This is a genomic window from Burkholderia sp. 9120, from assembly GCF_000745015.1.
In the GTDB taxonomy this organism is placed as follows: domain Bacteria; phylum Pseudomonadota; class Gammaproteobacteria; order Burkholderiales; family Burkholderiaceae; genus Paraburkholderia.
The window spans coordinates 1549811-1665153 of record NZ_JQNA01000002.1; the positions used below are offsets into that span (position 1 = coordinate 1549811).

Annotated in this window: 101 protein-coding genes and 1 pseudogene (2 of these 102 running past the window's edge); 48 read left to right on the plus strand and 54 right to left on the minus strand. The window is 62.8% G+C overall.

Annotated features, from left to right (window positions below; all coding sequences use genetic code 11):
* The 5 genes from FA94_RS15175 to FA94_RS15195 all read left to right on the plus strand — a co-directional run.
* On the plus strand, positions 1-1076 hold the 3' portion of the coding sequence (locus FA94_RS15175; protein ID WP_035552559.1) for an efflux RND transporter periplasmic adaptor subunit. It extends 118 nt beyond the left edge of the window; 1076 of the gene's 1194 nt are visible here — the last part of the coding sequence; its start codon lies beyond the left edge, outside the window; it ends in the stop codon at positions 1074-1076.
* Between the two features lie 15 nt (positions 1077-1091).
* On the plus strand, positions 1092-4283 hold the full coding sequence (locus FA94_RS15180) for an efflux RND transporter permease subunit (protein ID WP_035552562.1): 3192 nt from the start codon (positions 1092-1094) through the stop codon (positions 4281-4283).
* Positions 4284-4421: 138 nt separating this feature from the next.
* Complete coding sequence (locus FA94_RS15185; RefSeq protein WP_035552565.1) at positions 4422-5708, plus strand: AAA family ATPase; 1287 nt, start codon at positions 4422-4424, stop codon at positions 5706-5708.
* A gap of 32 nt (positions 5709-5740) precedes the next feature.
* Positions 5741-6352, plus strand: coding sequence for a retron system putative HNH endonuclease (locus tag FA94_RS15190; protein ID WP_051980585.1), 612 nt, complete (start codon positions 5741-5743; stop codon positions 6350-6352).
* A 54-nt stretch (positions 6353-6406) separates the two neighbouring features.
* Complete coding sequence (locus tag FA94_RS15195) at positions 6407-6667, plus strand: hypothetical protein (RefSeq protein ID WP_035552568.1); 261 nt, start codon at positions 6407-6409, stop codon at positions 6665-6667.
* 47 nt (positions 6668-6714) lie between these two features.
* On the opposite strand, the gene FA94_RS15200 is transcribed toward FA94_RS15195, so the two are convergent.
* The 6 genes from FA94_RS15200 to FA94_RS15225 form a co-directional block, all read right to left on the minus strand.
* On the minus strand, positions 6715-7866 hold the full coding sequence (locus FA94_RS15200; protein ID WP_035552571.1) for a Gfo/Idh/MocA family protein: 1152 nt from the start codon (positions 7864-7866) through the stop codon (positions 6715-6717).
* 14 nt (positions 7867-7880) lie between these two features.
* Positions 7881-8930, minus strand: coding sequence for a sugar phosphate isomerase/epimerase family protein (locus tag FA94_RS15205; protein WP_035552574.1), 1050 nt, complete (start codon positions 8928-8930; stop codon positions 7881-7883).
* 130 nt (positions 8931-9060) lie between these two features.
* Complete coding sequence (locus tag FA94_RS15210; protein ID WP_035552576.1) at positions 9061-10023, minus strand: substrate-binding domain-containing protein; 963 nt, start codon at positions 10021-10023, stop codon at positions 9061-9063.
* Between the two features lie 80 nt (positions 10024-10103).
* Entirely contained in the window at positions 10104-11117 is a 1014-nt protein-coding gene (locus tag FA94_RS15215) for an ABC transporter permease (protein WP_035552578.1), read from the minus strand.
* Positions 11098-12585: a sugar ABC transporter ATP-binding protein gene (locus FA94_RS15220; RefSeq protein ID WP_035552581.1), complete on the minus strand. Its 1488-nt coding sequence runs from the start codon at positions 12583-12585 to the stop codon at positions 11098-11100. Before FA94_RS15220 ends, FA94_RS15215 begins: the two co-directional genes overlap by 20 nt.
* A gap of 2 nt (positions 12586-12587) precedes the next feature.
* Positions 12588-13667, minus strand: a complete 1080-nt coding sequence (locus FA94_RS15225; RefSeq protein WP_035552584.1) for a LacI family DNA-binding transcriptional regulator — start codon at positions 13665-13667, stop codon at positions 12588-12590.
* Between the two features lie 328 nt (positions 13668-13995).
* Between FA94_RS15225 and FA94_RS15230 the strand changes: the two genes are divergently transcribed.
* From FA94_RS15230 to FA94_RS15245, 4 genes are all read left to right on the plus strand, one after another.
* Positions 13996-14649, plus strand: coding sequence for a protein-L-isoaspartate O-methyltransferase family protein (locus FA94_RS15230; RefSeq protein WP_035552587.1), 654 nt, complete (start codon positions 13996-13998; stop codon positions 14647-14649).
* A 105-nt stretch (positions 14650-14754) separates the two neighbouring features.
* Positions 14755-15078 (plus strand): rhodanese-like domain-containing protein, encoded by a 324-nt coding sequence (locus FA94_RS15235; protein WP_035552590.1) that lies wholly within the window; start codon positions 14755-14757, stop codon positions 15076-15078.
* Positions 15079-15091: 13 nt separating this feature from the next.
* Positions 15092-16630, plus strand: a complete 1539-nt coding sequence (locus FA94_RS15240; RefSeq protein ID WP_035552593.1) for a TolC family outer membrane protein — start codon at positions 15092-15094, stop codon at positions 16628-16630.
* A 113-nt stretch (positions 16631-16743) separates the two neighbouring features.
* The gene (locus tag FA94_RS15245; protein ID WP_035552595.1) at positions 16744-17202 is read left to right on the plus strand and encodes a DUF2844 domain-containing protein; all 459 of its coding nucleotides are present in this window, start codon (positions 16744-16746) and stop codon (positions 17200-17202) included.
* Positions 17203-17427: 225 nt separating this feature from the next.
* Here the strand turns inward: FA94_RS15245 and FA94_RS39750 are convergent, their stop codons facing one another.
* On the minus strand, positions 17428-17550 hold the full coding sequence (locus tag FA94_RS39750; protein WP_286166122.1) for a hypothetical protein: 123 nt from the start codon (positions 17548-17550) through the stop codon (positions 17428-17430).
* A 38-nt stretch (positions 17551-17588) separates the two neighbouring features.
* On the opposite strand from FA94_RS39750, the pseudogene FA94_RS15250 reads away from it, so the two are divergent.
* The 14 genes and pseudogenes from FA94_RS15250 to ureG form a co-directional block, all read left to right on the plus strand.
* Positions 17589-18680 (plus strand): annotated as a pseudogene (locus FA94_RS15250) (DUF3443 domain-containing protein); the annotation flags it as partial.
* 401 nt (positions 18681-19081) lie between these two features.
* Positions 19082-20380, plus strand: a complete 1299-nt coding sequence (gene urtA, locus FA94_RS15260) for an urea ABC transporter substrate-binding protein (RefSeq protein WP_035552600.1) — start codon at positions 19082-19084, stop codon at positions 20378-20380.
* 245 nt (positions 20381-20625) lie between these two features.
* Positions 20626-22254: an urea ABC transporter permease subunit UrtB gene (gene urtB / locus FA94_RS15265; RefSeq protein WP_081935945.1), complete on the plus strand. Its 1629-nt coding sequence runs from the start codon at positions 20626-20628 to the stop codon at positions 22252-22254.
* Positions 22254-23438, plus strand: coding sequence for an urea ABC transporter permease subunit UrtC (gene urtC, locus FA94_RS15270; protein WP_035552606.1), 1185 nt, complete (start codon positions 22254-22256; stop codon positions 23436-23438). Before urtB ends, urtC begins: the two co-directional genes overlap by 1 nt.
* Entirely contained in the window at positions 23435-24298 is an 864-nt protein-coding gene (gene urtD / locus FA94_RS15275; protein ID WP_035552609.1) for an urea ABC transporter ATP-binding protein UrtD, read from the plus strand. Before urtC ends, urtD begins: the two co-directional genes overlap by 4 nt.
* 69 nt (positions 24299-24367) lie before the next feature.
* Positions 24368-25060: an urea ABC transporter ATP-binding subunit UrtE gene (urtE, locus tag FA94_RS15280; RefSeq protein ID WP_035552612.1), complete on the plus strand. Its 693-nt coding sequence runs from the start codon at positions 24368-24370 to the stop codon at positions 25058-25060.
* 111 nt (positions 25061-25171) lie between these two features.
* Entirely contained in the window at positions 25172-26056 is an 885-nt protein-coding gene (locus FA94_RS15285; protein WP_035552614.1) for an urease accessory protein UreD, read from the plus strand.
* Positions 26057-26527: 471 nt separating this feature from the next.
* Complete coding sequence (locus FA94_RS15290; protein WP_035552618.1) at positions 26528-27331, plus strand: transporter substrate-binding domain-containing protein; 804 nt, start codon at positions 26528-26530, stop codon at positions 27329-27331.
* Positions 27332-27507: 176 nt separating this feature from the next.
* Positions 27508-27810 (plus strand): urease subunit gamma, encoded by a 303-nt coding sequence (ureA, locus tag FA94_RS15295; RefSeq protein ID WP_011487082.1) that lies wholly within the window; start codon positions 27508-27510, stop codon positions 27808-27810.
* A gap of 16 nt (positions 27811-27826) precedes the next feature.
* Positions 27827-28132, plus strand: coding sequence for an urease subunit beta (locus FA94_RS15300; RefSeq protein WP_035552621.1), 306 nt, complete (start codon positions 27827-27829; stop codon positions 28130-28132).
* Between the two features lie 55 nt (positions 28133-28187).
* Positions 28188-29894, plus strand: coding sequence for an urease subunit alpha (gene ureC, locus FA94_RS15305; protein WP_035552623.1), 1707 nt, complete (start codon positions 28188-28190; stop codon positions 29892-29894).
* Positions 29895-29897: 3 nt separating this feature from the next.
* Entirely contained in the window at positions 29898-30617 is a 720-nt protein-coding gene (gene ureE, locus FA94_RS15310) for an urease accessory protein UreE (RefSeq protein ID WP_035552626.1), read from the plus strand.
* Entirely contained in the window at positions 30604-31284 is a 681-nt protein-coding gene (locus tag FA94_RS15315; protein WP_035552629.1) for an urease accessory protein UreF, read from the plus strand. The genes ureE and FA94_RS15315 overlap by 14 nt, the downstream gene beginning before the upstream one ends.
* Positions 31285-31295: 11 nt before the next feature.
* Positions 31296-31940: an urease accessory protein UreG gene (ureG, locus tag FA94_RS15320; RefSeq protein ID WP_035552631.1), complete on the plus strand. Its 645-nt coding sequence runs from the start codon at positions 31296-31298 to the stop codon at positions 31938-31940.
* Positions 31941-31979: 39 nt separating this feature from the next.
* Here the strand turns inward: ureG and waaA are convergent, their stop codons facing one another.
* The 4 genes from waaA to FA94_RS15340 form a co-directional block, all read right to left on the minus strand.
* Positions 31980-33293: a lipid IV(A) 3-deoxy-D-manno-octulosonic acid transferase gene (gene waaA, locus FA94_RS15325; protein ID WP_035552633.1), complete on the minus strand. Its 1314-nt coding sequence runs from the start codon at positions 33291-33293 to the stop codon at positions 31980-31982.
* Positions 33294-33360: 67 nt separating this feature from the next.
* Entirely contained in the window at positions 33361-34245 is an 885-nt protein-coding gene (gene kdoO / locus FA94_RS15330; RefSeq protein ID WP_035552635.1) for a Kdo hydroxylase KdoO, read from the minus strand.
* A 49-nt stretch (positions 34246-34294) separates the two neighbouring features.
* Positions 34295-35296 (minus strand): lipopolysaccharide heptosyltransferase I, encoded by a 1002-nt coding sequence (gene waaC, locus FA94_RS15335; protein WP_035552638.1) that lies wholly within the window; start codon positions 35294-35296, stop codon positions 34295-34297.
* Between the two features lie 221 nt (positions 35297-35517).
* A complete protein-coding gene (locus tag FA94_RS15340) occupies positions 35518-36912 on the minus strand; it encodes a phosphomannomutase/phosphoglucomutase (protein ID WP_035552640.1) in 1395 nt (464 codons plus the stop codon).
* 302 nt (positions 36913-37214) lie between these two features.
* On the opposite strand from FA94_RS15340, the gene FA94_RS15345 reads away from it, so the two are divergent.
* From FA94_RS15345 to galE, 4 genes are read left to right on the plus strand one after another with little or no spacing between them, the layout of a single operon-like run.
* Positions 37215-38477, plus strand: coding sequence for an oligosaccharide flippase family protein (locus tag FA94_RS15345; RefSeq protein ID WP_035552646.1), 1263 nt, complete (start codon positions 37215-37217; stop codon positions 38475-38477).
* Entirely contained in the window at positions 38474-39304 is an 831-nt protein-coding gene (locus tag FA94_RS15350) for a glycosyltransferase (RefSeq protein WP_035552649.1), read from the plus strand. Before FA94_RS15345 ends, FA94_RS15350 begins: the two co-directional genes overlap by 4 nt.
* Positions 39305-39340: 36 nt before the next feature.
* A complete protein-coding gene (locus tag FA94_RS15355; RefSeq protein WP_035552652.1) occupies positions 39341-40489 on the plus strand; it encodes a glycosyltransferase family 4 protein in 1149 nt (382 codons plus the stop codon).
* Positions 40490-40501: 12 nt separating this feature from the next.
* Positions 40502-41524 (plus strand): UDP-glucose 4-epimerase GalE, encoded by a 1023-nt coding sequence (gene galE / locus FA94_RS15360; RefSeq protein ID WP_035552653.1) that lies wholly within the window; start codon positions 40502-40504, stop codon positions 41522-41524.
* 132 nt (positions 41525-41656) lie between these two features.
* On the opposite strand, the gene FA94_RS15365 is transcribed toward galE, so the two are convergent.
* Positions 41657-43216 carry a methyl-accepting chemotaxis protein gene (locus FA94_RS15365; RefSeq protein WP_035552654.1) on the minus strand — a complete coding sequence of 520 codons (1560 nt, stop codon included), beginning with the start codon at positions 43214-43216 and terminating at the stop codon, positions 41657-41659.
* A 291-nt stretch (positions 43217-43507) separates the two neighbouring features.
* On the opposite strand from FA94_RS15365, the gene FA94_RS15370 reads away from it, so the two are divergent.
* The 3 genes from FA94_RS15370 (at position 43508) to FA94_RS15380 (ending at position 46398) form a co-directional block, all read left to right on the plus strand.
* Positions 43508-44608, plus strand: a complete 1101-nt coding sequence (locus tag FA94_RS15370; RefSeq protein WP_035552655.1) for an MraY family glycosyltransferase — start codon at positions 43508-43510, stop codon at positions 44606-44608.
* An 88-nt stretch (positions 44609-44696) separates the two neighbouring features.
* Complete coding sequence (locus FA94_RS15375; RefSeq protein ID WP_035552657.1) at positions 44697-44987, plus strand: hypothetical protein; 291 nt, start codon at positions 44697-44699, stop codon at positions 44985-44987.
* 166 nt (positions 44988-45153) lie between these two features.
* Positions 45154-46398 (plus strand): O-antigen ligase family protein, encoded by a 1245-nt coding sequence (locus FA94_RS15380; protein WP_231584962.1) that lies wholly within the window; start codon positions 45154-45156, stop codon positions 46396-46398.
* 129 nt (positions 46399-46527) lie between these two features.
* Here the strand turns inward: FA94_RS15380 and FA94_RS15385 are convergent, their stop codons facing one another.
* The gene (locus FA94_RS15385) at positions 46528-48444 is read right to left on the minus strand and encodes a polysaccharide biosynthesis protein (protein ID WP_035552659.1); all 1917 of its coding nucleotides are present in this window, start codon (positions 48442-48444) and stop codon (positions 46528-46530) included.
* A gap of 369 nt (positions 48445-48813) precedes the next feature.
* Here FA94_RS15385 and FA94_RS15390 point away from each other — a divergent pair, with 369 nt between their 5' ends.
* Positions 48814-49416 (plus strand): NUDIX domain-containing protein, encoded by a 603-nt coding sequence (locus FA94_RS15390; protein WP_035552660.1) that lies wholly within the window; start codon positions 48814-48816, stop codon positions 49414-49416.
* Between the two features lie 348 nt (positions 49417-49764).
* Positions 49765-50613 (plus strand): Wzz/FepE/Etk N-terminal domain-containing protein, encoded by an 849-nt coding sequence (locus FA94_RS15395; protein ID WP_035552661.1) that lies wholly within the window; start codon positions 49765-49767, stop codon positions 50611-50613.
* An 88-nt stretch (positions 50614-50701) separates the two neighbouring features.
* On the opposite strand, the gene FA94_RS15400 is transcribed toward FA94_RS15395, so the two are convergent.
* The 16 genes from FA94_RS15400 to FA94_RS15475 all read right to left on the minus strand — a co-directional run bounded on the left by FA94_RS15400 (position 50702) and on the right by FA94_RS15475 (position 67473).
* Positions 50702-52645 (minus strand): polysaccharide biosynthesis protein, encoded by a 1944-nt coding sequence (locus FA94_RS15400; protein ID WP_035552662.1) that lies wholly within the window; start codon positions 52643-52645, stop codon positions 50702-50704.
* A gap of 11 nt (positions 52646-52656) precedes the next feature.
* Positions 52657-53232, minus strand: a complete 576-nt coding sequence (locus FA94_RS15405; RefSeq protein WP_035552663.1) for a NeuD/PglB/VioB family sugar acetyltransferase — start codon at positions 53230-53232, stop codon at positions 52657-52659.
* An 11-nt stretch (positions 53233-53243) separates the two neighbouring features.
* Positions 53244-53804, minus strand: coding sequence for a sugar transferase (locus tag FA94_RS15410; RefSeq protein WP_035552664.1), 561 nt, complete (start codon positions 53802-53804; stop codon positions 53244-53246).
* The gene (locus FA94_RS15415; protein WP_035552665.1) at positions 53788-54744 is read right to left on the minus strand and encodes a UDP-glucose 4-epimerase family protein; all 957 of its coding nucleotides are present in this window, start codon (positions 54742-54744) and stop codon (positions 53788-53790) included. The genes FA94_RS15410 and FA94_RS15415 overlap by 17 nt, the downstream gene beginning before the upstream one ends.
* Positions 54741-55994, minus strand: a complete 1254-nt coding sequence (locus tag FA94_RS15420; RefSeq protein ID WP_035552668.1) for a glycosyltransferase family 4 protein — start codon at positions 55992-55994, stop codon at positions 54741-54743. The genes FA94_RS15415 and FA94_RS15420 overlap by 4 nt, the downstream gene beginning before the upstream one ends.
* Positions 55995-56005: 11 nt before the next feature.
* Entirely contained in the window at positions 56006-57136 is a 1131-nt protein-coding gene (wecB, locus tag FA94_RS15425) for a non-hydrolyzing UDP-N-acetylglucosamine 2-epimerase (protein ID WP_035552671.1), read from the minus strand.
* Positions 57137-57171: 35 nt separating this feature from the next.
* Entirely contained in the window at positions 57172-58299 is a 1128-nt protein-coding gene (gene wbjC, locus FA94_RS15430) for a UDP-2-acetamido-2,6-beta-L-arabino-hexul-4-ose reductase (protein ID WP_035552675.1), read from the minus strand.
* Between the two features lie 3 nt (positions 58300-58302).
* A complete protein-coding gene (locus FA94_RS15435) occupies positions 58303-59361 on the minus strand; it encodes a polysaccharide biosynthesis protein (protein WP_408306294.1) in 1059 nt (352 codons plus the stop codon).
* A gap of 12 nt (positions 59362-59373) precedes the next feature.
* Positions 59374-60117, minus strand: coding sequence for a glycosyltransferase family 2 protein (locus tag FA94_RS15440; RefSeq protein WP_063771781.1), 744 nt, complete (start codon positions 60115-60117; stop codon positions 59374-59376).
* A gap of 55 nt (positions 60118-60172) precedes the next feature.
* On the minus strand, positions 60173-61315 hold the full coding sequence (locus FA94_RS15445; protein WP_035552679.1) for an EpsG family protein: 1143 nt from the start codon (positions 61313-61315) through the stop codon (positions 60173-60175).
* A complete protein-coding gene (locus tag FA94_RS15450; RefSeq protein WP_156126637.1) occupies positions 61312-62499 on the minus strand; it encodes a hypothetical protein in 1188 nt (395 codons plus the stop codon). Before FA94_RS15450 ends, FA94_RS15445 begins: the two co-directional genes overlap by 4 nt.
* Before the next feature lie 108 nt (positions 62500-62607).
* Entirely contained in the window at positions 62608-63150 is a 543-nt protein-coding gene (rfbC, locus tag FA94_RS15455; protein ID WP_035552684.1) for a dTDP-4-dehydrorhamnose 3,5-epimerase, read from the minus strand.
* Positions 63147-64028 (minus strand): glucose-1-phosphate thymidylyltransferase RfbA, encoded by an 882-nt coding sequence (rfbA, locus tag FA94_RS15460; RefSeq protein WP_035552686.1) that lies wholly within the window; start codon positions 64026-64028, stop codon positions 63147-63149. The genes rfbC and rfbA overlap by 4 nt, the downstream gene beginning before the upstream one ends.
* Before the next feature lie 11 nt (positions 64029-64039).
* Entirely contained in the window at positions 64040-64957 is a 918-nt protein-coding gene (gene rfbD, locus FA94_RS15465; protein ID WP_035552690.1) for a dTDP-4-dehydrorhamnose reductase, read from the minus strand.
* The gene (gene rfbB / locus FA94_RS15470) at positions 64947-66002 is read right to left on the minus strand and encodes a dTDP-glucose 4,6-dehydratase (protein WP_035552691.1); all 1056 of its coding nucleotides are present in this window, start codon (positions 66000-66002) and stop codon (positions 64947-64949) included. Before rfbB ends, rfbD begins: the two co-directional genes overlap by 11 nt.
* 544 nt (positions 66003-66546) lie before the next feature.
* Positions 66547-67473 (minus strand): GDP-mannose 4,6-dehydratase, encoded by a 927-nt coding sequence (locus FA94_RS15475; RefSeq protein WP_408306298.1) that lies wholly within the window; start codon positions 67471-67473, stop codon positions 66547-66549.
* 208 nt (positions 67474-67681) lie between these two features.
* Between FA94_RS15475 and FA94_RS15480 the strand changes: the two genes are divergently transcribed.
* Positions 67682-68560, plus strand: coding sequence for a symmetrical bis(5'-nucleosyl)-tetraphosphatase (locus tag FA94_RS15480; RefSeq protein ID WP_035552692.1), 879 nt, complete (start codon positions 67682-67684; stop codon positions 68558-68560).
* On the opposite strand, the gene FA94_RS15485 is transcribed toward FA94_RS15480, so the two are convergent.
* The 8 genes from FA94_RS15485 to FA94_RS15520 form a co-directional block, all read right to left on the minus strand.
* The gene (locus FA94_RS15485; RefSeq protein WP_081935947.1) at positions 68557-69333 is read right to left on the minus strand and encodes a lysophospholipid acyltransferase family protein; all 777 of its coding nucleotides are present in this window, start codon (positions 69331-69333) and stop codon (positions 68557-68559) included. The genes FA94_RS15480 and FA94_RS15485 overlap by 4 nt on opposite strands.
* 37 nt (positions 69334-69370) lie before the next feature.
* Positions 69371-70651: a dihydroorotase gene (locus FA94_RS15490; protein WP_035552693.1), complete on the minus strand. Its 1281-nt coding sequence runs from the start codon at positions 70649-70651 to the stop codon at positions 69371-69373.
* A gap of 12 nt (positions 70652-70663) precedes the next feature.
* Positions 70664-71689 carry an aspartate carbamoyltransferase catalytic subunit gene (locus tag FA94_RS15495; protein WP_035552696.1) on the minus strand — a complete coding sequence of 342 codons (1026 nt, stop codon included), beginning with the start codon at positions 71687-71689 and terminating at the stop codon, positions 70664-70666.
* Positions 71690-71913: 224 nt separating this feature from the next.
* A complete protein-coding gene (pyrR, locus tag FA94_RS15500) occupies positions 71914-72468 on the minus strand; it encodes a bifunctional pyr operon transcriptional regulator/uracil phosphoribosyltransferase PyrR (protein WP_035552699.1) in 555 nt (184 codons plus the stop codon).
* Positions 72455-72895 carry a Holliday junction resolvase RuvX gene (ruvX, locus tag FA94_RS15505; protein ID WP_035552701.1) on the minus strand — a complete coding sequence of 147 codons (441 nt, stop codon included), beginning with the start codon at positions 72893-72895 and terminating at the stop codon, positions 72455-72457. Before ruvX ends, pyrR begins: the two co-directional genes overlap by 14 nt.
* The gene (locus FA94_RS15510; protein ID WP_035552703.1) at positions 72892-73470 is read right to left on the minus strand and encodes a YqgE/AlgH family protein; all 579 of its coding nucleotides are present in this window, start codon (positions 73468-73470) and stop codon (positions 72892-72894) included. The genes ruvX and FA94_RS15510 overlap by 4 nt, the downstream gene beginning before the upstream one ends.
* A gap of 207 nt (positions 73471-73677) precedes the next feature.
* Positions 73678-75099 (minus strand): FimL-related protein, encoded by a 1422-nt coding sequence (locus FA94_RS15515; RefSeq protein WP_035552706.1) that lies wholly within the window; start codon positions 75097-75099, stop codon positions 73678-73680.
* A gap of 154 nt (positions 75100-75253) precedes the next feature.
* Entirely contained in the window at positions 75254-75424 is a 171-nt protein-coding gene (locus FA94_RS15520; protein ID WP_013338354.1) for a rubredoxin, read from the minus strand.
* A gap of 291 nt (positions 75425-75715) precedes the next feature.
* Here FA94_RS15520 and FA94_RS15525 point away from each other — a divergent pair, with 291 nt between their 5' ends.
* On the plus strand, positions 75716-76576 hold the full coding sequence (locus FA94_RS15525) for a hydroxymethylpyrimidine/phosphomethylpyrimidine kinase (protein WP_035552709.1): 861 nt from the start codon (positions 75716-75718) through the stop codon (positions 76574-76576).
* Between the two features lie 256 nt (positions 76577-76832).
* Here the strand turns inward: FA94_RS15525 and groL are convergent, their stop codons facing one another.
* The 3 genes from groL to FA94_RS15540 form a co-directional block, all read right to left on the minus strand.
* Positions 76833-78473 (minus strand): chaperonin GroEL, encoded by a 1641-nt coding sequence (gene groL / locus FA94_RS15530; RefSeq protein ID WP_035552711.1) that lies wholly within the window; start codon positions 78471-78473, stop codon positions 76833-76835.
* A 61-nt stretch (positions 78474-78534) separates the two neighbouring features.
* Complete coding sequence (gene groES, locus FA94_RS15535; RefSeq protein ID WP_007178996.1) at positions 78535-78825, minus strand: co-chaperone GroES; 291 nt, start codon at positions 78823-78825, stop codon at positions 78535-78537.
* 422 nt (positions 78826-79247) lie between these two features.
* A complete protein-coding gene (locus FA94_RS15540) occupies positions 79248-79946 on the minus strand; it encodes a FadR/GntR family transcriptional regulator (protein ID WP_035552712.1) in 699 nt (232 codons plus the stop codon).
* A 498-nt stretch (positions 79947-80444) separates the two neighbouring features.
* On the opposite strand from FA94_RS15540, the gene FA94_RS15545 reads away from it, so the two are divergent.
* The 5 genes from FA94_RS15545 to FA94_RS15565 all read left to right on the plus strand — a co-directional run bounded on the left by FA94_RS15545 (position 80445) and on the right by FA94_RS15565 (position 86276).
* Positions 80445-82004: a sugar ABC transporter ATP-binding protein gene (locus FA94_RS15545; RefSeq protein WP_051981244.1), complete on the plus strand. Its 1560-nt coding sequence runs from the start codon at positions 80445-80447 to the stop codon at positions 82002-82004.
* Positions 82001-83017, plus strand: coding sequence for an ABC transporter permease (locus FA94_RS15550; protein ID WP_035552714.1), 1017 nt, complete (start codon positions 82001-82003; stop codon positions 83015-83017). Before FA94_RS15545 ends, FA94_RS15550 begins: the two co-directional genes overlap by 4 nt.
* An 81-nt stretch (positions 83018-83098) precedes the next feature.
* Positions 83099-84043 carry an ABC transporter substrate-binding protein gene (locus FA94_RS15555; protein ID WP_035552716.1) on the plus strand — a complete coding sequence of 315 codons (945 nt, stop codon included), beginning with the start codon at positions 83099-83101 and terminating at the stop codon, positions 84041-84043.
* A 29-nt stretch (positions 84044-84072) separates the two neighbouring features.
* Positions 84073-85083, plus strand: coding sequence for a zinc-binding alcohol dehydrogenase family protein (locus tag FA94_RS15560; RefSeq protein WP_035552719.1), 1011 nt, complete (start codon positions 84073-84075; stop codon positions 85081-85083).
* 44 nt (positions 85084-85127) lie between these two features.
* Entirely contained in the window at positions 85128-86276 is a 1149-nt protein-coding gene (locus tag FA94_RS15565) for a mannitol dehydrogenase family protein (RefSeq protein WP_063771824.1), read from the plus strand.
* A gap of 114 nt (positions 86277-86390) precedes the next feature.
* On the opposite strand, the gene FA94_RS15570 is transcribed toward FA94_RS15565, so the two are convergent.
* Complete coding sequence (locus FA94_RS15570; RefSeq protein ID WP_051980587.1) at positions 86391-87011, minus strand: TetR/AcrR family transcriptional regulator; 621 nt, start codon at positions 87009-87011, stop codon at positions 86391-86393.
* Between the two features lie 44 nt (positions 87012-87055).
* Between FA94_RS15570 and FA94_RS38630 the strand changes: the two genes are divergently transcribed.
* From FA94_RS38630 to FA94_RS15585, 3 genes are read left to right on the plus strand one after another with little or no spacing between them, the layout of a single operon-like run.
* Positions 87056-88318: an HlyD family secretion protein gene (locus FA94_RS38630; protein ID WP_197070209.1), complete on the plus strand. Its 1263-nt coding sequence runs from the start codon at positions 87056-87058 to the stop codon at positions 88316-88318.
* Positions 88319-88320: 2 nt separating this feature from the next.
* Complete coding sequence (locus FA94_RS15580) at positions 88321-89850, plus strand: DHA2 family efflux MFS transporter permease subunit (protein ID WP_197070210.1); 1530 nt, start codon at positions 88321-88323, stop codon at positions 89848-89850.
* Positions 89840-91396, plus strand: coding sequence for an efflux transporter outer membrane subunit (locus tag FA94_RS15585; protein ID WP_051980589.1), 1557 nt, complete (start codon positions 89840-89842; stop codon positions 91394-91396). The genes FA94_RS15580 and FA94_RS15585 overlap by 11 nt, the downstream gene beginning before the upstream one ends.
* 149 nt (positions 91397-91545) lie before the next feature.
* On the opposite strand, the gene FA94_RS15590 is transcribed toward FA94_RS15585, so the two are convergent.
* Positions 91546-92814 (minus strand): HD domain-containing protein, encoded by a 1269-nt coding sequence (locus FA94_RS15590; protein ID WP_035552726.1) that lies wholly within the window; start codon positions 92812-92814, stop codon positions 91546-91548.
* Positions 92815-92982: 168 nt separating this feature from the next.
* Positions 92983-93897: a LysR family transcriptional regulator gene (locus FA94_RS15595; RefSeq protein WP_035552729.1), complete on the minus strand. Its 915-nt coding sequence runs from the start codon at positions 93895-93897 to the stop codon at positions 92983-92985.
* 121 nt (positions 93898-94018) lie between these two features.
* Between FA94_RS15595 and metE the strand changes: the two genes are divergently transcribed.
* A complete protein-coding gene (gene metE / locus FA94_RS15600) occupies positions 94019-96310 on the plus strand; it encodes a 5-methyltetrahydropteroyltriglutamate--homocysteine S-methyltransferase (RefSeq protein WP_035552731.1) in 2292 nt (763 codons plus the stop codon).
* A 98-nt stretch (positions 96311-96408) separates the two neighbouring features.
* On the opposite strand, the gene msrA is transcribed toward metE, so the two are convergent.
* A complete protein-coding gene (gene msrA, locus FA94_RS15605; RefSeq protein ID WP_051980590.1) occupies positions 96409-97170 on the minus strand; it encodes a peptide-methionine (S)-S-oxide reductase MsrA in 762 nt (253 codons plus the stop codon).
* A gap of 50 nt (positions 97171-97220) precedes the next feature.
* Positions 97221-99107: a cytochrome c biogenesis protein DipZ gene (locus FA94_RS15610; protein ID WP_035552732.1), complete on the minus strand. Its 1887-nt coding sequence runs from the start codon at positions 99105-99107 to the stop codon at positions 97221-97223.
* A 250-nt stretch (positions 99108-99357) separates the two neighbouring features.
* Here FA94_RS15610 and FA94_RS15615 point away from each other — a divergent pair, with 250 nt between their 5' ends.
* Both FA94_RS15615 and FA94_RS15620 read left to right on the plus strand, forming a co-directional pair.
* A complete protein-coding gene (locus FA94_RS15615) occupies positions 99358-100104 on the plus strand; it encodes a response regulator transcription factor (protein ID WP_035552735.1) in 747 nt (248 codons plus the stop codon).
* Positions 100101-101591, plus strand: coding sequence for a sensor histidine kinase (locus FA94_RS15620; RefSeq protein WP_035552738.1), 1491 nt, complete (start codon positions 100101-100103; stop codon positions 101589-101591). The genes FA94_RS15615 and FA94_RS15620 overlap by 4 nt, the downstream gene beginning before the upstream one ends.
* A 41-nt stretch (positions 101592-101632) precedes the next feature.
* Here the strand turns inward: FA94_RS15620 and FA94_RS15625 are convergent, their stop codons facing one another.
* Complete coding sequence (locus FA94_RS15625; protein WP_035552740.1) at positions 101633-102292, minus strand: M24 family metallopeptidase; 660 nt, start codon at positions 102290-102292, stop codon at positions 101633-101635.
* A 125-nt stretch (positions 102293-102417) separates the two neighbouring features.
* Here FA94_RS15625 and FA94_RS15630 point away from each other — a divergent pair, with 125 nt between their 5' ends.
* Complete coding sequence (locus FA94_RS15630) at positions 102418-102786, plus strand: gamma-glutamylcyclotransferase family protein (RefSeq protein WP_035552742.1); 369 nt, start codon at positions 102418-102420, stop codon at positions 102784-102786.
* 48 nt (positions 102787-102834) lie between these two features.
* On the opposite strand, the gene FA94_RS15635 is transcribed toward FA94_RS15630, so the two are convergent.
* From FA94_RS15635 to FA94_RS15655, 5 genes are all read right to left on the minus strand, one after another.
* The gene (locus FA94_RS15635; protein WP_035552744.1) at positions 102835-104358 is read right to left on the minus strand and encodes an agmatine deiminase family protein; all 1524 of its coding nucleotides are present in this window, start codon (positions 104356-104358) and stop codon (positions 102835-102837) included.
* A gap of 212 nt (positions 104359-104570) precedes the next feature.
* The gene (locus FA94_RS15640; RefSeq protein WP_035552747.1) at positions 104571-105680 is read right to left on the minus strand and encodes an agmatine deiminase family protein; all 1110 of its coding nucleotides are present in this window, start codon (positions 105678-105680) and stop codon (positions 104571-104573) included.
* A gap of 48 nt (positions 105681-105728) precedes the next feature.
* Positions 105729-106841, minus strand: a complete 1113-nt coding sequence (locus FA94_RS15645; RefSeq protein ID WP_035552750.1) for a polyamine ABC transporter substrate-binding protein — start codon at positions 106839-106841, stop codon at positions 105729-105731.
* 10 nt (positions 106842-106851) lie between these two features.
* Positions 106852-107766, minus strand: coding sequence for an N-carbamoylputrescine amidase (gene aguB, locus FA94_RS15650; protein ID WP_035552751.1), 915 nt, complete (start codon positions 107764-107766; stop codon positions 106852-106854).
* A 30-nt stretch (positions 107767-107796) separates the two neighbouring features.
* Positions 107797-108837 (minus strand): agmatine deiminase family protein, encoded by a 1041-nt coding sequence (locus tag FA94_RS15655; protein ID WP_035552753.1) that lies wholly within the window; start codon positions 108835-108837, stop codon positions 107797-107799.
* Between the two features lie 102 nt (positions 108838-108939).
* Between FA94_RS15655 and FA94_RS15660 the strand changes: the two genes are divergently transcribed.
* Entirely contained in the window at positions 108940-109848 is a 909-nt protein-coding gene (locus FA94_RS15660) for a LysR family transcriptional regulator (RefSeq protein WP_035552754.1), read from the plus strand.
* Positions 109849-109880: 32 nt separating this feature from the next.
* On the opposite strand, the gene FA94_RS15665 is transcribed toward FA94_RS15660, so the two are convergent.
* From FA94_RS15665 to FA94_RS15675, 3 genes are all read right to left on the minus strand, one after another.
* The gene (locus FA94_RS15665) at positions 109881-111398 is read right to left on the minus strand and encodes an agmatine deiminase family protein (RefSeq protein ID WP_051980592.1); all 1518 of its coding nucleotides are present in this window, start codon (positions 111396-111398) and stop codon (positions 109881-109883) included.
* 94 nt (positions 111399-111492) lie between these two features.
* Positions 111493-113049: a DUF3138 family protein gene (locus FA94_RS15670; RefSeq protein WP_035552758.1), complete on the minus strand. Its 1557-nt coding sequence runs from the start codon at positions 113047-113049 to the stop codon at positions 111493-111495.
* 229 nt (positions 113050-113278) lie between these two features.
* On the minus strand, positions 113279-114400 hold the full coding sequence (locus FA94_RS15675) for a polyamine ABC transporter substrate-binding protein (protein ID WP_035552761.1): 1122 nt from the start codon (positions 114398-114400) through the stop codon (positions 113279-113281).
* A 675-nt stretch (positions 114401-115075) separates the two neighbouring features.
* Between FA94_RS15675 and FA94_RS15680 the strand changes: the two genes are divergently transcribed.
* Positions 115076-115343, plus strand: the 5' end (the start) of a protein-coding gene (locus tag FA94_RS15680; protein ID WP_035552763.1) for a hypothetical protein. It continues 527 nt past the right edge of the window; only the first 268 of its 795 coding nucleotides appear in the window; the start codon lies at positions 115076-115078; its stop codon lies beyond the right edge, outside the window.

Consider the following 115343-nt stretch of genomic DNA (forward strand, 5'->3'; position numbering starts at 1 on the left):
TCTCTTCGATCGTCGAATTCGCACCCGACGATCTCACCACGGTCAGCCGTCGCACCCTCTCGGAAACCTTGCCGCTGACCGGCTCGCTGCGCGCGATCACGCAGGCCGCGGTCAAATCGAAAGTGGCCGGCTCGGCGCTCGACGTCGCGGTGCGCGAGGGCGACACGGTCAAGACCGGTCAGATTCTCGCCAGGATCGACGCCCGCGATTACGTGGCCCGCGCCGAACAAAGCCGCGGCCAGATGGCGGCCATGGCCGGTCAACTCGATATCGCCAAACAGACACTCGACAACAACCGCGTGCTGGTCGAAAAAGGCTTCATTTCGAAGAACGCGTTCGACACCGCGCAAAGCCAGTACGAAATCGCCCGCGCGAATCTGGATGCGGCGCGAGCGGCGCTGGCGTCGTCGAATCTGTCGCTCGACGATACGCTCGTGCGCTCGCCGCTCGATGGACAAATCGCCACGCGCTCGGTCGAGCCCGGCGAAAAAGTCGCCGTCGACGCCAAGCTGTTCGACGTGGTCGATCTGCGCACGCTCGAACTGGAAGCGCCGGTGCCGGTCGGCGAGATCGGCCGCGTGCGGATCGGCCAGCCGGTGAGTATCGCGTTCGACGGTATCGATACGCCGGTGCAAGGCGCGATCACGCGGATCAACCCCGCCGCGCAGCCAGGGTCGCGGTCGATCATGGTGTACGTGCAGGTCGCCAATCCGGCCGGCACGTTGCGGGTGGGCATGTTCGGCACGGGCACGATCGCGGTGGGCAGTCGGCAGAACGTGCTGGTGGTGCCCGCCACTGCGGTGCGTACCGACGGCGCGCGCCACAGCGTGTATGCGCTGGTCGGCGGCAAGCTGGTCGAGCAGCCGGTGCAAACCGGCGCGACCGGCGACGCCGACGGCGACTCGTGGACCGAAATCACCAGCGGACCGTTGAACGTCGGCGAGCGGATCGTGAAGAACAATCTCGGCTCGTTGCGGATCGGCAGTACGGTGCATGTGGTGCAGCCTGCTTCATCGGCCTCTGCGGCCTCGGCTTCATCGGCGCAGGCCGCATCGCCGGCCGCCGGCCAGCACTGACCGGAGCCCGCGCCTATGTGGTTCACCCGCATCAGCATCGGCAACCCGGTGCTCGCCACGATGATGATGATGGCGCTGCTCGTCATCGGTCTGTTCTCTTATCAGCGGCTGAAGGTCGATCAGTTTCCCGACATCACGTTTCCGATCGTGGTCGTGCAGACCGCGTATCCGGGCGCGTCACCGGAATCGGTCGAGTCCGACGTCACGCGCAAGATCGAGGAAGCAGTCAACACGATCAGCGGCATCGACGAAATCACGTCGCGCTCCTACGACGCGCAGTCGGTCGTGATCGTGCAATTCGATCTGGCGGTTGACGCGGTGCAGGCCGCGCAAGACGTGCGCGACAAGATCGCGCTGATCCGCCCCGATCTGCGCGACGGCGTGAAGGACCCGCGCGTGTTGCGCTACGACCCGGCGGATACGCCGATCGTCACGGTCGCGGTATCGAACGCGCCGGGCGCCACGCTGTCCACGCGCGACCTCACCACCGTCGCCGATCAGATCGTGCGCAAGCGGCTCGAAACCGTACGCGGCGTCGGCTCGGTCTCGCTGGTGGGCGGCGTGAAGCGCCAGGTGCAGATCGACGTGAAGCCGGAAAAACTGCAGGCGCTGTCGATCGGCGTCGATCAGGTGATCCGCGCGGTGCAGAACGAAAATCAGGAGATTCCGGCCGGCCCGCTCACATCGAGCCATATCGAACAGACCGTGCAGATCAAAGGCCGCTTCGATAAACCGGACGACTTCAAGCGCATCATCATCGCGCGACGCGGCGCGCAGTCCGCGATTCCGACCGCGAGTTCGGCGACGCAGCCGGTCACGCTCGACCAGGTCGCCGACGTGGTGGACGGCCAGCAGGAACCGGACAGCACCGCGCTATTGAACGGCCAGCGCGCGTTGTTCGTGTCGATCATCAAGGCCCAGGGCGAAAACACGGTCGACGTCGCGCATGGCGTGCGTGACGAAGTCGCGCGTCTGCAGCCGCTGCTGCCGCCCGGCGTCAAGCTCGATGTCACCGACGATTCGTCGATCGAGATCGAAGACAGCGTCAACGAAGTGAAACGCACCCTGCTCGAAGGTGCATTGCTCACCGTGCTGATCGTGTTCCTGTTCCTCGGCTCGTGGCGCAGCACGGTGATCACCGGCCTCACGCTGCCGATCGCGCTGATCGGCACATTCGCGGTGATGTACGCGTGCGGCTTCACGATCAACGTGATCACGCTGATGGCGCTGTCGCTGTGCGTCGGCTTGCTGATCGACGACGCGATCGTTGTGCGCGAGAACATCGTGCGGCACGTGCAGCTCGGCGCGGACCATCGCACCGCCGCGCTCGACGGCACCAAGGAAATCGCGCTGGCGGTGCTGGCCACCACCTTCTCGATCGTCGCGGTGTTTCTGCCGGTGGGCTTCATGGGCGGCATCATCGGCCGCTTCTTCCATCAGTTCGGCATTACGGTCGCGGCCGCCGTGCTGATCTCGATGTTCGTGTCGTTCACGCTCGATCCGATGCTGTCGTCGATCTGGCCGGACCCCGATCTGCACGACGCCGACACCGGACGCAAGGGCTACCGTTATGGCCGCCTGATCCAGCGTTCACTGCATCTGTTCGACACGCAGATCGACCGGCTCACGGCGTTCTATCAGCGGCTGCTTGGGTGGTCGCTGAAGCATCGCGCGATCACGCTGGCCATCGCGGCGGTGACGTTTTTCGGCAGCCTGTTTCTGGTGCCGTTCGTCGGCACCGAGTTCGTGCCGAACGCGGACTTCTCCGAAACGCAGATCGGTCTGAATACGCCGGTGGGTACATCGCTCGAAGCGACGTCGGAGAAAGTCAAACAGGTGCAGGCGATTCTCGCGACCTATCCCGAAGTGCGCTTCACGTATGCAACGGTCAACTCGGGCAACACGCAGGGCAAGAACACCGCGCTCATTACCGTGCGCCTGAAAGACCGGCGCGACCGCACGCGCGGCATGGTCGAGCTGAACGATGCGTTTCGCGCGCGGCTGGCGTCGGTGGCGGGCGTGTCGGTGACCGAAATCGGCATGTCGGACGGCGCGGGCAGCACCAAGGCCATTCAGTTGAGCTTGCAGGGCGACAACATCGACGAACTACGTCGCTTGTCCGATGTGGCTCAGGCGCGCATGGCAAAGATTCCCGGACTCGTCGATCTGGATTCGAGCCTGAAGGCGGACAAGCCGATCGTCGCGATCAACGTGAAGCGAGAACTCGCGTCCGACCTCGGCGTAGGCGTCGCGGATATCGGCACGGCGCTGCGACCCCTGCTCTCCGGCGACGCGATCAGCACGTGGCGGGCGCCCGACGACCAGGACTACGACGTCAGCGTGCGACTGCCGCGCGAGCAGCGCCAGGACGTGGACGATCTCGCGCGGCTGATGATCGCCACCAATCGCACCGACGCGAACGGCGCGCCGGTGCTGGTGCCGCTGCGGCAGGTCGCGGATATCGTCAAGACGACCGGCCCCGACGTGCTGAACCGGCGCGATCTGCAGCGCGAGGTGGAGTTGTCGGCGAACGTGAACGGCCGCTCGCCCGGCGAAGTCGCCGCCGACGTCGCGAAGGCCCTCGACGCGATGCATCTGCCGGCCGGCTATCACTACCGCTTCGAAGGCTCGACCAAGAGCATGAACGAGTCGTTCATTTACGCGGTGGAAGCGTTGGCGCTGGCGGTGATTTTCATCTACATGATTCTGGCGTCGCAGTTCGCGAGCTTCGCTCAACCGCTCGCGATCATGGCGTCGCTGCCGCTGACGCTGATCGGCGTGCTGGTCGCGTTGTTGCTGTTCGGCAGCACGTTGAACATGTTCTCGATCATCGGTTTCGTGATGCTGATGGGGCTCGTGACGAAGAACGCGATTCTGCTGGTGGACTTCGCGAATCAGGCGCGGCGCGGCACGCTGCTGGATGCGTCCGGCAAGGGGCGCAAGATGGAGCGGCGCGAGGCCTTGCTCGAAGCCGCGCGGGTGCGGCTGCGTCCGATTCTGATGACCACGCTGGCGATGATCTTCGGCATGCTGCCGTTGGCCGCGGCGCTGGGCGAAGGTGGCGAACAGCGTGGGCCGTTGGGACAGACGGTGATTGGCGGGGTGATTACGTCGTCGATTCTGACGTTGGTGGTGGTGCCGGTGGTTTATACGGTGCTCGAGGATTGGGGGAGTTGGCTGCGAAAAAAGATATGGAAAAAAGGCTAGACAAGCCTAAAGTCGATGAAGGTAAGATTTGCTGGAAGATGAGATTTGCGTTTGCGAGCCGCCACGATTAGATCGTTCAAAGCATTTCGTACAACTTGCGTCTCAGCATCGTCGGCAATCGCAGAGAGGACCCTTACCATGAGAATCGACAGTATCAGGCTGACCAACTACCGGTGCCATAGTGGGCTGGAAGTGGATTTCTCGCCGTCGTTCAACGTATTGGTGGGTGGCAACGGAAGCGGCAAGACGTCGTTGCTGAATGGTATTTGCGAAGTCTTTGCGGTATCCGCCGCAGAGTTTGCTCCCGTGCAACTTCAGATGCTCAGCGACGACGCCGTCAGACGCGCGCGCGTTGAAGTTCAAGGGCAGCTTGGATTCGAACCGCAGTTCCCCGTGTCCGTCAATGCGAGCGGCATTTTCAATGGCGCACGCGTGACCTGGGGCGTCGAGCGCAACGCGTTGGCGGATCGTCCCCATGTCATGCCGTACCCAGCAGCGGCCATCAATCAAAAGAACAATACGGAGAGCGGCCAGACTTTGCCGCTCCTCGCCTATTACCGTGCCAGTCGGCGTTGGGACCAGGGCGACCAGAATGAGCTGACGGCGGCCACCCAACGAACAAGCCGCATGGACGCGTACAAAAATTACGGGGACGCGTCGACGAACGCTGGGGCGTTGCTGGTGTGGGCCATGTCCAAATCGCTGGAGCGGTTCCAGGTTTCATCCGAAACCGGACAAGCCTTTGACGACATCCACAACGACGAACTCGCCCTCGTCAACCACGCACTCGCCAATGCCATCGACGAAATCAAAGGCATCAAATACGACATGCGCGAGAAGGGCCTGCTCGTCGAATGGAAGCACGATTCGCCGTCCGGGCAGCCCGCCACGCTTTTCGCCAATCTGAGCGACGGGCAACGTGCCGTCGTCGGCCTGGTCGCCGACATTGCGCGCCGAATCTGCATCCTGAACCCTCACCTCGCGCTGGAGGTGCTGAAGCAAACGCCAGGCATCGTACTGGTCGACGAACTCGACACGCACTTGCATCCCACGTGGCAGCGGGCGCTTACGTTGGGTTTGCAATCCGCGTTTCCGGCTATCCAGTTCATTGTGGCCAGTCATTCTCCGCAAGTCCTGAGTGAGATGAAGCCGGAGCAAATCATCGTGCTGATTGATGGCATCGGTGCCAATCCGCAGGTTAGCTACGGACTGGATTCGAGCGCGGTGCTCGAAGAAATCATGGGTGCCTCCGCTCGCCCACTGGAAGTAGCGGACGAACTATCGCTGCTGTTCGCGGCGTTGGCTCGAGACGAACTGGACGTCGCGCGCGAACGCCTTGCCGCGCTGCGCGTCAAGGCGCCCGGTATCGTCGAGTTGAACCGTGCGGAAGCACTGCTGAAGAGAAAGGAGATCCTTGGCCGATGAGATACGTTGCAAAAAACAAAGAGCCGGATTAGTTGAAGGCCTGGAAGAAGCTGGCAAACGACGATTGGAAACCGAGCTATCCGGATCTCAAGAATCCGGAGAAGAAAGATCTGCACGATGCGCTGATTGCCGTACAAGGCGACACCTGCTGCTATTGCGGCCGCAGAATTAGCCGGGCCGATAGTCACATCGAGCACTTCGCGCCGCAAGCGGATGCCCCTGAACAGGCACTTGAGTATGAAAATCTGCTCGCGTCCTGTATCCGCGAGCGCTCGCGCAAGTTGCCGCTGCACTGCGACCACGCGAAAGACGAAGAGTTCGACGGAAGCTTGTGTATATCGCCGCTCGATCCTGCCTGCGAAGAGCGCTTCAAATATGCTTTAGACGGCGCAATCATGGCCACCGATTCCGCGGATAAAAAAGCGGACTACATGATCGGTCTCCTGAAGCTCGGCATTGCGTCCTTGCGCGACCGCCGGCAGGCTGCGCTCGAAGGCATGTTCGACGACGCGTTCCTCAAACCCGCAACCCATGCCGAGTGGGAGGCGATCCGTGCGATCCATCATGCGCGAAACAGCGCCGGTCAATTCGAGGACTTCGCCCACGTGATCACTCGATTTGCGGAGCAGTTGTCCACGACCTGATCTGCGGGTTTGTTGCTACAGTAGCGGTCTTTCCCCCACCAGCAGTCCTCCACCATGCGTACCACCCGAGCCATCCACGCTGTCGAGCGGCTGAAAACGCGCAGCGGCAATCCGCAGTTCGCCGCGATCAGCCTGTCTGGCGGCTTGTTCTACCTCGTCGACAAATCGAGCGGATCGGATAAAAAAGTCTCCGACCCGCTCACGCTCGACGACTTCGTCAAATTCGTCGACGCGTACGGCCCGCCGAAACCGCGTAAAGCGAGCAAGCTGGATATCGCGTTTGAAGAGCAGATCAAGAAAAGCAAGGGCAGTTGAGCCGAGGGGGCTCGCTTTCACCCTGCTTCAGGCTCTTTTCAGCTCCTTCAAGCGCCCCCAATCTCCCGCCACTGCCCATCCGCTGCGCTGCTCGCCAGCATCGCATCGATAAACCGCAGACCTGCCACACCGTCTTCCACCGTCGTCAGCAACAGGCTTTCCGCCGGCAGCGCGCGACCCGCGTCCAACGCTTCGATCTGCAACGCCGCGTCTTTATACAACTGCGCGAACGCTTCCAGATAGCCTTCAGGATGTCCCGCCGGCACACGCGTCGCATGCGCCGCGATCGCGCTTTTTACCCGCCCTCGCGTCAACCGTTCAGCCGAACCACCCAGCGGCGTGAACCACAAGTCGTTCGGCTGTTCCTGATCGAAAGCAAGATTCGCCTTCGTTCCATACACCCGCAAACGCAACGCGTTCTCCGCGCCGCTCGCCACCTGACTCGCCCATAACATGCCGCGCGCGCCGTTCGCATAGCGCAGCATGGCCTGCACATGATCGTCGATGCGACGTCCCGGCACGAAGGTATGCACCTCCGCCGCGAGCGACGACGGCGTCATCGCCGTGACGAAAGCGGCCAGGTGATACGCGTGCGTGCCGATATCGCCGAGACAGCCTGCCGGGCCCGCCAACGCAGGGTCCGTGCGCCAGCCGGCTTGTTTATTCGTGCCGCTCGTTTCGATCGGTTCCGCCAGCCAGTCTTGCGCGTATTCGACTTGCACCACGCGCAATTCGCCGAGTCCACCCGAATCGATCAGTTCGCGCGCGTAACGCACCATCGGATAACCGGAATACGTATGCGTCAACGCAAAGAGCTTGTTCTTCTCGCGTGCGAGTTTCGCGAGCGCCTCGCCTTCCGCGAGCGAAATCGCTAGCGGTTTGTCGCACACCACATGGATACCCGCTTCGAGAAACGCCGTCGCAACCGGCGCATGCAGATGATTCGGCGTGACGATCGCCACCGCGTCGATGCCGTCGTCGCGGGTGGCTTCGGCGCGCGCCATCTCGCGCCAGTCGGCGTAACTACGCGCGATGCCCGCCTCGGCGGCGCTGGCCTGCGCACGCTGCGGATCGGACGACAACGCGCCCGCCACCAGTTCGAAGCGATCGTCGAGCCGCGCCGCGATCCGATGTACCGCGCCGATAAACGCGCCCTGCCCGCCGCCGACCATGCCCAACCTGAGCCTTCTTTGCGCCATTGATTTGACCCCTGTCAGATACCCAGCACGCGCTTCAACTGCGCCGCATCCACGCCACTCTCCGCGAAATCGTCAAACGCATGCTCCGCCACACGAATGATGTGCCGCCGGATAAACTCCGCGCCTTCACGCGCGCCATCATGCGGATGCTTCAATGCGCATTCCCATTCCAACACCGCCCAGCCGGAAAAATCGTACTGCGCCATCTTCGAGAAGATCGCGCCGAAATCGATCTGCCCATCGCCGAGCGACCTGAAGCGCCCCGCGCGTTCGACCCAGCCGCTATACCCGCCGTATACGCCCTGTTTACCGTTCGGTCGAAACTCCGCGTCCTTCACATGGAACGCTTTGATCCGCTCGTGATAGATGTCGATAAACGCCAGATAGTCGAGCTGCTGCAAAACGAAATGGCTCGGGTCGTAAAGAATATTGGCCCGCGCGTGCTGTTTCACCGCATCGAGAAAACGCTCGAAGCTCACACCGTCGTGCAGATCTTCGCCCGGATGGAGTTCGTAGCAGACGTCGACACCGGCGGCGTCGAACGCATCGAGAATCGGCGTCCAGCGGCGCGCGAGTTCATCGAACGCGGCTTCGACCAGACCCGCCGGACGCTGCGGCCACGGATACAGATAAGGCCACGCCAGCGCACCGGAAAACGACACATGCGTGCTCAAGCCCAAACGCTGTGAAGCCTTCGCGGCCAGTTTCAACTGCTCGATCGCCCATTGCGTGCGAGCCGCCGGATTGCCTCGCACTTGTGGCGCGGCAAATCCGTCGAACAACGCGTCATAAGCCGGATGCACCGCCACCAGTTGCCCTTGCAGATGCGTCGACAGTTCGGTGATCGTCACGCCCGCGTTTTCCGCGGTCTCGCGCAATGCATCGCAATAGGTCTGACTCGCCGCCGCCTGTTCGAGGTCGATCAGACGCGGGTCGCACGGCACCTGAATACCTTTGAAGCCGAGACCCGCCGCCCATTCCGCGAGATGCGCGAGATTGTCGAACGGCACCTCGTCGCCCATGAACTGGGCGAGAAAGATCGCCGGCCCTTTGATGGTTTTCATCGTACGATTCCTTGAACGGGAGCGCGCTAGCCGTGCCTTCGCCGCAACGGAAAGCAAAGCAAAGCAGGCCAACGCGCTCCAGATGCTCAGGCCAACATCACACAGCCATCACGCCAACCTCGGCACGGATTCAAAACGGCGAGTCCGGAAAATAGAACTGCTGCGCGTTTTCCTTCGTGATCAGCACCGACGGAATAATCGTCGTGGCCGGCAGCTTCTCGCCTTTCAGGCGCGCCTCGGCGGTGAGCTTGATCGCGTCGTAGATGAATTTCGGCGAGTACGACACGTCGGCCTTGATCATCGGCGCACCGTCCATCACGTTCTTTACCATGCCCTTCGAACCCGCGCCGCCGAACACGATCTTGATGTCGGTCCGCTTGGCCTGCTCGATCGCCTTCAGCACACCGACCGCCATGTCGTCGTCGGCGGCCCAGACGGCGTCGATGTGCTTGAAGCGCGTCAGGTAATCCTGCATCACCTTGAACGCGTCGTCGCGGTTCCAGTTTGCGTACTTCGCGTCGAGAATCTTCATCTCCGGATAGTTCTTGATCACGTTCGTGAACGCGGTCCAGCGCTCGTTGTCGAGCGTCGTCGGAATGCCGCGCAGCGCGACGATGTTGCCTTTACCGTCGAGCGTTTTCGCCAGATACTCGGCGGGAATCTTGCCGAACGCGGTGTTGTCGCCGGCCACATACGCATCTTGTGCGCTGGTGTCGGTCAGGCCGCGATCCACCACCGTCACGTACACGCCTTTCTTCTTCACCTGCGCGACCGGCTGCGTGAGCGACGCCGATTCGAACGGAAAGATCACCAGCGCGTTGATCTTGTTCACCGTCACCAGATCCTGCAACTGGTTCGCCTGCTCCGGCGAACCAGCGGCGGTCTTCACGATAATCTTGAGATCGGGATGCGCTTTCTCCAGATCGGTCTTGGCCTTGTTCGCCCACCAGACGATGCCGCCCGTGAAGCCGTGATCGGCCGTCGGAATCGCGACGCCCAGTATGACTTTGTCGTCGGCGCGCGCCATGCCCGCCGTGCCCAGTATCCCCAACGCCAGCACGCCGGCGCCGACCGCTCGAATGACCTGTTTCATGGTTGTGTCTCCAATGTCGATGAGGCGTTCGTGCGCCCCGATTCTCGAACCTGCCGTCGTGCCCAAATGAAACGCTAAAGCTATCTCCGTCCGCGCTGCACGAACGCGACGAAGATAATCACCACGCCCTGCACCGCCGCGTTCAGATACACGCTGATGATGCTGGTGAGATTCAGAATATTGGCGATCACCGACAGCAGGATCGCGCCGATCACCGTCCCGACCACACGTCCTTCGCCGCCTTTGAGCGCAGTGCCGCCCACCACAACCGATGCGATCGCTTCGAGCTCCCACAACAAGCCGGTGGTCGGCGTGGCCGACCCGAGTCGCGGCACATAGAGCACGGTCGCCACGCCCACGCAGATACCGAGCAGCACATACGTGACGATCTTCACGGTATCGACGCGAATCGCCGCATAGCGCGCAACCTGTTCGTTGGAGCCGATCGCCTGCACATGACGGCCGAACGCGGTGCGATTGAGAATCAGCGCGCCGCCGGCAGCCACCACGAGGAAAACCCAGATCGGCACCGGCACGCCGAACAGGCTCGCGTAATAAACCGGGCCATACAGATCGGACAACGAGTTATCCAGCGTCAACGCGCCGCCATCGGCGAGCCACGTCAGCACCGCGCGAAAAATCCCCAACGTGCCCAACGTGACGATGAACGGTTCGATCCGTCCTTTGGTAATCAGCAAGCCATGCGCGCAGCCGAACAGGCCGCCGAGCACCAGCGCGAACACGATCCCGAGCGTGAGAATCAGCAAAGGCGCGAGCGTATGTCCGCCGATGCCCGCCGCGAGCGCGTTCATCAGCCAGATCATGCTGCCGGCGATCAGCGCGGCCATCGACCCGACCGACAGATCGATACCGCCCGAAATGATCACGAAGGTCATGCCGACCGCGATGATGCCGATGAACGACGTGCGCGTGAGCACGTTCATCAGATTGTCGAGCGTGGCGAAATCGCGGTTGAGCAGCGTGCCGACAATGCACAGCAGAATCAGCCCGACGAGCGGCCCGAGCGCATACAGTCGATGCGCGAAGCGCAGCGCGCGGCCGGATTGCACGGCTTCAGTGGGTGCCGGTCGCATGGGCGATCAATTCCTCTTCGGTCAGATGGTCGAGCGTCAGCGTGGCCTCCAGGCGTCCCGCGCGCAACACGGCGACGCGATGGCACAAGCCGATCAGCTCGATCAGTTCGGATGAAATGACGATCACCGCGCGCCCCTGCGCGGCGAGACGATGAATCAGAAAATAGATGTCGCGTTTCGCGCCGACATCGACGCCGCGGGTCGGTTCGTCGAGCACGATCACCTGCGGGTCGGGTTGCAGGAACTTGGCGAGCGCGAGCTTCTGCTGATTGCCGCCCGACAGCATGCGCGCGCGGCTCGACAGGTCGCCGGTGCGGATGCCGAATTCGCTCACCGCTTTCGTCAACGCCGCGCGGCCCGCTTTCATATCGAGCAACGGATGTGCGTAGCGTTCGAGCGTCATCAGCGTGACGTTGTCCTGCAGGCTCAGGTTCACGTGCAGGCCTTTGCCTTTGCGGTCTTCGCTCAGATACGTGAGGCCGTGGCGCATCGCGTCGCGCGGGCTTTTCAGATCGGCGGGACGGCCGGCAATTTCGATGCGGCCCGCCGTGCGCTTGCGCAAGCCGATGATCGCTTCGAACGCTTCGGTGCGGCCCGCGCCGACCAGTCCCGCGAAGCCGAGCACTTCGCCGGCGCGCACGTCGAAGCTGAGGTCGTCGACCCAGTCGGGCACGCTGAGTCCGGTTACTTTCAAGGCGAGCGGTGCGCCGGCGGACACCGTGAGCTTGTCGGGGAACATATCGGAGACGTCGCGGCCCACCATCAGATTCGCCATCTGCTGACGCGCGAGTCCCGCTGTTTCGCCGCGCGCGACGAAGCGACCGTCGCGCATCACGATCACTTCGTCGGTAATGCGTTCGACCTCATCAAGCTTGTGCGAGATATAGACGATGGTCACGCCGTCGGCCTTGAGCTTCGCCATCAGCGTGAACAGCCGCTCGGTTTCGGACGGCGTGAGCGTGGCGGTCGGCTCGTCCATGATGAGCAAACGCGCGCGGCGCGACAGCGCCTTCGCGATCTCCACCATCTGCTTTTCCGCGACGATCAATTCGCGCACCTTCGTGTCCGGCGCTTTCGCGAGGCCAACCTGCGCAAGGTAACGCGCGGCGTCGCTACGCATCGCGGCATCGTCGACGAACCAGCCACGCCGCTTCTCGTGGCCGAGATACATGTTCTGCGCGATCGTCAGATGTTCGGCGAGATTGAACTCCTGGTGAATCAGCACGATGCCCTGCGCTTGCGCATCGCGCGAACCGATGAACTGCTGTGCGTGGCCATCGACCAGCAAGGTGCCCGACGTCGCGGTCTCATAACCCGCGAGGATTTTCATCAGCGTGGATTTGCCCGCGCCGTTCTCGCCGAGCAGGCCGTAGATACGTCCCGGCGCAAGGTCGAAACTCACGCCGTGCAGCACGCGCACCGGGCCGAAGTCTTTGCGGATGTCGTCGAAGCGGATCGCGAGGCTCATGGTCATGTGCTCCCGCGAACCACGAGCCGGTGCGGCAGCAGCACGCCGGGCACGTTCGCCAACGGATTGGCGAGCCGCTGCAGCAACAGACGCGCGGCGGTTTCGCCCAACTCGCGCATGGGCTGGGCGATCGTGGTGAGCGGCGGATCGATCTGCGCGGCCAGCGAAATATCGTCGAAGCCGACCACGGCAACATCGTCCGGCACCCGCTTGCCGACGCTGCGCAAACCGTGGATCACGCCGATCGCGAGCGTATCCGACACCGCGAAAATCGCGCTGGGCGCGTGCGGCGGCAACATCAGCGTGGCCGCGGCGGAAGCGCCCGCTTCGTAGTCGAGACTGTTCAGGTTCATGCACCAGCGCTCGTCGGGCGTGATGCCCGCTTCGGTCAACGCGTCGAGATAGCCTTGCTGACGCTGCCGCGCGTACAGATAGTCGACGTCGGAATTGATCAGGCCGATGCGCTGGTGGCCGCGCGACAGCAGATGCCGCACGGCGTCGCCCGCGGCGCGGTAATTGTCGATGCCCACGTACGGCACGCCCATCGCCGGATCGAACTCGCAGCACGCGACCCACGGCAGCGCGCTGGACGCCTCGCCGAGCGCCTGCTGGATGGTCGCCGGATCGAGGCAGATCGCGCCGTCCGCGCGACGACGCCGCAGCAGATCGAAGTAACTGCGCTCGCGGCCCGGATCGGCGCCGGTGTCGCACAACAGCATGAAGTAGCCGTGCTGGCGCGCCACGCTGTCGATGCCGCGCACGATCTCCGCGTAAAACGGATTGCCGACGTCGGGCACCATGGTCAGCAGCAGGCGGCTTTCGGCGGTGCGCAGATTGCGCGCGAGTTCGTTGACGCGGTAGCCGCTCGCGTCGATGGCGGCGAGGACTTTGTCGCGGGTCGCGGGCCGCACGTTCTCGTGACCGTTCAGCACGCGCGACACCGTGGCCACCGACACCCCCGCCTGCTCCGCGACGCCGGCTATGGACAGGCCGTCGGCCGTGCCACGCAAGGGCTGGGCGTTGGGCTCGGAACGCGCGCCGGATAACCCGGCACGGGCCACTTTGGACGACGGTTTGGACAAGTGAACTCGCCTGCAAAATGTAATCGATTACATTTTTGAGCGATGAAGGCCGGAATCGCAAGCTCGGATCGCTAGGGATTAACACGGGGTCGCGCGTTGTCGGTGCGGTTCCGGCGCGGTGACGATCAGGTGATCAGGAGGCGCTCGCTGCGCTTGCGCGCGCCTGTCGCGCGGGCCCGGCGCCCTGTCCGCGGCGGCACGGTTTGACGCCGCCATTTGGTACAATCCCGCAGCTACCCTGCCGTGGCCCGCATCGTGAGCGATGCCTTCAGGCCGCCGGTCAGCGGGCAAACCGCCAAACTCGCCCACCCATACTGCCGAATCCACCATGAACATCGAGCAAGCGCGTTTCAACATGATCGAACAGCAGATCCGCCCCTGGGAAGTGCTCGACCAGGACGTGCTGAATCTGCTCTCGATCGTCAAGCGTGAACATTTCGTCCCGACCGTGTACCGCGATCTGGCCTTCGTCGACTTCGAAGTGCCGCTGCCGGCCGGCCAGCACATGCTGGCGCCGCGCGTCGAAGCGCGCGTGCTGCAGGAACTGGCAGTGAAGAAACACGAAAGCGTGCTCGAAATCGGCGCCGGCTCGGGTTACATGGCGGCGCTGCTCGCGCATCGCGCGCAACACGTGCTGACGGTGGATATCGAACCGGAACTGGCGGAACTGGCCAAGGCCAACCTGATCGCCAACGGCGTGCTGAACGCCGAAGTCGCCACCGGCGACGCGTCGCGCGGCTGGGCCGGCGCCGCGCCGTACGACGTGATCTGCGTGTCGGGCGGCCTGCCGGTGCTGCCGCAGGAAATCCTCGAACACCTGAAGATCGGCGGCCGTCTCGCGGCGTTCGTCGGCACCGCGCCGGTCATGAAGGCGCAGGTCATCACGCGTATCGACGAGAAGCAATACCGTATTGCCGACGTCTTCGAAACGTATGTCGAGCCGCTGACCAACGCTATGCAGCCGCCGCGTTTCAAGTTCTGATTCGTCTCGCCTCGCCTGGCCGCTCGTCGGCCGGCAGGCTCGAATCACGCGCACTGATACGGACGGCCGGCATGGCCGCCGTCCTCTGAACCGGAAGTCCCGCTGATGCAAAATCTGACCGCTCCCGCGCTCGCCGAATGGCTCGCCGACACATCGCGCCCCGCGCCCGTGCTGCTCGACGTGCGCGAACCGTGGGAAATCCAGACGGCCTCGCTGGCCGGCGCCGTATCGATCCCGATGCGTGAGATTCCCGCCCGCAGCGAAGAACTCGACGACGACGCGCAAATCGTCTGCGTCTGCCATCACGGCGCGCGCAGTGCCCAGGTCGCGATGTTCCTCGAATCGCGCGGCCATAAGAACGTGTTCAATCTGCAAGGCGGAATCGACGCGTGGTCGCGTCAGGTCGATCCGTCGGTTCCGACCTACTGAGCCCACTGCCGCGATGATGCGCCTCCGGGTGCCGGTCTTCGCGGCCGCTCTGGCACTGGCCGGCACGCTGCACACGCTGACCGCATACGCCGTCGGCCTTTCCCAACTCTACGACGAAGCGCTCTCCAGCGACGCGCAACTGCAAAGCGCACGCGCTGCCCTCGCTGCCAACAGCGAAGAGTTGCCGCTCGCACGCGCCAAACTGTTGCCGCAGGTCTCGGCGTCGCTGTCCGCGAACCGTCAGAGCACCGACTTCGGCGGCGGCTTCCCGTCTTCGTACGGCAATAGCAACGGCTACACGATCTCGCTCACGCAACCGCTGATTCATGTGGACAGCTGGTACGGCTACGCCCAGGGCAAGCTCGCGGTGGAGTCGGCGCAAGCCTCGTTCGCGCAGGCTCGCCAGGATCTGATCGTGCGGCTCGGCCAGGCGTATTTCGACGCGCTGTCCGCGCAGGATAGCCTCGCGATCGCGCGTTCGCAGAAGGTGTCGATCGCGCAGCAGCTCGAATCGGCCAAGCGCTCGTTCGAAGTCGGCAACACCACGATCACCGATACCAACGAAGCGCAGGCCAAATACGATCAGGCCGTCTCGCAGGAAATTGCCGCGCAGAACGATCTCGCGGTGAAGCTGGCGGCGTTGCAGCAGATCGTCGGGCATCCGGTCGAGAAGGTCGACGGGCTCGTTGCCGGCGCGCCGCTGCCGCCGCCCGTGCCCGCCGACATCAACCAGTGGACCGATACCGCCAGCGACGCCAACTACCAGGTCGTCATCAAGCAGATCGCGCTATCCACCGCGCAACGTGAAACTTCCAAAGCCAAGGCCGGCCATCTGCCGACCGTCGATCTGGTCGCGAGCCGCTCGCGCAGCAGCCTCGGCGCGGCCGGCGCGGGCAACTTCGGTGGGAATTTCGGCGGCGGCTTCGGTAGCGGCGCCGAGACGCCCACGGCCGGCACGCCGGCGCTGGCGGCGGAATTGGGCAATCTGGGTTCGTCGTACACGAACAGCACGATCGGCGTGCAGGTCACGATTCCGCTCTTTGCCGGCGGCGCGACGCAAAGCCGCGTGCGTCAAACGCTCGCACTCGAAGACCAGGCCGCCGCCGATCTCGATACCGCGCGGCGCAATGCCGCGCTGTCCGCGCGCCAGGCGTTTCTCGGCGTGGTGAGCGGACTCGCGCAAGTGCGCGCGTTGCAGACCGCCGAGCGTTCGGCGAACACGTCGCTCGAATCGAATCTGCTGGGTTATCAGGTGGGCGTGCGAATCAATATCGACGTGCTCAACGCGCAGGATCAGTTGTTCTCCGCGCGGCGCGATCTGGCGAAGGCGCGTTACGACACGCTGATCAATAGTCTCAAGCTGAAGGCTTCGACAGCGGATCTCACCGATCAGGACGTGCTGCAATTGAGCGCGCTGCTGTCGCCGGTCGATGACGGCGCGTTGACCGCTTTGCCCAAGGTGCCGACGGTGCCGCATCCGGGCGTCGCGGCGAAGGGCGCGGCCGGCAAGTTGGGGCGGCGGGCGATGCCGACTGCGGCGGGGTCGCAGTAGGAGTTGGTAAGCGTGCCATTGCACCGATTCGTACATTCATTTCGGAATTTTCGTACGGTTTCCTGACCATTGCGCAGGCACCATGCTTCGACCTTTTTTGGGAGAGCATGGTAATGAAATTTGTGAAGGCCGCACTCGCGGCCTCGGCCTTCTGGCCTTTGGCGTCTTACGCCATGCTGGGCGGTGCGCCCGGTGCCAACACCGGCGCGACAGCCCGGTCGATGCTGCAAGCCGCAGCGCCTCGCAACGCGTCCGCAGCGGCCGCGTCTTACACGATGCGCGAATCCGAATACGCCGACGGCGTGACGATCCACGAATACGTGCTGCCCGCCAACGTGGTGTTCGCGGTGAGCTGGCAAGGTCCGGTGCGGCCGGACATGCGGGCGCTGCTCGGCAGTTACTTTCCCAACTTTGCGAATGGCGACGCTAGCCAGACCCGTGGCGCGGGTCCGATGGTCCAACACAGCGGCGATTTTCATCTCGAATCGGCTGGCCGCGCGGGCCACTTCTTCGGCAAGGCGTATTTGCCCCGCCTCGTTCCCGCCAACGTCCGCGTGGATCAACTGCCATGAAACAGTGCACTGATTCGATCAACACCCTCGACATGAAGACGCTCAACAAGGCGTTGTGTGGCGCACTGCTGACCGCAAGCGTGGCGCTGAGCGGTTGCGGCGGCGGTAACGGCGGCGCCGACGGCAACGATAGCGCGGCGAAAATTAATGGCGCGGTGGTGCCGGTGACACCCGCGTCGGGTTCGACGGCTACGGTGTTGCCTACGCCTACGCCTACGCCTACGCCTACGCCAACACCCGCTCCGACTCCTGCACCAACTCCGACTCCGACTCCGACGCCAACGCCGGCTCCAACGCCGACTCCCACTCCCACTCCCACTCCCACTCCCACTCCAACACCAACACCAACACCAACACCAACACCAACACCCGACACAAACACCGTCCCCATCACCGTCGAACGATGGACAGGCAACTACGCCAACATGCCCTACGTCACGGTTACGATCTGCATTCCCGGCGTTCAGGGCGGTGATCGATGCGCCACCATCGATCACATCCAGGTCGACACCGGCTCGGTCGGCTTACGCGTTCTCGGCAGTGCGCTGGGCCCGTCCCTCGCCGCCCGTCTGCCGACCCAGACCGGCGCCACCGACGACCCGACCGGCAACGCATCCATCGCCGAATGCGCCGTCTTCGGCTCCGGCTTCACGTGGGGCTCCATCCGCCGCGCCGACGTGACGATCGGCGGCAAGGCGGCGGGCAATCTGCCGCTGCAAGTAATCGCCGACGGCAAGTACGCCACCCCATCGGACTGCCAGTCGCGTGGCGGCACCGACCTGGGCAGCGTCGCCCAACTCGGCGCCAACGGCGTGCTCGGCATCGGCCCGGCGCAGCGCGACTACCCGGCCGCCGCGCAATACGTCCTGCCGTCCGGCTACTACTACTGCACCTCCGCGACCTCCTGCACCAACACCCGCGTACCGCTCGACACGCAGGTCATGAATCCGGTCTCCAACTTCACCTCGGACAACAACGGCACGATCATCCGTTTGCCGGCGTTGCCCTCCGGCGGCCAGGCGAGCGTGACCGGTACGCTGGTGTTCGGCATCGGCACCCAGCCGAACAACGCGCTGCCGTCGAACCCGAACGTCCTCGCGCTCGATCAGTACGGCTACTTCCCGACCACCTACAAGGGCACCCGCTACACCAGCGCGATTGACAGCGGTTCCAACGCGAACATCTTCATCGACACGACGGTGCCCTACTCGGGCGCGTGGTACATGCCGGCCACGACGCTCAGCCTGTCCGCGATCCTGAGCGGCGTCGACAAGGCCGCGTCGCCTGTCACCGTGCCGTTCTCGCTGGCCAACGGCTGGAGCCTGCTGGCCAACCGCTATGCGGCCTATGACAGCCTCGGCGCGCCATCGGGCGGGATGTTTATCTGGGGCCTGCCGTTCTTCTTCGGCCGCAACGTGTACACCGCCATCAACAACGTGACGGTCGGCAAGCAAACCGCGCCGTTCATCGCGTTCTGATCCGACGCGGCACGCCCCGCCGAGCCATGCAAAAAGGCCAGCGCCGCAAAGCGCTGGCCTTTTTTAATCGACGGGCAACCGACTGTTGCATGCACAACGGCGCAGCGGCCATGCACCGCCGACGCCCGCTGGCGGATACGCACGCTTCGTCGCGGCGCGACACGCACCCGAACGAGGCGCGAGTGGCGATCGTGCACCAGTATTGCGCCGCATCCCACGTTCATTACGCATAACTGACTGCCGTCGCAGCCGCGCTGCAGCGCGCAAACCGCGAAGCACAAGTCGAAATTACAGCATGGCATGTGGCTTGCAGTACACAAGCGGCAAGCCATGCGGGATAAGCCCTGCTGGCTGAAATCGACGCCCATAAACAGTCACCATCAAATGGCAAGGGGATACACATGAAACGTCGCAGTCTGTTGAAGTTCGGCTCCATGTCGGGCGCGCTCGCGTTGGCAGGTCAGGTTCCGTTCGCGCAAGCGCAGTCCGACAGTGGTCCGATCAAGGTGGGTATTCTGCATTCGCTGTCCGGCACCATGGCGATCTCGGAGACGTCCCTGAAAGACACCGCGTTGATGACCATTTCGGAAATCAACAAGAGCGGTGGCGTGATGGGGCGTCAGATCCAGCCGGTGGTGGTCGATCCGGCGTCGAACTGGCCGTTGTTCGCCGAAAAAGCGCGTCAGCTGATTACCCAGGAAAAGTGCGCCGCGGTATTCGGCTGCTGGACCTCGGTGTCGCGCAAGTCGGTGCTGCCGGTGTTCGAGGAACTGAACGGCCTGCTGTACTACCCGGTCCAGTACGAAGGCGAGGAAATGTCGCGCAACGTGTTCTACACGGGCGCCGCGCCGAATCAACAGGCGATTCCCGCGACCGAATATCTGATGAGCGCGGAAGGCGGCGGCGCCAAGCGCTACTTCCTGTTGGGCACCGACTATGTGTACCCCCGCACCACCAACAAGATTCTGCGCGCGTTCCTCAAATCCAAAGGCGTGCAGGAGGCCGACATCCAGGAGGTCTATACGCCGTTCGGCCATAGCGACTATCAGACCATCGTCGCGAACATCAAGACCTTCTCGCAAGGCGGCAAGACCGCGGTGATCTCGACGGTGAACGGTGATTCGAACGTGCCGTTCTACAAGGAACTCGGCAACCAGGGGCTGAAGGCGACGGATGTGCCGGTGGTCGCGTTCTCGGTCGGCGAGGAAGAACTGCGCGGCATCGATACGAAGCCGCTGGTCGGCAATCTCGCGGCGTGGAACTACTTCATGTCGCTGCGCAATCCGGAGAACACCAAGTTCAAGGCGATGTTCGCCAAGTGGGTGAAGGACAACAACCTGCCGGGCGGCGACAAGCGCGTGACGAACGACCCGATGGAAGCCACCTTCGTGGGCATTCACATGTGGAAGCAGGCAGTCGAGAAAGCCAGGAGCGCCGATGTCGACAAGGTGCGCGTGGCAATGATCGGCCAGACCTTCAACGCACCGTCGGGCTTCGTGCTGACCATGGATGGCAATCACCATCTGCACAAGCCGGTGATGATCGGCGAAGTACGCGCGGACGGTCAGTTCAACGTCGTCTGGCGCACCAAGACCGCGATTCGCGCGCAGCCGTGGAGTCCGTTTATCGCGGGCAATTCCAGCAAGCCGGATATGGTCAGCTCGATTCCGGCGTTCCTCAAGCGCTCGCGCGTGGCGTAACGCAACGGCTCGCTACGAGAGGACGTATCGGGTCCCTCGTGGCGAGCTCGAATCGGGCTCATGGCAAACGCATCGATGCGCCTGTGAGTTCGGATTGTTTGCCGGGTCCAGCGCTGGCGCCTACGTTTGCGCGAGCGCCTGGTCCGGCGACTTCGACCCTCCGCGGGCGCGGCAACCCGACGGCGCGGCAGCGGCTGTTGCACACCCTGCCGCCCCGCCTCGCCGGTTTTTCTCCAAAGGCCACCATGGCGTTTTCATTCCTTAGATCCGCCCGGCGCTGCATCGGCAGCGTGGCGCTCGTGCTGCTCGCCGGCACGCCGCTCGCCGCGTTCGCGCTGACGCAGGCCGACGTCGCGCCGCTCGCCGGCGACGACTTCGATGCCAAATCCGCGGCTGTCGACAAGCTGATCGCCAATCACGACAAAGAATCGATGGCGGTGCTCAAAGCGCTGTCCGACGACAGCGCGCTCGCCACCGACGCAGGCGCCGTACTGCTGCAGGATGGCGACACCACGCGCGACGCGGTCACCGGCAAAACCGTCACCGCCGGCAGCGACGCGCAACCGGTCACGCTGAACAACCTGCTGCGCTCGAAAGTGGCCGGCGCTTTGTCCGGCCTGCAACTCGATTCGCCGGACAAGGCAACGCGCGACGCCGCCGTCACGGCGCTGCTGCAGAACCCCGATCCGTCGATCAAACCGCTCGTCGACGCAGCTCGCGCGAAGGAAACCGATCCGGTGCTGAAGAAGCGCCTCGACACGCTGTGGGCGATGACCGCGTTGCACGACACCGACCCGGCCAAGCGTCTCGACGCCGTGCAACTGGTCGCCGCGCGGCATGACCTCGACATGAACGAACTGCTGCGCCCGCTCGTCGCGAAGAAACCGGACGGCACCTTCGCCGAGCCCGACGATCGCGTGCGCGCCGCCGCGCAAAGCGGCATCGACGAACTCGACGCGATCCAGCGCCGCAGCCAGATCGCCGGCACGCTGTTCGCGGGCCTGTCGCTCGGCAGCGTGCTGCTACTCGCCGCGCTCGGTCTCGCCATCACGTATGGTCTGATCGGCGTCATCAACATGGCGCACGGCGAATTCCTGATGATCGGTGCGTATGCCACCTACGTCGTGCAGAACCTCTTTCAACGCTTCGCGCCGGGCGCGTTCGACTGGTATCCGCTGCTCGCGGTGCCGGCTTCGTTCGCGGCGGCGGGGCTGGTCGGCATCGTGCTCGAACGGCTGGTGTTGAAGCATCTCTACGGCCGTCCGCTGGAAACGCTGCTGACCACCTTCGGCGTGAGCCTGATCCTGATTCAGGCGACCCGCATGCTGTTCGGCGCGCAGAACGTGCAGGTGATCAACCCGTCGTGGATGAGCGGCGGCGTCACCGTACTGCCCAATCTGATCCTGCCGTATAACCGGCTGGCGATTCTCGCGTTCTCGATGATCGTGGTCGGGATTGCGTGGACGGTGTTGACGAAGACGCGCCTCGGCCTGTTCGTGCGCGCCGTCACGCAGAACCGGCGCATGGCCGCCTGCGTCGGCGTGAAGACCGCGCGGGTCGATTCGTATGCGTTCGCGTTCGGCGCGGGCATCGCCGGGTTGGGCGGTTGCGCGCTGTCGCAGATCGGCAATGTCGGACCGGACCTCGGCCAGAGCTACATCATCGATTCGTTCATGGCCGTGGTGCTCGGTGGCGTCGGTCAACTGGCCGGCACGGTGATCGGCGGCTTCGGGCTCGGTCTCGTCAGTAAGGCAATCGAACCGTTCTGGGGCGCGGTGCTCGCGAAGATCGCGGTGCTCGTGCTAATCGTGCTGTTCATCCAGAAGCGTCCGCAGGGCATGTTTGCCCTCAAGGGCCGTAGCGCGGAGGCATGATGACGACTGCTACTTCATCCGCTCATGTCGGCGCGAGCGGCGCCGCCGCTGCAACCGAACGCGAGGCGCAGTCCGGCTTCGCACTCGGCCTGCCGCCGCGGCCCGCGCTGTTGTCGCGCCGCGCGTGGCTCGCGCTGATCGCGCTGATTATCGTGTTCGGACTCGGCGTGCCGTTCGCCACGCTGGTCGTGCCGGAAACCAGCGCGTTCCACCTGTCCGCCTACGCGATGACGATCACCGGCAAGTTCATGTGCTACGCGATCGCGGCGCTGGCGCTGGATCTCGTGTGGGGCTACTGCGGCATTCTGAGCCTCGGTCACGCGCTGTTCTTCGCGCTGGGCGGCTACGCGATCGGTATGTATCTGATGCGCGCCATCGGCCACGAGGGCAAATACGGCAGTGATCTGCCGGACTTCATGGTGTTTCTCGACTGGCATCAGTTGCCGTGGTACTGGCAGGGCACCCAGCATCTCGGCTACGCGTTGCTGCTGGTGGTGCTGGTGCCGGCGGTCGTCGCCTGGGTGTTCGGCTTCTTCACGTTCCGCTCGCGCGTGAAAGGCGTGTATCTGTCGATCATCACGCAAGCCATGACCTTCGCCGCGATGCTGCTGTTCTATCGCAACGAAACGGGCTTCGGCGGCAATAACGGCTTCACCGACTTCAAACGGATCGGTGGCTTTCCGATCACGCATCCGGGCACGCGCACCGCCCTGCTGCTGATCACGTTCGCGGTGCTGGTGCTTGCGTTCATCGGCGCCCGGGCGATCGTCACGTCGAAACTCGGCCGCGTGGTGACCGCCGTGCGCGACGGCGAAACGCGTCTGATGTTCCTCGGCTACAGCCCGCTCGCCTACAAGCTGTTCGTGTGGACCGTGTCCGCGGTGTTGTGCGGCATTGCCGGCGCGTTGTATGTGCCGCAGGTCGGCATCATCAATCCGGGCGAGATGTCGCCCGGCAACTCGATCGAAATGGCGATCTGGGTCGCGGTGGGCGGGCGCGGCACGCTGATCGGGCCGATCATCGGCGCGTTCGCGGTGAACGGCGCGAAGAGCTTCTTTACCGCGAATTTCCCTGAATACTGGTTGTTCTTTCTTGGCCTGATCTTCGTGCTGGTCCCGCTGCTGCTGCCGAACGGCATCATGGGCCTGATCGAACTCGTGACGCGCAAGAGGAACCGCTCATGAACGAAAACCCGATGGTGCCTGATCTGGCTTTACCCGAAGAACCCGCTGAAACTTCGTTGAGCGGCGTCGCCAGCATGGGGCGCGCTGTCACGCCGGGCGAGATCGACGTGTCGCACGGCACGATTCTTTACCTTGAAGACGTGACCGTGAGTTTCGATGGCTTTCGTGCGTTGAACGCGCTGACACTGACGATCGATGCCGGCGAATTGCGCTGCATCATCGGTCCGAACGGCGCCGGCAAAACGACCATGATGGATGTGATCACGGGCAAGACCGAGCCGGATTCCGGCAAGGTGTTTCTCGGCCAGTCGATCGACCTGACGCGAATGAACGAGCCTTCCATTGCGCGCGCGGGCATCGGTCGCAAGTTCCAGAAGCCGACGGTGTTCGAGCAGCATCCCGTGTGGGAAAACCTCGAACTGGCGATGAAAGCCGATAAAGGCTGGTGGGCGTCGTTACGCGCGCGGCTGGATCGCGAAGCGCAGGCGCGGATCGAAGAGACGCTGTCGTTGATCGGACTCGAAAGCGAAGCGCGGCGTCTGGCCGGCGAGCTCTCGCATGGACAGAAACAGCGGCTCGAGATCGGCATGTTGCTGATGCAACAACCGGCGCTGCTGCTGCTCGACGAACCCGCCGCCGGCATGACCGACGACGAAACCATGCAACTCGCCGAATTGCTCAATCACCTGCGCGGCACCTGTTCGATGATGGTCGTCGAGCACGATATGGAGTTCGTCGCGGCATTGTCGGGCGAAACGGGCAAGGTGACGGTGATGGCCGAAGGACACGTGCTCGCGCACGGCACGCTCGATCAGGTCAAGCGGGACGAGACGGTGATCGAGTCTTACCTGGGTCGGTGAAGCGGGTCGGTGAAGCGGGTCGGTGCAGCGATCGATGAAGCGGTCTATGACTCAAAGGGTCGAACGGATATGCTCGAAGTAGAAAACCTGAACCAGTATTACGGCGGCAGTCACATTCTGCGGGATGTGAAGCTCACTGTGCCCGATGGCAAGCTCACGGTTCTGTTGGGCCGCAACGGCGTGGGGAAAACCACGTTGTTGCGCTGCCTGATGGGTGTCGTGCAGACGAAGAGCGGCTCGATCGCGTGGCGTGGTGCGCCGATTACCAAATTGCCGACTTACTCCCGTGTGGAAAAAGGCCTGGCGTATGTGCCGCAGGGGCGCGATATTTTTCCGCGTCTGACCGTCGAAGAAAATCTGCTGGTCGGTGCCGCGAGCAAGAAAGCGCCGAAGAAGATTCCGGATCGCATTTATGAGCTGTTTCCTGTTCTGAAGGACACGCGCACGCGCCGTGGCGGCGATCTGTCAGGCGGTCAACAGCAACAACTCGCGATTGGCCGCGCGCTGATGAGCGATCCGCAACTGCTCATTCTCGACGAACCCACCGAAGGGATTCAGCCGTCGATCATTCAGGACATCGGGCGCACGCTGCGTCAACTGGTCGAGGAAATGGGCATGACCGTACTGCTGGTCGAGCAGTACTACGACTTCGCTAAAGATATCGCCGACCGGTATTGGGTGATGAGCCGTGGTGAGATCGTCGCGGGTGGCGAAGGGGCGAATATGGATGTGGATGGGGTGCGGGCGTTGATTGCCGTTTGACCAGTGCGGCGCGGTTCGGCGGCTCCAGCCGTGCGTGCTATTCTCGCCGCATTCTGTGGCGGCGCGCTCCGGCGCGTTTCGTCCTAACACGTCGATCGCTCGTTCATTCGCATGTCGCTTCACGAAAATCACATCACGCTCGCCGCCGCTGCACAAGCCGGTGCGCACTCGCAATGGCGCGCGCGGCTCGAACTCGGGTTCGTCGAACACGATGGGCGGACTACGCTCAAGCATCGTCTGCATGAAGGGCCGTTGCGGATTCAACGGCCGCTCTATCCCGAAGGTCAGGCGATCTGTCATGCGGTGATCGTGCATCCGCCAGGCGGGGTCGCGGGTGGGGATCGACTGGATATCGATGTGGATGTTGGCGCGGGTGCGCATGCTGTCGTGACCACGCCTGGGGCGACCAAGTGGTACAAGTCGAATGGGCGGGAGGCTCGGCAGCAGATTGCTGTGCGGGTCGGTGCGAACGCGAAGCTCGATTGGTTGCCGCAGAACAATATCGTTTTTGATTCCGCTAATGCGGGGCTTGAGTTTTCGTTGACGTTGGCTGAAGGTGCTACCGCTTTAGGTTGGGATGCCACCCAACTTGGCCGGCAGGCGGCTGGTGAGCGGTGGTCCGAAGGAAGCTTGCGGGCTGTGTCGCGGATCGTGGGCCCTGACGGTAAGTTGCTTTGGCTTGAGCGCGCCAATCTTTCGGCAAGCGATCCGCTAAGGGATGCGGCGCAAGGGTTGGCCGGGTTTCCGGCTTATGGCACGCTGTGGGCCGTTGGGGCGGCTTGCGATGATGCTCTCGCTGAGGCGCTGACGGCGCAGCTGCCGTTTGATGATTCTCTGCGTGGAGCCGCTTCTTGTGTCACTCAGGGTGTGATCGTCGTGCGCGCTGTCTCGCGGTCCATGGAGACGCTGCAGCGTGCTCTTACTCAGTGCTGGTTGCAGTTGCGGCCGGTTGTGCATGGGGTTCGGGCTGTGCCTTTGCGGATTTGGAGTACGTAGGTTGTCTTTGTCTGTGTGCCTGCGGGTTTGGCCTTTCCTTGTTGTCATGGTGGTCTATTAGCGTCGCCCCTGTGCGGGGCGGCACTCACTTTTCTTTGCCTGCCGCAAAGCAAAGTAAGCAAAAGAAAGCGGCTCACACCGCTAGCTCTTAAGCGGGGCCCGGGGTCTGCGACAGGTAGTGGCTCATCTGGAATCCGTGTTCTCGCACATTCCACGTCAGTGACACAGCAGTCATTCTTCCGGCGGCGCTGCGCGCGCCGTCGCGGTTGTTCATCCTCGTGGGTGCTTTCACCTTCGTAAGATCTGGTGCACCACTCTGGCGCGGTGCGTCGCTCCGTCTTAGTGCATTAGCCTCTTCCTTCCCTCGCTCGGCTTTGCTGCACGGGCTTGGCATATACCTTGCATCGGTTTCGTTACGATGCTGCCGCGTCCTGACGGCAGCCGACCCGCTCGACACCACGCTCACCCAACATGAAACATTCCGCTCCCCGCCCCGCGCGTCGCGCCTGGCTCGCTGCTCTTCTGCTGTCGCCGGTTCTCGTCGTTGCCGCGACCGCTGCTCAGGCCGATACGCTCGATAACATCGCCAAGGCCGGGGTGCTCAAAGTCGCCGTGCCGGAAGACTATCCGCCGTTTGGCTCCGTCGGCGCGGACATGAAGCCGCAAGGCTATGACATCGATACCGCCGCACTCCTCGCAAAATCGATGAACGTGAAGCTCGAACTCGTGCCAGTCAATAGCGCGAACCGGATCCCGTATCTGCAAACCGGTAAGGTCGATCTGGTCATCTCGTCGCTCGGTAAAACGCCCGACCGCGAGAAGGTCATCGATTTCTCCTCCACCTACGCTCCGTACTACCAGGGCGTGTTCGGTCCCGCCGATATCAAGGTCTCCGGTCCCGCCGATCTCACCGGTAAAACCGTCGGCGCCACACGCGGCGCACTCGAGGAAATCGCCCTCACGCAAATGGCGCCAAACGCCACCATCAAACGTTTCGAAGACAACAACGCGACCATCGCGGCGTTTCTCTCGGGCCAGGTTCAACTGATCGCTGCCGGCAATATCGTCGCTGCCGCGATTCTCGCGAAAAATCCGCCGCGGCGGCCGGAGCCGAAGTTCGTGATCAAGAACTCGCCCTGCTTCGTCGGTATGAACAAGAATGAGCCGCGTCTGCAGCAGAAAGTGAACGCGGCTATCGCGCAGGCGAAACAGGACGGCACGCTCAACACGATGTCGAAGAAATGGTTCGGCGCGCCGCTGCCCGCCGACCTGTAAGCGCATCGTTAGCCGAACTTGATACTGTGACCGGCTTATCCGGCATTGCACTCGTCATGGCTTCATCCCGTGCGCCGCACGCGATCGTCGCCATGGCACGCAGCGCCTAACATCGTCGTAGCCGGTCCCGCCACGGGGCCGCCGCCGCGGCCGTCGCAACCCTACGCACACATTCGATGAAGCTGACACCTCGCGAGAAGGACAAGCTGCTGATCTTCACCGCCGCGCTGCTCGCCGAAAGGCGCCGCGCCCGCGGCCTCAAACTCAATTACCCGGAAGCGATCGCGTTCATCACCGCCGCGCTGATGGAAGCGGCCCGCGACGGCAAAACCGTCGCCGAGGTCATGCACTACGGCACCACGCTGCTCACCCGTGACGACGTCATGGAAGGCGTGCCGGAAATGATCCCCGACATCCAGGTCGAAGCCACCTTCCCCGACGGCACCAAGCTCGTCACCGTGCATCACCCGATCCCCTAATCACGAAGGCAGCCCCATGATCCCCGGCGAACTCATCATCGACGACGGCGAACACGAGCTCAACGCGGGCCGCGCCACCGTGACGGTCCTCGTGTCGAACACCGGCGACCGGCCCGTGCAGATCGGCTCGCATTACCACTTCTACGAAGTCAACGAAGCACTCGCCTTCGACCGCGAAGCGGCGCGCGGCTTCCGGCTGAATATCGCGGCGGGCACCGCCGTGCGCTTCGAGCCCGGCCAGGAACGCACCGTCGAGCTGGTCGAACTGGCGGGCGACCGTGTCGTCTACGGCTTCAACGGCAAGGTGATGGGCAAGCTGTGATGCGCCACGCGCGCTCGCTCGCCTGAACCGCCCTGCTCATTTCCGGACCCACACCATGACCTTACGCATTGGCCGCCGCGCTTACGCGGAAATGTTCGGCCCCACCACCGGCGACCGCGTGCGCCTCGCCGATACCGAGCTGCTGATCGAAGTCGAACGCGACTTCACCACCTACGGCGAAGAAGTGAAATTCGGCGGCGGCAAAGTGATTCGCGACGGCATGGGCCAGTCGCAGCGCGTGCATGCCGACGTGGTCGATACCGTCGTGACGAACGCGCTGATTCTCGATCACTGGGGCATCGTCAAGGCCGACATCGGTATCAAGAACGGCCGCATCGCGGCGATCGGCAAGGCGGGCAATCCCGACATCCAGCCGAACGTGACGATCGCGATCGGCGCGTCCACGGAAGTGATCGCCGGCGAAGGGCTGATCGTGACGGCCGGCGGCATCGACACGCACATTCACTTCATCAGCCCGCAGCAGATCGAAGAAGCGCTCGCAAGCGGCGTGACGACCATGCTCGGCGGCGGCACGGGTCCGGCCACCGGCACCAACGCGACCACCTGCACGCCCGGTCCGTGGCATCTCGAACGCATGCTGCAGGCCGCCGACGGTTATCCGATGAACCTCGGCTTTCTCGGCAAGGGCAACGTGAGCCAGCCGCAACCGGCGCTGGAACAGATCGCCGCGGGCGCGATCGGCCTGAAGCTGCACGAGGACTGGGGCACGACGCCGGCCGCGATCGACAACTGTCTTTCCGTTGCCGACGACACCGACACGCAGGTCGCGATCCACACGGACACGCTGAACGAAGCGGGTTTCGTGGAGGCGACCGTGGCGGCGTTCAAGGGCCGCACGATTCACACGTATCACACGGAAGGCGCGGGCGGCGGCCACGCGCCGGACATCATCAAGGTGTGCGGCGAAGCGAACGTGCTGCCCTCGTCGACCAATCCGACGCGCCCGTACACCGTCAATACGCTCGAAGAGCATCTCGACATGCTGATGGTGTGCCACCACCTGGACCCGTCGATCGCGGAAGACATCGCGTTCGCCGAGTCGCGGATTCGCCGCGAAACCATCGCCGCCGAAGACATCCTGCACGACCTCGGCGCGTTGTCGATGCTGTCGTCGGATTCGCAGGCCATGGGCCGCGTCGGCGAAGTGATCATTCGCACCTGGCAGACCGCGCACAAGATGAAAGTGCAACGCGGCGCGCTGCCCGAAGACAACGCGCGCCACGATAATTTCCGCGCGAAGCGTTACATCGCCAAGTACACGATCAACCCGGCGATCACGCACGGCATCTCGCATGAAGTCGGCTCGATCGAACCGGGCAAGTGGGCCGACCTGGTGTTCTGGGAACCGGCGTTCTTCGGCGTCAAGCCGTCGCTGATCCTCAAAGGCGGCATGATCGCGATGGCGCAGATGGGCGACCCGAACGCGTCGATTCCGACGCCGCAACCGGTCCACTATCGCGAGATGTTCGCGACGCGCGGCGGTGCGTTGGGACGCACGTCGCTGACCTTCGTCTCGCAACTCGCCGCCGATGCGAATGTGGGCGAACGTTATGGACTGAACAAACGTATCGTCGCGGTGAAGAACTGCCGCAACATCTCGAAGGCGGACATGATTCACAACGCGTGGCGCCCGGTGATCAGCGTCGATCCGGAGACCTACCAGGTGATCGCCGACGGTCAGTTGCTGACCTGCGAACCGGCCACCGTGCTGCCGATGGCGCAGCGCTACTTCCTGTTCTAAATCATGCGCACACTCGACAAACTGATCGCGCCGCATCTGAAGCTGGCACCTGTGCTGGTGAAGCGCGCGCCGACGCTGACGCTGGCTTTCGACGAACGCCGCAAGAGCCGGCTCGCGGCCACGCTGGATAGCGGTGAAGAGATTGCGTTGCTGTTGCCGCGCGGCACGGTGCTGCGCGACGGCGACGTGCTGGTCGCCGACGACGGCGGTCTGGTGCGTGTGGTGGCCGCGCCGGAAGCGGTGCTGGTCGTGCGCGCGAAAGACGCGTTGACGCTGACGCGTGCCGCTTATCACCTCGGCAATCGTCACACGCCGGTGGAAGTCGGCGCGGATTATCTGAAGCTCGAATACGATCCGGTGCTGGCCGACATGCTCAAGCGCATCGGCGCGACGGTCGATCAGGTGTCGATGCCGTTTCAGCCGGAATCCGGCGCGTATGGCGGCGGGCACAAGCATGGGCATGACGAGACGTTCGCCGAGGACTATGCGCTCGCGCAGCAGGTGTTTGGCGAGCATCATGGGCATGAGCATTCACATGAGCACGGTCACTCGCACGCGCATGGGGATGCTCACTCGCACGATCACGATCATGATCACAGCCACGCACATGATCACGGCCACAGCGCCGCGGATCACAGCGCGCAACACGATCAAGCCGACGCCGATCACGTCCACGACGAATCGTGCGGCCACGGCCATCACCACCACCATGCGCATCGCTGAACTCACGGCGCTGCTGCATCTCGCGTCGCCGGCGCTGCCGATCGGCGCGTTCAGCTACTCGCAAGGCCTCGAAGCGGCGATCGAAGCGCAGTTGATCACCGACGCCGATTCCGCCCGCGCCTGGATCGCGAGCGGCCTCTCCGACGTGCTCGCGCTCGGCGAATTGCCGTTCATCGCGCATCAGATGGAACGCTGGCGCACGCATGACGCCGCCGGTCTCGCCGAAGCCAACAGCGAGTTCCTCGCCAGCCGCGAGTCCGCGGAACTGCGCCGCGAAACCGAACAGATGGGCTGGTCGCTGCGGCAGTTGTGTGTGTCGCTGGAATGGGGCGATGCCGCCCGACGCACGACACTCGCCGCGCTCACGCCGCTCGCGCAACCCACGGCCTTTGCCTTCGCCGCCTACGCGCACGACGCCGCCGTCGACGCCGCCCTCGCCGCCTACGCGTTCAGTTGGGTGGAGAACCAGGCGGCCGCCGCGTTGAAGGCCGTGCCGTTGGGACAGCTCGCGGGGCAACGCATCATCGTCGCGTTGCGCGAGCCGATCGACGCCGCCGTCACGCGCGCGCTGGCCACGCCGCCGGAACACATCAACACGTTCGCGCCGCAGCTCGGCATTCTGTCGGCGCGCCACGAGTCGCAGTATTCGCGGCTCTTTCGCTCATAAAACGATCCATCATGAACGCACCTCATCATCCCGCCCTGCGCACCAAGAAACTGCCGCCGCTGCGTGTGGGCGTCGGCGGCCCGGTCGGCTCGGGCAAGACCACGTTGCTCGAAATGCTCTGCAAGGCGATGCGCGAGCGCTACGACCTCGTCGCGATCACCAACGACATCTACACGAAAGAAGATCAGCGTCTGCTGACGGTGGCGGGCGCGTTGCCGGCCGAGCGGATCATGGGCGTCGAAACCGGCGGCTGCCCGCACACGGCGATTCGCGAAGACGCGTCGATCAATCTCGAAGCAGTGGACCGCATGCTGACGCGTTTTCCCGACGCGGATATCGTGTTCATCGAATCGGGCGGCGACAATCTCGCGGCGACTTTCAGCCCGGAATTGTCGGACCTGACGATCTATGTGATCGACGTGGCCGGCGGCGAGAAGATTCCGCGCAAAGGCGGCCCCGGCATTACGAAGTCGGATCTGCTGGTGATCAACAAGACAGACCTCGCGCCGATGGTCGGCGCGAACCTGGAGGTGATGGCGTCCGACGCGAAGAAAATGCGCGGCGAACGGCCGTTTGTGATGTGCAATCTGAAGGCGCTGGATGGCCTTCCGGATGTGATCGCGTTTATTGAAAAGAACGGGTTGTTGAAGGTGTGAGGCCGGCGCGCGGAGGGCGCTCAACGCGCCCCCCAATGCCTACTCCGGCAACAACGCCATCAACACATCCACCGTACGCGCCGTCGCGCCGCGATGGCGCGCGGCAAACGCCGACGCCGCGCCGCCCATCGCCAGCCGCCGGGCCTTGTCGCCGAACAGTTCGCGCAGGGCCTTCGCCAGCTCGGCGGGGTCCTGCACCTGCACTGCCGCGCCTGCCGCGACCGCGTCAGCCGTGGCCTGCGTGAAGTTGAACACGTGCGGGCCGATCAGCACCGGCACACCGACCGCGCAGGCTTCGATCAGATTCTGTCCACCAAGCGGCAGCAAGCTGCCACCGATAAACGCGAGATCCGAAGCGGCGTAGTAAGCGCCCAGCTCGCCCATCGAATCGCCCAGCAGCACGTTCACGCCAACGGGCAAAGCCGCCAACCCACCGCTCGTGGCCGCAGCCGCCGACGCCACCTTCGCACCCGGCGCCCAGTTCGAACGCCGTTCGAGCCGCATCCCCAACCGTTCGACCAGCGCGGCCACTTCGTTGAAGCGCTGCGGATGACGCGGCACCAGGATCAGCAACGCATCGTCCACACCCAGCGCCGCGAACGCCTGCAACACCAGCTCCTCTTCGCCTTCACGCGTACTCGCCGCGACCCACACCGGCCGCGGGCCGATCGCCGCACGCCATGCATGGCCCCGCGCCGCCAACTCAGGCGGCGTGCTCATGTCGAACTTCAGATTGCCGAGCACCGCGACATTGCGCGCGCCCAGCGCGCTCAGCCGCTCCGCATCCGACGGACTCTGCGCCAGCACGCGCGCAAAGCCACCGAACACGTCTTTGGTCGCGCCGCCGAATTTGGCCGCGCGCTTGAACGAGCGCGCCGACATCCGCGCATTGGTCAGCACCAGCGGCACCTCCGCGCGACGGCATTCGTCGATCAGCGTCGGCCACACTTCGGTTTCCATCACCAGTCCGAGCGACGGCCGCCACGTCCGCAAAAACCGCCGCACCGCATGCGGCATGTCGTACGGCAGATAGCTGCGCAACACGCGGTCGCCGAAGATCTGCTCGCCGGTCGCGCGGCCGCTCGGCGTCATATGCGTCAGCAGAATGCGCGCGTCGGGACGTGCCTTGATCAGCGCGTCGATCAGCGGTTGCGCGGCGCGCGTCTCGCCCACCGACACCGCGTGCACCCAGATCAACGGCGCGTTGTCTTCGGGCAGCCGACCGCGCGCGTAACCGAAGCGTTCGCCGATATGCTCGCGATAACCGCGTTCCTTGCGCGAACGGATCAACAGACGCAGCACGGCGAGCGGCGCGACGATCCACCAGAGCGCGTTATAGATCACCCTCAGCATCGGGGCTCCGCGCGCCTGAACGTACGACCCGGCCGGCGTGCGCCATCCACCTCATGGACTGCGGCGCTCAAACCAGCGCCCTGCCCTTCAGGCGCTCGAGAATGCCGAGCGGCGCGCATTCGGGTTGCGCCATCGCCTTGACCGGCAGGAAGAAGGTCTGCTCCAGCATGAACTGGCCGGACATCACCGCGTGCGACGTCTGGTCCGAGAAACACACCCACACGCTGCCCGGCGGAAACGGCATGGTCTCCTGCGGGCTCGACTTCTGATAGTCGAGGTCGGCCTTCATGCCGTCGTGCAGATTCAGCATCAAGTGGTCGTACTCGCTGCGCGGCGATTTGGTCACGTGCAGCAGATTCAGCAGCCACGCGGCGCCCGGCATTTGCGGTTTGATGCGCGGCAGGAAGCGCTGGGCCATGTCCTCGAACGGTTCGCCGACGCGCCACACGCGCGGCGAACCGTTCGGATTGACGTTGGTGAACACGCGCAGAATCCGCTCGCCGTAATTCGGCCGCGACGGAAACGCGTCGACATGCAGACGGCTATCGTCCTTGCGCCACGAAGTTTCGCGCGTCTCCACCTGATGCAGCCGCAGGCTGGTCGGCGCCACGCGCAACTTGCCGTTGTATTCGGGGAAGAGACCATCCACCAGCGTGCGCGCATTGGCCTGATAACGCGCGATCAACGCACGCACCGCCGACTGCGTGACGGCGTCGCCGGCCACACCGTGCAACGCGCCGCCGTTGGGTTCGAGACTGATGTTCTTGCGATTCGGATCGGCGAGCGCGGGATCGAGCAACGCCTGTTCGCCGCCTTCGATCGCGAAACGCAGGTTCGGGAAATACAGCACTTTGCCGCGTTCGACGCCGGCGAGCAGCGTCTCGCGCGGCACGGACAGGTTGCGTCCGTGCCAGTCGGCGTTCGCTACTTCGATGATCTGGGTTTCGTTCATGGTCGCCCTTGAAAACGGATGGAGCTTAAGGCGAAGCGCACTGCACGGGCTACAGCAGGCCGAATCCGGCCAGCGCCGACTTCACCTGTTGCAGCGTAGGCGGCTGCCCGGCCGTGCCGAGATTGACGACGTTCGGCGACCAGTAGCCGCCGGTGCGCCACGCGGTGGCGAAATTGTACAACTCGACCGTTGGGCGCTTCAGCGCCGCCGCGATGTGGACTAGACCTGTGTCAACCCCCACCGTCGCGGCCGCGCCTTCGATCAGGCCGACCACCGCGGGCAACGACAGCTTCGGCGGCACGATGGCCGCCGCGCCGAATTCCTTCGCCAGCCGCTCGCTGGTGGCGCGCTCTTCTTCGCTGCCCCACGGCAGCACGAGCGACGCGCCACGCCGCACCAGCGACTGCCCGAGGTCGATCCACGCGGTATCCGGCCATTGCTTGTCGGCGCGCGAGGTGGCATGCACGAACACCACGTACGGCACCGGCAGGTTCAGATCGGCCTGCGACAACGCCAGCGCGGCGCGCTGGGTGTCGATACCGAAGTCGATCTCGTCGGTAGGTTGCGGCGCCGGGTCGTTCAACGCCGCGGCCACCAGTTGCCGCGTACGTTCGACCACATGGGTGCGCGGCTCGATCGGCACGCGCTTGTCGTAGAAGAACCGCACCGGCCATTCGAAACCCGCGCCGTCGGTGCGGTTCGCGAGGCCGACCAGCGGTCCGCGCGCCATGCTCGCGACCCACGCGGTCTTGATGAGCCCCTGGCAGTCGATCACCAGATCGTAGTTCTCGGCGGCAAGCGCGCGGCGAAACGCGCCGATCTCGCGCCAGTTTTCCGCCGACAGCAAACGCTTGCGCCAACGCCGCAGCGACACGGGAATCGCGCGCCGCACGCCGCTCACGAGCTGCACGAGGCCGACGAAGCTCTCTTCGACGAGCCAGTCGATCTGCGCCTCGGGATGGCGGCGCCGGATATCGGCGATCACCGGCATGTTGTGAACGACGTCGCCCAACGACGACACCCTCACGATCAGTATCTTTTGCACGCTCAAGAGTGGGAAAACCGGCTATCCGGCCCGAAGATGCGTTGAAAGAGCCCCAAAGGGCGGAGAAAACACGGGTGTCCCGGTTGTCTCACGAGGACGGCAATTCTAGCGCGTCGCATATCAATTCCATGAAAAAACGCGGCGCGGTAAGTCAAACCCGCGCCGCGTTCGACGACGGCGGCGATTCGGGTCGAAACGCGACCCGCACCGCCCCGCCGCTGCAACGTTTAGAACGGCAGCTTCGCGTCCGCCTTTTCCGCGAGAATCACGCGGCGGAAGTCTTCCTGGATGCGCTTGAGCGCCGCGTCGTTGTCGGCTTCGAAACGCATCACCACGACCGGCGTGGTGTTCGACGAACGCGCCAGACCAAAGCCGTCCGGATACTCGACGCGCAGACCGTCGATCGTCACGACGTCGTCCGCGCCGGTGAACTTCGCGTTCTGCTGCATACGCGCGATCAGTTCGAAGTTTTCGCCTTCTTCGAGCTTGAGTTGCAGTTCCGGCGTGGAATGCGAGTTCGGCAACGAATTCAGCAGCGCGCTCGGGTCCGCCACGCGCGTGAGAATTTCGAGCAGGCGCGCGCCCGTGTACAGGCCGTCGTCGAAACCGTACCAGCGGTCTTTGAAGAACACGTGGCCGCTCATTTCACCCGCCAGCGGCGCGCCGGTTTCACGCAGCTTCGCCTTGACGAGCGAGTGGCCGGTCTTCCACATCAGCGGCTCGCCGCCTTTTTCCTTGACCCACTTCGCCAGGTTGCGCGTGCACTTCACGTCGTAAATGATCTGCGCGCCCTTGTTGCGCGACAGCACTTCTTCCGCGAACAGCATCAACTGACGGTCCGGGTAGATGATCTGGCCGTCTTTGGTGACCACGCCGAGGCGGTCGCCGTCGCCGTCGAACGCGAAGCCGATTTCGGCGTCCGTTTCCTTCAGCGCGCGGATCACGTCCTGCAGATTTTCCGGGTGCGCCGGGTCCGGGTGATGGTTCGGGAAGTTGCCGTCGATCTCGGTAAACAGTTCGACCAGTTCGCAGCCGAGCTTCTTGAAGAGCTTCGGCGCAAGACCGCCGGCCACGCCGTTACCGGTGTCGACCACGATCTTCATGGGACGCGTGAGCTTGATGTCGCTGGCAATGCGCTCGAGATAGACATCGGCGATGTCGTATTCGGTGTAGGTGCCGCTGCCCTGCGAGAAGTTGTCGTCGACGATGCGCTGATGCAGCGCCAGGATCTGTTCGCCGTAAATGGCCGCGCCGCGCAAGACCATCTTGAAGCCGTTGTAGTCCGGCGGATTGTGGCTGCCCGTCACGACGATGCACGAATCGACGCGGCGCTCGCCGCCGGCCAGTTGCAACGGCACGCTGGCCGCGAAGTAACCGACCGGCGTGGGCACCATGCCGACGTTGACCACGTCGACGCCCGCTTCACGCAAACCGTCCGACAACGCCTGGATCAGCTCGGGACCCGACAGGCGGCCGTCGCGTGCGACCACCACGGCGTCGCCGCCTTGCGCCCGCACTTCGCTGCCGAATGCGCGGCCGATGGAACGCGCGGCGTCGGCGTCGAGCGTCTTGCCGATTACACCGCGAATGTCATACGCCTTGAAAATAGATTTGGAGATCATGTTGGCTCACTTGCGTGCAATGGAAAATTTTGACTGGCGCACCGACTAACGATCGGTAAAACATAGCGATGAAACATTGCGATGCGCCCTTGCCGGAAGCGATCCGGTTCCAACTTATAATCGCGTTTTTCGGTCCTGCCTTATTACGCCATTCTAATGCTTAGACGCTCTCCATTTGTAAAGTTGCCGCGACGGCCAGCCCGGTGGGGAGATCGGCAGATAACCGGCGCGCGCGTCGCGCCCGCGTTTTCCATCATGCAAGTCACACCGTACGAGCGAGCGAACCGCCACGCGGCCATCGCATGCTGACGCTCAAACGCTTCGCCAATCCGGACGTCACGCGCGCCTTCACGAATATCGTCTGGCTAGGCCTCGAACGGCTCACGCAGATCGGCGTGGCCATCGCGATCAGCGGCATGCTGGCGCGTTACTTCGGGCCGGACACGTTCGGCAAGTGGCAATACGCGAACACGCTGCTGCTGGTGCTGTCACCGATCACCTGGGTGTGCGGCGCGGAAATCCTGGTGCCCACCATCGTCGCGCGGCCGCCCGCACAACTGGGCACCGTGCTCGGCAGCGCCTTCGCGCTGCGCTTTTCCGTGTCGGCGGTGGCGCTGCTGCTTACCTGGCTCGGCATTGCGTTGCACGTCTTCGACCCGCTGGTCGGCGCCATGCTCGCGGGCCTCGCCGTGACCATGCTGTTTCGCGAGCCGTTCGTCGGCGTGATCAACGCGTGGCTGCAAAGCATGACCTACAGCAAGCCGCAGTTGCTCACCAGCATGAGCACCGCCGTGCTCAAGGCCGGGCTCGTCTATCTGCTGGTGCGCGCCGCGGCCACGCCCGCGCGCTTCGGCTGGCTGTGGGCGCTCGAATCGGCGGCGATCGGCGCGGTGCTGCTGATCTATTTCATCCGGCGGCATGGCGGCACGCTCGGCTGGCGCATCGACCGTTCGCTGTTCCGGCATTTCGCCAGCGCAGGGACCGTGTTCTGGGTCGGCCTGATCTGTATGTACCTGTTCCTGAAACTGGACCGGCTCATGCTCGAACGCGCCATTTCGTTCGCCGATCTCGGACGCTACTCCGCCGCCCAGCAACTGAACGAAAACTGGATCACGCTCGCGCTGATGCTCGCGCAGACCATCGCGCCCGCCTTCGTCTACCGGGTGCAGGACGCCGCGCAACTGCGCCGCAACATGTGGCGGCTCACCGCCATGACCGCCGCGCTGATGGTGAGCGGCGCGCTCGTGCTGGATCTGCTGGCGGGGTTGATCATTCGCCGCGTGTTCGGGCCGGACTTCGAAGGCGCCATCGAGATTTTCCGCTGGGCGGTGTGGCTGTCGGTGCCCGCCGGCATCGAAGCGATCGGCAATCTGATCGTGCTCAAGTATCAGGCGCGCTTCGTCCTGCTCGCCAAGTGGTTGCTGGCGCTGGCCGTCGCATTCGCGGTGAATCTGCTGGCGATTCCGCGGCTGGGCGCCTACGGTGCGCTGGTCGGCCTCGCGGCCGGCTATCTGGCCGCCGCGTCGGTTAATCTTTATTACATCCGTTTCAAATTGCGCCCATGACGAACTCATCCGCCGCCGCGCAGATTCCCCTCGACGACGTCGCGGTGCTGATGCCCGCGTACAACGGTCAGGCCGACGTCGATCTGACGCTCGCCTCGTTCAGCGAAACCGCGCCGATCCAGGTGCTGATCGTCGACGACGGCAGCACGCCGCCTATCGTCGCGCCCGTCATCGCCAACATGAAGATCGAGGTGTTGCGCATGCCGCAGAACGGCGGCATCGAACGTGCGCTGCAAACCGGCATCGACACGCTCGCGCAGCGCGGCTTTCGCTACGCGGCCCGCATCGACGCGGGCGACCGCAGCGTGCCGCAGCGGCTCGCGAAACAACGCGTGTTCATGGAACTGCATCCGCGTGTGGCCGGCCTCGGCATGTGGACGCAAGTCGTCACGCGGGCCGGCAAACCGCTCTTCATGCTGACGCCGCCGCCTGAGCCCAAAGCGATCCGGCGCATGCGCTTCTTCCGCTCATGTCTCGCGCATCCGTCGATGATGCTGCGTATCGACGCTGTACGCGAAGTCGGCAACTACCGCGCCGAATACCGCTCCGCCGAAGACCTCGATCTGTTCGTGCGCCTGATGCAGCGCTACGACTGCGCGAACCTGCCCGAGCTCGGGCTCTACTACGAGCTGAACGAAGGCGGCATCAGCGCGACCAAACGGCGCCGCCAGGTAAGCTCGACGCTGCGATTGCAATGGCGCTACTTCGACCCGGTCAATCCGTACGACTGGCTTGGCCTCGTCAAGAATCTGCTGCATCTGGTAACACCGTACCGCGCGCTGCAGCGGATCAAACGCCTGCTGCTCGCGCCGCGCGCGAGCCATTGATTCACCTCTCCCCATTCACCGCCGAGCCCGTTCCGCATGAAGCCTGCCTTGAAGTCGACGCCCGCGTTGCGCATTACACTCGTCTGTAATACCGCCTGGGCAATCTATACCTATCGGCAAGGGCTGATCCGTATGCTGGTGGGACGCGGCGTCGACGTGACGGTGCTCGCGCCGCGCGACCGCACCTTCGAACTGCTCACCGCGATGGGCTGCCGCTGTATCGAACTGCCGATGGCGTCGAAGGGCACCAGTCCGCGCGACGATCTGCGCACGCTGTGGTCGCTCTACCGGCAATACCGCACGATCCGCCCGCATGTGGTGTTCCATTACACGATCAAGCCGAACATCTACGGTTCGATTGCGGCGAAGCTGGCGGGCGTGCAATCGGTTGCGGTCACAACCGGACTCGGTTACGTCTTCATTCAGGCAAGCCGCGCCGCTCAGGTCGCCAAAAAACTGTATCGTTTCGCGTTCCGTTTCCCGCGCGAAATCTGGTTTCTGAATCGCGACGACCACGCCACCTTTGTCGAGCAGAATTTGCTGGTGCATCCTGAACGCGCGCGGCTGTTGCATGGCGAGGGCGTCGATCTCGAACAGTTCGCGTTCGCACCGTTGCCCGAGCGCGCGGACTTCCGTTTCGTGCTGATCGGGCGGCTGCTGTGGGACAAAGGCGTCGGCGAATATGTCGACGCCGCGCGGCGTTTGCGTGAACGTTATCCGCAAGCGCGGTTCCAATTGCTCGGTCCGGTCGGCGTCGACAATCCAAGCGCGATTACGCGCGAAGAAGTGGCGGCGTGGGAGCGGGAAGGCATCATCGAGTATCTTGGTGAGGCGCACGACGTGCGGCCTTTTATCGCCGATGCGGATTGCATTGTTTTGCCGTCGTATCGCGAAGGCGTGCCGCGCACGCTGATGGAAGCATCGGCCATGGGCCGGCCGATCGTTACGACCGACGTGCCGGGCTGCCGCGAGGTCGTGAAAGACGGCGTCAACGGCCTGCTCTGCGAAGTGCGCAATGCAGACAGCCTGGCAGCGAGCCTGGCAACGATGCTCGACATGGGCAACACCGAACGCCGGGCCATGGCGGAACGCGGCCGACAGAAAGTCGCGGAAGAATTCGACGAACGCGTGGTCGTCGAAACGTATAAAGACCTGGTGCAGAAAATGACGGGCGTTTTACTTTAACGGAGCAACAGCATGACCACGAAGGGCACGATTCTGGTAACCGGCGGTGCAGGCTTTATCGGCTCGCACACCTGCGTCGAACTGCTGAACGGCGGTTTCGACGTCGTGGTAATCGACAATCTCGTGAACAGCAACCGCGAGTCGTTGCGGCGCGTGGAGAAGATCACCGGCCGCGCCGTGACCTTCTACGAAGCCGACGCCTGCGACACAGCAGCGCTCAACCGCATTTTCGACGCGCATCCGATCAGCGGCGCGATCCACTTCGCCGCTTTGAAAGCGGTGGGCGAATCGGTCGCCAAGCCGATCGAGTACTACGGCAACAACGTCGGCAGTTTGCTGAGCCTGCTTGGCGTGATGCGCGATCGCAACGTGAAGCAGTTCGTGTTCAGCTCGTCGGCCACGGTGTATGGCGTGCCGAAGAGCTCGCCGATCGACGAGTCGTTCCCGCTGTCGGCCACCAACCCGTATGGCCAGTCCAAGCTGATCGCCGAGCAGATTCTGCGCGATCTGGAAATCGCGGACCCGTCATGGCGAATCGCCACGCTGCGCTACTTCAATCCGGTCGGCGCGCATGAGAGCGGCTTGATCGGTGAAGATCCGGCCGGCGTGCCCAACAATCTGATGCCGTATGTCGCGCAGGTGGCGGTTGGCAAGCTGGAGAAGCTGCGCGTGTTCGGCGGCGACTACGACACGCCCGACGGCACCGGCGTGCGCGATTACATCCACGTGGTGGATCTGGCCCGCGGGCATCTGGCCGCGCTCGACGCGCTGGTTCAGCGCGACGCGAGCTTCGTGGTGAATCTCGGCACGGGCCAGGGCTACAGCGTGCTGGATGTCGTGCGTTCGTTCGAGAAGGCGTCCGGCAAGCCGGTGCCCTACGAGATCGTGGCGCGCCGTCCGGGCGACGTCGCTTCGTGTTTCGCCGATCCGGCCGCCGCTGAGCGGATCATCGGCTGGCGTGCGCAGTTCGGCATCGAGCGGATGTGCGCGGATCACTGGCGCTGGCAGTCGACCAATCCGCAAGGTTTTGCGTGAGTCTGTTCGAGGTTTGAGTCGGTTTGAAAAACGGCGACGGCGCGATCTTCAGCTTGCTGATCGCGCCGTCGCCGTTTGCGGGATCGCTCCCGAGCTTGCGATGGCCGCCTGAGCGGCGACCTGAGTGGCCAACTACGCGACCATCCCCTCAAGCCGGAACACAGCAACCGCGTCACGCAACGCCACCGCGTGCTCCTCCAGCGATTTCGCCGCGGCCGCCGCTTCCTCGACCAGCGCCGCATTGTGCTGCGTGACCTCGTCGATCTGCGACACCGCCTTGTTGACTTGTTCGATGCCGTCGCTCTGTTCGAGCGCCGACGCTTCAATCTCGCTCATCACGCCGGTCACGCGCTGCACCGCGCTCATTGCTTCGTGGATCGTCTTCTGCGCGTCGGACACGAGCGACGCGCCCTGCTCCACCTTGGCCGCCGATTCGCCGATCAACTCCTTGATCTCCTTCGCCGCCGCGCCGGAGCGCTGCGCGAGGCTGCGCACTTCCGAGGCCACCACCGCGAAGCCGCGCCCCTGCTCGCCGGCCCGCGCCGCTTCCACCGCCGCGTTCAACGCCAGGATGTTGGTCTGAAACGCGATCCCTTCAATCATGCCGATGATCTCGGCCACCTTGCGCGACGACGCGCTGATCCCATCCATTGTTTCGGTCACGCGCGACACCACCGTGCCGCCCCGCGTGACCGTGTCCAGCGCGCCATGCGCGAGCCGGTTCGCCTGCTTCGCGTTGTCGGCGTTCTGCTTCACCGTGGCCGACAGTTGCTCCATGCTGGCCGCGGTCTGCTGAAGCGCCGCCGCCTGCTGCTCGGTACGCGCCGACAGATCCGCGTTGCCCGCCGCGATTTCGTTGGCGCCCTGCGTAATGGCTGTAGTGCTGCCGCGCACCTTGCCCACCGTTTCCACCAGACCGTCACGCATCTTCGTCAGCGCGCCCAGCAACTGGCCCATCTCGTTGCGCGATTTGACCTTGATGGCCACGCTCAGATCGCCAGCGGCGATCCGCTCGAAGTGTTTGACGGTCGCATTGACCGGCTTGATGAGCGCCGCCGACAACGCGACCCGCGCCACCACACTGATCACGATCGCGATCACACCGATCACGCCGAACAGCAGCGTAGCGAGCTGAAAACGCTGCGCGGCGGTGGCTGCCTGCTGATGCTGACTCTCGGTCTGCGCATGCTCGAGCGCATCGATCGCCTTCGAATAGACCGCGTAGAAACCGTTCGCGGTTTCGCCCTGAATGTTGCGGAAGGTATTGAAGTCGAAATCGTTGAGCGCCTTGAACTCCGGCTCGATCGCCTTTTCGACCAGCGCGCTGCGCGCCTGCTCGACGCTCTGCGCGAGGCGCTGTTCTTCGGCGCTGGCGAACGGACCGGCCATGTAATTGCGGAAGTCGTTGTTCGATTCGACCAGCACCTTGTGCGCGGCCGGCAGCAGGTCGTCGGTCTGCTTGCCGACGCTGAACAGCGTCTGATACGAACCCACCGCCAGTTGCACCTGCAACAGCTTCTCGGAACTGGCCTTCAGATGCGATAACGCGACGGCGCTACGCTGGGTGTCGTCGAGACTGCCGTTGGCGAGCTTGAGCGCGCCATAGCCGACGGCGATCACCGTCAGCAGGAAGGCGACGAACACGCTGATCAACAGCGTCAGGCCGCCACGAATTGTGATGTTGTTTAGCATTGGATCTCCGGAGCGTCTTGTCGAGCGGCGGCGAAGCAGGCCGGCCTGCGTTGTGCCGTGTTATGCCGTGTTTTTCGTGCTGGATTCGTGCTTGACTTACACTTCGCCGCATCCAGGTTAACGACCGCGCCGAGGCCTCGTTAAATAGGTGGAATCCATGACTGGCAAGGCTTTGCCGGCCGTTTTCTCGCCACTATCTGGGATTTGACGCCGCTCGCGCGCCCAGCGCGCTTTTCCGGAGCCGTCGCGTTTCGTTTGTATAATTCGGCGTCTTCGCTCAGGCCCACTTTCATGCTTAGTTTTGCGCTCGGCTTTCTCGTTTCACTGCTGATCACGCTGTTGATCGTGCGCTATGCGCATCTGCATGAAAAATTCTCCACCGACACCGATCTGGCCGGCGTGCAGAAATTCCACGTGCATCCGGTGCCGCGCATCGGCGGCGTGGGGATTCTGCTTGGGCTGATCGCGTCCGCGGTGCAGTTGCATCACGCGTATCCGGCCGTGTCGGGCGGCATTCTCGGGCTGATCGCGTGCGGCATGCCGGCTTTCGGCTCGGGCATGATCGAGGATCTGACCAAGCGCGTATCGCCGCTGGCGCGCCTCGTCTGCACGATGGCCGCCGCCGCGCTCGCCTACTTTCTGCTGGATATCGCCGTCACGCGTATCAGCGTGCCGCCGCTCGACTTCCTGCTGTCGTACGCGGTGATCTCCTGCGCGGTCACGGTGCTCGCGGTCGCGGCGCTCGCCAACGCGATCAATATCATCGACGGCTTCAACGGGCTGGCCTCGATGGTCGCGTTCATGATGTTCGCGTCGCTCGCCTATGTGGCGTTCCAGGTGTCTGATCCGGTCGTGCTGTCCGCTTCGTTCATGATGATGGGCGCGGTGCTCGGCTTCTTCATCTGGAATTTCCCGGCGGGGCTGATCTTTCTCGGCGACGGCGGTGCGTACTTCATCGGCTTCATGCTCGCCGAACTGTCGATCCTGCTGGTGATGCGCAATCGCGACGTCTCCGCGTGGTATCCGGTGCTGCTGTTCATGTACCCGATCTTCGAGACCTGCTTCTCGATCTATCGCAAGAAATTCATTCGCGGGATGTCGCCTGGCATTCCCGACGGCGTGCATCTGCACATGCTGGTTTATAAGCGCTTGATGCGCTGGGCGGTGGGTGCGCGCACTGCGCGCGAATTGACGCGGCGCAACTCGCTGACTTCGCCCTATCTGTGGCTGCTGTGCCTGATCGCCGTCGTGCCCGCCACCCTGTTCTGGCGGCATACGCTGCATCTGTTCTGCTTCGTGGTCGTGTTCGCGCTGACTTACGTCTGGCTTTACGTCAGCATCGTGCGCTTCAAATCGCCGCGCTGGATGGTAGTCAGGAAAGCCAAGCGCTAATCGGTAAGCATAAAGTCAGCACTTTGTTTGCATGGCGCGACGACCGCGAATATCATCGGACCAATTTAATAAATAGAAAGGGTCCGTTATGAAGTCGAAAGTCCATTTCTTCGCGCTCGGCTTGCTCGCGGCAAGCCTGCCGGCGTTGGCCAATACGGCAGCGGACAACGTCGTCTGGAGCGCACGGCCGGTCGCCGCGGTGAGCGCGCAGCCCGAGTGCACGGCCTACACGGGCCGGCAGATTACGAATCCCAACGACTCGACGGATCCGCTGACCAGGACCTTGAAAGTGGTCGGCACGATAGCGGCCGCAGGAGCCGTGAGCGCCGCGACGAAAGCGGGTGGTCAGCCGGGGCCGAATCCCTGCAGCGGGCTCTGAGGTGGTCCTAAGGAACGGTGTAGCCAGATAGGAAGAAGGTACAATCATGGGCCAGTAGATACGGCCCAACACGGCGCACTTCGACGTCGTGACGGCCGTCTAAAGTTAAAAAGATATGTCGACGCCCGTTACGCCTTCTTCCCTGAGCGTCAGCCCCCGAAGCCTGTTGCCAGCGTTTTTTCTGCTTACGTATCCTGCGCTCACCCTGCTCATGCATGGCGGCGGGAGCGCCATATCGATTGCAGCCTCGGTCATCTCGCTTGCGCTGCTGCTGAGCCCTAAACGCTGGACCGGCCTCGCGCCGCTCCACTGGGACCCTGTGGATGCACGCCTGTGCGTCGCGATGGCCTGCCCGCTCGCGGCGGTGCTGATCAGTGAGATTGCGCACGCGAAGGTGGTGCCCAATACGCTCGATTCGCCGGCGCGCTTCCTCGCCGCGATGCCGCTCTTTCTGGTCTTGCGACAATTGCTGCCGCGTACGCTCGCGTGGAGCGATCTGTCGTTCGCGTTAGGCGCGCTGATATCGCTCGCGATTCTGCTCATCGCGCCGCAAAACACGAACATCGGCCGGGTTAGCAGCAGTTTTCTGAATCCGATTCACTATGGCGATATCGCATTGGTACTCGGCGCGTTGTCAATTCTTTCGCTGAACTGGTGGCGTAAGGACGGCCTCGCGGTGAGGGTTCTCAAGATTGCCGGGCTGATTGCCGGACTCACTGCGTCGGTGCTGACCGGCTCGCGCGGCGGTTGGGTCGCCTTGCCGGTGGTGGCCGTGCTGATTGTGTATGTGCGTGGCCGCGGCAAGTCGCGTCGCTGGAAAGTGCTGTTGCCGCTCGCGATCGTCGCGATCCTGGCTGGCGTGTTTGTTTTTTCGTCTTCCGCGCGAGACCGGGTCATCGACCTGTCAACGGATCTGACCAGCTACGAGCATGGACAGCGCGACACGTCGCTCGGCATCCGTCTGCAGTTGTATGAGACGGCGCTCAAGATCGTCGAGAGCCATCCGCTTCTCGGATTGGGCGCGCATGGCTTTCGCGACAGCATGCAGTCGTTTGCCAACGCAGGCATGCTCACTCCGTTAGCCGCGCAAAACGGCAAGGGCGAGACGCATAACCAGTTCTTCGCTTATCTGACGGATTACGGTATTCTCGGCGGCCTTGCGCTGCTGTCGATCTACATCGTGCCGGGCGTACTCTTCTGGAAGCGGCTTAGTGCGCCGGCAGGCCCCGCTAATCGCGCCGCGCTGATGGGGCTGACGTTCGTGGTGTCGTTCTGGATTTTCGGTCTGACGGTCGAAACGTTCGACCTGAAAATGACCGTCGCCTTCTATGCGACGATGATCGCAATGCTCGCAGCGCTGGCTACCTATGCCGACAAGGCCGGCAACGCCGCAAGCGTTCCACCTCGATAACGCTGGTCTTCGCAGACGGATAGCCGGACACGCGCCCGGCCTACTGCGCAATTCCTTTTCCGACCTGAACTCCCGCCGAACAGAAATCAGCCGCGACGCATGTGACCGCGGCAGATTCCTTTTGCGGGATCACACACCGCCGCTTTGCGGGCGCGGCGTCGGGCCCGAAACGACGGACGGACGCACCGTCGGTAAGCTCTGCAGCACTGGCGCCATGGTGGTTTGATACTCCGGCACCCAGCGGCGCAAATCGCGGCGCACTTCCTCGTCGGATAGGACGCGGCGCTGCATCAGCCACGGCAGCAGCTCGTCGAGCAGATGGTCCGGTACTTCGCGCGCGCGTGCGATGCGCAGCTTCGGATGCGGCGTACGCGTGGTGGTCTCGTCGTCCGCAAGCAGTTCCTCGTAAAGCTTTTCGCCCGGCCGCAAACCGGTGAACACGATGCGAATCTGCTCTTCGGTGAAACCGTGCAGACGAATCAGATCGCGGGCGAGATCAGTGATTCGCACAGGCTCGCCCATGTCCAGAATGAATATCTCGCCGCCACGCCCCATGCTGGATGCCTGCAGCACGAGTTGCGACGCTTCCGGAATCGTCATGAAAAAGCGTGTGATTTCCGGGTGCGTCACCGTGATGGGACCGCCTTTGCCGATCTGCTCTTCGAACTTCGGAATCACGCTGCCCGCGCTGCCCAACACGTTGCCGAAACGAACGGTCTCGAACTGCGTGTTCTCGCTCGTTTGCTGCAACGCCTGACAGGCCATTTCCGCGAGCCGCTTACTCGCGCCCATCACGTTGGTGGGATTGACGGCTTTGTCGGTGGAGACCAGCACGAAATGCTTTACGTTGTGGCGTATCGCCGCGCGGGCCACCCGATAGGTGCCGAGCACGTTGTTGCGCACCGCCTGCCATGCGTTCAGCTCTTCCATGAGCGGCACATGCTTGTAGGCAGCAGCATGGAATACGATGTGCGGCATGTAGCGCGACACGACCTGGTCGAGCAGCAGCGAATCCTTCGCATCACCAACGATAGGAATCACGGACAAATCCGGAAAGCGGTCGCGCAGTTCTTCAGTGAGCCGGTACATCGCGAACTCGGACAGATCGTAGGCGACCAGTTGCGCGGGCGCGAAACGCAATATCTGCCGGCAGAGTTCCGAGCCGATCGAACCGCCCGCGCCGGTCACCATCACCACGCGGCCATGCAGCAGTGCCTCGACGTGCGGTGTGTCGATCGTCACGGCGGCGCGGCCGAGCAGATCTTCGAGATCGATCTGCCGAACGCGCGACAGGAACGCCTGACCTTGCGTGAGCGTGGTGAGCGCGGGCAGCACCATGGCGCGCACGCCGGCATTCAGACACAGCGCCGCCACGCGCCGCTGGTTTTCGACGGAGGCCGAAGGGATCGCGATGATCGCGTGCGCCGCGTCGAATTTTTCCGCCCAACGCGACAGATCGCTGATCGCACCGAGCACCTTATAGCCGTAGATTTCGCGGCCTTGCTTGGCCGTATCGTCGTCGAGCAGACCGACCAGCCGCCACTCACTGGAGCGCGACAATTCGCGCGCCAGACTCGCGCCCGCGCTGCCCGCGCCAAGCACGATAACCGGCTTGCCCTGAGCGACGAGGCCGCCATAAAGATAGAACTCTTTGGCGGCGCGATAGAGCGCACGCGGACCGCCCATCGCGAGGAACAGAAGCAACGGCGATGCGATCAACACCGAGCGCGGAACGATCGGCACCGGCTGCACCACCACCGACACGACCATCACGGTGAGCGCGCCCCACCCCACTGCCTTCGAGATGCGTATCAGGTCCGGCAGGCTGGCGAACACCCAGATCCCGCGATACAGGCCGAATAGCCTGAACATCAGGCCATAAACAGGAATCACCCACACCAGTGCTCTCAGCGCACCACCCCAGAACTCGGTCGGGACGGGACCGTTGAATCGAATCATGTACGCGCCGAGCCATGCTCCCATGACTGCGCATAAATCGAAGATGAAGGCAATGAACGATATCCATGAGGATTTATGTCGAAACATCGGGGCCACACCTCCTATTGCTGTTGCTCAGAAACAATGCCGATGAAGGCCGCCAGATGTGCAGTGAACTTGCGCATGGAAGACTGCGCACGCATGAGGCACATCTATAAAACCGGACGGTCCAGCCTCCGCAAGGCATTGATTATGCCGTGGCGTTCTACGGGAAGCCAATGTTATGGCCGCCGCCAAAGTGCGCAGCAGCAATTTTCACACCGCTCACGGCCGATCGCTTTTCCGCTCCGGAGCGAATTACATAGTACGCTTGTTGCCCATGCGCAAAAGCTGAATCTCGCCTGCCGGCAATGGGCCCGCGCGCCGCCGCACTGCGCGCGCCACTGTGTATGCCACCCTCTGATACGGAGCGCAACCGTGCCTCGCAATCCGCGAATTCGCATCACCCATGTCGAGCACCTGTCCAACAACTGGAACAGGCTCGACAAGTTCAGTCTCGACTACGTTCGCACCAACGGCGAGACCCAGGCGCTGACGCGCGAGATCTACCACGTCGACGACGGGGCCACCGTGCTGCTCTACGATGCCACGCGTCGCACGGTGATCCTCGTGCGGCAGTTCCGCTTGCCCGCCTATCTGCGCGGCGGCTCGGGCGATCTGCTGGAAACGCCTGCCGGCTTTCTCGACGGCGCCGATCCCGAGGCCCGCATGAAGCAGGAAGTGGAAGAAGAGACCGGTTACCGGATCGGGTCGATGAAAAAAGTCTTCAACGCGTTGATGGTGCCCGGCTGTGTCACGCACGCAGTGCACTTTTTCGTCGCGCCGTATGCACCGGATGACAAGATCGCCAGCGGCGGCGGCGTAGTCGAGGAAGGAGAAGACATCGAAGTGGTCGAACTGACCGTCGACGACGCATTGAAGAGGGTGGCGCGTGGCGAAATTACCGACGGCAAGACCATCATTCTCCTGCAGTACGCAGCACTGCAATTGTTTGGAAAGGATGCCGATATATCGGCGTAGCTGTGCGAATCGATGTGATTCGCCGCGAGCAATTTCTGCAGGGCAGCCATGGCATGCCGTCCGGTCGAATGGTGTTGCAGGAACGCCCGGTTGACGGCATATTGGGCAGACATTTCGTGACCTTCGACGAGGCCCGTACGGCACGAGCGTGCGTTCAGCGCTGCGCGAAGTTTGCACCGCGGATCTCAGCAAAACGCGGCGCGGTGCGTGCCGGTCAAGCAACGGGGAATGTTACCAGGCAAGATGAATTGTTACCAAAGAAAAGGGCCGGTACGCAATCGCAGTTAGTAACCGCGATACAATTATCTGCACTATGCCATTAACAACGGCTCCTAACGATTCCACAATATGCATCAAACACCTGCCGTAGCGCGCCGCACGTCCTCCGACCTGGTACGCCAGGTTTCCAGATCGTTCAAGCTGATCATTGTGCTCGGCATACTCGGCGCCTTGGCTGGCGCTGTGCTCTCGCACTTCATGCAACCCAAGTGGATTGCAAGAATGACGATCCAGATCGGGCAAATTTCGTCGCCGCAGGGTGGCGGCGTGGTCAGCCGTCCGATCGAAAATCAATTGACCGCCGCCGATCGCTACAACCTGCCCGCGCTGCGCCTGCATGTGCTCGGCGATCTCGGTTTGCCCGTGCCCGACAGCGGCTCCCGGCAATCCAAAGTGATTTTCGACACGCTCGTGGCCACACCCGCACGAAGCCCTGATCTGATCATGCTGCAAGTCTCGGCGTATTCGCGAAACGATGCCACCGCAGCATTGCTGGCGTCTTTCAAGACGTTCTCGGCGCCTCATCAAAAGATGTTCGATCCCGCGATCGATGACCTGAAAAGCCAGCTTGCCACCTCGACCGCCAAGCTTGCCCAGGCCGAGCAGGAATACAGGCAGACTTATCAGTCGCTTCAGTCGACCACGGCGCAGGGCAATGCGAGCGCCAGTGACCCGCGCAATGTGCTGGTGACCAATATGGCCACTACGCTCAATCAGCAGGTCCTCGATTTAAGGCAACAGACCATTGCGCTCCAGCAGGCCGTCAGCCCGCTGCTAACCTACCCGACGCGCATTGTCGAGGCGCCCTATACGCCGCTTCGCTCAAGCACACCGAGCATGCTGCTTCTGATCGCTATCGGTATCGTGCTTGGATTACTGGTTGGCGTCGCGTGGGCAGTGAGCCCGAAATTGCGTTGAGTCAGTCGGGATTGCGTTGAAGTATCCGGCCCCATCGGGCCGGTTTTTTTGCCCGCTTGTTTTTTGTTGGCGTACCGTCGTGCGGCAATTAAACCGGCGCGTCGGCCGCTTGTGACACGTAACCTTGCACCTGTTGCTGAAGAATCTCGCTGATACACGACCGGTCATTCTGTTCCGCCGCGACACGCATCCGGGTCAGCACAACGGCGAGTTCGGACCAGCCCACGAAGTCCTCGCGCGCCTTCATGATGCGCTCATGTGCGGTGGGCTCGGGGTTGTCGCCGATCAGCAGTTCCTCGTAAAGCTTCTCGCCCGGGCGCAAGCCGGTGACATTAATTTCGATGTCGCCGCCCGGGTTGCGTTCGTCCCGAATCGACAGACCGGACAACTGGATCATGCGCTTAGCCAGATCCATGATCTTGACCGACTCGCCCATGTCGAGCACAAAGACCTCGCCGCCGTGCGCCATCGCGCCGGCCTGCAACACCAGTTGAGCCGCCTCGGGAATCGTCATGAAATAGCGGGTGACGTCCTGATGCGTGACTGTCAGCGGCCCGCCTTCCAGCAGTTGCCGGCGGAATAGCGGCACGACGCTGCCGCTACTGCCGAGCACGTTACCGAAGCGGACCATCGCGAACAGCGTGCGGTTTTCCACCAGTTCGCCAGGTTCACCGTCGAGTAACTCGAACGACACGCTTCGGCTCGCAGACAGCGCCTGCAATACCAGCTCGGCCATGCGCTTGGTCGCACCCATGATGTTGGTCGGACGCACCGCCTTGTCTGTCGAGACAAGCACAAAATACTCGACGCCGCATTCCATCGCGGCGCGTGCCATGTTCAATGTGCCGAACACGTTATTCAGGATACCTTCCGACGGATTGCACTCGACGAGCGGCACATGTTTGTAGGCGGCGGCATGATAAACCGTGGCCGGCCGATGCTCACGGCAGATCTCGCGCAGGCGTCTCAGGTTGGACACGCTCGCCAGCAAGGGGACGATCTCGACCTGCAACGCGTGTTCGGCGCACAGCCGCAGCAGTTCGCTGTGGATCGTGTAGAGCCCGAACTCGTTATGTTCGACCAGCACCAGACGGCGCGGATTCTCCTGAATGATCTGGCGGCAAAGCTCACCGCCGATGCTCCCGCCCGCGCCCGTCACCAGCACCGTCTTGCCCAACAGGTTACGCGCCAGCAGCGCGGCGTCCGGTGGCACCGGCGCGCGGCCGAGCAGATCCTCGACGTCCAGTTCCTGGAAGTCGCCGACCGTCACGCGGCCCGACGCGAGGTCGGCCATGCCTGGCAGCGTACGCACGTGAACGGGCACCTCGCGCAACTTGTCGATGATCGCATTACGGCGCGCCCGGCCCAGCGACGGCACGGCCAGCAGAATGTCGGTCACGCCCATGCGCTCGACCGCCTCGGGCACATCGCTCAAGCCCATGATGTCGACCCCGTTGATGCTGCGGCCAACCTTTGCGGCATCTTCGTCGATAAACCCGAGCAGCACGAACTGCCGCGCGATACCCAGCGCGGACGCCGTTTGCACGCCGGCCGCGCCAGCGCCGTAAATCAGCAGGCGGCCTTCTTCATGGCGGCCCCTGAAAGGCGAACCTGCCAGCCAGAAGCGCGCCATCGCTCTGCTTGCGCCAACCAGCAGCAGGAACAGCATCGGCTGGATGATCCCCAGCGTGCGCGGCACACCGTCGAGCTTCAGCACCACCAGCACACAGAAGAACAGCACGCCGTAGAGTCCCACGGCTTTGGCCGTACTCGCCAGCGCGGCCATCCCCGTATAGCGGAAGATCGCGCGATACAGACCCAGTCGCACGAACAGCGGAAAAGCTAGCAGCGGCGCGAGCAGGTACACGTAGCCCTGCTGCAGTTGCGGCAAGCCGACCTGATTGATGCGCAGGTAGAACGAGATCCACACCGAGACAAGCGCAAGCACCAGGTCCAACACCACGACGACCGTGACCTTGAACGAGCGCGGCAACGCTAGCAACGGCGTGCGGGCGGTTTTGATAAATGACATTATTAAACTGCTCAACTCGCTTGAAGGGCCGTGCCCGGGGCCAGCACGGCACCGTCTTGCACCTTGACGCCGTAACCCAGGGCCGAGCCGGCTTGCATCCACGCCGCCCGCCCCAGAATCGATCCGCCGGCCATGGCGGCATGCACGCCCAGGTGACCGAAGTCCTCGACCTTGCAGTGGTGATCGACCGCAGCGCCGCAATTGACGATAACGCCACGGCCCAACTGCGCCTCCGTGCCGATGATCGCGCCGGCCATTATTGCGCTGCCGGGTCCGATCACGGCCCGAAGCGACACTACCGCCGCGGGGTGGGCAATTACCGGCAGCTCGAACCCCAGCTCAGCCAGCCGGTCCAGCAATTTTTCACGCAGGCTGTTGTTGCCTATCGCGACGATCGCGGCATCCGCATGCGCGCGGTAGTTCTCCAGCGTGGCCGTCTTGCCGAACACCGGCCAATCCCAGACGCGCGCCAGATCCGGCGCCGCGTCGTCGGCAAATCCCGCCAGCCGGAAGACGCCGCCGAGTAGCACGGCCTCCGCCAGGGAGCGGCCGTGGCCGCCCGCGCCGACAATCAATAGATTCTTCATTTCCGCGATCCTCAGTGCGTAATTCCGTCTCGTCGAATCACCTTCGCGAAGGTCATCCACAAGATGCGGATATCGAACCACAAGGAACGACGCTCCATGTATTCCTTATCCAGCCGCACCTTCTGCGGAATCGGCAACTCATCGCGTCCGTTCACCTGCGCCCAGCCGGTCAATCCCGGCGCGAGCGTGTGAATGCCTTCGCGAGTGCGCAGTTCGATCAGGTCCGCCTGATTGAAGAGCGCGGGCCGCGGGCCCACCAGACTCATATCGCCTTTCAGAATGCTCCAGATCTGCGGCAATTCATCCAGGCTACTTTTGCGCAGGAAGCTGCCGATCGGCGTCAGATACGCATTCGCGTCCGCCAGCAGATGCGTGGCGACCGCGGGCGTGCCCACTCGCATGCTTCTGAATTTTGGCATCCTGAAGATGTCGTTATTCCGCCCAACGCGGTCCGACCAGTACAGGACCGGCCCCGCCGACGTCAGCCGCACCGCCAATGCCACGATCGCAATCGGAATCAGCAGCAACACGCTGGCGCAAATCGCCACCACCAGATCAAATAGACGCTTCACTTCGATAGTCCCCCGCGGCTTGCCTCAATCCCTCGTCGACCGACAAGGGAGGATGCCAGGCCAGCAATTCTTTTGTTTTCGAAATATCCACCTGCAGCGATCCGCACAGTCGCTGTGCGATGGCCGGCTTGCCCACCGCCGACGCGCCCAACCGAAGCAACGCCGCCGGCAATGGAATCAGCCTGGCCGGCCGCCCCATGGCACGCCCCATTCGCCGCAGCAACTCGGTCGTCGACAGATCTTCGCCGTCGGACACGAGGAACGTTTGATTCGCCGCTGCCGGATGGCTGATACACGCGACAATCAACGCGACGAGGTTATCCAGCGCGACCAGGCTACGCGCATTGTGAATCGCGCCTAGCGGCAACGGGATGCCGCGCTTCAGCCAGCGCATCATGGCCTGAAAATTGGCCTTCACCCCCGGGCCGTACACCAATGGCGGCCGAATGATCGCGACCTCCATGCCGGTGCGACGCGCGATCTCGCGCAAGCCCTGCTCCGCTTCCATCTTGGAGATGCCGTATGCGTCGAGTGGCGCGGGTGTGTCGCCCGCCGAGAACGGTCGTCCAGGCACCGTTGCCTCGCCGTTCACCTTGATCGAACTGATGAAAACGAAGCGGATCACGCCAGCGGCTGCTGCCTGTTCAGCAAGGTTTAACGTGCCGGCGACGTTAATCCGTCGAAATTCAGCGAGCGGGTCCGCAGCGGCATCGTCCATGACGTGAACCCGCGCGGCGGCGTGAACGACAGCGGAAACGCCCGCCAGCGCATCGCGCCAGTTCAGTTCGGCCGACAGATCGGCGATCTGGACGCTTTGTGCGCCTTCGGGCACGACAGCATCCGGACGACGGACGCACGCGCGCACCGCAACGCCTTTGCGGGCCAGTTCGGCCACCACGGCCCGGCCGACGAATCCGGTTGCGCCAGTGACGAGAATCATTTTGCCCTCCCCGATTCGACTGGCCGGCTTGTACCGTAAGACATCGTCTTGAGCCAGCTTTCCAGCCGGCCGATCAGCGTATCCCGATCGAATTCGCGCAGGCTCAGCGCCTTGGCGTTATGTCCCATCAACGCACGCTCTTCTTCGGTCATGCGCGAGAGCGCCAACACGCAGTCGGCCAATGCCGCCTGGTCGCCCGCCGCGCAGGTTATGCCCGCGCCGCCCTGACTGACCACCTCGGCGCCTTCGCCATTGAGCATGGCCATAATCGGCACGCCGGCGACCAGATACGATTGCAGCTTGCCCGGTATCGTCATGGCGAAGATCGGCTCGTCTTTCAGACTCACCAGAAGCGCCTGCGCGTGCCTGAAAAACGCCGGCATTCGCTCGACCGGATGCCGGCCCAGCATCAACACGTTGTGCTGCAGCCCGCGGCGCTCGATCTCCTCGGTCACCCAGCTCGCCATCCGCCCGTCGCCGACGATCAGCCAGCGAATATGCCGATACTCCTTCAAGCGCTCCGCCGCACCCAGAATGGCGGGAAAGTCCTGCGCGTCGCCAATGTTCCCGGCGAACATCACATTGAAACTGTCCGGCGCATGCGGCACCTCTTCGGCGGGCGCGACGGCCACCGAATCGAACAGCGATTCGGCCCAGCTCGGAAAATACTCGACGCGGCTATCCGCGCCCGCATACTTGCGGATCTGCGGAATGAAGCTGTTTGACTGGGCAAGAATCAGGTCACAACGTTTGTAGATGAAGCTGACCAGTTTCCCCACCGCGCGCAGTATCGCGGGCGAGCGGACCACGCCGATGGCCTGCAGCGTTTCGGGCCACAGATCCAGCACCCAGAACGCCATCGGCGCGCGCTTCACCGCGCGCAGCGCGGCTGCCGGCAAGCCGACGGTAATCGGTGAAGGCTCGTAGGCAAACACCGCATCGAAGTGCCGCCCGCGCAGCTTCCAGATGCCGAGCAACGACGCACTCGCGGCGAACGAGAAATAATTCAGCATCAGACGCAGCCCGCCGTTCCCTCTGGGCAGCATCGGCACTCGAATCACCTCCGCGCCCTCGTAGCGCGAGAAGGCTTCCGGGTTGTCCTTGAACTGTGGAAACACCGCCCCTTCGGGATAGTTCGGGAGCCCCGTCAGCACCGTCACGTCATGACCCCGCCGCACCAACTCGGCGACCAGATCATTGATTCGGAAATTCTCGGGCCAGAAGTACTGGGTCACCACAAGCAGCCGCATGCCTTGTCCTCTCAATACTTCTTCCACACCACGCGGTTCACATAATCCGTGTAGCTATGGATGATGCGCAGCACTTTGTCCGACACGTTCGGCATGCTGTAATCGGCGACCTGGCGCAGCAGGCGCTCGCCGCCTCGCGCTTGCGTCGCGAGAATATCGAGGCCCTGCAGCACACGCTCGACTTCCAGGCCGACCATCATCACCGCCGCCTCTTCCATGCCTTCCGGGCGCTCGTGCGCCTCGCGCAGATTCAGCGCGGGGAAGTTCATGATCGACGACTCTTCGTTGATCGTGCCGCTGTCGGACAAGACGGCGCGCGCGGAGAGTTGCAGCTTGTTGTAGTCGGTGAAGCCGAGCGGCTTGAGCAAGCGCACATTGGCGTGGAATTGCGCACCCATTGCATCGACCCGCTTTTGCGTACGCGGATGCGTGGAAACGATTACCGGCAGGCCGTAGCCTTCCGCGACGGCGTTCAGCACCTGCACCAGCTTGCCGAAGTTGGCGTCCGAGTCGATGTTTTCCTCGCGATGCGCGCTGACCACGAAGAACTGTCCGTCGTCGAGCGCAAGGCGCGTCAGCACGTCGGAACTGTCGATGCGCGGCTTGTAGTAACCCAGCACCTCGGCCATCGGGCTGCCGGTCTTGATCACCATGTCGGGCGGCAAACCTTCGCGCAACAGGTACTCACGCGCGATCGAGCTGTACGTCAGGTTGATGTCCGCGGTGTGGTCGACAATGCGCCGATTGATTTCCTCGGGCACGCGCATGTCGAAGCAGCGGTTGCCGGCCTCCATGTGGAAGATCGGAATCTTGCGACGCTTGGCCGGAATCACCGACAGGCAGCTATTCGTGTCGCCGAGCACCAGCAGCGCCTCGGGTTTCTCCGTGGCCAGCACTTCGTCCATCGCGATGATGATCTTGCCGATGGTTTCCGCCGCGCCGCCACCCGCCGCGTTGAGGAAATGATCCGGCTTGCGAATGCCCAGATCGTCGAAGAAGATCTGGTTCAGTTCGTAGTCGTAGTTCTGGCCCGTGTGCACCAGAACATGATCGCAATGCTCGTCGAGGCGCGCCAGCACCCGCGAAAGGCGAATAATCTCGGGCCGGGTACCGACCACGGTCATGACTTTGAGTTTTTTCATCGACGTCGGAAAGAAAGACTGCAATGGCAAGGCGCTTAGAGCGGACAAGCGAACGTGTCGGGACGCGCCCGATCGAAAACTTCGTTCGCCCACAGCATGACGATCATCTCGTCCTGCCCGATGTTGGTGATGTCGTGCGTCCAGCCGGGCACCGTTTCAACGATCTCGGGCTTCTCGCCAGCGGTCACCAGCTCGTGAGTCTCGCCGGTCTGCATATGGCGGAACTTGAAGCGCGCCTGGCCTTTGATGACCAGAAACTTTTCGGTCTTCGTATGGTGATAGTGGCCGCCCCGCGTAATGCCCGCGTGCGCCGTGAAGAATGAAAACTGACCGGAATCGGCGGTCTTCAGCATCTCGACGAACACGCCGCGCGGATCGCCGTAGTGCGGCACCGTGTAAGTGAACGCCTCCACCGGCAGGTAGCTCACATAGGTCGCATAGAGCGCCCGCGTAAGACCGGTGCCGACCCGGTCGATCATCAGCGTGTCGCGGCTCGCGCGGAACCCCTCGATCTGGCGCGCCAGCTCGCCGACCGTTGTCGTGTACTGCGGCGTCACGACTGAAAAACCGCTCGCGTCCACCACCGGATCCGCGCCGTCCATCAGTTGCACGAAACGCTCGATCACGTCGTCCACGTACACCAGCGTGACCTGCGCGTTGACGTCGTTGACCTGGATCGGCAGCCCGCGCGCGATGTTGTGGCAGAACGTGGCCACCGCCGAGTTGTAGTTCGGCAGGCACCACTTGCCGAACACATTCGGCAAACGGAAGAGATGCGCGGCAATCCCATGGCTGCCCGCAACCGCCTGCAACGCCGCCTCGGCGCCGCGTTTGCTTTGCCCGTACGGATTGTCGCGGTCGGCCTGCGTCGACGACGTGTAGACAACCGGCACCTTGCGGTCCGACCGGTCGGCCTCGCCGGCCAGCGCGCGGCTCAACGCTTCGGTCAGATCGCGGTTGCCCGTGACGAACTCCTGCGGGTCTTGCGGACGATTCACACCCGCCAGGTGAAAGACGAAGTCCACCTCCTGCAACAGCGCGGGCAGACGCGCAACGTCGTCTTCACGCGTGAAGCACGTCACGTGGACGTCCTTGCGCTCCGCAAGATGCAGGCGCAGGTTCTTGCCGACGAATCCGTTGGCTCCGGTGATCAGCACCCTCATGACTTACTCCTCCGCGACCGCGTGCTCGCCGCGCGCGATGCGCTGCATGAAGTCCAGCTTCAGTAACAGCGCCTTCATGCCTTCGACGTCGAGACGATGCGTGTTGTGCGAGTTGTAGTCCTCGCCATGCGAATGCTGCGTGATGCGTTGCTCGCCTTCTTCGACGAACTTCGCGTAGTTCAGGTCGCGGCCGTCCGGCGGCACACGGAAGTAATCGCCCATGTCTTCGGCGCAGGCCATTTCCTCGCGGCTGAGCAGCGCCTCGTACAGCTTCTCGCCGTGACGCGTACCGATCACGTGGACCGGGTGCTCCGGCTTGCCCATCAATGCCAGAATCGCCGTGGTCAGGACTTCGACGGTGGCGGCCGGCGCCTTCTGCACGAAGATGTCGCCATTGTTGCCATGCTCGAAGCCGTACAGCACGAGGTCGACCGCGTCGGCCAGCGTCATCATGAAGCGCGTCATGCTCGGGTCGGTGACGGTGATCGGCTTGCCCGCCAGCACCTGCGCGACGAACAGCGGGATCACGGAACCGCGCGACGCCATCACGTTGCCGTAGCGCGTACCGCAGATCATCGTGTCGGTGCCTTCGAGGTTACGGCTGGCGGCGACCATCACCTTTTCCATCATCGCCTTGCTAATCCCCATCGCGTTGATGGGGTACACGGCCTTGTCGGTGCTCAGGCAGACGATACGCTTCACGCCCTGCTCGATGCCGGCTTCCAGAACGTTCTCCGTGCCCAGCACGTTGGTTCGGACGGCCTCCATCGGGTAAAACTCGCACGACGGCACCTGCTTCAACGCCGCGGCGTGGAACACGTAATCCACGCCCCGCATGGCGGACGCCACGCTGCGCTTGTCGCGCACGTCGCCGATATAAAACTTCAGCTTGGAATTCGCGTAACGCTTGCGCATGTCGTCCTGCTTTTTCTCGTCCCGGCTGAAAACGCGGATTTCCGCGATGTCCGAGTCCAGAAAGCGACGAAGAATGGCATTGCCGAACGACCCGGTTCCACCGGTCACGAGCAGGGTCTTCCCGCTAAAGAAATTCATCGAAGTCATTATCAGGTGGTCCTATGCCAGTTTAAGTTTCAGGGAAATAAGCCTCAACGCGAGCGCCCACAGAAAACGGGCCCTGGACCTGAGCACCACGTGCAACGCGCGCCGTTTTTCCACGGTGACATTTTTGCCGTGAATTCGGTGCAGCAGCGTGGGCGTACGCAGATTGAGAACCGAACTGATCGAACTTGCAACCAATGCAAACCAAATGTCATGAGACTCGATGCCCTTCGGAATCGGCAGGCACGATTGCAGCAATTCACGCCTCAGCAAAAAGGTACAGCCAAAATAGGGCGCGCGACCCATAAAAATCGAGCTGATCTGCGCCAGCCGGGTGGCCTTCGTCGCGCCTAGCAGCCGGTATTCGCCCATTTTTTGCCCTTGCGCGTCGATCAGGTCGAAGTTGCTGGCCACGAGGCTCACCGACGGGTCTTCGTTCAGTTTCGCCAGCATGCTCTGAACACGCCCCGGCAACCAGACATCATCCTGGTCGGACAGAAAGATGTAGTCACCCTTGGCGAGCGTCATGGCCTTTTCGAAATTCCGCACATGCCCAAGGTTGATTTCATTCCGGTGGATGCGGATCCGCGGATCGTTATAAGCAGCCAGTATCGAAATCGTTTCGTCACTCGACCGATCGTCGCAGATTACGATTTCATCAGCATCACCAATTTGACTGATAATAGAGTCCAATTGCTCGACAATATAATTGGCACCATTATATGTGGCGATACACACGCTAATCATATTTCCACCCATTTACATCAATTTCATAGCGACTCACAAGTCGTCCGCAAGCAGAAATTATTTACCCCTAATTAGAGGTCCGCGTTTTATTTCTCTCGATTGCCTCGACGAACCTTAACTCTCCGTCGTCGCGGGCGGCGTCCATCATTACCTTGTCCACCCAATAACTCTGATAGGGCACGTAAGAAATAAACGCCGGATCCATCAGAAATTTGAGCAACGCCGCCATTGAAATCATGGCTCCAGCCAGCACGAACAGCGCATTGCGCCGGTCCATAAAATACTTCGACAAGGTACAGGCCTGAATCACGACAGCAAATATCTGAACGCGATTCCAGAAAACCGGCAGCATCCACGCGACCACCTGGAAGAACAGCAGGTAGAACACACTCCATTTCACGAGGCGCGCTTTGTCGTCATCGTCCGAATCACGCATGATCCAGACGAAGAACGCCAGATTCAGCAGAATGTAGCCAATACTGCCGGCGCTCACCTGCTTGACCGTCGCTTCGTCCAGATAAAAAACGATCTTCTCCGAGAACGGCAATGAATCCATCATCCCTGAACTTGCCGCGGCCAGAATCACGTGCACGAACAGGAAGCCAATAACCAGCGTCAGGATCGCCAGGCGAAGCGTGAGCCGCCGGTTGAGCAGGAAGATGACCGGCAGAAAGGCCAGCGAGAAAAAGTGAAATCCCGCCGCCACGAAAATTAGCAAATAGCCAAGCCATTTGCGATGCTGCGCGATAAACATCAACGCTAGCAAAACAAAGGACATGGCGAGCGAATAGCGCGTGGTGGCCATCTGCGTCGCAAGATACACCCACGAATAATAGATCGCGGCCAACCCGCAGAAACTTGCGCCCCACGCTTTGGCGAACCGGTACAACACCAGCCCGTTGACGGCCGCCACAACCAGCAGGAACGTCTGAAAATCGGCCACTCTGCTGAACAACCAGACGGTCAAGACGTAAAGCGGCTCGAACGCCGGGAATTGAGGGCTGTCGCCGCCGCTGAACCCGTAAAGCTGAAGCGCAAGATAGTGATCCCGATAGGTCAACCAGTCATTGCCCGTTTCGAACCGCTGACCCGCGAACACGATAAAGATCGCGAGCGCCAGGTACTCGAACGGAACGACCAGTTCCCCTTTGATCGTGGAGACAAAAAACAGGCCCCAGAGAATGAAAAAGACGGCCAGATAGAGTGTCATGCTGGACGATCCTTCGGCATCTCACTGACCCCGCGCAATCCCGCCACGCCGCGCAATCGTGTGAAAGTCAAATAAACCGCGACGACGAGAAAGATCGCCATCGAGATATTGACCACGACTACAGCCGACAACGCCGAGGCATTACCTAGCACCGCAAGGAATCCAATGGCCAATAGCGCCAGCAGCAAAACATTCGACAAAAGAATAATTCTGCCGGCGCCGACGTAAATCAGTACGCAGTTCGCGACATTCTGCAAATACAGTAACCAGTAAAACAGCCAGAAAAGGTAGACCAACCCGGCGTAAGCCACATATCGCTTGCCGAGCGCGATACCCACCAGGATTTTCGCCACTTCGAAATCGTGAACCACGAAAATCCATAGCATGGCCGCCGCGATCGCTCCAAAACCAAGCGAACGGGTAAAGAAATGGAACACACCCGTTTCGCCGGCGCGCGCGCATTTGGCGAAATAGAGATTGTTGAAGGAAACAAACACCAGCGTTGCCGCCATCACGATCGTCAGCAGGTTCGAATAGGCAGCCAGATCGCCAGTGTCCGCCCGACCGAGAAAATAGCGCGGCACGTTGACGCTCAAACTGGCAAGACAGGCGCCGCCGCCCATCAGAAAATCCGTTCGGGTGGCGATCGCGTTGCGAATTCCAGCCGTCCATGAAAAACCGCATGACCAGATGGTGATCGCGATGTTAGCGAAGGCCAGCAGCATCACCGCCTGCATCAATTCGAGCTTGAGCAGATAAACGGCGAGCAGGCTCAACAGGAAAACCAGAAGGCGGCCGCCGCTACTGGCGAACAGCCCGCGATAATCCATCGTTCTGATTTTCTCGGAGAAATACGGCTCATACAGCAGATCGCCGAGCCGGTAGAGTCCGACCACGAGGATCAGATATTCCTTGTAGACGACCGACACCACCACCGCAATCAGCAGATAGAGCGGTGCCAGTTTCACGCGCAGCGCAGTGGCCTCGCCCCACGCCCTTCTGCCGGCCAGGATCGCTACGCCGTGCTGCATGGAAAACAGCAGGTAAAGCGGCGCCGCGTAGGCAAGCGCCGTCCCCAACCTCGCAGAGTCCTGAAACGTTCCCAGATGGGAATACATCAGGACCAGCAATACCGTTGGCACATTAATAAATACGTTCGAAGCCAGTACCGAGAGATATCGCATTATTTCCCCAACCAACCCTGCCAGCCCACCAATCGACGCAACGTGTTCAATCCAGTATGGGTGGCAACAACAGGGCCTGATTGCGCCGCAAGCGCGAACAAGGCCTATTTATCCCAGCACATCCGCCAGTGCCGGAGCAATGGCGTCTTTCTGGGAAAGGTTCGGCTGCACGCTGACCGGCCATTCGATACCAATGCTGGGATCGTCCCAGCGGATCGAGCGCTCGTGTTCCGGTGAATAGTAGTTGTCCGTCTTGTAGAGAAATTCAGCCTCATCCGACAGCACCAGGAATCCGTGCGCGAACCCGCGCGGAATCCACATCTGCCGCTTGTTTTCGGCGGACAGATGCGCACCGACCCATTGGCGGAATGTCGGCGAATCGGGGCGAATGTCCACGGCCACGTCGAACACCTCGCCTTTGACGGCGCGCACGAGCTTGCCCTGTTCCATCGGGTCGATCTGAAAATGCAGCCCGCGCAGCACACCCTTCGCGCTCAGCGAATGGTTGTCCTGAACAAACTCGACGCTCCGTCCGACGGCCGCATTGAATCGCTGCTGATGAAAGCTTTCGTAAAAAAATCCGCGCGCGTCGCCGAACACTTTCGGTTCGACGATCAGCACTTCGGGAATGGTTGTAGGGATGATATTCATGCCGTCCTCTCGTCTTTCAGCAGGCGCAACAGGTACTGCCCATAGCCGCTCTTGGCCAGCGGCTGCGCGAGTTTGTCGACTTGCGCGCTATCGATGAAACCCTGCCGCCACGCGATCTCTTCCGGACAAGCAATCTTGAGTCCTTGCCGGTGCTCGAGGGTCGCAATGAACTGCCCCGCTTCGAGCAGGCTGTCATGCGTGCCCGTGTCGAGCCATGCATAGCCGCGCTCCATGATCTGCACGCTGAGCTGGCCGCGCTCGAGATAAGCCTGATTCACCGCCGTGATCTCCAGTTCGCCGCGCGCGCTGGGCGTCACCGCCTTGGCGATATCGACCACCTGGTTGTCATAGAAATAAAGCCCGGTCACCGCGAAACCGCTCTTCGGCACCGCCGGTTTTTCTTCGATGCTGACGGCTTTGCCGCTCGCGTCGAAGGCGACCACGCCGTAGCGCTCCGGATCCTGCACGTGATAAGCAAAGACCGTGGCGCCGTCAGGCTGCGCATCGGCTTCGCCCAGCAGGCCTTGCAAGTCGTGACCGTAAAAGATGTTGTCGCCCAGCACCAACGCGCTCGGCGAATTACCCACGAACTGCTCGCCGATGATGAAGGCCTGCGCCAGTCCATCCGGCGAAGGCTGTACCGCGTACTGGAGGTTGATACCCCAGGCGCTGCCGTCACCGAGCATCTCCGCAAAACGCGGCGTGTCCTGCGGCGTGGAGATGACCAGGATGTCGCGAATCCCCGCCAGCAGGAGCGTGGACAGCGGATAGTAGATCATCGGCTTGTCGTACACGGGCAGCAGTTGCTTCGACACCGATCGGGTGATCGGATAAAGCCGCGTGCCGGAACCGCCGGCGAGGATTATGCCTTTGCGCATGGTGCGAATGATCAGGAGAGGATCTGGTCGAGCAGGAAATCAACGCCCTGCTGCCAGTCCGGAAGGTGGATGTCGAAATTCGCTCGCAGCTTACCGGTATCCAGACGCGAATTAGCCGGACGCGGTGCGGGCAGCGGGTAAGCGCTGGACGGGATCGCCTCGATGTGCGCCGGGTCCACTTTCAGCTCGACGCCGCGCGCCGCGGCGTTACGCAGTACTTCGGTCGCATAGCCGTGCCAACTGGTTTCGCCGCCTGCGGCCAGATGGTAGACGCCCGCCGCAAAGGCTTCGCGCCGGCCATGCAGCCAATGGCGCGCCACGATCTGCGCGGTGACGTCGGCGATCAGCGCGGCCGTGGTCGGCGCGCCGAACTGATCGGCGATGACGCGCAGGCTGTGGCGCTCGCGGCCCAGCTTCAGCATGGTCCTGGCGAAGTTGCCGCCATGCGCGCCGGCCACCCAGCAGGTGCGCAGGACCAGCGCCGTCGCACCCGACTCAGCGACGGCCTGCTCGCCGGCCAGCTTGCTTTTGCCGTACACAGATTGCGGATTCACTGCATCGGTTTCGACATACGGGCCGTCTTTGCTCCCGTCGAACACGTAATCGGTCGAGTAATGCACCAGCAGGCTACCGAGCGCCTTGGCCTGCGCAGCGAGTACGCCGGGCGCAATGCCGTTGATCGCCCAGGCGGTATCGGCGTCGGTCTCCGCCTTGTCGACCGCCGTGTAGGCGGCGGCATTGACGATCACGTCGGGACGCCATTGCTCGACTACGCGGCGCAATTCGTCGGGACGCGACAAATCGCAAGCCGTACGGTCGAGCGCGATCACGCGGCCCAACGGCGCGAGACTGCGGCGCAACTCGAAGCCGACCTGGCCATTGCTACCCGTCACGAGCAAGGTGGGAATGCGCGTTGCCTCAGGCTGCATAATGCTTCGCCAGCCAGTTCCGGTATTCACCGGTCATCACGTCCTGCACCCAGGGCTGGTTGTCCAGATACCATTGCACGGTTTTGCGCAGACCCGTTTCGAACGTTTCGGCCGGTTTCCAGCCGAGTTCGCGCTCGAGCTTGCGAGCGTCGATCGCATAGCGCCGGTCATGGCCGGGGCGATCCTTGACGAACGTGATCTGCTCCCGATACGAGCCGGCCTGCTTCGGGCTCAGTTCGTCGAGCAGGTCACACAGCGTATGCACCACGTCGAGATTGGTCTTTTCGTTCCAGCCGCCCACATTGTAGGTTTCGCCCGGCTTACCGCGTGCCAGCACTTCGCGAATCGCCGCGCAATGATCGCCGACGTATAGCCAATCGCGCACATTCAAGCCGTCGCCGTAGACAGGCAAAGCTTTGCCTCCCAACGCGCTAGCGATCACCATGGGGATCAGCTTTTCGGGAAAGTGGTACGGACCGTAGTTGTTCGAACAATTCGTGGTCAGTGTGGGCAGACCATACGTGTGATGGTAAGCGCGCACCAGATGATCCGCGCCGGCCTTGGTTGCCGAATACGGGCTGTTCGGCGCGTACGGCGTGGTTTCCGAGAATTGCGGGTCGGTCGGCGACAGCGAGCCGAACACTTCGTCGGTGGACACGTGCAGGAAGCGGAATGCAGCCTTGTCCGCATCGTTCAGCGTGTTCCAGTAAGAGCGGGCGGCTTCGAGCAACGTGAACGTGCCGACCACGTTGGTCTGCACGAAATCGGCCGGGCCGTGGATCGAGCGGTCCACATGGCTCTCGGCGGCGAAATGCAGCACCGCGCGCGGCTTGTGTTCGGCAAACAGCGCGTCCAGCGTGGCACGATCGCAGATATCGGCGCGCACGAAGACATGCAGGGGATTGTCCTGTTGCGATTTGAGCGTGCTCAGATTGCCGGCGTAGGTCAGCTTGTCGACGTTCAGCACTGCTTCGCCTGAGCCATCGAGCCAGTCGAGCACGAAATTGGCGCCGATAAAACCGGCGCCGCCCGTTACCAGGATCATGAATTTCCCTTCTAGATGTTGATGGCGGACCGGGTTCGCCTCACCGGTTCTGCACACCCTGCGTGGTGGTTTCGTTCTCGTCGACGTGGCGGCGGCCGCTGCTCATAAAGGGCAGACACTCATTCGCCGACTTTATGACGCCCCCAGATTATAAAGCTGTCCCGGGCAAAAACCAGAACCCTAACAACTTGAAACAGCTTGACAAATCGGTCGCATAGCAGCCGGCTCTCGCCGCCATGCCCGGCGAATGAGGAAACCCTGACTCGGTGTACGCAAGGGCGTTGTATCGCCAGCTGGAGCGCCCTTTCAGGCAGACAGGAAAAGCTGATGACCCAAATTGGGCGACCGCCCTGTCATGCCGACAGGCGACATGGCGCCACGAAAAGCATGGGATGAAATACCGAAAACGAAAGGCTGACGGTAGCGAGCAGAAAGCTGAAAGGGAATCGGAACGTATCCGTGGGAATTCAGCGGGCGGAAGACGCTGGATTCGACCGGCCAGCGTCGAGCGCACTCAATGCGCCACACCGCGACCGTGGGCCGCTCAGGCCGCCAGCATCCAGCGCAGCGTCTCCATGAACGGAATCGACTCGACCGCCGGCGCCAGCGAGCGCAGCTTCGCCGGAGACCCGGCCAGCATCTTGACGTCGGTTTGCCGCACAAAGGCGGGATTGATCTGAATCTCGAGCTCGTGACCGGTCAGTTCGCTCGCCGCGCCCAGGATCTCGCGCAACGTGTACGGCGTACCCGTGCAGACGTTGACCGTCTCGGACGACACGTCGGACGCGAGCAGCGCCTCATACGCCCCCGCCACATAGCGCACGTCGGAGAAATCACGCGCCACATCGATATTACCCAGTTCGATCTGCGGCTCACGCCGCGCGAAATGCTCGACGATCTTCGGCACGAGGAAGTTCGACGTCTGCCCGCGCCCCGTGTAGTTGAACGGCCGCGCGATCAGGATCGGCAGGCGGTCGAACCAGGTGCGCACCATGGTTTCCATCGCCGCCTTGCTGGCCGCATAGTGATTGACCGGCGTGACCGGGAAACTTTCGTCGATCGCGTCGCTGGTCACATTGCCGTAGACGTTCGCACTGCTCGCAATCAACAGCTTGCGCGGCGTGTGGCCGACCGCCGCGCAGGCCTCCAGCAGATTCAGCGTGCCGATCACGTTGACGCGGTAAAAGTCGAGCGGATCGTTATGCCCGACGAAGCTGATCGCCGCCAGATGGACGATATAGTCGGGCCGCGCGATCTCGATCACGCGCCGGCAGGCGTCCGGCGACGTGATGTCCAGACGCAGGCATGTAGGCGTTTCCTGCGCGTCGCGCGCACCGACCGTTTCGATCACGGTGTGGCCGCGACCCAGCAGTTTCTCGACCAGATAGCGGCCGGTAAAACCACTTGCACCGGTCACGAGGGTGCGGAGGGGTGGCTGCGGCTGAGACGGCGACATGCTTGCTGTATTCATGAGAGACGTCCTGTTGTATTGCAATATCACGGGCAGCTTGCGGCGCGCGCGGGCGGCGGCCAGCGCGCCTTGCGCCACCGGCCTCGCCGGCCGTGCGGTGCGATATTCGTGCATCAAACCGACTATTATGTCACGCTAGCATGTTGCACTGCTCAACGCGGCACGACTCGTGCGTCACCGCGTGGTTCGAACCGTACTCACTTCCTCGATGACACCCGCCACCACGCCTTCCTCCACCTCCCAGCCCCCTCTCGCACCGCTCGCGTTCGGCGATCTGCAAGGCTGCCGCAAGCCGTTCCAGCAACTGTTGGCCAAGGCCGCGCCGCCGGCCGGCACGCCGCTGTGGTTCGCCGGCGACCTGATCAACCGCGGCGCCGAATCGCTCGCCACGCTGCGCGACATCATCGCGCTCGGCGAACATGCGGTGCCGGTGCTGGGCAATCACGATCTGCATCTGCTGTCGGTATCGGCGGGGATTCGCAAGCTGAAGAAGGGCGACACGATCGCCGAGATTCTCGCCGCGCCGGACGCCGACGACCTGCTCGAATGGGTCCGCCACCGCCCGCTCGCGCACTTCGAGCACGGCATGCTGATGGTGCATGCGGGCGTCCTGCCGCAATGGGACGCGAACCTGACCATGGAACTCGCCGACGAGTTGCAGCGGGCGCTGCGCGCGCCGAACTGGAAAGAGACGCTGGCCGGGTTATACGGCAACGAGCCGAATCGCTGGACCCCGAATCTGAAGGGCATCGAGCGGCTGCGTCTAACGTGCAGCACGTTGACGCGCATCCGTTTCTGCAACGCCGAAGGCGTAATGGATTTCAGCAGCAGCGGCGCACTGAGCGCGGCGCCGCCGGGTTGCATGCCGTGGTTCGACGTGCCGTCGCGCAAGACCGCCAATGTCACCGTGGTGTTCGGCCATTGGGCCGCGCTCGGTTTAACCGTGCGCGACAACCTGGTTGGACTCGACTCGGGTTGCGTCTGGGGTGAAAAACTGTCGGCCGTGCGGCTGACGCAAAACCCCGCGGAACGCACCTTGACCCAGGTCGATTGCGAGAGTTGCCGCGTACCGGGCGGCGGTAACTAGGAGAGTTCTTCCGCCGCCACCGCGCCGACAGTCGCCGTGCCGCCCTGCATGGCCCGCAACGCCGACGCGATCACCCCTTCCGCCTGCGCGGCCAGCGTGCGTCGGTCCGCGCCCGGCGGAATCGCCGCGCCGACATAGACATGCGCGGTCAACGGGCCGCCGCTCAACAGCAGATTCAGCGAATCGGCCAGCGAGAGGTCATCGATATAAGCCGGCGAGGTGGATTGCCGGCCCTGCGCGTCCTCGTACATGATGCAAAGCGGCTGCACCGGCGCCGCCGCCGACACGGCCGCCTGAAACATATTCGCGTGGAACGGCAGCAGCGCGAGTCCGCTCGACGTCGTGCCTTCCGGAAACACGCACATCAGTTCGCCCGTGCTCAGACGCTCGGCCAACTCATGCATGATCCGCTTCGCATCGCTGCGCTTCTCACGCTGAATGAACACGGTGCCGAGTTGCTGCGCGAGCCAGCCGACCACCGGCCATTGCCGGATCTCCGCCTTCGAAACAAACGGCGTCGGCCGCCACGCATTGATCACGTAGATGTCGATCCACGAGATGTGATTAGCGACCACCAGCGCGCCGCGTTCGAGCCGCGCTGCGTCGTTATGCACGACGAGCTTCATGCCGCACAAACGCAGCATTTTCAGCGACCACTGGCGATTCAGCGCCTCGCGCGTAGCAGCGTCGGCTTTGGGGAAACGTGTCGCCACGGTCCACATGCCGTGCAGCAGATGCGCGACGAGACGGGCCTTGCGTAACGCGAGCTTCATGGTCGGAGCTTTCCGTAACTGGGCGATGCCGCGGATATTAGCGCTGTTCGAACGCGACGTGACCGGCCACGACCGTCGCGCGCACACGCGCCGGCAGTTCGTAGCCGAGGAACGGCGTGTTGTGCCCCTGGCTCTTCAACGCGCGCGGCTCGACGCGCCAGTGCGCGTGACGATCGAACACGCACAGGTCGGCCACGCCGCCCACGACGAGGCGGCCAGCTTCCTGCAAGTCCAGCACGTCGGCGGGCGCTGTCGTGATGCGGTTCAGCGCCTTGGCAAGCGGCACACCCGCTTCGTCGGCCCATTTCACCGTCAGCGACAGGAACAGCTCCAGGCCGGTTGCGCCCGGCGTGGCTTCGGCGAACGGCAGCAGCTTTTCGTCGTCGTCGACCGGCGTGTGATCGGAGCAGATCGCGTCGATGGTGCCGTCGACCAGACCCGCGCGGATCGCTTCGCGATCGCGTTGCTGACGCAGCGGCGGATCGAGGCGGAACTGCGCGTCGAAATAGCCGATGTCGAGATCGATCAGATGCACGTGATTGACGGTAACGTCGCACGAAACCGGCAGGCCTTCGGCCTTGGCCGCGCGCATCAGTTCGATGCCCGCCGCCGACGACACATGCGACAGATGCACCCGCGCGCCGGTCACGCGCACGAGTTCGAAGATCGTATGCAGCGCGATGGTTTCAGCCGACACCGGCACGCCCGACAAGCCCATTCGCGAAGCCAGCGCGCCGCTGGCGGCCACGCCGCCCTTGCCGAGGTATGCATCCACCGGACGCAGCCACACGGTGTAGCCGTAGGTCCTCGCGTATTGCAGCGCGCGCATCAGCACCTGCGTGTCGACCACCGGCACATCGGCCTGCGAAAAACCGATGCAGCCCGCTTCGGTCAACTCGACCATCTCGGTGATGACCTGGCCTTTGAGGCCGACCGTCAACGCGCCGAGCGGATACACATGCGCCTGGTTCAGATTGCGCGCGCGGAACTTGAGCATCTCGACGAGGCCCGGTTCGTCGAGCGTCGGATCGGTGTCCGGCGGACAGACGAGGCTCGTCACGCCGCCCGCGAGCGCGGCGGCCATTTCGGATTCGAGCGTCGCCTTGTGTTCGTAGCCCGGCTCGCGCAAACGCGCGGACAGGTCAACCAGACCCGGCGCGATGTGCAAGCCCTTCGCGTCGATCGTTTTCGCTGCGTGGAAATCGGCCGGTGCGTGACCGATCGCGACGACCTTGCCCGCTGCGATAAAAATGTCCTGCTGCTGTTCGGTGCCCGCTACCGGATCGATCAGCGTGCCGCCTTGAATATGAATCTTCATGCGCTGCCTTTATTAATCGTGATTACCCGCGACGATTCCCATCACCGCCATCCGCACCGCGATACCGAACGTCACCTGGTTCAGAATCACCGACTGCGGACCGTCGGCCACCTGCGAATCGATTTCCACGCCACGGTTCATCGGCCCCGGGTGCATCACAATCGCGTCCGGCGCGGCGAGCGCGAGGCGCTCCGGCGTCAGGCCCCAGCTCTTGAAGTACTCCTGCGCCGACGGCAGCAACGCGCCGCTCATCCGCTCGTTCTGCAGACGCAGCATGATGATCACGTCGACGTCTTTCAGGCCTTCGTCGAGGTTGTGGAACACTTGCACGCCCATCTGTTCGAGACCGCCCGGCAGCAGCGTGCGCGGACCGATCGCGCGCACTTCCGGCACGCCGAGCGTGGTCAGTGCGTGAATGTCCGAGCGCGCGACCCGCGAATGCAGAATGTCGCCGACAATCGCCACGCGCAGCTTCGTGAAGTCTTTCTTGTAGTGGCGGATCGTGTACATGTCGAGCAGACCCTGGGTCGGGTGTGCGTGACGGCCGTCGCCGGCATTGATCACGTGCACGTGCGGCGCGCAATGCTGGGCAATCAGGTACGGCGCGCCGCTCGATGCGTGACGCACCACGAACATGTCCGCATGCATCGCCGACAGGTTGTTGATCGTGTCGAGCAGCGACTCGCCCTTGCTGGTCGACGACGCGTTGATGTTCAGATTCAACACGTCCGCCGAGAGCCGCGTGGCGGCGATTTCGAAGGTGGTGCGCGTGCGGGTCGAGTTCTCGAAGAACAGGTTGAACACCGACTTGCCGCGCAACAGCGGCACCTTCTTCACTTCACGATCGGTGACGCTGACGAATTGGTCGGCGGTATCGAGAATGTGATTGACGATCGCCTTCGGCAAACCCTCGATCGACAACAGATGTTTGAGCTCGCCGTTTTTCGTGAGCTGCGGGTTGCCCTTCAGGAAGCCATAGCGAAAGCGCTCGGTGGCGCTGTCGGCGGAATCCTTGGAGGCCTGGGTGGCGGTGTTCATGGTGTACCTGCTTCAAATACGGGCTTCAACGTGAGCGATGTCGATGCGGACTGCGTGTGACGATGCCGGGCCGAGTTGCTGCGCGTACGCTGCGACCGCAGCGGCCACGGCTGCTGCGGCGGCCGGACTGGAAAATCTGTGTTGCGTGGGCCTGAACTAGATCGATGCGCCGCGCCCATTGCAATGCGTGCGATGCGCGTTGGCGCGATATCGCAGCGCCCCGTTCAATCGACGCGTGCTTCGGTGTGGAACGTGAAACGCGGGCTGCCTGCTTCAGCGTTCGCGCCGCCGCTGGCTTCGCGGGTCAGCACGAGCGTTGCATCCGCCGGCACCTCCACCACGCCGCCGATGAAACGCGCCGCGACCGGCAACTCGCGTCCGCCGCGATCGGCGAGCACCGCCAGTTCAACCGATGCCGGACGGCCGTAGTCGTACAGCTCGTTCAGCGCCGCGCGAATCGTGCGGCCGGTGTACAGCACGTCGTCGACCAGCACGATACGACGGCCATCGACGGAAAACGGCAGCGAGGTCGGGCTAGCCTGCGAATGCAGGCCTTTCTTCGCGTAGTCGTCGCGATGCAGCGCCACATTCACCACGCCGAAGCTCGGCAGGTTCAGATCGTGCGCGAGCCTTGCGGCGAGCCACGCGCCGCCGCTATGAATGCCCGCCAGCACCGCGCCTTCGGCACCGTCCTGATCTGCGCCAAGCTGGTCGCCGTACACCGCGCGAATCTGGTCGAGCAACGCGCGATAAAGCGCTTCGGCGTCAATGGAACTCATGATCGTCGGACAGTCCGTCTAGATATTGCTGGAGGATGATGCTGGCGGCTTCGGCGTCGAGCATGTCGGCGCGGCCGTTGCCGGCGCGGATTTCCGCCTTCGCCTCGACCGACGAATAGCGTTCGTCGATCCACGTGACGGGCAGATTGAAGCGGCCGTTCAGTTGATTGCCGAAGCGCTTCGCGAGTTGGGTCATTTCGTGCGGCGTGCCGTCCGGATGCATCGGCAAGCCGACCACCAGCGCGTCCGGTTTCCATTCGGCGATCAGCTTGCCGACCGCTTCGAAGCGATACTCGCGACTGCGGTTCTGCACGATCACGAGCGGCCGCGCGCTACGCGTCAGCGAATTGCCGACCGCCACGCCAATGCGTTTTTCACCGTAGTCGAACGCAAGCAGCGTCGCCTCACGTCCGGCCGCCAGGCTCATGCGTGACCCGCTTCGCCCGACAGCATCGACAGATTGATGCCGAGCAGCGCGAGCGCCGCTTCGAGACGCTCTTCGGCGGGCACGTCGAAAACGATTTTCGGGTCGGCCTCGACCGTCAGCCAGCCGTTCTTCGAGATCTCTTCTTCGAGCTGCCCCGCGGCCCAGCCGGCGTGGCCAAGCGTGAGCAGGAAACGTTCCGGACCCGTGCCGCGCGCGACCGCTTCGAGCACGTCTTTCGACGTGGTCATTTCGAGGCCGCCGGGCACCGACATGGACGACGTGTACGGATCGCCCTGTTTCGGATCGTGCAGCACGAAGCCGCGCTCGGTCTGCACCGGGCCGCCGAAATACACGGGCACATGGAGGAGAGGTTCGATCTCGAGTTTGAGATCGATGCGACTGAAGAGCGCTTGCAGGTCGATATCGGTCGGCCGGTTGATGACGAGGCCGAGCGCGCCGCGCTCACTGTGATCGCAAAGGTAGACCACCGTTCCTGAAAACGTCGGATCGGCCATGTTGGGCATGGCGATCAGGAACTGATTGGTCAGATTGATGCGATCGGTACTCTTGGACATAGTTCGGATTTTAGCAAAGACGATGCAGGATGGCGGGCTTTGAGCGTGGAACCGCGATGTGTGCCATGAAGCGTGCCGCGAGCCATCGACGGCGATTCAGGTTGCACTCTATCACGCACGCCCGCGTGTGCCATGGCGTAGGGTTCGCGGCATTTCGCACGAGCGTGTTTATGTGCTGGCGGGCCGCGTTTTTGCTATGGGCAAATCTTATTCGCCGCCCTGCTCGATCGCGCGCGTCAACGCGGCGAGACCGGCCAGCGCGGCGCCGCCGCCGGCCGGCGCGACACCCGCGGCCACCTTGTGCAGCGTCGCACGCAACGCTTCGGCGCTTTGCTCCAACGTGCTCGCCGCCGGCGCACCGACGATCACGTGCGCGCGCACCGCGGGCGTCGCGACTCCCGCATGCGCGCGACGCCGCCACGCGAGCCCCAACGCATCGGCCAGCAGCGCCACGTGCCCGAGGCCCAGCGCGCACGCCGCGGCGCCGAGCCGGTAAGCGGCGTCGCCGGCTTGCAGCGCTTCGCTCGGATCGGCTTTCTCGGGCTGGTCGGCCGCGCGGGCATGCTCGGTCAGCGCGGAGATCGACGCATCCGCCGTCTGCAGGAAATCTTCGTACGCGTGCGAGTTGACCGCCAGCACGCCCAGTTCGCGCGTCAGCATGCCGCGCGCCGCGTTGAGCGATTGCGCCTGCACGGCGCCCGCCTCCCACAGCATTTCGGATGCCTGGGTGCCCGCGACGTGCCAGTCGACAGTCAAGCCGTAGTCGTGCAGCACTTCGACCTGATCGGCGTCTTCGGCGGCGGCGCCGAACAAGGCATAGTCACGCCACAGTAACGCCAGCGTGGCCCGCACCAGCGAGCGCGGCGCGCGCTGTATACCGCGTGCATGATCGGCCAGTGCGAGATTGCAACGGGCGTAGAAACGCCGCGCATCAACGTCGCCGGTCGCCCGGCCGCCGACCCGCAACGCTTTCGCGCAAGCCTTGGCGAGCCGCCAGAAATCGTAGGGGTCAGGGCCGGCGAGTTCGGTGAGCACGGCGTCCAGTTCGTCGAGCGCCGCGTTGGTGAGCGCCCGCGCGGCCGCACTGCCCGTGTCGGGCTGCGCGCGCAGCACCGGCAGCAGCGCGCGTTCATAACGCGCCCGCAAATGGGCCAACTGATCAGCGGACTGCGCGTGCATCGACACCGGCGGCACCGGACGCGCGGTCAGCGCGAGATCTTCGAATACGACGGTGGAACCGGGCGTGTGCTCGGACAAATGCGCACAGACCGCGCGATAGTGATTGAAGAGCGCCGGCGAGCAGGACAGCTCGCGCAGATTGTGGCGTTCGAGCGCCGCGCGAAAATCACGCAAGGCCGCGCCGAACACCGCACGCGCAGTGTCGGCGCCGGACGGATCGTCTTCCGAGAGCGGCGACAGCCGCACCAGCGCGTCAGCGAAACGCTGCGCGCTCAGCCAGCCGGCCGCGCGCAATGCGTGCGACGCGCGCAGCAGCGCCGAGGTGCTCTCGGTATGTTGTTCGAATGCCAGCAGCGCTTCGGCCAGCGCAAGCTCAGCGGGACGGACCGCGCCACCGCGTGGATTCGGCAAGGCGTCGAAGGAAACGGGTGCGGCGGGTCGTGAAGTCATGAGCGGGCGACAGGAAGCTGACGGGCCGCCGCTTCGCGCCGCACGCTGACTGCTCGGCTAGCGCGCGAACCGGTGACAGGACAATGACAGATTACCGCTGCGGCAGGACACCCACGGCGCGCTCGATGACAATGCGCGCCGCCGGATCGCAACCTCAGATCTGGACCATCTCGAAGTCTTCCTTGCGCGCGCCGCATTCCGGGCAAGTCCAGTTAATGGGAACGTCCGCCCAGCGGGTGCCCGGCGCAATGCCTTCGTCCGGCAAGCCGGCTTCTTCGTCGTAAATCCAGCCGCAAATCAGGCACATCCAGCTTTGATATTCCATTCTTGTGTCGCGCAGTAGAGTCCGTGGAAACGGGAGCCATGATGGTACCGTGTTGCCGCCCCAATGCCTAGCAATCAGAAACGCGCAAGCGTAGCGCGCGGCAGCCTTTGCTTATGCCGTTTGCGTCGGGTCACGAACGCTGTAGCGGCGGCTTGCCGCACCGGTGCTGGCGCTCACACGCGACCATGCGCGCAGGCGTGCGAAAAAACGCCCTCGCGACGGTTTAGGCCGCATAATTGAGCCGATAGCGCACGGTCCGCGCCCAAATTTAGCTCCTTTTTGCAAATTTTCATGCCCAGCGACACACCTCCGATCGTCCTCACCTTCGGCCTCTCCGATCCCACCGGCGGCTCCGGCCTGCAGGCCGACCTGATGACCCTTGCCAGCATGGGCTGTCATGGCGTCTCCGTGCTCACGGGCTACACCGTGCGCGACTCGGCCAGTTGCGACGAAGTCACCGGACTCGACCCTGAAGTCGTCGCGACTCAAGCGCGGATGCTGCTGGAAGACATGCCGATTGCGGCGTTCAAGGTCGGCGCCTGCACGCGCGCGGAAGTGGTGAGCGCGATTGCCGAAGTCGTCGCCGATTACGACGACATTCCGCTGATTCTCGCCCCCGACTTCACGCTCGACGACGAGCACGTGCTCGCCGCCGACGAACTGCGCGAAGCGATCGCCGACCTGCTCGCGCCGCAAACCACGCTGCTGGTTGCGGACGCAACCACGCTGCTCGCACTGGCCCAGCCCGACGGCGACGCCGAATCGCCAACGTTGGACGCGGCGATCTCGCATCTGCTGTCGCAAGGCTGCGAATACATTCTGTCGACGGAAACCGGCACGCACCGGCACGTGAATACGCTGTTCAGCGAAGACGGCCAGTTGCGCCAGGACACGTGGGACCGAGGCAGCCATCGGATCATGGGGTTGACGGACACGCTGGGCGCGGCGATCGCCGCGTTGCTGGCCAACGGGCAAGACCCCGCCGAGGCGGTGCGCGAGGCGCAGGAGTATCTATATCAGGCGGTGCGCAATGCGTTCCGGCCGGGCATGGGCGCGTATCTGCCGGATCGTTTCTTCTGGGCCCGCAGCAGCGACGATGAAACGCCGCCGACTGCCGGCAAAGGTGCAACGCCGGGCGAAGCACGGCATTAAACGCTGGCGCCGGCGCTGACGTTTATCGCTGTCGAGATGCGTTAGCCACGGTAGCGCGCTGCGCGCTGTGTCATCACTAGAAGAAGCCCGCATTCGTGCGGGCTTTTCTTTTTCCGCGCTTATCGCATTGACATTCAACACCCTCGCCCCAAAAGCAAAAACCCGCATTTCTGCGGGTTTTTGCTTTTGGGAAGCACGCCTCGCAGCGCGCCTCCGCATGTGTTCCAACCGAGCCTCTGACGAGGCCCAATCGAAATTACATGTCCATGCCCATACCGCCCATGCCGCCGGGCATACCGCCGCCCATCGGAGCATCTTCCTTCGGCAGTTCGCAAACAGCTGCGTCGGTCGTCAGCAGGAGACCTGCCACCGATGCTGCGTTTTGCAGAGCCGTGCGCGTGACCTTCGTCGGGTCCACGACACCTGCGTCAACCAGGTCGACGTACTCGCCGGTTGCTGCGTTGTAGCCGTAGTTGCCCGTGCCAGCTGCAACAGCTGCCACCACGACGCTGGCTTCTTCGCCACCGTTCGTGACGATCTGACGCAGCGGTTCTTCCATTGCGCGCAGAACGATCTTGATACCTGCGTCCTGATCGGCGTTCAAGCCCTTCAGGCCGGCGATAGCCGTGCGAGCGCGGATCAGCGCCACACCGCCACCAGCAACGATGCCTTCTTCCACAGCTGCGCGCGTTGCGTGCAGTGCGTCTTCGACACGTGCCTTCTTTTCCTTCATTTCGACTTCGGTCGCAGCGCCGACCTTGATCACTGCAACACCGCCTGCCAGCTTGGCAACGCGCTCTTGCAGCTTTTCACGGTCGTAGTCCGACGTAGCTTCTTCGATTTGCGTGCGAACCTGCTTCACACGTGCTTCGATGTTTGCACCTTCGCCAGCGCCGTCGATGATCGTGGTGTTTTCCTTACCCACTTCGATGCGCTTCGCTTGACCCAGTTCAGCCAGCGTTGCCTTTTCGAGCGTCAGACCGGTTTCTTCAGCGATAACTTGACCGCCGGTCAGGATCGCGATGTCTTCCAGCATGGCCTTACGACGATCGCCGAAGCCCGGAGCCTTCACAGCAACCGTCTTCAGGATGCCGCGGATGTTGTTAACCACCAGCGTTGCCAGTGCTTCGCCTTCGACGTCTTCTGCGATGATCAGCAGCGGACGGCCAGCCTTGGCGACTTGTTCCAGTACCGGCAGCAGGTCACGAATGTTCGAGACCTTCTTGTCGTGCAGCAGCACGAACGGGTTTTCCAGAACGGCGACCTGCTTGTCCGGGTTGTTGATGAAGTACGGCGACAGATAGCCGCGGTCGAATTGCATACCTTCGACAACGTCCAGCTCGTCTTGCAGCGACTTGCCGTCTTCAACCGTGATCACGCCTTCCTTGCCGACCTTGTCCATGGCTTCAGCGATACGATCGCCGATCGACGAGTCGCTGTTAGCCGAAATCGAACCGACTTGCGCGATTTCCTTGTTGGTCGTGCACGGCTTGCTGATCTTGCGCAGTTCTTCGATTGCAGCCGTGACAGCCTTGTCGATACCGCGCTTCAGGTCCATCGGGTTCATGCCCGATGCAACGTACTTCATGCCTTCGCGGACGATCGACTGAGCCAGAACCGTTGCGGTCGTGGTGCCGTCACCTGCGTTGTCGCTGGTCTTGGAAGCGACTTCCTTGACCATTTGCGCGCCCATGTTCTGGAGCTTGTCTTTCAGTTCGATCTCTTTCGCGACCGAGACACCATCTTTCGTGACCGTCGGGCCGCCGAAGCTGCGTTCCAGGACCACATTGCGGCCCTTCGGACCCAGCGTGACCTTCACAGCGTTCGCGAGGATGTTCACGCCTTCAACCATCTTGGCACGGGCGGAATCACCGAATACGACGTCTTTAGCTGCCATCTTCTAACTCCTTGAATTCTTTGGGATATGACTTATGACCGGGAAAAGTAGCGACCAGCGCTTACTTCTGCACCACGGCCATGATGTCTTCTTCGCGCATCACGAGCAGTTCGTTGCCGTCGACCTTGACGGTCTGGCCTGCGTACTTGCCGAACAGGACGCGGTCGCCAACCTTCACGTCGAGCGCGATTTGTGCGCCCTTGTCGTCACGCTTGCCCGGGCCGACTGCCAGAATTTCGCCTTGATCCGGCTTTTCTGCTGCGGCTTCGGGGATCACGATGCCCGACGCAGTCTTGGTTTCTTGATCCAGACGTTTGACGATCACGCGATCATGCAAAGGACGAAGGTTCATACATACTCCTCTCTTGATTGAGACTGAAGAACGCTGAGAAAACCCGGCTGGCGGAGCCAACCGGCGATGTTGTTAGCACTCTCGTGCAGCGAGTGCTAATTATATGGACGGGTGGTGACAAATTCAAGAAGGGATGGGATGTCGAGCTTCACTTAAGTTTGAACCTTGCTCACTCAAGTTCGGACCCGTGACGGGTGTCCGGGGCCGTGATGGCAAAAATTCACCATGACAAACAGTGACTTACCCTCTGAACGGCTGCGCCGTGGAGCCGCGCACGCCAGCAGGACCCGGGGGGCATGCCCGGCAATAAAGCCCCTGTAAATCAGGAGATCGGCGTTCGACTAAGGGTAAACCTCGAAATAGATCACGCTTCCTGCCCACGCTCGGGGCGAAGAAATCTTCGGCGCCGCGTCCGCGCCGCCTCAGCCACCTTCGATCCAGCGCGTGCCCGACGCCTTGAGATGGCTGCGAATCGCCGACTGCGCGGCTAACGGATCACGGTCTTCCAGCGCGCGATAAATCGCCTCGTGCTCCACCAGCGCCGCCGCCCAGGTCTGGCTCGTCTCCGCGTGGCCGCTAAGGCGCGCTGAAATCGGGCTATGCCTCTCGTCGAACAGTTCGGCCACCATCCGAACCAGCACCGAGTTGCCACTCATCTCGGCAATGCACACATGGAACGCGCGATCATGGTCGAGCGGCGAGCGCCCCTCGTCGACGTTCGCGCGCATCGCGTCCAGGGTCTCGCGCAAACGGGCCAGCCTGTCAGGCGTAATCAGCGCCGCGGCCAACACAATGACCGCCCCCTCCAGCACCGCGCGGGCTTGCATGAGCTCAGACGGGCTCTCGCCCAATCCTGCGATTGCGCTGACGGGGCGATCCGCCGCGCGGCAAACGTAGACGCCCGAGCCTTGGCGAATTTCAACCGAGCCGAAAATCTCGAGCGCGATCAATGCCTCTCGCAACGACGGCCGCGACACCCCCAGTTGCTGCGCAAGATCGCGCTCGGGGGGCAAACGCGAGCCCGGCGCGAATCCGCCTGACTGAATCAGCGAGCGGATCTGATCCGCGATGTGCTGGTACAAGCGCTTGGTCTCGACCTGCCTGAGTTGCGTGTTCGTCAATTTCCTCTCCAAACGCGTTGGCCGCGCAAGTCACATATGCCGTTAATTGGTCGGGCCAATTTAATTCCTAAACCTTGAAGAAATTATAAACCAAGCCGTCGCCTCGCAGGCATCTAGCGCTATACAGGCATAAATGACGTCCATTTTTTAAAATATTTCGACCAACCAAGCCCATTCAAAGATCTCCAAATCCGATCGACACCGAATAAGTGGCTTGACCAATTTGCGATCCCTACCTATGATCGATTGCATGCTGACCGGCTGCGTTTGCGGTCGGTCTCAGCGCAGATCCGCCAGGAACCTAAAGTCGTCCCCGCCCCGCGGAGTGACGAACAGGAGACAGACTTGCTGGAATTTCCAAGCCAGCCCGTTCAGCGCCGCACCCTGTCGGCGCGGGCGGACTCGGGTCATGCCACTCGTTTCGAGCCCGGACCGGGCGAGCACCGCGCGTCCGCCGCCGCGACACCGTCCACCCCAGCGAGTGAATCGCTCGCGAACCTGACACCCGGCGCCGCGAACGCTCCCGACAAGGCCGAATTGCTCCGGCTGACTCACGTCACCAAGCGGTTCCCCGGCGTGCTCGCGCTCGACGCCGTCAGTTTCGATCTGCGGCGTGGCGAGGTCCACGCGGTCTGCGGCGAGAACGGCGCGGGCAAGTCGACGCTGATGAAAATCATCAGCGGCCAGTACCCGCCCGACGAGGGCATCCTCCTCTACAAAGGCAGCGAGCGGCACTTCACGTCGTCGCTCGAGGCACAGGCCGCAGGCATCGCCATCATTCACCAGGAGCTGAACCTGGTGCCGCACCTCTCGGTGGCCGAGAACATCTTTCTGGCACGCGAGCCGCGCCGCGGGATCTTCGTCGATCGCGTGCGTCTGCGCGCCGACGCTCAACGTTGCCTCGACCGGCTTGGCGTCGATATCGCGCCGGGGAGGCTGGTACGCACGCTATCCGTCGCGCAACGGCAGATGGTGGAAATCGCCAAGGCGCTCTCGCTCGACGCCGAAGTGCTGATCATGGACGAGCCGACTTCGTCGCTCACGGAATCGGAAACAAGCCAGCTCTTCCGAATCATTCACGAACTGAAGCGCGTTGGCGTGGGCATCATCTATATCTCGCACCGGCTCGATGAAATGACCGGCATCGTGGATCGGGTCACCGTGATGCGCGACGGACGCTACGTCTCGACCGACGTGTTTCAGGACACCACGATCCATCAGATCGTCGCGCGCATGGTCGGCCGTTCGCTCGAAGACAAGTTTCCGCCGCGCACGTCGACGCCGGCCGACAACGTACTGCTCAGCGTCGACCGACTGACGCGCACGAACGTGTTCGGCCCCGTCAGTTTCGCTCTGCGGCGCGGCGAGATTCTTGGCTTCGCGGGTTTGATGGGCGCCGGCCGAACCGAAGTCGCCCGCGCGATCTTCGGCGCCGATCCGCTCGATGGCGGCACGGTACATCTCGGCGACGAGACCCTCGCGATCCGCTCGCCGATCGACGCGATCCGTCACGGCATTGCGTATCTGTCCGAGGACCGCAAGGCCAATGGTCTGTCGATCAATATGCCGGTCTCCAGCAACATCACGCTCGCGCACATGGACGCGGTATCGAACCGCTTCGGCTTTATCCGCTTCGCGGAAGAAGCCGCGGTGGCGCAGCGCTATATCGACCAACTGGGCATCCGCACCCCGGGCGTCAGACAGATCGCCCGCAACCTCTCAGGCGGCAACCAGCAGAAGGTCGTCATCAGCAAGTGGCTGTTCCGCGAGTCGCGCGTGCTGTTCTTCGACGAACCCACGCGCGGTATCGACGTCGGCGCCAAATACGCGATCTACGAATTACTCGACGGGCTCGCCGCACAGGGTATCGGTGTGGTGATGATCAGCTCGGAATTACCCGAAATACTTGGCATGACCGATCGGGTCGCCGTCTTCCACGAGGGCGAACTCGTGACCGTTCTCAACACCCGTCAGACGAGTCAGGAAGAAATCATGCACTACGCCTCGGGTCGCATGGTCGACCCGCACACGTCGGGTTCATCGGGAGACGCGCAATGAGCACGGTCACGCGCCCCTCGCCGTCCCTCGCCAATGAACGGCGCAAAGATCTGATCCAGAAGTTCGCCGCGTTCGGCAGCCTGATCGTCATGATCGTGGTCTTTTCCTCTACCAGCGAAGCATTCCATACGGTCGACAACGCCATGACCGTCGCGCTGCAGGTGACCTCGATCGCCTATCTCGGCGTTGCCGCGACCTGCGTGATCATCACCGGCGGGATCGATCTTTCGGTCGGCTCGGTACTCGCGCTTTCCGGCGTGGTCGCGGCCCTCGCGGTCAAGGCGGGCCTGCCTGTCACGCTCAGCATGCTGGTCGGCATCGTTGTCGGTGCGCTGTGCGGCGTGGTCAACGGCTTGTGTGTGACGCGCATGCGCCTGCCGCCATTCATCGCCACGCTCGGCATGATGCTGGTGGCGCGCGGCCTCGCCCTGCAAATCACGGGCGCGCGCCCCGTGTCGGGACTCGGTGAAGCATTCGGCGTGCTCGGCAACGGCTCACTTTTCCGGATCGAAACGATCGGTGCGGACGGGTTCCCGGATGTGACGTTTCCCGGCATCCCCTATCCGGTTCTGCTGATGGTCGTGATCGCCGTCGCGGTGTCGATCATGCTGAGCCGCACGACGCTCGGCCGTCATATCTATGCCGTCGGTTCGAACGCGGAGGCCGCGCGGCTGTCCGGCGTCAACGTCGCGCGCGTGACCCTGTTCACATATGTGCTGTCCGGTGCGCTCGCGGGTGTCACGGGCTGCGTGCTGATGTCGCGTCTGCTGACCGCGCAGCCGAACGAAGGCGTGATGTACGAGCTCGATGCAATCGCGAGCGCCGTGATCGGCGGCACCTCGCTGATGGGGGGTGTCGGCACGATCTCCGGCACGGCCATCGGCGCCTTCGTGATCGGCATTCTGCGCAACGGTCTGAACATGAATGGGGTGTCCAGCTTCATTCAGCAAATCATCATCGGCCTGGTCATTCTGGGCACTGTCTGGATCGACCAGCTTCGCAATCGCCGGTGACCTCCATCGGCGCGCCGGCCGACAGGTTCCGCCGCGCCGAGACGTCCATGTACGACAACAACTCTCCCCAGGAGTAGAGACATGCGCACATTTCAACTGAGCCTGCTGGCCGCCACGCTGGCGCTGGCAACCGGACTTGCCCACGCCGCCGGCGGCGAAATCGCGGTCATCGTCAAGACCTCGAGTTCCAACTACTGGCAAAACGTCCAGAAAGGCGCCGCCGCGGCGATAGGCGACGCAAAAGGCTACACGATGACATTCCAGGGTCCCGCGACCGAGACGGCGATTGCCGACGAAGTCAACATGGTCGAGAACGCCGTGAATCGCAAGGTCGCCGGCATCGTGCTGGCACCGTCCGATCCCGATGCCCTGGTGCCTGCCGTCAAGAAAGCCTGGGAGGCACACATACCGGTCGTGATCATCGACTCGGCATTGGCCGACTCCGGCAAGCAGTATTACCAGTCGTTCCTGTCGACCGATAACAAGAAAGCCGGCGAGCTATGCGCGAAGGCATTGATCGACCGGATCGGCCAGACCGGCAAGATTGCGATCATGTCGTACGTTGCGGGCGCGGGCTCGGAGATCGGCCGGGTCGGCGGCTTCCGCGACTACCTGAAGGCGCATTCCCAACTTCAGGTGGTTGGACCGTTCTACTCGAACTCGCAGATGGCGACCGCGCTGAACCAGACCACCGACACGCTCACCGCCAATCCGGATCTCAAAGGCATTTTCGGCGCGAATGAACCGACTGCGGTCGGCATGGGCCGCGCGCTCGAGCAGTCGGGCAAGGCCGGCAAAGTGATCGCGATCGGCTTCGACGGCAATCAGGACCTGCAAGGCTTCGTCAAGGACGGCACGCTCGCCGCCACCGCCGTACAGGGCTCGTATCAGATGGGCGATCTCGGCGTGAAAACGGTGATCAGCCTGATCGAGAAAAAGCCTGTGCCGAAGGACCGCGACACGGGCGTCGTGATCGTGACGAAAGACAACATCGACCAGCCGGTTGCAAAGAACGTGCTGTATTGACGTGCCTGAACGGCCAGACAAGGATTGCTATGCTTACGGTGATATGCGAGACGCCCGGCACACTACGCGCCGAACAACGAACGAAGCCCGAGCCGCTCGACAACGAGGTGCTGGTGCGCGTAAAACGCGTCGGCGTGTGCGGAACCGACCTGCATATTTTTACCGGCAATCAGCCGTATCTGGCTTATCCGCGCGTGATGGGCCACGAGTTGTCCGGTCTCGTCGAACAGGCGCCGGTGGGTAGCGGACTGGTGGCCGGCGATCCGGTCTACGTGATGCCCTACCTGTCGTGCGGGCAATGCATTGCATGCCGACGCGGCAAAACCAATTGCTGCATGAACATTCAGGTGCTCGGCGTGCATCGCGACGGCGCGTTCACCGAATACCTGAGCGTACCCGCGCAGTTCGTTCACAAGGCCGAAGGCATCACGCTCGATCAGGCGGCCATGGTCGAATTCCTCGCGATCGGCGCGCACGCGGTCCGGCGCGCCGACGTGAAAGAAGGCGAGCGCGTGCTCGTGGTGGGGGCGGGCCCGATCGGCATGGCGGTGCTCACGTTTTCGACGCTTCGCGGCGCAACGGTGACGGCACTCGACACGCGCGCCGATCGCCTCGACTTCTGCGTGCAGCAACTCGGCGCCGCCGCCGCGGTGCAGATCGGGCAGGACGACAAGCCGCAACTTTCCGCGCTCACGGACGGTGATTTCTTCGACGTCGTGTTCGATGCAACAGGCAACCCCAAGGCGATGGAACGCGGCTTCGAATTCATCGCGCACGGGGGGCGATATGTGCTGGTGTCGATCGTAGCCGACACCATCACCTTCTCCGATCCCGAGTTTCACAAACGCGAGGCCACCCTGCTCGGCAGCCGCAACGCCACCACCGAGGATTTCGACACGGTGGTCAAGGCCATGCGAGCCGGTTTGATTCCAGACCGCGCGCTCAATACCCACCGGCTCGCGCTCGCCGATGTGCCCGCCAGGTTCGCTACGCTGCTCGACCCGGCGGGCGGCGTCGTGAAAGCCATCGTGGAATGCTAGGCATGGGTGATGTCGATGCAGACTCCGGCGTGCTGTCCGAGCCGTTGACCCAGCCGATCCTGCAATTCGGCACGAGCCGATTCCTGCAGGCGCATGTCGACCTGTTTATCTCGCAGGCGCTCGAGTCGGGCGATGCGCTCGGCGGCATCGTGGTCGTACAAACCACCGAGAACGCGGAGAGCACAGCGCGGGTCGCCGCGCTTGCAAGCGGGCGGCCTTACCCCGTCCGAATCCGCGGATTACTTGGCGGCAAGGTGGTCGACGAAACGCTCGCCGGCCGTGCGATCCTTCAGGCCGTCCATGCGCGAACAGACTGGGCGCGAATCCGCGAGGCCGTCCGCGGTCCCGTGCAGATCATCGTGTCGAACACGGGAGACCGCGGCTACCAACTCGATAAGCGCGACGATGCCTACGACCTAACCGCCGCAACGCACGTGCCGCACAGTTTTCCGGCCAAACTGGCGGCCCTGTTGTACGCGCGTTGGCAAAGCCAGCCCAACGCACCGCTCTCGCTTTTTCCCTGCGAACTGCTCGAAAAAAATGGCGAAATGCTGAGGGCGATCGTGGTAGGACTTGCATCGCAACGACACGTGCCTCGTGAATTCATTCGCTATCTGACCGGGCATTGCGTGTGGGCCAATTCGCTAGTCGACCGGATCGTGTCCGAGTCGATCAGTCCCGTGGGCGCCGTTGCGGAGCCTTACGCGCTGTGGGCCATCGAGAGGCAACCACGCTTGCAGGTGCCCTGCGCCCATGCGTCGATCGTGCTGACCGACGACCTGAAGCATGTCGAGCAGCTCAAACTATTTTTGCTGAACCTCGGACACACGTTCCTCGCCGAACGCTGGCTGCTCGATGCCCGACCGCAAGACGAGACGGTCTACCACGCCATGCAGGATCCCGCGCTACGCAACCAACTCGAGGCGGTCTGGATGGACGAGGTGATACCGGTGTTCGAGGCGCAGGGAAAGCGGGAGGATGCGCTTGCGTATCTGGACGAGGTGCGCGAGCGCTTCATGAATCCGTTTCTCCATCACAGGATTGCCGATATCGCGCAGAACCATGTCCAGAAAAAACAACGGCGAATCGTGCCCCTGCTGGAACTGGCTACATCGCTCGCGGCTGGCAGGGGGACCTGGATTCCGCAGGCGCGGTTAAGGTTGGCGACGAAAACGGGCTCAGCACAGGGCTAGTCGAGACGGTTTTGCCGATGCCGTTGACGAGCAGCATGAACATGACGTCCGGATCCTGCTGCGGCACTACCGTTGCGTCGATCGGTTTCAACGCAGCCCCGTCGACTTGAAGCCTCAAAGAAACGGCTCGAGCGCGTTCGCCGCCACGAAGATGGCTAGCGTCTGATTGATGTGGGAGCGAATCTCTCCACGCAAGGCTTCCAGATCCTGTCCTAGCATGGCCCGCATCATGAGCGGCGCCACGATGGCATCCAGCATCTGAGTTGCCAGAATCCGCGCATTGCGCTTGACCGCCGCCCGGGTTCGCGCGTCGCGGGGCTGCCCCGAATGCTCCGTAATCACCGCCGTGACCGCTTCGATCGAGCGCAAGCGGCCTCGTTCGTGCGCCAACTGAGCGAGCAATGGGAATCTCGGCGCATCCGCCACGACCATTCTGATCAGTCCGATCACCTCGTCACTCAACAGACGCGTCACCAGCGCCCGGGTGGCATAGGTCAGCCGTTCCAGCAACGAATCGAATTGCGGTGACTCCTGGATGATCCGCATGCTGCGTTCCACGCTTCGTCTCACCACGTCGGCGAAAAGCGCTTCCTTCCCCGCGTAGCGGCTATAAACCGTGGCCTTGCTGGCGGACGCCTTCTCGGCAATCCGCTCCAACGATGCCCCGGCAAAACCATACTCGAGAAACATCGACGTCGCGGCATCGAGAATCCGCTCTTCGACCTCGCCCGCCATCGACGCGGACGGGCGCCCTTTTCGTAGAGATGGGCGCGTGCTGGATGGGCACGCTACCTGGCCGCTATCGCTATCGTTGGAACTGCGTTTCATCGTGCTGCCTGTGGGGAAAATTATTTTCAGATTATCACAATATTTTAAATAGAACGGTACGGTACCGTTCTATTGTAGTATCCGGCTTATCCGCCCAATTTCTGGAGAAACCGATGGCCGGCAGTGAGAGTGACAAAGAAACGCCGTCCGGGGTGCAAGATCCCGAACGCGCGGAGGCTAACGAGGTGCCAGCCAGCCCAGGGCGCAAGCGCCTGAACCTGCTGATCGGCGCAACGGTACTGACCGTGGTCGTCGTTGCAGGCCTGTCGTACTGGCTGCACAGCAGGCATTATGAAAGCACGGACGACGCATTTATCGACAGCAACCAGAGCCAGATTGCGTCCCAGATCAGCGGGCGCGTAATCGAATTGCTGGTCGCCGATAACCAGCACGTCGACAAGGGTCAGCCCATCCTGCGAATCGACCCGCGAGACTATCAGGTCAAACTCGAACAGTCGGAAGCCCAGGAAGCGAACGCCGTTGCGCAGGTCGCGCAGGCCCGCGCCGATCTCACCGTACAGGTCGCCAATCTCGCGCAGCAGGAAGCGCAGGTGCGCGTGTCCGAGGCCGACCTCGTGCAGGCGAAGCAGGACCTGGCGCGCTACCTCGGCTCGGATCCCGCAGCCATCACGCGCCAGCAACTCGACCAGAGCCAGGCGAGCGCCAAGAGTTCGCAAGCCAAGCTCGACAGTGCCAGGCAGGCCGTCACTGCGGCTCAGGCGCAAATCGTTTCGCAACAGACCAAAATCGATGCGGCACAAGCGTCCGTGCGCCAGATCCACGCCGATGTCGACAACGCCAGATTGCAGTTGAGCTATACGGACGTGGTTGCCCCACAGGCGGGCAAGATCACGAAAAGAACCGTGAATCTGGGCAACTATGTAACGCCCGGCCAGGCGCTGGTCGCGGTGGTCCCTAACGACATGTGGGTGACAGCCAATTTCAAGGAAACGCAACTTATCCATATGAAGGTTGGGCAGCCGGTCGACGTCACCGTCGACGCCTACCCGGATACGGTGCTGCACGCGCACGTCGAGAGCCTGCAGCGCGGCACCGGCTCGGTGTTCAGCAGCCTGCCCGCTGAAAATGCCACGGGCAATTACGTCAAAGTCGTTCAGCGCCTGCCCGTGAAAATCGTCTTCGACGGCGACGACTGGCGCAAGCTACCGCTAGCGCCGGGGTTGTCGGTCGACCCACGCGTCACGGTGCAATGACCATGGCCGCCACGCACGCGTCGCTTCCCAGGTCGGCGGCCGGGTCCTACAACCCGTGGCTGATTGCCGTGATCGTCTCCATTGCCACGTTCATGGAAGTGCTCGACACGACCATTGCGAACGTCGCGCTCAGACACATCGCGGGTGGCCTGGGCGCGAGCCAGGACCAGAGCACCTACATCACGACGAGCTATCTGGTGAGCAATGCGATTATTTTGCCGATCAGCGGATGGCTGGCGAATGTGGTGGGACGCAAGCGCTTCTACATGATCTGCGTGTTCATTTTCACGGTCAGCTCGGTGGCGTGCGGGTTTGCGACCTCCTTGCCCATGATGATCGCCTTCCGGGTCTTTCAGGGGCTCGGCGGCGGCGGACTGGCGCCAGTTGAACAGAGTATTTTCGCCGACACGTTCACGGAAGAAAAACGCCCAATGGCTTTCGCGCTATACGGCCTCACCGTCGTCACCGCGCCGGCCATCGGCCCGATGCTCGGCGGCTGGATCACCGAAAACTATTCGTGGCACTGGGTGTTCCTGATCAACTTTCCGGTCGGCATCGTATCCCTCGTGCTCGCCGGCATGTTTGTCAGCGATAGCAAGCTGGTGAAGGAGGAACGACGCGCACTGCTCGCGAAGGGACTACGCATCGACTACTTTGGCTTCGTGCTGGTTGCCGTGGGCTTCGGGTGTCTACAGATCGTGCTCGACAAGTTCGAGCGCGAGGACGGCTTTTCTTCGCCGTTTATCTGCTGGTTCGCGGCCATCGCGGCCGTGTCGCTGCTCACGCTGATTGTCTGGGAGTTCAAGGTCAGCCAGCCGATTGTGAATCTGCGGCTGTTCAAATCGCGCGCCTTTGCGATTAGCTGCGGCGTCATGTTCGCGTTTGGTTTCATCATCAACAGCACGACGCAGCTCCTGCCGCAGTTCACGCAGGCCCTGCTCGGCTATGACGCAACGAACGCGGGGTTGACGCTCGGGTTGGGCGGTCTGGTCACGCTGTTTTTCATGCCCATCGCCGGCGTGGTCACGGGGCGCGTGTTTCAGCCGAAATGGCTTGTCATGATGTCGCTCGTGGGTACCGGCGTCGCGCTCTTCAATGCGGCGGGGCTGAACCTGAACATCAGCTTCTGGGACGTTTCACTGTCGCGGCTGTACCAGGTCATCTGGCTGCCGTTCCTGTTCATCCCGCTGTCCGCCGTGCAATTCGTCGGCATACCGCCCAAAGAAAACAATAACGCTTCGGCGTTGATCAACATGATGCGCAATCTCGGCGGAAGTTTCGGCGTCTCACTGGTGACCACCCAGCTTGCCTGGCGTGAACAGTTTCACCATGCGCGGCTCGCCGAACATATCACGCCCTATAACGGCTTTACCACGTCGCTCAGTTCGATTGCCTCGACCGTCGAGCAGCAAGCGTCCGTCATGAGTTACCTCGACGTCTTCATCATGCTGGGCTGCTTTGCGCTGGTGCTCGCCCCGGTTTGTATTCTGTTACCCAAGCTGCCAAAGGGAGCTCAGATCAATGCGCACTGATTATCGATGGCTGCCGCTCGCCTGCCTGGTTGGCGCCGGCATGTCACTGGTCATGTCCGGCTGCACGATGGGGCCGGACTTCAGGCACCCCACTATCGCAGCACCGGATCAGTGGACCGGGCCTGCCGCAGCGAACCCGGCGGCTTCCGTCGCCGTTGCCGAACCGATCGACCCCGCGTGGTGGAATAGCTTTGGCGATCCGCTGCTCACGGAGTTGGTCACGCAGGCGATCCAGAATAATCTGGATATCAAGGTCGCCGCTGCACGGCTGGCCGAGTCCCGGGCGCAACTCGGCCAATCCAGGGCGGCCGAATTCCCGACACTCGACGGGAACGCCTCCTATACCCGTGAGTTCCAGAGCCCGGATGGCGTCATCGGTCTGCTGGGCGGCACGGGAAGTTCGACGCCGGGGACCAGCACGAATGGCCTCGGCGGCCGGCAAGGAGGCGTACCGACGCAGGGCGCGACATCGAGCGGTCTGCCGCCATTCAATCTGTATCAGTATGGATTCGATGCCTCCTGGGAACTCGATCTGTGGGGTCGCGTGCGACGCACCGCCGAGAATGCGAGCGCCACCGCCGAGGCGCAAGCGGAGGCGCGACGTGACGCGGTGGTGTCGACCACGGCGGAAGTCGCGCGCGACTATCTCGACCTGCGTGGCATCCAGGAGAAGCTCCGTATCACCAGAGAGAATCTGGCTTACGCGCAGCGTACCGTCCAGTTGACGGCCGATCGCGCGCACCACGGCTTGGCGACCGATCTCGATGTGGCCAATGCGCAGAGTCAAGCGGCGTCGACAGCGGCAGATATCCCGCAGGACGAGCAGCAGCAGGCCCAGCTCATCAATGCGATCGGGCTGCTGCTGGGCGAGTATCCGCAGGCGCTCGCCGCACGGTTGACCGCGCCGTCGGCCGCACCGGTGGTGCCGCCGCGCGTGCCGGTCGGACTGCCGTCCGAGCTGGCGCACCGTCGACCGGACATACGCGAGGCGGAAGCCACGTTGCATGCAGCGACAGCCAACATTGGCGCCGCCAAGGCAGATTTTTTCCCGAAGATCACCTTGTCCGGCAGCGTGGCGATTCAGGCGACCCAGTTCACCAACCTGGGAAGCTGGGGCGCGCGCAGTTATAGCGCTGGACCTAGTCTGTCGATACCGCTCTTCGAAGGCGGCCAGTTGCGGGCGACGCTTGCCTTGAGAGAGGCGCAGCAGCAGGAGGCTGCCATCAATTATCGCAAGACGGTTTTGTCGGCTTTCAAGGACGTGGACGATGCGCTAACCGGCTATGCCGCGGAGCAACGGCGTCGGGATCGTCTTGATGAAAGCGTGCAGGCGTCACGACGAGCGCTTGAGTTAGCCAATAAGCGCTATGTCAGAGGGATCTCCAATTACCTCGACGTACTGACAGCACAAAAGACCTTGCTCACCAACGAGGAACAACTGGCTGACAGCACGGCGACGGTGACGACCAATCTGGTGGCTTTATACAAAGCCCTGGGGGGCGGCTGGGATATCGCGGAAGCAAAAGTGAGTGACGCAGGGCAATGAGAAATTTAAAGGAAAACCGATGAGATACCTGCTGCTTCTACCGGGCGTGACTTTTCTGTTGTCGGCTTGCATTCCGCCGCCCCCGCCACTGGAATGAACGCCAGCAAAGCGCCGACGATACGGAAAAGTATCGCCTACCAACAAGGCCACTAGCCCCGCTTCAGCGCCAGCTCGCAAGGAACCTGGAACATCTCCCCGGCAATCGACCCGGCCCGTGCGACCGCATCGGCCGGTACGAATACATAAAACCGCCAGAGATCCGCATAACGATCCTGCAACGCGCCGATCTCCGCGAACGCGCCGCTGCCGGCGTCGTTCAACAACTCGAGCCCCCGGCTGGTTTCCACCGGCACGGCCGCTTCCTTCATCGCGGAGAGCGCGGGGCAGTACAAGACCACATCCGCGAACGGCAGGCCTAGCTTCTCCGCCAGTTCCTTTTCTACCGCCGCGCGTTGAGCACGCGACACATGGTAACGGCTCACCCACTCCTTGCGCAGTTCCAGCGGCACGCTGCGCCCGGAGACCACATAGCCGCGTTTGAGCAGATCGCGATTCAGCGTGCGACGGGCGAGCGCCGCAGCATCCGCCACACCGCAACGCGCGAGACGATCCAGCAGCGTCCAGTCGTTGAGTTCGAGCAAATCGCTTTCGGCCAGCACGCCGTGATCGAGCGCGATCTCCACCGACTTCGAAATCATCGCGCCGGCAACCACCTTGGTGTGGTGATAGTAAACGCGCTCGGTCAGGTAATACCGCAACCGCAGCACGCCGATGATCTCGGAGCGCGCGTCCGGCCGGTCCATGCCATGTCTGGCGAGCCGGATCACCAACCGGTCGGCGTGCTCGGCGAAGCAGCGGAAAATCCGGTCGTCGTAATTCTGCGAAAGACCGGCGAAGAAACTGTCGCGCCGCAGATAGTCGAGCAGATCGGCGTCGATGCTGCCCGACACGATGTCCTGCGCCCAGCGCGGCACGCTTTCCGGCGACGACAAACCCAGCAGCCCGCCCACCACATCGCGAATACCCAGACGACTTAATGCAGCGCCCAACTCTCCGGCGAACATATCCGCGAGACGCGACCCCTTGTCGTGCCGCGCGAACAGGCGGCGCTCGTCTTCCAGCGTGTGGCCGAACGGCACGTGCGTGACGTCGTGAAGCAAGGCCGCCACGCCGATCGCGTCTTCCAGTTCAACGGAAATTGACAGCCCCGAGCGGCGCAAGCTCGCGACGATTTGATGCGCCACCGCGCAAACGCCGATCGAGTGATCGAAGCGCGTATGCAGCGCGCCAGGATAGACGAGATGCGCGGTACCGAGTTGTTTGATTCCGCGCAGTCGCTGCATCGCCGGCAGATCGACGACGGCGGTCTCGAGGCTACTCAGTTCGATATCGCCATGGATAGGGTCGCGCAGCAGCATAGGCATCCGGTTAGCTAGACGACGAAGCCGAATCGACATCCGGCAAAGCGGAAGTCGACGCCGAACTCAACACCATGCATTCGCCAACGCAAGGCGCGTGGCACGAATGGCGCACGCCTTTGCCATGTCGCTTCAGCAAGGCGAACGGCTTGCGATCCAGAGCCTGCATCATCGTGTTTCCTCGTGTTCGTTCAAGGCCGTTTCCGGCTTGCGCGCCAGATCGACAAAAGCCTTCAGATAGTCGACATCAATATCGGTTTCCCGCGCGCCGAGAAAAATCTGCTTGGCGATACCCTTGCGCCCCAAGCGCACCGGCACGAGGTTCATCGTGCCCGCATATTCTTCCACCAGCCAGCGCGGCAGCGCCGCGACGCCGCGGCCGCTCGCCACCATCTGCAGCATGATATCGGTGGTTTCGATCGCCTTGTGACGACGCGGCGTGATGCCCGCCGGCATCAGAAACTGATTGTAGATATCCAGCCGGTCGGTCTCCACCGGATAGGTGATCAACACCTCCCGCGTCAACTGCTCCGGCTTCACATACTCAACCGCGGCCAGCGGATGTTCGCGATTCACCACCAGCACCTGCTCGTAATCGAACACCGGTTCGAAGCGCAAGCCCGGCTTGTAAAGCGGGTCGGGCGTGACCAGCAGATCGATCTCATAGCCGAACAACGCACCGATCCCGCCGAACTGAAATTTCTGTTTGACGTCGACATCGACGTCGGGCCAGCGCGCCAGATACGGCGATACGACCTTGAGCAGCCACTGATAGCACGGATGACATTCCATGCCGATGCGCAGCGCCCCGCGCTCGCCCTGCGCGTATTGGCGCAGGCGTTCTTCGGCGAGATCCAGTTGCGGCAGCAAACGGTTCGCCACCGCTAGCAGATATTCGCCGGCCTGCGTCAACCGCAAGCTGCGCCCCTCGCGCAACCAGATATCAGTGCCCAACTGCTGCTCCAGCTTTTTCATGGAGTGGCTGAGCGCGGATTGCGTCACGCACAGGATGTCCGCCGCGGCGGTCAGCGAGCCGTGCTTGTCCACCGCCTGGACGATCGTCAGATGAATTCTCTCAAGCATGATTATCCATGAACAAAACTAATGGTTCGTTGAATTATCACCATTTTACTTCATGGAAAGCGCTCTATAGCATTCACGCATCCCGAATCACATCCGCAACTGACCGAATCAAGGCGACACGATGGCAACCACACACAACCTGGGCTTTCCCCGCATCGGCGCGAAGCGCGAACTGAAATTCGCGCTGGAATCCTACTGGAAAGGCGAGTCCTCGCTCGACGATCTGAAGTCGCTGGGCGCGCAATTGCGTCAGCGTCACTGGGCGCACCAGGCCGACCTCGGCCTTGCCGCTGCCGGTGATTTCGCGTTCTACGATCAGGTGCTGGACATGAGCTTCACGCTGGGCAATCTGCCGGAGCGCGTGCAAGGTTTCCAAGGCGATACGCTCGACAACGCTTTCCGCGTCGCCCGCGGCCGTTCGGCCAAAGGCGCCGAAGACCACAGCGCGTGCTGCGGCGGCGTCGCGGCCGGCGAGATGACCAAGTGGTTCGACACCAACTACCACTTCATCGTCCCCGAATTCAGCGCAAGCACGGCATTCAAGCTCGATCCGTCGCGTCTGCTGGACCAACTCGCCGAAGCTCGCGCGCAAGGCGTCCAGGTCAAGCCGGTGATCGTCGGCCCGGTGACGTATCTGGCGCTCGGCAAGGCCAAGGACGATTCCGACAAGCTGGCGCTGTTGCCGCGCCTGCTGCCGGTCTACGCCGAACTGCTGGCCACGCTAGCTGCGCAAGGCGTCGAATGGGTGCAGATCGACGAACCGATCCTGGTCACCGAACTGTCCGCCGAATGGCAACAGGCCGTCGACACCGCCTACCAGGCGCTCGCCAACAGCAAGGTCAAGCTGTTGCTCGCCACCTACTTCGGCCAGTTGCTCGGCAACCTGCCGCTCGTCTGCAAGCTGCCGGTGCAAGGTCTGCATCTGGATGCGATCAATGCGCGCGCCGAAGTCGACGCCGTGATCGCTCAATTGCCGCAAGACCGCGTGCTGTCGCTGGGCGTGATCAACGGCCGCAACATCTGGAAGACCGATCTTTCGAGCGTGCTCGACTGGCTCGAACCGGTCGCGAAGCAACTGGGCGAACGACTGTGGATCGCACCGTCGTGCTCGCTGCTGCATGTGCCGGTGGATCTGGAAAGCGAACAGAAGCTGGATGCCGAAGTCCGCTCGTGGCTCGCCTTCGCGCTGCAGAAACTGGATGAACTGAAGGTGCTGGCCATCGCGCTGAATCAAGGCCGCGACGCGGTCAAGACCGAACTGGCCGCCAATCGCGCCGCCATTGCCGCACGCCGTGCTTCGCCGCGCGTCAACAACCCGGCGGTCAAGGCAGCGCTCGCGAAAATCAACCCGGCGCTCGGCCAACGCAAGAACGCGTACCCGGCGCGTGCCGACAAGCAGGCTGCGCTACTGAAGCTGCCGGCGTATCCGACCACGACGATCGGCTCGTTCCCGCAGACCGGCGAAATCCGCCAGGCGCGCAGCCAGTTCAAGAGCGGCGCACTCGACGAAGCCGGCTACAAGACCGCGATGCGCGCCGAGATCGAACGCAGCGTGCGCGAGCAGGAAGCGTTGGGCCTCGACGTGCTGGTGCACGGCGAAGCCGAGCGCAACGACATGGTCGAATACTTCGGCGAACAGCTCGACGGCTACGCGTTCAGCCAATTCGGCTGGGTGCAGTCTTACGGCTCGCGTTGCGTGAAGCCGCCTATCCTGTTCGGCGACATCAGCCGTCCGAAGGCGATGACGGTCGAATGGATCAAGTACGCGCAATCGCTCACCAGCAAGCCGATGAAGGGCATGCTGACCGGCCCGGTCACGATCCTGAACTGGTCGTTCGTGCGTGACGATCAGCCGCGTTCGGTGTCGTGCTACCAGTTGGCGCTGGCGATCCGCGAAGAAGTGATCGACCTCGAAAAGGCCGGCGTGCGCGTGATCCAGATCGACGAGGCCGCTTTGCGCGAAGGCCTGCCGCTGCGTCAGGCGCAATGGCAGGAATACCTGGATTGGGCGGTGGAATCGTTCCGCATCACGGCGAACGGCGTGGACGACGAAACGCAAATCCACACCCATATGTGCTATTCGGAATTCAACGACATCATCGCGTCGATCGCCGACATGGACGCCGACGTGATCACGATCGAGACCTCGCGCTCGGACATGGAGTTGCTCGACGCATTCGACCACTTCAACTATCCGAACGAAATCGGCCCGGGCGTGTACGACATTCACTCGCCGAACATTCCGACTCAGGAGCACATCGTGCAACTGATGAAGAAGGCCGCTGAGCGCATTCCGGCGCAGCGCCTGTGGGTGAATCCGGACTGCGGTCTGAAGACGCGTCAGTGGGAAGAGGTGCTTCCCGCGCTGACCAACATGGTCGCGGCTGCGAAAACGCTGCGCGCCGCTTCGTAAGCCACACAATCTTTCTGCTCCCCAGGTTGCGCGCCGGCTCTATCCAGCCGGCGCGCAACGCCGTGCATCGCTCGTACTGCCCGCCTCACGCACCCACCTTACGCGCCCACCTTCAACAACACCGCATCGTTGCGGTACAGATCCGGAAACATCGTCTTCAACGCCGTCACTTTCGGCATATCGTTGATCGCGATATACGGGTAATCCGGATGCAGTGCGAGGAAATTCTGGTGATAGTTCTCCGCCGGATAGAAACCCTTGAAGTCCTCCACCCGCGTCACGACCGGGCCTGAAAACACATGCGCTCTATCGAGCTGCGCGATATAAGCCTGCGCGACACTGCGTTGCTGCGCATCGGCGGGGAAAATCGCCGAGCGATATTGCGTGCCGTGATCAGGGCCCTGGTAATTCAGCTCGGTCGGATTGTGCGCGACCGAAAAGAAAATCTGCAGCAGACGGCCGTAGCTGATCTGCGTCGGGTCGTAGGTGATCTGCACGGACTCCGCGTGCCCGGTGTCGCCCTCGCTGACGGTTTCGTATTGCGCCGTGCCGGCCGCGCCGCCGGTATAACCCGAGGCCACCTGCTTCACGCCGCGAACGTGTTCGAACACGCCCTGCACGCCCCAGAAGCAACCGCCCGCGAACACCGCGGTTTCGCTATGCGCGGCGCCGGCTTTTTCGTCCTGTACGGGCGCCGGAATTTTGGTCACCGGTTCGGCGGAATGCGCGACGTGCTGCACGGCGAACACGCTCGCCACCAGCGCGGCGCAGATCGCCAGTCCGCCGAAAGGCGAGCGCTTACGCAACGAGGATGAGGATGAGGACGACGACCGCAACTGACTGCTCAATTTCGTATGCATGATGTCCAGCCTTCAAAGAATGAATGATCGATTAACGCCGTGCGGCCCGTTTAGCCGAACGTGAATGCAAACGCCTGCACGCCCGGATCCAGAAACTCGATCGTGAACGTGTGATCCGCGACATCGCCGCTCTGTCGCACGAGTTGATAAAGACGCTGTTCGGTCACGGTGCCGCTGCCGTCGGCGGCAACATCGCTGCCGTGCGCCGCGCCCGGCGCCGCGCCATCCACGCTCACGCGAAAGCGCACCGGCTTGCCGTCCGCATCGGGGCCGAGCACGAGGTGCAGATCGCGTGCATGGAAGCGATAGACGATCCGTCCCGACGGTGCCGCGAGCGTTGCGTGTTCCGCGCCGACCTTCCACGAGCCGGCCAGCCCCCATTCGTTGACATCCGGCGACGACGGCGCGGCGTACGTATGCACCTTGTCTTCAGCAGCCCCGCCCGGCGATGCGAAATTCTCCGCGCGCTCATAGCCGATGTACGTCTCCGGCGACTGCATGTCGGCGTTGTCCGCCGCGGCCTGCACGCCTTGCGCGCTGTTGCCCGGAATACCGAGCGCGACCTTCGATACGCTCACGTGACCCGCCTCGGTCAGCAGTTGCTGGATCACCTTTTCCGACTCCGCATAGTCGCCTTCGCCGAAGTGGTGATAGCGGATCTGCCCTTTCGCATCGACGAAATAGTGCGCCGGCCAGTACTGGTTGTTCAGCGAACGCCAGATCGCGTAGTTGTTGTCGATCGCGACCGGATAGTCGACGCCGAGGTCATGCACCGCTTTCTTCACGTTGTCGACATTGCGTTCGAACGCGAACTCCGGCGCATGCACGCCGATCACGACGAGCCCCTGATCCTTGTATTTCTGCGCCCACGCTTTGACGTACGGCAGCGAACGCAGGCAGTTGATGCACGAGTAAGTCCAGAAGTCGATCAGCACGACCTTGCCGCGCAGATCCTGCGCCGTCAGCGGCGGCGAGTTCAGCCATTGGACCGCGCCGTTCAGCGGCGGCAGCACGCCTTCCACGGGCAACGCGGTCGCGACGGACGGCGTGACCACGGCGCGCATCATGCCGCCGTTGGCGTCGGCTGCGTTTGCCGTCGTCGTGGGCGCGTTGCCTTGCGCGTCGGTGTTGGCGTTGGCGGCGTTGGCGGCGTTGGTGGCGTCGGCTGCATTGCTCGCGTTGTCGGCCGCTACCGGCTGACCCGGCTTCGCGCCCGGCGAGAACTTGTCCACCAGCTTCTGTTCAAGCCCGCTGGTCGCCACCGTCGACACACGCGCCAGCACCCCGGTATCGAGGCCGAACGCAATCGCCACCACACCACCCAGCATCGCCACGCCGATTCCGCGGCGAATCCATTCACCCGCGCCCAGCGAGCGCTTCATCGCCGTGAACACCCGGCCGCCGATCAGCAACGCCACCGCCAGCGACGTCGCCGCGCCGGCCGCATACGCCACCAGCAGCAGCGTGGTGCCGACGCTCGCGCCGCGCAAGGCCGCGCCGGTCAGCACCAGACCGAGAATCGGACCCGCGCACGGCGCCCACAGCAAGCCGGTCGCAATGCCCAGCAGGAACGACGAACCCGCCCGCACCTGCTGGCCGTCGGCCTGCGCGAAGTTCGACAGGCGATTGCCCGCGCTGACCAGCGGGCGCATCAGATGATCGGCGAAGCGCGGAAACAGCAGCGTCAGGCCGAACACGCCGAGCAGCACGATCGCGACCCAGCGGCCATACTGGTTGGCCTGCGTGACCCAGCCGCCGCCCACCGCGGCGAGCGTCGCGACCAGCGCGAAAGTCAGCGCCATGCCGGCGAGCAAAGGCAGGCCGCTGCGCACGAACGGCTGATCGGCGCGCGCGAACACGAACGGCAGCACCGGCAGAATGCACGGGCTGAGGATCGTCAGGGCGCCGCCGAGATAAGCGAGAACGATGAGTAACATGTCGGTTCCGGGCGTGGTTCGTGGATCGTTCAGGTCGGGCGCTCAGGCTGAAGCGATCCGGATTGGAGGAATATGACGGCATCGTAGTGCGCGACCGGTGTCGAAGTCCTCACAGAAAGTTAAATTAAATGTGATAACTCGCTGCCCGGAAATTTTGCACAATGGCGCAACCGGCCCGCTTTGCGGCAGCCCTTGCCGTCCGACCCGCCAAGCCACACCCCATCAGCGTTTGACAAGCCTCCACGAGCCCATGGACCATCCGAAACGCATCCTGATCGTCGAAGACGACGTCGACATCGCCAACGTGCTGAGCCTGCATCTGCGCGACGAACGTTACGAAGTCGTGCATAGCGCGGACGGCAACGAAGGTCTACGGCTGCTCGAACAGGGCGGCTGGGACGCGCTGATCCTCGATCTGATGCTGCCGGGCGTCGACGGTCTGGAGATTTGCCGGCGCGCCCGCGCGATGACGCGTTACACGCCGATCATCATCACCAGCGCCCGTTCGAGCGAGGTGCACCGGATTCTCGGCCTGGAACTGGGCGCCGACGACTACCTCGCCAAACCGTTCTCGGTGCTCGAACTGGTGGCGCGCGTGAAGGCCTTGCTGCGGCGTGTTGAAGCAATGGCGAAAGATTCGCGCATCGACGCCGGCAGCTTGCAGGTTTCCGGCCTGACGATCGATCCGCTGACGCGCGAAGCCCGCGTCGACGGCAAGCCGATCGAATTGACGCCGCGCGAGTTCGACCTGCTGTATTACTTCGCGCAGCATCCCGGCAAGGTGTTCTCGCGAATGGACCTGCTCAATGCCGTCTGGGGCTATCAGCACGAGGGTTACGAACACACCGTGAATACCCACATCAACCGGCTGCGCGCAAAGATCGAGGCCGATCCGGCGCAGCCCGAACGCATCATGACGGTGTGGGGCCGCGGCTACAAACTCGCGGCGCCGGGCGAATCGCCCGCGCCCGCACCTTCACGAACGGACACGCCGTGAATCTGACGCTTACCCAACGGCTCGCCATCGTCTTCTCCGCGCTGCTGCTCGCGTGCTGCGGGGCGTCGGCGTGGCTGCAGATCCGCTCGAGCGATCTGCATGAAAAGGAGGTCGTGCAGAGCCTGTCGAAGAGTCTTGCCGACCATATCGCGCACCGCGCCACGCTGATGGACGCAAACGGTTTGCGGCCCGACGCCGTGCGGCAATTGTTCGGTCAGTTGATGGCGGTGAACCCGAGCGTCGAGGTGTATCTGCTCGACAACGCCGGCAACATCAAAGGCGACGATGCGCCCGTGGGCCACGTCAAGCGTGAACGGGTGGATCTCACGCCGATCCGGCAATTCATCGCGGGCGAGGCGCTGCCGATTCTCGGCGACGATCCGCGCAGCGTCGATGGTAGAAAGGTGTTCAGCGCCGCGCCGCTGCAATTGAGCGGGCAGCAACCGTCCGGCTATATCTACGTGGTGCTGCTCGGCGAAGAACACGACGCGCTGGCCGCGCGCGTGGCCGCCAGCTCCGTGTTGCGCAATACGCTGTGGTCGATGGCGCTGGTCGCGCTGCTGGGTCTGCTGGCGGGTCTGACGGCGTTCGGTCTGATCACGCGGCCGCTGCGCCGCCTCACTGAAGCGATGCGCCGCTTCGACGCGGACGGCGAGCCGGATACGCAGCCGCACGTGCCGCGTTCGTCACCGGCGGGACGGCGCGACGAAATCGCCGTGCTCGAAGCGACTTTCGCGCAGATGGCCGACCGCATCGGCGAACAGTGGCGCGCGCTGACACGTCAGGATCAGCAGCGGCGCGAGTTGATCGCGAATATTTCGCACGACCTGCGCACGCCATTGACCTCGCTGCACGGCTATCTGGAGACGCTGTCGCTGAAGGCCGACACGCTCGGCGAAACGGAACGCAAACGCTACCTGGCGATCGCGCTCGCGCAAAGCGTGAAGGTCGGGCGGCTCGCGCAATCGTTATTCGAACTGGCGCGGCTCGAACACGGCAACGTGCAACTCACGCTCGAACAGTTCTCGCTGGTCGATCTGGTGCAGGACGTGTTCCAGAAATTCGAGTTGTCGGCCGAAGCGCGTCAGATCCAGTTGCGCGCGGACATTCCCGCGCGCCTGCCGGCAATCTGCGCCGATCTGGGGATGATCGAGCGGGTGTTGACGAACCTGCTCGACAACGCGATTCGCCACACGCCGGCGCACGGTAGCGTCGATATCGTGCTCGCGCATAAGGACGACAAGGTAGCGGTCACGCTTAGCGATACCGGCCCCGGCATTCCCGTCGAACAGCGCGACGCGCTGTTCGAACGGCCCTTCAATGCCGGTGGCGCACATCAAGGCGGTGGACTCGGTTTGTTGATCGTGAGGCGCATGCTGGAGTTGCATCACAGCCGCATCCGCTTGCTCGATCAGCCGACAACGGGCACGACGTTCTATTTCGAACTGCCCACGGCGGCCAGCGTACCGACGACGCTCGCAGTCTGACAAGACGTTCAGCACGAAGCTCCGTGCGGGCTATACACGCCTCAGACCAGCAAATCCTCATAGAACGCGCCGAACGGACGTGTCGGATGAGCCAGTTGAATTTCGAGTATCCATAGCCCGGCGTCCGGACACTCCGCGAAGTCGCCGAGGTTACCGGCCTTGTAAATCGCGTGCGGAAAGTCGCAGACGCGGTGCCCTTTGATATCCAGATTCAGCCGCCAGCCGAGCGCTTCGGCGCGCCGCGCCGCGAAGTCGTACAGTGCCGCGCCACTCGCGCGAGTCGAACGCCAGTGATGCTCGACTTCGTCGAACAGCGTTTTCGCGGCGTCGGCGCACGCTTTCATTTCCGAATCGTTGCCGACCACGAAGGTCGCGCCCGCGTCGCCTTCATGGCCGTCCCACACCACACCCAGATCGACGAAGAAAATATCGTCTTCGGCGAGGCGCGGGTCGCCGTCCGAGCGTTCCTTGAACATCTTCAACGTGTTTTCGCCGAAACGCACCAGCACGGGATGCCAGATCCGGTCCATGCCCAGTTCACTCAACACGGTCTTGCATTCGGCCGTCGCTTCCGATTCGAGCATGCCCGGCCGCACCCGCTGCGCGAACCGATCCACGACCTCCCACGTTTTACGCTGCGCGTATTTCATCGACTCGAGTACGTACTTGCTGCCGACGGCCTGCTTTGCTGCTGTGTCCATCCGCGCTCTCCGGTTATATCCTTACGAATATAGCGAGAGGCCCGCGCGATGTCCACGTTCGTCTTCGTCACGGTAAGATTGCTGTCCCGCTCAATGACCGACGTCGCACGACGCCCACGCCCGCCATGACCTTTTCCGAAAAGCTCTTTTCCTACGGCACGCTGCAACTCGAAGCGGTGCAGTTAGCCACCTTCGGCCGCAAGCTCGACGGACAGGCAGACGACATGCCCGGCTTCTCGATGACGCTACTGAAGATCGAAGACGCGAGTGTGGTCGCGACCAGCGGCAAAACGCATCACCCCGTGGTGAGCTACAGCGGCAATCCCGCGGACAAGGTGAGCGGCACCGTCTTTTCGATCACGCCCGAAGAACTCGCGCACGCGGATGCCTACGAAGTTTCGGACTATCGCCGCGACCAGGTGACGCTGGCGTCGGGTGTGTCGGCGTGGGTTTATGTCGCGAACCATTCACCCGTACCGCCTGCGGTGAAGTGAGCGCGCATTCGGGCAGCGCGCTCCGCCGCTGCCTGCAGGCGTCCACTTTTACGCGGGCAGTTCTCGCGTCGAGCAATGCACGCCACCGCCGCCCGATGCAATGCCGAGAATATCCACCTGCACGATGGCGCGCGAACCGGCGTACGGACGGATAGTCGCGACCGCGGCCGCATCCGCCGCGACGTCGTTGAATTTCGGCACGATGATCGCGCCGTTGCATTGGTAGAAGTTGATATAGCCGGCGGCGAAGTTGGTCATCTGTTTGTCGCTCAGCGTCACGCCGTTCGACGTGCCGTAGTTGGTCGGCGCATTCAGCGGGATCAACGTGAGCGGCCGCCCTTTCGCGTCCGTTTGGCCCGCCAGGTTCCGGTAGTTGGCGGCCATCAGCGCCTGCTCAGCCGTTGCATTGGCGGGATCGGCCGCGTATGCGACCACGCCCGGCGCGAGAAATTTCGCGTAGAAATCGACGTGGCCGTTCGTGATGTCGGTTTCATTCGCCGGCGTTGCGGCGCCGCCTTGCGCGCCCACGCCCGCGCCGCGCGGATAGGTCGCCGTGCCCGGAATCCAGATGATCTTCTGCACGCCGAGCGTGCGTTGCAATTCGGCCAGCACGGTGGCTTTCGCGGTCGGCAACAGGGTCGCGCTGGCAATCACGCCATTCGGAATCGCGAAGAGCTGCGGGTTGCGATTGACGTGCAGCACCGCGGATTCCGTGAGAATCGCCGTGGCCTCGCCGTCGAATTCGATCGCGCCGCCTTCGAGTGTCAACGTGCTTTGAAGCAATTTGGCGTTGTTCGTCTGCGCCATCCACGCGGCTAGTGTGTGATCGTTCGCGAACGGCTGGAAGAATTTTCCCGCCTTCGACTTGTTGCTGCTTGCCGCGACCGAGGGCGGCACCGTCATTCCTGGATTGAGATTCACGCCGTCGGTATTCGCGTTGCCCCAGCCGTTGAAGTTGAAGCTCACCGCGCACAAGGCATTGGCGTTGGTCGTGTCCTTGACGAAAACGCAGCCGGTGTCGCGCGTCCAGAGATCGTTGAAGCCATTGGCGAGCACGACCAGATTGACGCCGCCCACGCCTGCGCCGCGCGCCACGTAGTGCGCGTGGAGCGTCGGATTCGCGCCGCTCGGCGTCGCCAGCAAGGTCTGCGCGACGCTCAGGTCGACCGGCAGCACCAGCAGGTTGACCGCTTCATACGTGCCGATGGCTTTCGCCACGTCCATCAGATCGGCGCGAACCCGGTCGATGCCCGCATCCGTGCTCTGCGCCGTGAGCGGCGCCCAGATGCCGTCGGCACCCGAGGCGAACGCCATATACGTCGCGGTATGGGGTGAGTCCTCGCCCGGCATCAGATACGGTATTTGACTGGCTGTCGGCGGGTTCCGCGAAGAGGTCGACGAAGACGGAGCCGATGCATCGCCGCCACTGCCACTGCCGCCACCGCAAGCCGCCAGCGTACCCACCAGCGAGAAGCCCAACAACGACGCGGAACCTTGAATAAAACGGCGACGCGTCAACGGCGTCCGCTGAACCGTTGCGTTCAACGCCTGATTGCGTTTGCTTTTTGCCATGACTCTTTACCTGTTACTACTCGCGGCTTTCCATCAACGACGCGGCGCTGTTCCGCTCACGCGAAACGACCGCCAACAGTCCGCCCTGCCACGACGTGAGTCTGCGGCATACGGTCAATCGCGAGGAAAGCCAGATCAATGAACGGCCGAAGAATTCGACCACGAAGACGATCGCGAACGCGCCGCGCTTGCGCGGCGGCTCGCGAATCCAATCAGCCGGGTTGCTGCTGCGTGGTGCAGTGAATGCCCCCGCCGCCGGCCGCCACGCCGTCGATATCGAGTTGAATCACGTCCCGTCCGGGAAACAGATCGACGAGAATATCGCGCGTATTGCGGTCTGCTTTACCGTCGCCGAACTGCGGTGCGATCACCGCGTGATTGCACACGTAGAAGTTGATGTACCCGGCCGCGAACTGATCGTTCTCATACTTGCGACGCACGGTGGACGGTCCCGGCAGCACCACCACTTTCAAGGCGCGGCCCTTCGCGTCGGTGGACTTGCGCAGGATCTCCAGATTGCGTTTCGTCACCGCATGGTCGTACGAGGACGGATCCGGATCGAGCCCGGCCACCACGACGCCGGGGCTCGTAAAGCGCGCGTAGAAGTCGGTGTGGCCGTCGGTAATATCCTTGCCGGCGATGCCCGGCAGCCAGATGATTTTCTTCACCCCAAGCAGACGCGACAACTCCGCCTCGCACTGCGCCTTGCTGACGCCCGGATTGCGGTTGGCGTTGAGCACGCAGCTCTCGGTGATGATGGCCGTGCCCTCGCCGTCCACTTCGATACCGCCGCCCTCCAGCACCAGGCGCGTCTCGACAAACTTCGCGCCGGTGCGGTGCGCGACGAACGCCGCGACTTCCGCGTCCTGCTCGTGTTCCTGCTTATTGCCCCAACCGTTGAAGTTGAAGCCCACCGCGCCGAGCTGCCCCGTTGCGCTTTTGACGAACACCGGACCGGTATCGCGCATCCACAAATCGTCGATGCCTTGCGGCACGAGTTCGACCGACGCGCCGCACAGGCGCGCGGCGATCTCGTGGTCTTCCTCGCGCACCAGCATTTTTACCGGCTCGTGCGCCGCGATGGCTTTGGCGATGCCCGCCAGGTTCTCTCTCACCACGGGCAGCAGTTTGCCGCCCCAGATGTCCTCGCTGGGACCGAACGCCATCCAGGTCGCGGCATGCGGGCCGCCTTCGTCTGGCATATGCCAGCCATCGCTCTGCGCGAACGCGAGCTGGCTGAAGCCGCTACCCAGCGCGCCGGTAATCAGCGCGCCGCTCGAGGCCAACAGCCCCCGCTTCAGAAAATGACGTCTTGTCGTCATGTGATACACCTCATGCAAATCGGTAAAACTTGATGCGCCGCCCGAACGTCAGGGCTTGCTGGCTTTCAGGCCCAGCCAGATTCTGCCTTCCAGGCGCGCGGTGGCAGGGGATTCGACCACCGGCGTAAACAACGTCTGCTTCTTCTGCTCACTCGGATAGATGCCCGGATTATTAACCAGTGTAGGGTCCATCAATTTCAGCGCGCCGAGGTTCGCATTCGCGTAGCGCGTCGCATTGGAAATCTTCGCCACGACGTCGGGCCGCAAGATGTAGTTGATAAACGCCTGCGCGTTCTCCGGATGCTTCGCGGTCTTCGGCATCACCATGCCGTCGAACCACATCAAACTGCCCACGCTCGGAATGTCGTAGACGATGTCGCGCTTGCGGTCCAACTCGCGCGCCTTCTGCGCGGCCAGGTTGATCGCGCCGGAGTAACCCACCATCACGCACAGCTCGCCGTCGATCAACTCGTTGGCATTCGCCGAATCGACGAACAGACGGATCGACGGGCGCACTTTCAGCAGCATGGTCTGCGCGACGGCATAGTCTTGCGCGGTCGGGTTCACCGGATCGCGGCCCACGTAGCGCAGCGCCAGCGGCAGCACCGTGCTCGCGGAATCCTGCAGGCCGATGCCGCAATGCGCGGCGATTCGCGACGCGATCGCCGGATTGAACACCAGGTCCATGCTGTCGGCCGGCATGTCCTTGCCGAGAATCGCGCTGACCTTGGCGCGGTCGTAACCCACGCCTACCGTCCCCCACATATACGGCACGCCGTACTGATTGCCGGGGTCCGACTGCGCCATCAGTTTCAACAACGCGGGGTCGAGATACTTCAGGTTCGGCAGCTTGCTTTTGTCGAGCTTGCGAAACGCGCCGGCCTGAATCTGCTTCGCCATGAAGTCGTTAGTCGGCCAGACCAGGTCGTAGCCGCTGTCGCCGGTCAGCAACTTGGACTGCAAGGTTTCGTCGCTGTCGTACGCGTCGTAACGAACCTTGATGCCGGTTTCCTTCTGGAATTCGGACAAGGTGTCGGGGGCGAAATAATCGCTCCAGTTGTACAGGTTCAGTACTTTCTCCTCCTCGGCGTGTGCTGGCGTCGCCAGCAAACAGAGAGAGAGTCCGAGACCGGCGAAGGCCGGAAGCCAATGCTGTTTCATCAACGGTTCCTTAGCGATAGCAGGACGATGCGCCGTCGCTCGTCAGCAGCGTGCGATACATCTCCGGGCGACGATCGCGGAAGAAGCCCCACGACTGTCTGTCCGCCCGAATCGCGTCGAGATCGAACGTGTGCAGAAGAATCGTTTCGTCCGTGCGATTGGCTTCGGCCAGTTTCGCGCCCGTGTGATCCGCGATAAAACTCGAGCCGTAAAACACGCCGGCCAGTCCCTGCTGTTGCGGATTGCCGTTGCCGAAACCGACCTCGCGGCCAATCCGGTTGGCCGCCACCACCGGCACCATGTTGGCCGCCGCATGGCCTTGCATGGTGCGCTGCCAGTGAGCCGCCGAATCGAAATCGCCGCTGAACGGCTCGGAACCGATGATGGTCGGAAAGCACAGCACTTCCGCACCCATCAGCGCGAGACTGCGCGCGGTTTCCGGATACCACTGGTCCCAGCAGATCCCAATGCCGATCTTGCCGAAGCGCGTGTCCCACACCTTGAAGCCGGTGTCGCCCGGCGTGAAATAGAACTTCTCGGTATAGCCTGGGCCGTCCGGAATGTGCGTCTTGCGATACACGCCGAGCACCGAGCCGTCGGCATCGGCGACGGCGACCGAGTTGTAGGCGGCATTGCCGGCCCGCTCGAAGAAACCGATCGGCAGCACGATGCCCAACTCGCCCGCGAGTCTCGCGAAGCGCGCAATGCGCGGATTGCCTTCGAACGGCTCGGCCAGCTCCAGATGCTTCACGTTCTGATCCAGACAGAAGTACGGCATCATGAAAAGCTCGGGGCACAGCACCAGATTCGCGCCCTGCGCGGCGGCCGCGCGGATCAAACGTTCCGCGGTGGCCATGTTGTCTTCAAAGGTCCAACTGCCCGATGCCATTTGCACCGACGCTACGGTGATGTTTCGCGACGCCATATGAGTTCCTTCAATCGGTTTCGGTCTGGATCAAACAACGGTAACGGCAGGTTGCTGCTGCGTCGAGCAATGAATGCTGCCGCCGCCGATCGACAAGGTGGGAATCGGCAGCAACTCCACGCGCCGCTCGGGAAACGCCTGCGCGAAGACTTCGCGCGCGGCTTGATCCTGCTCCACGCCGAACGCGGTCGAGATCACCGCGCCGTTGACCAGAATGTAGTTCGCGTAGCAATCGCAGTAGCGTTCGGAGCCATAGCGTTCGCTGACAATCGGCGACGGCAGATCGATCAGTTCGAAGCGGCGGCCGGCGGCGTCGGTGGCGAGTTCCAGCGCGCGGCGATTCTCGCGCATCACCTGGAAGTAATCGCCCTGCACTGGGCTCGCCGATTGGCACAGCATCTTGCCCGGCGCGATGAACGACGCAATGCCGTCCACGTGCCCATTGGTTTCCACTTCATCCGGATTGCCCGGCAACCAGATGATTTTCTCCACGCCCAGCATGCGCTTGAGTTCGGCCTCGATTTCAGCGCGGCTCATGTGCGGATTGCGGTTCGGATGCAGCAGACAGCTTTCCGTGGTGACTAGCGTGCCCTGCCCGTCCACGTAAAAAGCGCCGCCTTCCAGCACCATGTGCGAGTTGAAAATCTGCGCACCGGCCGCACGCGCGATGTCTTGCGCCACCTGCTGGCAACCGTCGTACGGCTGGTATTTCTCGCCCCAGCAATTGAAGCGGAACGCGGCGGCACCTAGTTGGCCGCGCTCGCCGACCAGAAAGATCGGCCCGCAATCGCGCAGCCAGTTGTCTTCCGCCGCGACGGCGAGCACTTCGACCGTGCTGCCGAGCAACTCGCGCGCGGCATTCGCCTCGCTGTGAAGGGCGGTCACCACGCAACGCTGATAGCGAGCAATCGTCTGCGCGACTAGCGCGAACTCCCGGCAAACCTTCAGGTAGTGAGTGCCCCACAAGTCTTCGCGGCCGTCCAGAATCGGCCAGCCCAACCAGGTGGTGTGCATCGTTTCCCATTCAGCGGGCATCCGGTAGCCGTCTCGGCGAGCGTCAAAGCGACTCATCCTGCTATCTCCGTCGTTGTGTGGTGAGCCATTGTGATACGGGTTACACTTGATGAAAAATGATCTTTCTTGCCCGTATCAATCAACTTTTCTCATATCTCCATGCAACGTGTTCCGTCCCTGAAGTTGCTGATGGGCTTTGAAGCCGCCGCGCGGCTGGGCAATTTCTCGCGCGCGGCCGACGAACTGCATCTGTCGCAATCGGCGATCAGCCATCAGATCCAGCAACTGGAAGAACAGTTGGGGCAGCCGCTGTTTCGCCGGATCGGCCGTGGTGTGGAATTGACGGTGGCGGGCGAGGTGCTGCAGCGAAGCGTGCAACGTTCAATGGAAACGCTGCGCAGCGGGCTCGGCCGCATCGCCACGTATCTGGACCCTGGGCTGGTCGTGCTGGTATGTCCCGCGCCGGTGCTGCACGGCTGGCTGCAGCCGCGCCTCGATCAGTTGCAGCAGGTGCTGCCCGATCTGTGCCCGCTGCTCTCCACGGACGAAAGCGCGCGTTACGTCGATGAGATCGATGTCGATCTGACGATCGGCGCGCGGCCCATGCAGCAGGCCGGCCTGCTCGAAGTGCCTTTCCTGCAAGACGAATGGGTGACCGTGTGCGCCACCGAACTGGCGGCGAAACTGGCACGCGTGCCGCGTGCCAAGCATCATCTGCAGACGGGCCTGATTTGCCTCGAAGAAAACCTCACCAGCGAGAGCACTGGGCCGATTTTTCGCGGGCAGTTGTCGGCGTTTCGCATGAACGCGATCTACGACGATCAGCGTCTGGTGCTGGATGCCGTATTGCGTGGGCGCGGCATTGCCTGCCTGTCGAGGCTGGTCGCGCAAGGCAGCATCGATCAGGGCGCGTTGACCGTGCTCGCCGATTACCCGCGTTTGCCGGGCATGACATGGTGGCTGTCGCGCGTGGCCGGGCCGTCGCGTTCATCCTTCGTCGAGCAGATGTATGACTGGCTGCTCGCACAGGGCAAGCAGGCCGATCCCGGCCGCGGGCTCGAGGTCTAACGCGTCTCGGTACCGCGGCCGGCCTTGTCACGTCACGCGGGCAGTTCCCTCGTCGTGCAGTGAATCCCGCCGCCGCCCGACGCAATCCCCAGAATGTCCACCTGAACGATGTCGCGCCAGCCGGCGTAGGGCTGGATCGCTGCCAGTGCAGCGGCGTCCGCGTTGGCGTCGTTGAATTTCGGCATGATGATCGCGCCGTTGCAGGTGTAGAAATTGACGTAGCCGGCCGCGAAGTTCGTCAACTGACTGTCGTTCAAGGTCACGCCGTTGGAAGTGCCATAGTTCGCGGGCGTGGTCAGTTCGATCAGTTGCAACGTTCTTCCGCTCGCATCCGTTTGATTGTTCAGATGCTGCCAGTTGGCTTCGGTCAGCGCCCGCTCGCCCATGGAATTCGACGCGTCGTAGCAATAGGCAACCACGCCGGGCGCGAGAAACTTCGCGTAGAAGTCGACGTGCCCGTTCGTGATATCGGTTTCCTTGGCCGGCGTCGCGGCGCCGCCTTTTCCACCGGCTCCGCAACCGCGCGGAAAGATCGCCAGCCCGGGAATCCAGATGATTTTCTGCACACCCAGCGTGCGTTGCAGTTCGGCCAGCACGGTGTCTTTGGCGGTTGGCAGAAGCGTCGCGTGGGCAATCACGCCATTCGGAATCGAGAACAGTTGCGGGTTGCGATTGACGTGCAGCACCGCAGATTCCGTGAGGATCGCCGTGGCTTCGCCATCGAATTCGATCGCGCCGCCTTCGAGCGTCAACGTGCTTTGAACCAGCGTCGCGTTGTTCGCATTCGCCATCCAGCCCGCCAGCGAGTGATCCTTCGCGAACGGCTGGAAGAATTTGCCCGCCTTCGACTTGTTGCTGCTCGCCGCGACCGAAGCCGGCACCGTCATGCCCGCGTTGAGGTTCAAGCCGTCCGTGTTCGCGTTGCCCCAGCCGCTGAAGTTGAAGCTCACCGCGCACAACGCGTTGCCGTTCGCCGTGTCCTTGACGAAGAGACAACCGGTGTCGCGCGTCCACAGATCGTCGAAGCCATTGGCGAGCGCGATCAGATTGACGCCGCCCACGCCCGTGCCGCGTGCCACGTAGTTGGCGTGGATGTCGGGATTCGCGCCGCTCGCCGTCGCCAGCAAACTTTGCGCGACACTCAGGTCGACCGGCAGCACCAGCATGTTGACCGGCTCATACGTGCCGATCGCTTTCGCCACGTCCATCAGATCGGCCCGCACCCGGTCGATACCGGCGTCCGTGCTTTGCGACGTGACGGGCGTCCAGATGCCTTCCGAACCCGAGGCGAACGCCATATAGGTCGCCGTGTGCGATGCGTTTTCGGCGGGCAGTAGATACGCCGACTGGTTCGGCAACTCGTTGGCCGATAAGCGCGCGGACGAACGAGCCGCGGCAGGACTGGACGGCGAATCCGCGCCGCCGCACGCCGCCAGCGTGCCCATCAACGACACGCCGAGCAGCGTGGCCGATCCCTTGATAAAGCCGCGGCGGGTCAATGGCGAGTGAACGGGCGCCACGCACGACGGTTGGGTGCTTTTGTCTTTCATCGCATCTCCATGAGTTATGAGCTATGAGCCAACTGATTCGGTCTTTCACAGCGTCATGCCCACGAAACACGGCATGACGCTGCGTCATACCGCGCTAGAACGAGTAGATAAACTGCGTGGCGAGCAGGTCGTTGGAACTGCTGTACGAACCGTCGTTGCGCAGGAACACCTTGTTGTTGGCCCAGTCGTGCCGATACTCGACTTTCACCGTGATCTGCGCGGTCGGGAAGAACAGCAGATCGAGCGCGACGTCCTGGCGATTCGAGCCCTTGCACTGCAGGCCCAAACCGCCGTTCGCCTGCGCGTTGGCCATACAGTCCGCGCTGACGCCGAAGCCGTTGTACGGATCGCGCCCTTGCCCATTCAGCGCGACCCCGCCGCCACCGCCGCCGTTCTTGCTGTCGGCGAGGAAGTCGTAGCGCAGCGTCGCGCCCATCCGCCCGAGGCCCGGCACACTGAACTTGCGATGCGCGAGTAGCGACACGCCGTACCACTGCGCCTGACCGCCGTTGAAGGCGGCGTTCTGTTGCTGGCCATAGTCGAGTTCGACGTTGTATTGCACGTCGGCAAGCAGATACGTCAAGTCGGCTTCGGAGAAAAAGAACGTGCCGAAACCACTGGGCGTCTGACCGCTCACGCCATAACTAACCGCGCCGGTCGTTGGATTGATCGCGCTCGGCAAGGTCTGCCGGCCGATGTTGAACGACGCGCCGATATCGAGCGCGCTCGACCACGTATAGTCCGCGCGCGCCGTGAAGGTCGGCACCTTGTTGCTGATCGTGATCGGGTCGCCCAGCGCATTGACGCCGGTCTGCGTGATGGCGCCGTTGGTCCGGTACTGTTCGTTGCCAAGCAGGAACTTCCACGCCCAGTTGCCCTTCGCGTAGTTCGCGCCGAGGCCGATATAGCTGCCCGGATCGGAGAAGTCGTACAGCAGGTTGTGGGTCAGCGTGAGCATCTGGTTCGACTGCTGCACTTCATAGCCGCCGAAGCTCGACATCAGGCCGGCGACGAACGTCGTCGTGCCCGACAGCGGCACGCTGACCACCGCCGTGTTCAGAATGTCGTTGCCGATCTGGCCATGCTCGTTTTGCAGCAACGTGATGCCGTTGCCGCGATTCGGCATCAGCGTGATTTCCGCCGACGGCGCCATCGGTCCGACGCCGAAGGTCTTCTTGATATCGAGGTACACGTCGCCGAACGTACTGTTGAAGTAGCCGCCGGTGCTTTCGTGGTTCGCGAACAGGAACGACGAACTGCCTTGCGCGCGGTTGTACACGTAGGTCGGATCGATATAACCCGTGATGGAGAGACCGGCAATCGGACCAGTGTTCGCGGCATCTTCGAGCGAATTCACTTTCAGTTGCTGAACGGCGAGTTGCTGCTTCATCGACGTAACGTCGCCGTTGGTGAGCGTCGCCTGCGCCTGACCGTACGCGGACGACGAGACGTCGACCGGTGCGGCTGCCGGCGTGGGCATCACGGCAGTGGCCACCGGCGTGGCCGGTGGTTGCGTCTGCAACCGCTTCACCTCTTTTTGCAGCGCGTCGAGGCGTGCCTGCAATGCCCGGATCTGGTCCGCCGTGGTGTCCGCCAGCGCGATGCCGGGCAGACAGCCCGCCACCAGCAGACCAATCAGTTTCTTTCTCACGCAAAGTCTCCTCGTTTGTTGTAGTGCGATGAATTGGTTGAGACGTTGGCCGTCGCGAGCGCTGCCTTTCACGGAACGCAGACGCGAGCGCTCTCCTGCGAGGCGGCTCACAAAGCGGCTCACAATCGGTACTGCTGCGATCAGGGAAAGGTCGCGCTCCGGCTCTCTCGCGCGCGTTAGCAGCGCGAGAGATGGGTTAGCGCGACGAGGGTTTCATGCGGCGCGATGCTCAGCGGCCCGCCTTCAACTGCGCCCAAAGACGGTTTTCCAGGCGGACGATATCGATCGGCAACGGCTTCATCAGCGTCATCTTGCTCAGCACCTCGTCGCCCGGATAAACGCTCAGGTCCTGCGATACAACCGGGCTGACGAACGGCCGCGCGGCGCGGTTCGCGGTCGGATAGAACACCTCGTTGGTGATTGCGGCGTTGACCTTCGGGTCTTCGATATAGTTGATCCACTTCATAGCCGCTTCGGGATGCGGCGCGTCCTTCGGGATCACCATCACGTCGAACCACAGCAAGCCGCCTTCCTTAACATTCGAGAAGCGGATCTCGTACGAGCGTTTCGCCTCGGCCGCGCGCCGCCGCGCAATGCCCACGTCGCCCGACCAACCGATCGCCACGCAAACATCGTTATTGGCGAGGTCGTTGATATAGCCCGACGAGTTGAACTGTGTGATGTACGGCCGTACTTTCTTCAGCAGATCGAAGGCCGCCTGATAGTCGCCGGGGTTCGAACTGTTCGGATCCTTGTGGAGATACTGCAGCGCGGTCGCGAACGCGTCGGCGGCCTGATCGAGGAACGAAACGCCGCAGTTCTTCAATTTCGACACGTTCGCCGGATCGAATACCAGCGCCCAACTGTCCACCGGCGCGTTGTCGCCGAGCGCCTTCTTCACTTCCTGCACGTTGTAGCCGATACCGTCGGTGCCGTACGCCCAGGGCACGCCGTATTGCGCACCCGGATCGGCATCCGCGATCATTTTCATCAGCACCGGATCGAGATTCTTCAGGTTCGGCATTTGCGCCTTGTCGAGCTTCTGCAGCATGCCCGCCTGAATCTGCCTCGCCATATAGTTCGACGACGGCACGACCACATCGAAACCCGAACTTCCTGCCAGAAGCTTCGCTTGCAGCGTGTCGTCGCTGTCGTAGTTGTCGTAGCGCACGTGAATGCCGGACTGCTTTTCGAAGTTCGGGATCGTGTCCTTCGCGATGTAATCCGACCAGTTGTAGACGTTGAGTTCGGTGTCGGCCGCGCGTGCGGATGCCGGGCAAAACAGCAGCAGCCCGGTAATCGCGACGAGAGCGGCACTCGCGGCCTGATGACGGAAATGACGAACACGCATGGTTATTTTCCTTGAAGTAAGCGTGAGGATTGAGGGTGTGTGAGGCGATCGGACACAGCCGGACACGGCGGGCGTGAATCATCCGCGCCCGCAAACTGGCTGACTACTTGTTTTCCATTACTAACTAAATGATTTATCTGAATCGCCAGGCGAATCGACATGGCGACTGTTGCTCAAGCAACCTCACCGCGACCAGGGCCGGTTGCTGCCTGTCGATGGGTGAGCCATTGTGGGTCGAACAAAAGCTGATGAGAATTGATGTTTTTTGTTTGATTCGATCAATTCCGCTCATGCCTTTCAGGGCGAAAGGTAGGGGTCGCGCGCAAAAATGCCTATGCGGTACTCGGCGTGACGCATCGATTCTGATCGCGTTGCAGCGCGTTCCGGCGTGCTTCGCCGCACTCTATAGGCTGTTACAAAATGCGTCTTTGTCAAACCCTATAGGTTTGCTAACCTTTCAGAAACAATTCGTAACGTGGTTATTACCCCATCAAATCCGACGCCCTGCCTGCCGGCGTCGAAGTGACTGAGAGGGTTAAACATGACCGTTGTCGACCGGGTATTTCGCGTTGCCGCTCACCAGATCGATTCCCTTCAATCGGGCTTGCCGCCGGCTTAGCCAGTCTCTTTCCGATGTATTCGAATTAACTGAAGCACGCACCCCGACCCGAGGTGATGGTGAGACTGTCGATTCGCAACAGCGCGGCCGTTCTGCTAGGTTTTTCCATTGCATCGAGTGCGCTCGCTCAAAGCGAGGCCGACGACGCCAACAAGAGTAATAACCCGCTCAATCTCGCGGCGTCGTTCAACATTCAAGATTATTACGCGCCCAGCGTGCACGGCGCGAATGCGCACACCAACGACTTTCTGCTACGTCCCACAGTGCCGCTGGGCCCCAACGGCATCGTTCCCGTCCCGCAGATTTTTCGCCTGACCGCACCGA

Bases quoted from the DNA above. Each gene is read 5' to 3' on its own strand.
- FA94_RS15195 (WP_035552568.1), top strand. From the start codon at position 6,407: ATGCGTACCACCCGAGCCATCCACGCTGTCGAGCGGCTGAAAACGCGC.
- FA94_RS15555 (WP_035552716.1), top strand. From the start codon at position 83,099: ATGCGCACATTTCAACTGAGCCTGCTGGCCGCCACGCTGGCGCTGGCA.
- FA94_RS15220 (WP_035552581.1), bottom strand. From the start codon at position 12,585: ATGAGCCTCGCGATCCGCTTCGACGACATCCGCAAAGACTTCGGCCCG.
- FA94_RS15200 (WP_035552571.1), bottom strand. From the start codon at position 7,866: ATGGCGCAAAGAAGGCTCAGGTTGGGCATGGTCGGCGGCGGGCAGGGC.
- rfbD (WP_035552690.1), bottom strand. From the start codon at position 64,957: ATGCAGCCTGAGGCAACGCGCATTCCCACCTTGCTCGTGACGGGTAGC.
- FA94_RS15485 (WP_081935947.1), bottom strand. From the start codon at position 69,333: ATGAAGCTCGCGTTACGCAAGGCCCGTCTCGTCGCGCATCTGCTGCAC.
- FA94_RS15385 (WP_035552659.1), bottom strand. From the start codon at position 48,444: ATGTTTCGACATAAATCCTCATGGATATCGTTCATTGCCTTCATCTTC.
- FA94_RS15315 (WP_035552629.1), top strand. From the start codon at position 30,604: ATGCGCATCGCTGAACTCACGGCGCTGCTGCATCTCGCGTCGCCGGCG.
- FA94_RS38630 (WP_197070209.1), top strand. From the start codon at position 87,056: ATGGGCACGCTACCTGGCCGCTATCGCTATCGTTGGAACTGCGTTTCA.
- FA94_RS15630 (WP_035552742.1), top strand. From the start codon at position 102,418: ATGACCTTTTCCGAAAAGCTCTTTTCCTACGGCACGCTGCAACTCGAA.
- FA94_RS15615 (WP_035552735.1), top strand. From the start codon at position 99,358: ATGGACCATCCGAAACGCATCCTGATCGTCGAAGACGACGTCGACATC.
- waaA (WP_035552633.1), bottom strand. From the start codon at position 33,293: ATGCTGAGGGTGATCTATAACGCGCTCTGGTGGATCGTCGCGCCGCTC.
- urtD (WP_035552609.1), top strand. From the start codon at position 23,435: ATGAACGAAAACCCGATGGTGCCTGATCTGGCTTTACCCGAAGAACCC.
- FA94_RS15640 (WP_035552747.1), bottom strand. From the start codon at position 105,680: ATGACGACAAGACGTCATTTTCTGAAGCGGGGGCTGTTGGCCTCGAGC.
- FA94_RS15415 (WP_035552665.1), bottom strand. From the start codon at position 54,744: ATGATTCTCGTCACTGGCGCAACCGGATTCGTCGGCCGGGCCGTGGTG.
- ureG (WP_035552631.1), top strand. From the start codon at position 31,296: ATGAACGCACCTCATCATCCCGCCCTGCGCACCAAGAAACTGCCGCCG.
- FA94_RS15420 (WP_035552668.1), bottom strand. From the start codon at position 55,994: ATGCGGCTGCTTGTGGTGACCCAGTACTTCTGGCCCGAGAATTTCCGA.
- FA94_RS15450 (WP_156126637.1), bottom strand. From the start codon at position 62,499: ATGCGATATCTCTCGGTACTGGCTTCGAACGTATTTATTAATGTGCCA.
- FA94_RS15240 (WP_035552593.1), top strand. From the start codon at position 15,092: ATGATGCGCCTCCGGGTGCCGGTCTTCGCGGCCGCTCTGGCACTGGCC.
- FA94_RS15355 (WP_035552652.1), top strand. From the start codon at position 39,341: ATGAAGCCTGCCTTGAAGTCGACGCCCGCGTTGCGCATTACACTCGTC.
- FA94_RS15585 (WP_051980589.1), top strand. From the start codon at position 89,840: ATGCGCACTGATTATCGATGGCTGCCGCTCGCCTGCCTGGTTGGCGCC.
- FA94_RS15580 (WP_197070210.1), top strand. From the start codon at position 88,321: ATGGCCGCCACGCACGCGTCGCTTCCCAGGTCGGCGGCCGGGTCCTAC.
- FA94_RS15510 (WP_035552703.1), bottom strand. From the start codon at position 73,470: ATGTCCAAGAGTACCGATCGCATCAATCTGACCAATCAGTTCCTGATC.
- FA94_RS15205 (WP_035552574.1), bottom strand. From the start codon at position 8,930: ATGAAAACCATCAAAGGGCCGGCGATCTTTCTCGCCCAGTTCATGGGC.
- wecB (WP_035552671.1), bottom strand. From the start codon at position 57,136: ATGAAAAAACTCAAAGTCATGACCGTGGTCGGTACCCGGCCCGAGATT.
- FA94_RS15400 (WP_035552662.1), bottom strand. From the start codon at position 52,645: ATGTCATTTATCAAAACCGCCCGCACGCCGTTGCTAGCGTTGCCGCGC.
- FA94_RS15665 (WP_051980592.1), bottom strand. From the start codon at position 111,398: ATGAAAGACAAAAGCACCCAACCGTCGTGCGTGGCGCCCGTTCACTCG.
- FA94_RS15210 (WP_035552576.1), bottom strand. From the start codon at position 10,023: ATGAAACAGGTCATTCGAGCGGTCGGCGCCGGCGTGCTGGCGTTGGGG.
- FA94_RS15595 (WP_035552729.1), bottom strand. From the start codon at position 93,897: ATGCTTGAGAGAATTCATCTGACGATCGTCCAGGCGGTGGACAAGCAC.
- ureE (WP_035552626.1), top strand. From the start codon at position 29,898: ATGCGCACACTCGACAAACTGATCGCGCCGCATCTGAAGCTGGCACCT.
- FA94_RS15440 (WP_063771781.1), bottom strand. From the start codon at position 60,117: ATGGGTGGAAATATGATTAGCGTGTGTATCGCCACATATAATGGTGCC.
- urtC (WP_035552606.1), top strand. From the start codon at position 22,254: ATGACGACTGCTACTTCATCCGCTCATGTCGGCGCGAGCGGCGCCGCC.
- FA94_RS15300 (WP_035552621.1), top strand. From the start codon at position 27,827: ATGATCCCCGGCGAACTCATCATCGACGACGGCGAACACGAGCTCAAC.
- FA94_RS15215 (WP_035552578.1), bottom strand. From the start codon at position 11,117: ATGCGACCGGCACCCACTGAAGCCGTGCAATCCGGCCGCGCGCTGCGC.
- FA94_RS15645 (WP_035552750.1), bottom strand. From the start codon at position 106,841: ATGAAACAGCATTGGCTTCCGGCCTTCGCCGGTCTCGGACTCTCTCTC.
- metE (WP_035552731.1), top strand. From the start codon at position 94,019: ATGGCAACCACACACAACCTGGGCTTTCCCCGCATCGGCGCGAAGCGC.
- FA94_RS15520 (WP_013338354.1), bottom strand. From the start codon at position 75,424: ATGGAATATCAAAGCTGGATGTGCCTGATTTGCGGCTGGATTTACGAC.
- FA94_RS15655 (WP_035552753.1), bottom strand. From the start codon at position 108,837: ATGAGTCGCTTTGACGCTCGCCGAGACGGCTACCGGATGCCCGCTGAA.
- FA94_RS15515 (WP_035552706.1), bottom strand. From the start codon at position 75,099: ATGACTTCACGACCCGCCGCACCCGTTTCCTTCGACGCCTTGCCGAAT.
- FA94_RS15290 (WP_035552618.1), top strand. From the start codon at position 26,528: ATGAAACATTCCGCTCCCCGCCCCGCGCGTCGCGCCTGGCTCGCTGCT.
- FA94_RS15405 (WP_035552663.1), bottom strand. From the start codon at position 53,232: ATGAAGAATCTATTGATTGTCGGCGCGGGCGGCCACGGCCGCTCCCTG.
- FA94_RS15610 (WP_035552732.1), bottom strand. From the start codon at position 99,107: ATGTTACTCATCGTTCTCGCTTATCTCGGCGGCGCCCTGACGATCCTC.
- FA94_RS15370 (WP_035552655.1), top strand. From the start codon at position 43,508: ATGCTTAGTTTTGCGCTCGGCTTTCTCGTTTCACTGCTGATCACGCTG.
- FA94_RS15560 (WP_035552719.1), top strand. From the start codon at position 84,073: ATGCTTACGGTGATATGCGAGACGCCCGGCACACTACGCGCCGAACAA.
- FA94_RS15235 (WP_035552590.1), top strand. From the start codon at position 14,755: ATGCAAAATCTGACCGCTCCCGCGCTCGCCGAATGGCTCGCCGACACA.
- FA94_RS15675 (WP_035552761.1), bottom strand. From the start codon at position 114,400: ATGCGTGTTCGTCATTTCCGTCATCAGGCCGCGAGTGCCGCTCTCGTC.
- urtE (WP_035552612.1), top strand. From the start codon at position 24,368: ATGCTCGAAGTAGAAAACCTGAACCAGTATTACGGCGGCAGTCACATT.
- FA94_RS15180 (WP_035552562.1), top strand. From the start codon at position 1,092: ATGTGGTTCACCCGCATCAGCATCGGCAACCCGGTGCTCGCCACGATG.
- ureA (WP_011487082.1), top strand. From the start codon at position 27,508: ATGAAGCTGACACCTCGCGAGAAGGACAAGCTGCTGATCTTCACCGCC.
- rfbA (WP_035552686.1), bottom strand. From the start codon at position 64,028: ATGCGCAAAGGCATAATCCTCGCCGGCGGTTCCGGCACGCGGCTTTAT.
- aguB (WP_035552751.1), bottom strand. From the start codon at position 107,766: ATGGCGTCGCGAAACATCACCGTAGCGTCGGTGCAAATGGCATCGGGC.
- FA94_RS15625 (WP_035552740.1), bottom strand. From the start codon at position 102,292: ATGGACACAGCAGCAAAGCAGGCCGTCGGCAGCAAGTACGTACTCGAG.
- groES (WP_007178996.1), bottom strand. From the start codon at position 78,825: ATGAACCTTCGTCCTTTGCATGATCGCGTGATCGTCAAACGTCTGGAT.
- pyrR (WP_035552699.1), bottom strand. From the start codon at position 72,468: ATGAGTTCCATTGACGCCGAAGCGCTTTATCGCGCGTTGCTCGACCAG.
- urtB (WP_081935945.1), top strand. From the start codon at position 20,626: ATGGCGTTTTCATTCCTTAGATCCGCCCGGCGCTGCATCGGCAGCGTG.
- FA94_RS15350 (WP_035552649.1), top strand. From the start codon at position 38,474: ATGACGAACTCATCCGCCGCCGCGCAGATTCCCCTCGACGACGTCGCG.
- kdoO (WP_035552635.1), bottom strand. From the start codon at position 34,245: ATGAACGAAACCCAGATCATCGAAGTAGCGAACGCCGACTGGCACGGA.
- FA94_RS15345 (WP_035552646.1), top strand. From the start codon at position 37,215: ATGCTGACGCTCAAACGCTTCGCCAATCCGGACGTCACGCGCGCCTTC.
- FA94_RS15525 (WP_035552709.1), top strand. From the start codon at position 75,716: ATGCCCAGCGACACACCTCCGATCGTCCTCACCTTCGGCCTCTCCGAT.
- FA94_RS15570 (WP_051980587.1), bottom strand. From the start codon at position 87,011: ATGGCGGGCGAGGTCGAAGAGCGGATTCTCGATGCCGCGACGTCGATG.
- FA94_RS15490 (WP_035552693.1), bottom strand. From the start codon at position 70,651: ATGAAGATTCATATTCAAGGCGGCACGCTGATCGATCCGGTAGCGGGC.
- wbjC (WP_035552675.1), bottom strand. From the start codon at position 58,299: ATGAGGGTGCTGATCACCGGAGCCAACGGATTCGTCGGCAAGAACCTG.
- FA94_RS15475 (WP_408306298.1), bottom strand. From the start codon at position 67,473: ATGAATACAGCAAGCATGTCGCCGTCTCAGCCGCAGCCACCCCTCCGC.
- FA94_RS15395 (WP_035552661.1), top strand. From the start codon at position 49,765: ATGCATCAAACACCTGCCGTAGCGCGCCGCACGTCCTCCGACCTGGTA.
- groL (WP_035552711.1), bottom strand. From the start codon at position 78,473: ATGGCAGCTAAAGACGTCGTATTCGGTGATTCCGCCCGTGCCAAGATG.
- FA94_RS15185 (WP_035552565.1), top strand. From the start codon at position 4,422: ATGAGAATCGACAGTATCAGGCTGACCAACTACCGGTGCCATAGTGGG.
- galE (WP_035552653.1), top strand. From the start codon at position 40,502: ATGACCACGAAGGGCACGATTCTGGTAACCGGCGGTGCAGGCTTTATC.
- msrA (WP_051980590.1), bottom strand. From the start codon at position 97,170: ATGCATACGAAATTGAGCAGTCAGTTGCGGTCGTCGTCCTCATCCTCA.
- FA94_RS15550 (WP_035552714.1), top strand. From the start codon at position 82,001: ATGAGCACGGTCACGCGCCCCTCGCCGTCCCTCGCCAATGAACGGCGC.
- FA94_RS15445 (WP_035552679.1), bottom strand. From the start codon at position 61,315: ATGACACTCTATCTGGCCGTCTTTTTCATTCTCTGGGGCCTGTTTTTT.
- FA94_RS15285 (WP_035552614.1), top strand. From the start codon at position 25,172: ATGTCGCTTCACGAAAATCACATCACGCTCGCCGCCGCTGCACAAGCC.
- FA94_RS15590 (WP_035552726.1), bottom strand. From the start codon at position 92,814: ATGCTGCTGCGCGACCCTATCCATGGCGATATCGAACTGAGTAGCCTC.
- FA94_RS15230 (WP_035552587.1), top strand. From the start codon at position 13,996: ATGAACATCGAGCAAGCGCGTTTCAACATGATCGAACAGCAGATCCGC.
- rfbB (WP_035552691.1), bottom strand. From the start codon at position 66,002: ATGATCCTGGTAACGGGCGGCGCCGGTTTTATCGGCGCCAATTTCGTG.
- FA94_RS15635 (WP_035552744.1), bottom strand. From the start codon at position 104,358: ATGGCAAAAAGCAAACGCAATCAGGCGTTGAACGCAACGGTTCAGCGG.
- FA94_RS15365 (WP_035552654.1), bottom strand. From the start codon at position 43,216: ATGCTAAACAACATCACAATTCGTGGCGGCCTGACGCTGTTGATCAGC.
- FA94_RS15375 (WP_035552657.1), top strand. From the start codon at position 44,697: ATGAAGTCGAAAGTCCATTTCTTCGCGCTCGGCTTGCTCGCGGCAAGC.
- FA94_RS15245 (WP_035552595.1), top strand. From the start codon at position 16,744: ATGAAATTTGTGAAGGCCGCACTCGCGGCCTCGGCCTTCTGGCCTTTG.
- FA94_RS15340 (WP_035552640.1), bottom strand. From the start codon at position 36,912: ATGATCTCCAAATCTATTTTCAAGGCGTATGACATTCGCGGTGTAATC.
- urtA (WP_035552600.1), top strand. From the start codon at position 19,082: ATGAAACGTCGCAGTCTGTTGAAGTTCGGCTCCATGTCGGGCGCGCTC.
- FA94_RS15495 (WP_035552696.1), bottom strand. From the start codon at position 71,689: ATGAACACCGCCACCCAGGCCTCCAAGGATTCCGCCGACAGCGCCACC.
- FA94_RS15480 (WP_035552692.1), top strand. From the start codon at position 67,682: ATGACACCCGCCACCACGCCTTCCTCCACCTCCCAGCCCCCTCTCGCA.
- FA94_RS15660 (WP_035552754.1), top strand. From the start codon at position 108,940: ATGCAACGTGTTCCGTCCCTGAAGTTGCTGATGGGCTTTGAAGCCGCC.
- FA94_RS15435 (WP_408306294.1), bottom strand. From the start codon at position 59,361: ATGACTTCGATGAATTTCTTTAGCGGGAAGACCCTGCTCGTGACCGGT.
- ruvX (WP_035552701.1), bottom strand. From the start codon at position 72,895: ATGAGCCTGGCGGCCGGACGTGAGGCGACGCTGCTTGCGTTCGACTAC.
- ureC (WP_035552623.1), top strand. From the start codon at position 28,188: ATGACCTTACGCATTGGCCGCCGCGCTTACGCGGAAATGTTCGGCCCC.
- rfbC (WP_035552684.1), bottom strand. From the start codon at position 63,150: ATGAATATCATCCCTACAACCATTCCCGAAGTGCTGATCGTCGAACCG.